Source organism: Marinomonas transparens, from assembly GCF_016463975.1.
Taxonomy (GTDB): domain Bacteria; phylum Pseudomonadota; class Gammaproteobacteria; order Pseudomonadales; family Marinomonadaceae; genus Marinomonas; species Marinomonas transparens.
This window is the reverse complement of record NZ_JAEMNX010000001.1, coordinates 171031-285853: the sequence shown is the minus strand read 5'-3', so window position 1 is coordinate 285853 and position 114823 is coordinate 171031. Positions and strand designations below refer to the sequence as shown.

Genomic DNA, 114823 nt, shown 5'->3' with positions numbered 1-114823 from the left:
TTTGAACCCGCTTTGATCGACCAAGCTTTTAATCGTTCTCCTATTGAGGCGCTCCATTCTCCCTACGGTAGCTTTGACACCATGCTGAAAGCTTTGTACGACCAAATAGCCAAAGGCCCTTATTTACTGGGAGAACAGCTTTACGCTGTCGATATCTTTTGGGGCGCAACGTTGAAATGGTGCAGCATGCTGGGGTTAATTACGACGAACCCTGTGGTTGACGCTTACATTGAGCGCATTACCTCTCGCCCAGCATTTATTAACGTTGAACAGCAAGACCAAGCGTTGAAACTTGAGCAATCGTCGGCAGCAAATAACGGTGATATTAACTAGAGATCGTTTCGTGATTTGGGTTATCAAGAGTATTTGTTTAGCTGGTGTTGTTAACTTAGCTATTATGCCTTGCTGTACTCACTTGTCGAATACGTTCTGCGGGAAATTCTAGCTTGCTGAGCAGGTAGGTTTTTAGATCGTCTTGGTAACCTATTTCATTCAAAGCGCAACAGTCCATCGCAACCATGGGATGTGTCACCTACTGGATAACTCTGGCAATGCCGCTGCACAATTTTAATTGTGCAGCGGCAAGGGTTACTTGTAGTCCCATCTTTTAAGCCGGGCCGTATTTCAGGTGTAAACATGTAACAAATAAAGGCAACGGATACGTAAATGTGCTATTGATTTAGTTGTTATGTTTCTTTCGTCGCAGTCGTACAAGCAGTTGCGAGTGCATCCCTAGGTCGAGGTACCAGACTTGTGAGGTCACTCGAGTTTGTTTTTAGGAAGCCTGCCATTGACGAAGCGTATATAGACATCAACATTGGAACCTGAAAGGGAAGTAATTGTAAAGTTTCTAGCCTGCTTCTTTCTGTGCTTAAGTCGGTTGGTTCGTAACGAACAGAAATGCGTTGCGCAAGATCGGGCACTGAGAATGACTTTACCCCAGATAGCTCGTATACCTTATTATTGTGCGCTATCGTATCTTTGAGTACTGCAACCGCAGCATCTGCAAGGTCTTCTCGTGAAACTGCTGAAATTTCTTCGTTACCAAAAGGTGCAGTTATTCGACCTTCATAGGAACTAGCAAGACTGCCAATTAATTCAGCGTAAAGACCATTACGCAATATTGTCCATGCCATACCGCTTTCTTGTAACCTTCTTTCTGTCCAACGGTGAGCTAAAGCAAAGCCTAGATGATCACTTGCATAAGAAAGGCTTGTATAGACAATATGCTTTACTCCTTGCGTGCTGGCTGCGGTAATAACGTTATTGTGCCGGCGAATAACAATATCATCCTCAGCATAACCAGCAGAGGTAAGAAACAGAGTATCGACACCTGTAAAATCTATTGTTTCAATATGGTCAAAGTCCATCTGCCTATCAGCGTTAAGTGACCGGCTAGCCGTAATAAAATTTAAGCCTAGTTCTTTTGCTTTGGCTACAATAAGTGATGAAAGTTGGCCTGAGGTTCCCGTTATTAACATCATAGTATTTCCTCTATTAATCGTTTTCTCTACTGTAGAGAGGTTTCAGTTTTTTTGTAAGGAGGCACAATTTTGTCTGATACACACATAAATGTTCGTTTAACAACACCCTTGTCTCCCTGCGGTTCTGGTGAGCATGAGGATTGTGGATTACGCTTTATTCTTGATCGGCTTGGTGAGCGATGGACTGTGATGGCTTTAGTAGAGCTTTCCAATGGCCCGAAACGCTATCGAGAAATTGAAAAGGCGCTAGTTGGAATATCGCAAAGGATGATGACGCTGACATTGCGCAGACTAGAACGTGATGGTTATGTTATTCGACATGTTGAACCGACTATTCCTCCAAGTGTTACTTATGAGCTATCCGATCTCGGATATTCGTTTTCCAATCAGGTTTCATCACTTGTGGAGTGGAGTAAGCAGAATAAGCTTGACTTAGAGCTTGCACGTGCTGCTTTTGATGAAGGAAACACCTAATTGTTTTCTAGAGAATATAACGAAGCAATTAACTGAATAATTCGTGTCAGAGCTAAATTAAGATTTTAAGTAGTCTAAGTAGCGAGGGTCGTCGATGTAGGCGCGTCAACTATTATGCCTTGCCGTGCTGACTTGTCGAATACGCTCAGCGGGAAATTCTAGCTTGCTGAGCAGGTAGGTTTTTAGATCGCCTTGGTAACCTATTTCATCCAAGGCGGCGGCCATGCAGTTTAGCCACATGGCTTTTTCTTTTTCTGTCACAACCAAGTGAGCATGGGCTTGTGGCAGGCTGATTTCACCATAGTTTTTGGCGAATAAGCGCTCTCCTCCCATCCAGCCGGATAAAAAGGCGACTAACTTGTCAATGGTTAAGCTAATGTTGTTTGGATGCATATCAAACAAAGGCCGAAACTCTGGTGTGTTTTCCATTAGACGATAGAAGGTTTCGACTAGGGTACGTAGACCATCTAAACCACCTACTGCTTGTAAGGTGACGTCTCCCTCACCGTAAGCCGGTTGCTTTGCTTGGGTCATGTTATTCTTGGTCTTGTTTGGACGGTTGGTTTTTTTCGGCTTTTTCTTTATCCATCTTGATGGAATTTCGATAACCACCTAGAGCCGCTAAGGCACCAATAATGAAGCTCATATAAAGCGGAATTTGGAAGAGCATGGTGATGCTGATAAAAACACAGCCGACGGCTAAACCTTCGATATAAGGTTTGAATTTCTTGTTCATTAGCTCTCTCCAAAAAATGAAAAATATGCGCGATTTTAACAAAGTTTTCAGACGATGCTAGCAAGATTGTGGAAAAAAGCACGACTTATCCAATATTTAGAGCGGGTTATTTTCCTGCGTTTTTGATTTTCTTTCGCTGTGTACAAATCGTGAAAGAAGCAAATAATGCTCAAGAATGGCCTTAATTGAACTGAATTTTGCCCTGCCACTCCCACAATAGACTCTATTTGTGTATAACTAGGGCTGTTTTCCACAATCGTATGTGTGCTGCTTCTTGGTGCATTGCTCATTATTTATCCACAGAAATTGAAATATCCACATGTGAGACATTTGTGCCAAATATATTGGTAAAATCGCTGATTTCCTCCTATCGTTCCAATAGTGTGATGAATCTCAAAATCTGGCGCATGGCATGGCCGCCTATGGTGTCGAACATAACGACGCCCTTTTTGGGCTTGGTCGATACGGCTGTGGTTGGGCACTTAGGAACCGCGACCCATCTTGGCGCTGTAGCGATTGGCGCCAGTATTTTTAGTTTTCTCTTTTGGGCGTTTGGTTTTTTGCGTATGGGCTCCACTGGGCTCACTGCCCAAGCGCTTGGGCAAGGGGATGATCGTCGAGTTCGTGAGCTGCTATTACAGTCCATTTTGATGGGGGTATTGGTCGGCTTAATGCTGATCCTATTCCGTGCTCCTTTGATCGATTTTGCTATTCATTTAATGGCGCCCAGTGCCGATGTGGAACCTTGGGCGCGTCTTTATTGTGAAGCGCGGATCTTCAGTGCGCCAGCAGTATTAGCTGGTTATGCTTTGATGGGCTGGTTCTTTGGTGTGCAATATTCTAAAGGCCCGTTGTGGATGTTGTTGGTGATTAACCTTGCCAACATGGTGCTCGACTATTTTGCCGTGTATGGCTTGGGGATGGCCAGTGATGGCGTTGCGTGGGCAACGGTATTTGCTCATTACATTGGTGTCACGGTGGCGGGTGTTTTGGCGTGGCATAAACTTAAAGGCTTTACTGGCCATGTACCGCTTAAAGCCCTAGCTAAATGGCGAGAATACATGGCCTTGGTGCAGGTGAATCGTTATCTGTTTGTGCGCACTATTTTGCTGTTGTGTGTGATGTTGTTTTTTACCGCTCAAGGGGCACGTCAAGGCGATTCTATTCTGGCCGCCAATGCGGTGTTACTGACTTTTTTGATGATTATTTCCAATGCCTTAGATGGTTTTGCTTTCTCTGTGGAAGCCTTATGCGGTGAGTATTACGGTCGCAAAGACAAGGCCAATTTTAGGAAGGTTATCCGTCTTTCAACTTATTGGGCATTATTGGCTGCGATGGGTTTAATGCTGATTTTTTGGGTCTTTGGTAATCAAATCATTCACTTACTGACTAATGTGCAAAGCGTACGGGCGGATGCTGCTCTGTACCTACCTTGGCTTATTTGCTTGCCTCTGTTAGGTATTTGGTCGTATATGTTGGATGGTGTCTTCATTGGTACCACCAGTGTGAAACAGATGCAGAACACCATGATCCTTTGCGTGGCGGGTGTTTTCTTTCCCGTCTGGTTTATCACTCAAGACTTAGGAAATCATGGCCTGTGGCTGAGCCAAGCACTGTTATTTATTGCTCGTGCCATCACTCTGTATTGGTGTTATCTACACAACATGAAGCAGGGCGTTTGGTTTAGTCATAGCGATTAACCAGCTTGCCCTGTTTTCTTAGAGCCAATTCTCCCAAAAATGGTGCCACAAGACCAACCTCCCGCGGACGTTTGCGCTTTAGCGCCGTAGCGAGGGTTGATCTTGTGGCATGTTCGCCTTTTATTCGTTCGTTATCTATTCAAAAGTAGGCATTAACAGCTACAGCATAAAGGTCGAGTACAAGCCAAACCCACAAACAGTCAATAACGCCCAGCCGACAAACTGGAAGAACACAGGTGTTTCGGCCTTTTGAACGCGGCTGTGTAGCTTCTGCCCAAAAACATGACCTAGCAAGGCACAAGGCAATAACCAAAGTTGATGGATGAGCTGTAGGTCGACGCCTGCAATGAGGAATGACACCATCTTGATCATGACCAGAATAAACCAAAGCACAAATAAGGTATCGCGCAGCTGATGACGTGGGACTTTGGTGGCAAATACGGACACGATTAAAGGTGCGCCAATTAAAGAGGTACCGCTGACGTAGCCACCCAGCATCAGGAAAGTGGTGTCGAGGAACTTATTATTGGTATAAAAGGGTTTGTTCAAAATATAAGACACAGCAAATACCGCGACGATGACAAAAATCACGCCGGTGACTATGTCGCCCGGTAGGGTGAGTAGACCAAAGACGCCGATGAGTTTAGGCACTATCATGATACCGAGGGCTTTCTTCAAATAACCCCAAGCAATATTTCCCTCTTCTTCTTTTGGCGCTTCGCCCTGTTCCGCCGCTAGCTTGGCTTGTTGTTTGGTGGCTTTTGAGCCTTGCCAAGCGATCCAGCTGGAAAACACCAACAGGTGAATGGAAATGATGGGCAAAAATAACAGCGGGTCATTTTTGACCAGTAACAAAAAAGGTAGGGCTAACACTGCGCCGCCAAAACTCAACCCACTGCGGACAAAACCGCTCCATACGAAGATGGCGGCGATGCATGCGTATTGCCACCAAAGTAAATGTTCCATGCTTGTCCTTGTTGAGGTGTTTGATGGTAAAGAAAGGCAGTGTTTATTGTAACGAGATTTAATGCTATTCGCTAAAAGCTTAGTTTGGATTTATAAAACGCCGATGTCTTCTTTATTCGAGAAAACTCGCTGGTAAAGATCACTATTTTAACAAAACATTAGATATTTCTAATGTTTTGTTTTAGGGTTTAGTTTCGATCACTTGTTACAAGGCATCATTGAAAATGATGGGGAGACAATAATGAAATTTCGTTTGTACTTTGCTGTGATGATGTCTTTTGTGCTGACATTTTTTATGTCCGCTTGGATTACCTTTATTAATGTGGGCCATAACGCTGAATTTATGAGTCAGTGGATGACGGCATGGAGTGCAGCTTGGCCTGTGGCGGCTATTATTGCTTTTGTATCTGGACCAGAGATCCAAAAAATAAGTCGTTGGTTGTCGGAACGTTTTTAATACCAAGATAAAATAAGAAAAAGCACCTTGGTCTACTTTGGGAAAAGCTGGCCAGCGTGCTTTTATTATTGAAGTTTGTTCTCAATTATAAATGAAACCTGTTTTTAAACGTTACTTTAAAAAGCATCTGGCGTATTGGCCGCTGGGTAATTCTCATTTTGTTGTGGGTCTGTTTGTGCCTCGCCCCATGACCTTTCCAATGGAATCACGCCTGCCCAAACAGGCCAGTTATAGTCTTCAGGATCGTCTATTGGTGGTTCACCACGGAATTTGACGGAAGCCTCTTCTATTTTTATCCGTACCACGCCTGTGGCTTTTATTTCTATGTCACTGACAGGGCGTAAGGTTTCCCAACGTCCGGGACTTACCTTGTCTAAGAAGAGTTCAAATTGACGCACCTTCTCTTCTTTCTCTTCGACCAGTTCGGGGACACCGAATAGCGTCACAGAACGATAGTTCACTGAATGGTGCATGGCGGAACGAGCCAGTACCAAACCATCTAATAAACTCACGTTGATGCAAACTTTTTCTGGCTCGTCGATTGGCCCTTTGACATTACGGGCTTTGGAATGAGCGTGCCAGTAAAAGTAGTCGCCCTCGCGCCAATGGCAGGTTGGGGTAACAAAGACTTGGCCATTTTTGGTCTGACCCACATGGCACATCAGTGCGGCATCAATTATTTCTAATGCTAACTCTTTATCGTATGAGGCTCTGTTTGGTCCTCTTTTTACTTTGCTAAGTGGTGTTTCGAGTGAATCACTCATGGTCTCAATCCTTGTCATTCGTTGTTTAGGTCTATATAACAAGAGATTAGATGAAACTGGCTTTTTAAAAAATAGCCAGAATGAAGATAAAAAAACAGGCCAGTTATGAGATATGCTATTGCCAGTTTACGCCTTTCATTGGATGAAAATGGCGCGCCCTACTATCAACAGTTAATGACTCAAATTCAGCAAGGCATCGTATCGGGTGAGTTGTCGGTGGGTGATAAGTTACCCTCTTCTCGATTTCTAGCTGGCTCGTTGGGCGTTTCTCGTAGTACTACGTCGCGGGCATACGATCAGTTAATTGCGGAAGGTATTTTAACCAGCAAAGAAAAGCGAGGCGTGTTTGTTGCCGCGTTGCCTATGGTGCGTACCTCTTTGTGTAAAAGAGACTTACCTGTAAAAAACAAAAGTACGGTATCTGAGACGGATGTGCTGGCGTTTAATTCCGGTGTCGATGCGTCGGTTTTTCCGACTAAAGAATGGGCGGCGAGTATGCGCCGTAGCTGGCTTAAACCTGATTTGAAGGTGCTTAATGGAAGTTATTCGACGGGGTATCCTGAGTTAAAAGAGGCGATAGTCGATTATTTGTACCGAGTTCGTGGTCTTGAATGTACAGCAGATCAGATTATTGTGACGGCGGGTAATCGAGATTCCTTGATGCTAATTCAACACGCGTTATCCTCTTTATTAGGATCTATTAGCTGGTGGTTAGAGTCACCTACTTATCCCCCTTTTCGTGAAATTATTGTGTCTAACTCAGAAACTCAAGTAATAGAGATTAATGAGGAAGGGCCTTGTTTGCCGATGAATGAACATGGTGCCTGTGTTGGTATTGTTACCCCTAATCGCCAATATCCACTTGGAGTCAGTATTAGCGTCCAACGCCGCCAACAATGGGTGCAAAAGCTACAGGAGGAATCGTCCAATTGGTGGTTGGTGGAAGACGATTATGACAATGAATTTGTTTACCAAGGCCGAAGTGATGTGCCTTTTATGCAAACCGCCAGTTTTTATGAAAAAGCGCGTGATCGAGTCTTTTTTGTCGGTAGCTTTTCTAAAGTGCTGTTTCGTGGTTTGCGGCTAGGTTTTGTTGTTGCGCCTTTGTCTCAGATTGAGCTTTTGCACAAAAGCCAAAATACGTTAGGTTCGTCCACTTCTTTACCGATACAGCCTGTTGTGGCGGATTTTATGCTGCAAGGCAACTTTGACCGACACCTAAATCGTATGCGCCGCCATTACCGTATGAAGCGTGATAGTTTGTTGGCTTTGTTAGAAAACGAACTTTCTACGTGGTTTGACTGGAAAAAAACTCGCGGAGGGATGCATGTATTAATAGAGTTCAAACCGCATGTTTTACTAGACCTCTCTATTTATTCGAATATTGATTTAGATCAGCATATTGCTCACGATATGCTGTCACAAAAGGTTTATCTTTCTGCCCTATCCTTGCACTATGACGATAGCTCTATTCCGCGACAGGGGTTTGTTCTGGGTTTTAGTGGCCCAACACAAGAAACCATGTCGCATGCCATTAAAGCCTTAAGAAGTTGGTTTCTTGAACATCAAATTAGAAAGGGCAATGTTTAGGAGCCCGACAAGATGCTCAGATAGTTTGGCTACTTGATAAACCCAAGTTTAGGGCTTTTTTAAGCGTGGGACACAAGTTTTTCTAAAAAGACAGTGAAGGAAATGATAACAAAGGCTAAACTAGACTTTGTGTGCATGTTTGATTTTTGCTATATTTCGCACACCTAAATCCATGTCGTGCTAGTGGCAGTGGCATTTTAGACTTTCTTTATTATGGGTTGGACACATACATTGAGCTCACAAAAAGACATTATGCATAGGATATTAGAAGTATTAGCGGTTTCTTTACGTCCTCTTATGGGATGTTTCTTTGTCTTTTTTTTATGTTCTGTTTTGTCTGAACCTTTTTTCTTAGGCGCTCTTCTAGCCGTTTTTGACACCCCTTTTTTGATGAATGCGGTGCTGCTTTTTAGCATTGTGTTGATAACCCTATTATTGGTTAGTTATTGGTCCGTTATGGCCAATATCAACCTTGCTCGCCAGAAAATGGCCTTCTCTTTATTACATGTTGACGTCTCTAAAAGGCGCTTAGATCGTGTTGCGATACGATACATGGAGAGATGCGGAGCACCCTTTTTCAGATTTAGGTGATCCAAAAAAATTATTGCTGCGTTAATTATATTAACTAGGTAATGTTTTTTACACTGTTCTACAGTGTGGTGATCTTACTGAAATACCCGGCTTGCCGGATTTTCGTACTGTTATCTGATGTCAGATGGCAGTTTTGTGAACCTCAGGGTTAGAGGAATATTCTCTTGTTAACTCGTATCCTAAGTAAAGTCGCTTTGGCGCTAATGGTGGGCTTGCTCGCCGGTTGTCAGGGTGGTGTGCTCGATCCTAAAGGACAAGTAGGCATTGAAGAGAAGCAACTCATTATTGTTGCTACTTTATTAATGTTGCTTGTTGTGATTCCTGTGATCTTTATGACGCTCTATTTCGCTTGGAAATATCGTGAAGGTCGTGATGAAATCTACGAACCAAAATGGTCGCACTCCACAAAAATTGAAACAATTGTTTGGGTCATTCCAATCATCATTATCATTGTTCTTGGTGTGATTACTTGGAAGTCCACTCAGGACTTGGATCCATACAAACCGTTAGAACATGATAAAGACCATATTAATGTTGAAGTCGTGTCGATGAACTGGAAGTGGTTGTTCATCTATCCGGACCTTGGCATTGCTTCTGTGAATGAGCTGAGATTCCCAGCAAACGTTCCTGTTGCATTTCATATTTCTTCTGAAGGCACGATGAACTCTTTCTTCATTCCTCAGTTGGGTAGTCAGATTTACTCAATGGCAGGCATGGTGACCAAGTTGCATTTGATTGCGAATGAGCCTGGTACCTTTAAAGGCTTCTCCGCGAACTACAGTGGCCCTGGTTTTTCTGGTATGAAGTTCAACGCTATCGCTACGGAAACTGAAGCGGATTTTGATGCTTGGGTTGAAGGCGTGAAAGCTGAGTCAATTGCTGGGTCAATCAACAATGGCATATTGGATCAAGTATCCTATGACAAACTTGCTGAATATGATGCAGATCCTCATCACAAACATAAGGCAACGCCAGTTCAGTATTACGGTTCGATTCAATCAGGAATCTTCCATAATAATGTGATGAAGTTCATGAAGGACTACGGCACTGTCGATATTTTGGAAGGTACTTCTTTTGATACTCCGATGATGCGTAGTATGAAGCAAGGCGAAATGGATCACAGTAAAATGAACCATGGCGAAATGAACCATGAATCGTCTGAACATTCATCGGATGATATGCACATGGAGGCAGACAAGTAATGTCTATTCTAGGTAAATTATCTTTAGATGCGATACCGTTTCATGAACCGATATTGATTGCGACATTCTCTGTCATTGCAATCGCTGGGTTGGTTCTTGCTTTCTTACTGATCAAGTATAACTTGTTAGGGATTCTTTGGAGAGATTGGTTAACATCAATAGACCATAAGCGCCTTGGTGTCATGTATATAGTGCTTGCACTTATCATGCTGCTGCGTGGTTTTGCTGATGCCATCATGATGCGTTTACAGCTTGCGCTGGCGACGAATGGTGATCCCGGTTATCTGCCACCGCATCATTACGACCAAGTCTTTACTGCTCACGGTGTGATCATGATCATCTTTATGGCAATGCCATTTATGATTGGTTTGATGAACATCGTTGTGCCACTACAGATTGGTGCACGTGATGTGGCCTTCCCGTTCCTTAACAACCTTAGCTTCTGGCTAACGGCTGGTGGTGCGATTCTAATCAACGTATCCCTTTTTGTCGGTGAATTTGCTAAAACAGGTTGGGTGGCTTATCCGCCATTGGCCGGTTTGCAATTCAGTCCGGACGTCGGGGTTGATTATTACATATGGGCTCTGCAGATATCGGGTATTGGTACGACATTAACCGCCGTCAACTTCTTGGCGACTGTGTTCAAAATGCGTGCTCCTGGCATGAAATTGATGGATATGCCGATCTTCACTTGGACCTGTACTTGGGCCAATATCTTGATCGCGGCATCTTTCCCAATTTTGACTGCCGTTCTAGCAATGTTGACCCTTGACCGCTACCTAGACTTCCACTTCTTCACGAATGATGGTGGTGGTAACTCAATGATGTATATCAACTTGTTCTGGGCATGGGGTCACCCTGAGGTGTACATCCTAGTATTGCCAGCGTTTGGTATCTTCTCTGAAGTTGTTTCTACCTTTACGGGTAAGCGTCTGTTTGGTTACAAGTCTATGGTTTGGGCAACGGCTTCTATTTCCGTGCTTGGCTTTATCGTATGGCTTCACCATTTCTTTACCATGGGTTCCAGTGCGAACGTTAATGCCTTCTTTGGTGTTATGACCATGATTATCGCTGTTCCAACGGGTGTTAAACTCTTTAACTGGTTGTTTACCATGTACCGTGGCCGTCTGCGTATAACGGTTCCTGTGCTATGGACGCTTGGTTTTATGGTGACATTCACTATCGGTGGTATGACAGGTGTACTACTTGCTGTACCGGGTGCCGATTATGTATTGCATAACAGCTTGTTCTTGATTGCCCACTTCCATAACACCATCATTGGTGGCGCGGTATTCGGCTATCTTGCAGGCTTTGCATTCTGGTTCCCGAAAGTCATGGGCTTCCATCTTAATGTTAAGTTGGGCAAAGCGGCATTCTGGTGCTGGTTAGTGGGTTTCTTCATGGCCTTTATGCCACTGTATGTTCTAGGCTTCTTGGGCATGACCCGTCGTCTAAATCATACGGATAACCCTGACTTTAACATCTGGTTATATATCGCTTTGGTGGGTGCTTTCATCATCATGGCCGGTATTGTATGCCAGTTGCTACAGTTGTACGTCAGCTTCCGTGACCGTGCGCAAAACTTGGATACCACTGGTGATCCATGGAATGGTCATACCCTTGAATGGTCGACTGCATCTCCACCGCAGTATTACAACTTTGCTGAAATCCCAACGGTTTCTGATATCGATGCTTTCACCGATATGAAAGAAAAAGGGGAAGCTTATGTTCGTAAAGACAGCTATGCGCCGATTCACATGCCTAAGAATACGGCTTCTGGGATGGCAATTTCCGGTTGTATTACCGTAATGGGCTTTGCGTTAATCTGGCATATTTGGTGGTTAGCCGCGCTTGGCTTACTGGGGTCGTTTGTCGCTCTTGTGATGCGTGTTTATACCAAAGATATCGATTACTACGTGCAGCCAGATGAAGTAGCTCGAATCGAAAATGCGCATCTAGATAACGTGGCTAAGGGGTAATCATGAGTACAACACATATGAATACGCATGACGCTCACGACGAGCATCACGACCACGACCCGGCTCCGTATAACGTATTCGGGTTCTGGTTATACCTAATGACGGATTGCTTGTTATTCGCATCCGTCTTTGCTACCTACGCTGTGCTCTTTATGAACACAGCAGGTGGTGTATCAGGTAAAGAAATTTTCGAGTTAGATTTTGTTTTAGTTGAAACTGCAGCGTTACTTCTTTCAAGTATCACGTATGGTTTTGCGATGATTTGTGCGCACAATAAAAACAAAAAAGGCACCCTATCTTGGTTGCTAATGACGTTTGCTTTGGGCGCCGTTTTCATCGCGATGGAGATCTATGAATTCCATCACCTAATTGTTCATGGTAATGGTCCTCAGACCAGCGCATTCTTGACAGCCTTCTTTACCCTCGTTGGTACTCATGGCTTGCACGTAACCGCTGGTTTGATCTGGATGTTTATCATGCTGATCGAAGTTGCAAAAACGGGTTTGGGTAGTCGTACCGTGACTCGTCTTAGCTGCTTAAGCTTATTCTGGCATTTCCTAGATGTTGTCTGGATCTGTGTTTTCACCGTTGTTTATTTGATGGGGGCGATCTAATGAGCGATCATTCTTCTGAAGCGAATTCACACGGTAGTGTTAAGTCTTACCTAACTGGTTTTATCTGGTCTGTTATTTTGACTGGTATTCCATTTTGGATGGTAATGACGGAAGCATTTGATAAGGGCCCAACTTATATCACCATTGTGATATTGGCTGTTATTCAGATTTTTGTTCACTTGAAGTATTTCCTTCACCTGAACTTTTCTGAGCAAGGCAAGTTGGACACTTATTCATTTATCTTTGCCGCTGTAATTATTGTGATGGTTGTCGCGTTATCCGTATGGATTATTTACGCTTCCAACGCAATGATGATGTAAGCAGAGTTATTTGATGATTATGCGAACTTCTTTCATTGTAAGGGATGTGCGTCCGATGGGAGCCTCTAAAGATGTTTAAGCGTTATCTTCAGGTGACTAAGCCTGGCATCATTATGGGCAACCTTATCTCTGTTGCGGGGGGATTTTTCTTAGCTTCCCGTGGCGAGATAGATTGGATTCTTATGCTAGCGACCGTCATAGGGCTGTCGCTAGTTGTTGCTTCTGGCTGTGCCATTAACAACTATATTGATAGAGATATCGATGCAAAAATGCAACGCACTCGTAACCGTGTAACGGTGAATGGGGAAATGTCGGGTAAAGCGGCATTCTTCCATGGTGTTGTATTAGGCATTATTGGTTTTGCTTTGCTGGCGGTATTCACTAATTGGGTTGCTGTATTTTTTGCAGTATTTGGTTACGTGGTTTACGTCGGTTTATACACTCTTCATTTTAAGCGCAAGTCTGTTTATGGGACTTTCGTTGGTAGCTTGTCTGGTGCTGTTCCTCCTGTGGTTGGTTATTGTGCCGCTGCGGGTCAGTTCGATGCTGGTGCGGCTATCTTGCTTACCATGTTTTGTATTTGGCAAATGCCACATTCTTATGCCATCGCTATTTTCCGTTATAAGGATTATGAAGCAGCAGGTATTCCTGTTTTACCCGTTTCACAGGGTATAGCAAAAGCAAAACGACATATCGTTTTGCATATTGCTGCCTTTGCCATCGCGGCAGCGTTATTGCCATTGACGGGCTATGTGGGTATTGGCTTTATGGTCGTTGCTCTGTCTACCAGCCTTTGGTGGCTTGCTATGGCGTTACGAGGCTACCGTCAGGACATTGATGTGAGTGGGTGGGCACGACAGGTGTTCTTCTTCTCCATTATCACTGTGACGGCGCTGAGTGTGACAATGGCGTTGGACTTCAATGATGTCTCACCAGATCTTTTGGTATTTGCAGCACATTAATTGATGACTTCAAAAAAACGGGCTTTAGAGGCCCGTTTTTATTTTCTACTTCCTTTCCTGATAACTTCCTATTTTTTCTATTATTCGCTATTTTGGGTTACTCAAATATTGATTTTGCAACCGCTTTTTAATGATTGCTCTGCTGCCGGTTATGCCGCAATCAAAAGTCATAAAGGATGATGCGATGAAAAGACTTTCCATTTTGTTTGTCTCTAGCCTTATATTTTTAGTTGGCTCGAGCACTGTGTTTGCAAGTTGTGAAGGCTTAAAAAATAAAGCGCCTAAAGGGGTCGATATCAAAGCCGCTATGTATTTTGCTGATAACAATGTACGAGTTCCTTATTGCTTAGTCCGTGGTGAAATGGCAAGAAGAATGGGGGTTGATAATAATTTCTATGGGATTAAGTTTGAGCTGCGTTTGCCTAATCGTTGGAAGGGACGTTTTGCTTATCAGTTTAACGGCGGCAATGATGGCGAAGTGAAACCTGCTTTAGGTGCTTCTGCTGGGCTTCTACCTTCCGAATATGCCATTAATCAGGGCTTTGCTGTGGTTTCAAGCAATGGTGGTCACGAATCCGAGGCGAACCCGCAAGCAGGGCTTGCTGGTAATGCCGTGTTTGCTCACGACCCTGAAGCTCGCCGCAATTATGGCTATGCTGCAGTGGAACAGCTTAATCCCGTGGCGCGATCTTTAGTGGAAAGCTATTATCAGTCTCCCATTAAGTATTCGTATGGTATAGGCAGCTCTAATGGTGGCCGCATGGCGATGGTGGCTGCTTCGCGCTTTCCTACTATGTTCGATGGTCTTCTTGTCGGCTATCCCGGCTTTAATTTACCCAAAGCGGCATTGCAGCATGCTTGGGATATTCAGGCGTTGCATAGGGTGAATAGTAATGTTAACGAGTCTTTGAGTAAGCGGGACCTAGCGTTTTTCGCGAAAAATATTTTGACTCAGTGTGATGGATTAGATGGTGTTAACGACGATTTAATTTTTGCGATAGAAGCCTGTCAGAACGTTTTTCAGCCAAAGGCATTGGCTTGTACGGATAATTTTGACCGAGATTGCTTGTCGGTTAATAAAGTCGCCGCGTTAATACGTATGCATCAAGGTCCTCATAACTCAAAAAACCAAGCCTTATATTCAGGCTGGTTTTTTGATTCTGGCATTCAGTCTAAAAATTGGCGCATGTGGAAGATAGAAAGCGCGATTTCAAATTGGAGTAACAAACCGATTAGTGGTGTGATGGGGGCTGCTTCCCTTGCACATATTTTTACTACGCCTTACACCAATGTTCCGGGTAACCCCTTTGCCCTAGAGCGTTATTTATTGAATTTTGATTTCGATAAAGATGCCCCTAAGATCTACGCCAAAAATAGTCGTTTTAAAGAGTCTGCGATGGAGCTAATGGCCCCGCCTGATGTGGACAGTCCTAAGCTTACAGATTTCAGAAAGAATGGTGGGAAAATGATGGTGTTCCATGGCAATAGTGACCCGGTATTTTCTGTAAAAAACACCATTCGCTGGTACAACTATTTAAACTTTAATCTAGAAGGGCGTGCTAATCGCTCTGTGCGTTTGTACTTGGTTCCGGGCATGCCTCATGGTCAAGGTGGGGCCTCTATGGATCAATTTAATATGTTGAAACCGCTAATGAGTTGGGTGGAAAACAATGAGGCACCGCAGGACGTTGTGGCCCATGCTCGGTCATCTAACTCAGAAATCACCGCGCGAATGGCTGGAATAAGTCGCCCACTTTGCGCTTATCCAACTTACGCTCATTATGTGAAGGGCGACATACTGAAAGCTCGCTCTTTTGAATGTCGCTAGACTGAGGAATGAATCGGATGCTAGTGCGTCGATATCAAGCCGATGATAAAGAAGCCTTGATTAACCTATGGGAGCGAGTGTTTCCCAATAACCCTAAACATAGTCAACCAAGGAATGATCTAGAAGCCAAACTTGTCGTTGACGATTTCGTTTTTGTTGTTGAACTTGAGGGGAAGTTAGTGGGTGCTTGTATGGTGGGTTACGACGGGCACAGGGGTTGGCTTTATGCGGTGGCGGTAAATCCAGACTATCGCCGTTTGGGTGTAGGTAAGAAACTAGTCGAACAGGCAATAGCTGAGTTGGAATTACTAGGGTGCGTAAAGGTGAATCTACAGATTCGTGAAACCAATCATAGTGTGGCTGAATTCTATCGTTCCATTGGTTTTGAAACGGAACAGAGGTTAAGTATGGGGCGGCGCTTAAGTAAAGATTAACGACCACCGCCCACATCAATGAACCCTGCTGTGGTGTAGCTGGCTTTATCACTCAGTAGCCAGAGTATGGCTTCGGCGACTTCTTCTGGTTGTCCACCGCGCTGTAATGGCAAGTTAGGAGCGATGCGATCTACTCTTTCCGCTTCACCGCCATCGGCGTGCATGTCGGTATAAATCAACCCCGGTCTCACGGTATTTACACGAATACCATCGTTAGCGACTTCTAGAGCAAACCCCTTAGAAAAAGAGTCTATCGCACCTTTACTGGCAGCATAGTCGACGTATTCATTGGGCGATCCATAGACAGCAGCGAGAGAGGAAACATTGACAATGCTACCGCCTGCGCCACCTTGGCTAAGGGCCATGTGCTGAAACGCCGCTTGGCAACACAGGAAGGTACCAAATACATTGGTTTGAAATATTCTCTGCCATCTTGCTGGGTCGGTTTTGACAAAGCTTGTCTGAGTGTCTAAAAGACCCGCATTATTCACTAATGCGCTGACAGGGCCCCAAGACTTTCGGATGTGATCAAACAAGAAGGCCACTTGATCCGCATCACTAATATCCGCTTGAATGCTATGGGCTAGACCACCGAGTTGGTGGATTTCCTGTTCGACTTTTTTACAAGACTCTTCATCCTTTCGATAGTTAAGGATAACGAGATAGCCTTGTTTTGCTGCCAACTTCGCAGTTGCAGCCCCAATTCCTCGTCCACCGCCAGTGACTAATAAAATAGGTGCTGTCATGATGAGGTACTCCCTTATTTAATCTATATAAAGCCGTTTCACACATTAACCTGCTTTTATTAACAACACCAGTTGATGTATTTTGGTCGATTTTACCACCATACAAAGCCATAACTTGAGACTGATCCTAAGGCAATACTGGTACTGTGATTTGGCGCACGTTATCATGCGGCATTCTTTACCATCTAGCGTACGGTAGGCCATATGAATTCATCTGATCGACACTTTATTTTAGGTTATGGCAGTCTTATTAATGGCGAAAGCCGCGCAAAAACTGGTGAAACTGGCGATGTGTGGCCAGTGAAACTACATGGCTTTCAACGACATTGGTCTGTCATGTCTGCGGAGTTTGGTATGAGCTCTGTGGCGGTGATTAAAGCGCCTGAGCAGGCCTGTAATGGTGTTTTGGTTGAAGTGCCCTATCATCAGTTTCCTTTATTTGATGAGCGGGAGCGTGGCTATCAGCGCTCTATCGTTGAAGCCAAACAACTAACGGCTTATTACCAAGGTGATTTGCCTGAAGGTATCTACTGGGTTTACCACACCAATGATATCGTGGAGCCCCACTATGATTGTCCTATCGCATTGAGTTATGTGGATGTCATTCTATCTGGGTGTTTGGAGCATGGAGACGACTTTGCCCAAGACTTTTTGGCGCTAACTAAAGGTTGGCATTCAACCTTAATAAACGACAGGCAAGCGCCGCGATATCCGCGAGTGCAGCCCGATCTTCTTACAGCACGCTTAAATACCCTATTAGCGCCTGTATCTACCCTTTCAATAAAAGAGCTATCTGTCACCTATGAACCTTAATTCGACGAGTCAGTTACTGGCGCGCAATGAAAAAGAGCTGCTTGGCAAAGTATTGTTTGCCAATCCTGAAGACACCTACCCACTAGATCTAAGTGGACAAGCGGAGGTGTATGCTTGGTGCCAATCTAAAACTGGTTATGATGCTTTGTCGCACGTTGGCTTCAACGAAGAGAAGTTGCTCTTGTCGGAACAATGGACGCTAGAGAATGGCAATGACTTTGATTTCATTGTTATTTATCAGCCGAAAGCGAAAGACTTATTAGACTATTTATTGGCGGCTCTTTTACCTCGTCTAAAAGAGGGCGGACAAGTTTGGTTGGTCGGTGACAATAAAAGCGGTGTCAAATCCTCTATGAAGCGATTAGAGGTTAATTTAGACGACGTTGGTAAGCTTGATGGGGCTAAGCATTGCTTGCTTTACGCAGGCTATAAGCGCCGTCCAGCTAAGCCTTTTGTATTTGAAGACTGGATTATGACTTGGCAACAGGAAGTGGCAGGGCAAAGCTTAACCCTGTGCAGCTTACCGGGTGTTTTTGGTCACGGTAAGTTAGATAAGGGTACAGAACTGTTATTAGCACAATTAGAGCAACACCGCTTTATGAGCGATGTGGCCAATGCGCGCTTGCTGGACTTTGGTTGTGGCGACGGCATTATCGCGCTTTGGTTGTATAATAAAACTGGCGCTCGCATTATGGCATTGGATGACAGTGTGTTGGCGTTAAAAGCCACCGAGCTGACTTTTGCGGCAAACAACGCCAGTGAAGCGGTTACCTTGCTTGCTTCTAACGGCTTGGATGAAGTGAAAGGGCGCTTTAACTATGTGATCACTAATCCACCGTTCCACACGGGGATGAATACCGATTACAGTATTGCTGAGCGTTTCTTTATGGCTGTAAAACAACATCTCACGTTAAATGGTGAATTGTTTGTGGTAGCAAATGATTTTTTACGTTACCCACCTTTACTGGATGCTGCTTTAGGTACTCATAATCGATTACTACGTGATAAGGGCTTTGCGATTTATCACGGGCGTCAGCCGAAGAAACGCTAGAGTTTATTCTGCACCCTTTTCTTTTCAAGAAAAGGGTGCAGATATGCTAATACGCTAACCACCGCTTGAAAGAACGCCTGAAGTTACTCACGTCGTAAAAATTCAAATACTCTGCAACTTGCCCTTCGTTATAATCCAAGTCATTGATCAAGTTAATGGAAATGCGTTTTCTTACTTTATCGCAGAGCTTTTGGTAGCTGGTATTGTGAGTCTTTAATTTGCGCTTTAAGGTGGCTGGGCTGATGTCTAGGATATCAGCCATGGCTTCTAAACTCGGTAAATGTTGGATGTCGGAATTGAGCATATCATTGATGACAGCTAATAAACTTTGCTGAGCATTCAGCTTTAAAAAAGCCTGTCTTGATTCCTCTAAAGCCATTTGATAGATAGTTTTAGAAGACATAGTCCAAGGTTTGTCCAAATAACTTTCTGCAATTGACATACTGGTGTACGTTTTTAAAAAATGTCGGTCATTCCCTAAAAATACATCGTACTCAGATTGATAATCCGGCTCAGGGAAGTCAAAGTCGAACATCCAAGGCAAGTTTTCTTTGGCAAGCCATGTGGTTAAAGAGGTGATGGCCGTTACAGTCATTTCTTTGATGAATCGAGAGGGTCTGCTGGTTGAGCTAGAAAGTAAGCTTGTAGAGAATTCACCAAAGTTGGGGCGAAAATCAATATACATACGATTTTTGGACTGTCTAAGCATTGGCGATAACAAAGGAAAAAACAGAATAGAGAATTCTACTAACAGATGTAATGCGTGGCGTAATGTAGGAGCGTTTTGTAGGGCGCTAGAATAACATCCAAAATATCCGGGTAACATCCGTTGTCCGAAAAGAAATGACACATCAGCGGCATGGGGAGGCTGACTTGCATTATCGCAAAGCTGAGCAAATTGTTCAGGACTGAGCTTTTTACTACCTGACGATACATCTTCGTAGAAAAGCCCTGTTTTCCGTAAAAAGAAATCAGGTTTAACGTCGCGAGCCATCAATAAGTCCATTAAGACAACGGACTGATGATGAGCGAAAAGATAAGTATCTTGTCGTTCTAGCCAGCGCGTTTTCATAGATTATCCAAATGTATTCGAAAAAACGCTGTTATTCTGTTGAGACAAAGCGAATGAGGCTCGGTCTAGCAAGTGCTCAGGGGCATCATCCTCTTCATCGGCCATGATCATGACCATAGAGGCCCCAACGACAATACTGTCTTCTAAGCCTTCCACGCGATAACGAAACTGTTTGATGAGAGTTTCGAGTTCCTGAGCAAGGTGTTGAGCTTTTGCTTTATCAACGTTTTTGAAAACCAAAGCAAATCGATCTCCTGCCAAGTGACATAAAACGTCCTGTTTGCGCAATGTCAGCATGATGAGCTCACTGATAACGACTAAGAAACGGTCAGCTTCCTTACCTCCATGGCGATAACTAATGTCGGAAAAAGGCGCGACGTCTAACAACAACAGAGCATGTTGCTTCCAGCTTGCTGCGCCTTTAGCAAATGCTTGTTCAAGTTGTGCACTTAGGTGTGCGGCTTTAGGTAAGCTGGTGGTTTCATCCAATGGTGACGAATCTTGATAAATGGCTTGGCGTTTAAGTAAATAGCGGTCAATTTGGCGCTGTTCTTTACGCCATAGCCAAAGGGCCACGGTTAAAGCAAGCAAGCCAATCGGTAAGGACTCTACCCAACTATTCCAAGTAGTGATTTTTGGTAGCCGTACCCATTCATCAAGGAAGTCTTGGAAATTAGAGGCAAAAATTCCAATAAAGCCGGCAGCAAACCAATTTGTCACGTAACCTGGGGGTCGCATGGAGAGTACGATTAACAGCCAAATCACAACGCAGGCAGCGGACGCACCTTCACCAATAATATCCACCCATACCCAGCGACTTTGTGGTTTGAGTTCACCTTGTGAAAAGTTGAGGATAAGTAAGCTAGTAAAAACACAGCTAAGTACAAAGAGCCATCGCTTATGGCGTAATATGTTTTTCATTCCGCCGCTGACCGCGTAGTGCCAACGATATAACCAGTCTGTCATTAGGCTTCCTCTAAATAAATCTATCCATTTATTATGTGACTTATTTATGACAAAACGGGGACAGCTAGTCCGATCAGCTCATAGCAAATGCAATTATTTATTCCTTATGCACTTTTTGAAGTAGAAAACACCGCTAACACTTTGATTTTTCGATAAAGACAAGGCAATAAATTGAGTCTAAAAAGCTCAAAAATGACTATAAAAGCGTGTTTTTCCTTTCTATAAGTTGCGTTATCAACTGTTGGAAAAAACTTGTCACAAAGATGACATTATTTGTCTTTAGGGTGAGCTCAAATTGTTTGATTCGTTCGTTATCACTATTTGAGGAAGCACCATGACACAGCTAACACTTTCCTTTGTTGCATTGGCGATCAGCGCTGTTGTGACATCACAAACTTATGCCGCAAAGACACCGGTTATTTCAACTCAACTGAAAACAGATACTAGCTACGAAGACATCGCAGATGGTGCAATCTGGAGCAGCCCTATGGCATCCAAAGACGATTTATTGATTGCCACCTTAGAGGGAGACGGCCTTGCGGTATTCGATTCACAAGGTCGCACCTTGATGAAAGACGATTCCAAAGAAGTGATTGGTGCGGATGTGCGTTATGGCTTAATGGATGGTAATAAAAGCATGGACCTTCTTGCGGTTGGTTTGCCTGACGAAGATGCTTTTGGTTTTTATCGTATTGACCGAAAGGCGACGCCTATCCTTCAAGAAGTGGGTCGTATCACAACGAATTTTGGTCCTGAAGCTGTCTGCCTTTATAAGAATGCAACAACGGGTGAAACCACTGTCACGGGCTTATCCGATGAAGGTGATGTGGTGCAGTACAAACTTAAATACCAAGATGGGAAGATCAACAGTGCGGTATTAAACCGCGCTGGTGAGCCTGTGGCCGTACGTCGTGCGCAAGTTGGCGGTAAGCTGAGTTCGTGTGTTGTCGATGATGAAACAGGCATCCTGTACATTGCAGAACAAGATATCGGTATATGGGCTTATGGTGCAGATCCTGAAAATGTGAAAGACCGTCGTCTGGTCGATGTGGTGAAGCCAATAGGCCATTTGGAAGAAATTGAAGGGCTGGATTTAACCTACCAAGCCGATGGAAAAGGCTATTTATTGGTGGCCGATGAAGGCGCTGGTTTTCTTGTTTATGATCGTAATGATGGCAATGCATTTAAAGCAAAATTTGATGCCAAAGGTTTTGAAGAAGCCAAAATCATTACCGCGTCAGCGAATGGAATTTGGATCGGTAATACGGAAGCGGATGAGCCAGTGTATGAAAAAGTGGCTTTTGATGAGTTAAATCGCAAATTAAAGGGCGATGACATTGAGTTTTCTCACTTGAAAAGCCATCGACAGTTGAAAATCGAAGGTGTGAAGTTGGTTGCTGCCAGTGGTGAAACCGATGAGGTGAGCAAAGGCGGTGATGCAGCAGATGATCCTGCGTTCTGGCTGAACCCTAAAGACGCATCGAAAAGCCTTATTATTGCGACCAACAAAAAAGGTGGCCTGATGGCTTATGACCTTCAGGGTAAAGAAATTCAATACCTGAAAGGTGGTAAGCCAAACAACGTTGATATTCGTACCGTAAAGGATTGGGATGGCTCTAGTTTTGCCCTAGCCACAGCGACGAATCGCGTTCTAAACACATTGGCGCTATACAAAATTACCGATGGAAAGAAACCCATTCAGCCGTTAAAAGCGCTTGGTAAGTACGTTCATCAAGACGCCGCTCAGTTCGTATCAAACGTCGATACTGTTTACGGTTTGTGTATGTATCAAGCGAAAGATGGCACCGCCTATGCTTTTCTGAATGGTAAAAATGGAGTGATCGAGCAATGGCGTTTAACGCCAACAAAAAAAGGAATCGAAGGTAAAATTGTTCGTACGCTAAAAGTAGATACGCAACCTGAAGGCTGTGTGGCTGATGATAAAACGGGCATTCTTTATGTGGGTGAAGAAGATGTTGCTATTTGGGCATTCCAAGCGGATGAAAACGCCAGTACCAAAGCCAGTTTATTTGCAGCGGTAGATGGCAAACAACTTGTGGCAGATATAGAAGGCATTACCTTGTATCAAAACGATCAGGTCAATTATTTGATTGCGTCGAGCCAAGGTAATAACACTTACGCGGTGTTTGATTTAAACAATGGCAATCGCTTTGTCACCAGTTTCGCCATTATAGGAGACGACAGCAAAGGAGTAGATGGCAGCAGCGATACCGACGGTATTCATGCTGTGTCGGCTAACCTTGGTGCGGATTATCCAAACGGTATGTTTATCGCTCAAGACTGGTATAACCTTGATGGGCAATATAAAGCTGAGAAGCAAAACTTCAAGATTGTCGATTGGAACAACATTCGTGATGTTCTAAAAAAGTAAAACCTCTTAGGCTGTTTTGACATAGAAAACGCCAAGCTTGTCTTCGAGCTTGGCGTCTTTTGTATTCGCATCTTCCCTTCTTTAGCATACCATTTATGAATGGAAGTCTTTCATCCAAAGCTGTAAATGCTGAAGCAAAGCCAAAGGTGCTTCTGTTAGCTGGCGTCCAAGACGAGTCACAATATGAGCTTCACCAGAAGACAAAATAGGGTCTTGTATTGGCAGGGAGACAACTCGCTTGTCCTCTAGCTCTCTTCTTACCACGAACTCTGGCAGAATGGTTATTCCCATATTAGATCGTAAAAACTCCTTTAATAAAGAGAATGAATTCACCGTCATGGTGGGAGAGAGTCGTGCTCGGTGTTTGAATTCTGCAAGTGCGATCAGTTGTCTCACGCCAAACTCGGCTTCTTGTAAGGCAATCGGATAAGGGATGATATCTTCTAATTCAATAGGGCGATTAAGCTGTGTCAGGGGATGGTCTGGCGGCACAATGGCACATAATGGATGGAGTGATACCTGATGTGAACGTAATTTTTGATGATGTGGTGGATGAAACAGTACGCCAATATGGGCGTCGTCTTCTTGAATTCGGCGAATTAATTCATTGGACCCTCCAATATGTACCGACAAGGTTAAATCTGGGTACAAAGCCTGAAATTGAGGCAGGGCTTTTGACATCACATCGCCGATAAAACCTTCTCCAATGGCTAATGAGATATGGCCTGATTTTAAACCTCTTAACGCCTGAAGCTCAGACAGGCAGACTTCTTCGTGTGAGGTGGATTCACGGTGATATTTGATTAATAGCTGCCCGGCTTCGGTTGGTCGAACCCCTTTTCTATGTCGCTCAATCAGAATACAAGCCAGCTCTTCTTCTAGCTGAGTTATTTGACGGCTAATGGCGGAAGGGGCGACATCTAATTTATCCGCCGCTGCGCGAATCGTTCCCAATGATACGGCTTCATAAAAATAAGCCAAACGTTTTGAGTTAATCTCTTTCATCTTGCTTACCAGTAAACCACATTATGATGGTGGCAAAGAATAGAATAAAAAAAGCAGCGAGCAAAGCTCACTGCTAAAGGGAGGCTCATTGGAACGAGCTCAATTAACAGCTAGGGAGCTGTTGTTTTACTAGGTTGCACCAAAATTGGATAGCCACCTCAATCACTTGATCGTTGAAATCATAATAGGGGTTATGTAGTGCGACGGACTCGCCTTCATCTACGCCTAACCAAAAATAGGCCCCCGGACAATGCTCTAACATAAAAGCAAAATCCTCGGATGCCATAGAGGGTTGAATATTGTGATGAGTATTTGCCTTCCCGCACTGGGCTTGAGCTACTTGGTGAATGATCGCGGCATGTTGTGCATGGTTGGTAGTGACTGGATAACCACGCTTGAACGCTAATTCAACTTTAAGCCCAGGAGATTGATTATAGCTGGCAACATAGTCTGTCATTAGTTTTTCAATTTGCTGACGCACTTGTTTATTTAAGCAACGCACCGTGCCCTGTAGCGACGCGGATTCTGGCAAGACATTAATCGCCTCACCGCTATTAAACATGGTGACACTAACGACAGCGGACTCTAACGGTGAAACATGACGAGAAACGATGGTTTGTAAACGCAACACCAAATCGGATGCCGCGACAATAGGATCAACCCCCATATGAGGCATAGCGGCATGAGACCCTTTTCCTGTGACCGTAATTTCAAAAGTGTCTAATGACGCCATCATTGCGCCATCATTTACGGCAATATGCCCTGCTGGTAACCCCGGCCAGTTATGTAGGCCGTAAATGGCTGTCATTGGAAAGCGCTCAAACAAACCATCTTCGATCATCTTTTGTGCGCCGCCCAAATTTTCTTCTGCAGGTTGGAAGACGAAATAAACTGTGCCACTGAAGGGCTTATGTTCAGCAAGATATCGAGCTGCACCTAGCAACATGGCGGTGTGACCATCATGACCACAGGCGTGCATGCAGCCTTTATGCTGAGATTTATAGTCTGGGTTACCGAGTTCTTGCATTGGCAGAGCATCCATATCGGCGCGTAAACCTATACTTGGGCCATGGCCATTTTTTAGCACACCAACTACCCCAGTGACGCCAATGCCGGTGTGAACATCAAGGCCAAACTCACGTAATAAATTGGCTACTTTTTGTGCGGTTTGGTGTTCATTAAAGCCAAGTTCTGGGTATTGATGAAAGTCCTTTCGCCATTTGATGGTGTCAGCAACAAGCTGTTTCATATCCATTGTCTGTTACTCCAAATTTGCGCCATAACCAAAGTTTGCCGCTGGGGTTCTGGCTGTTTCTACCCAAATACTTTTCACTTCACTGTATTCACGTAACGCGTCTAAACCCGATGAGCGACCATAACCACTTTCGCCATAGCCACCAAATGGGGAAGCGACGTTAATGGTTTTATAACTGTTAATCCAAAAGGTGCCGGCTTTGACTTGATCAGCAACACGATGGGCGCGACCAACGTCCTTCGTCCATACGGCACCAGCTAGGCCAAAGCGGCTGTCATTGGCAATGGCGATGGCATCGTCTTCATCTTTAAAAGGAATCGCAACAACGACAGGGCCAAAAATTTCTTCTTGGGCACAATGCATCTGGTTTTGACCTTTTAATACCGTAGGATTGACATAATAACCGGCATTATCAGGTACAGAAGGCAGCCCGTTATCAACAATGGTGGCACCTTCATTAACAGCTGATTTCAACATGGTCGTGACATGTTGATATTGCTTAGCATTATGAATTGGGCCAATTTGTGTCGATTCTTCCTGAGGGTTTCCGATAACAAAATTCTTGGCTGCTTGGGCCACAGCCTCACAAAAGCGCTCATAAATGCTTTCTTGTACCAAGAGACGAGAGCCTGACACGCAACTTTGTCCAGCCCCAGAGAAAATAGCCGCTTGAGCCCCTTTTACAGCAAGGTCCAAATCGGCGTCATCAAAAACGATGTTGGCTGATTTTCCACCCAGTTCTAAGACACAAGGAATACCTCGCTCGGCAGCGGAAATGGCAATGCGCTTACCTGTGGCAGGAGAACCGACAAACACCACTTTACGAATGGTTGCGTTTTGAATCGCGAATTGCCCTGCTGTATGACCATACCCTGCGATCACATTGATCAAGCCTTTTGGAATCCCTGCTTCGTGGGCAATCGCAGCCACTAATAAAGAAGATACGGGCGTTAGTTCTGATGGTTTCAAAATGACCGCATTGCCTGCCGCAATCGCTGGAGCAAGTTGCCAACCACAGGTGAAAATAGGCGCGTTCCAAGGCGTGATTTGTAGAACCGTGCCGAGTGGTTCGTATTTGACATAATTAAGATGAGAAGTCGGTACAGGAATCACTTCACCGTGAAGTTTATCTGCCCAGCCTGCGTAGTATTCAAACATTTCGGCTACTTTTGATACTTCGACTCTGGCATCGCGAATCGGTTTATTCGATGAGTAGCATTCAACCGAGGCTAAGTCGTCTGCGACTTCACGAAGTTTTGTGCCGATGCGATACATTATTTGACCGCGAGCCTGAGCGCTCATCGCCCACCATGCTTTACCCGCGATTTTTGCCGCCGCGTTGGCTTTTAGAATGATGGACTCATCAGCGTCAGGGTAACGAAAACGTTCGCTGCCATCATGGGCATTATGAATCACGATGTCTTCGCCTTTGCCTGTGACAAACTCACCGTCGACAAAACTAGGGATGGTTGCCGTATTTTCCCAATAGCGGCTGATAATGGCTTGAAATTGATTCTTCATTACTTGGTCTCTTTAGCAAACAGTGATGGATTAGTGCACTGGGCGATACAGCAAAAATCATCGCTGTCCGGTAATACCGCCGCACTTTGCTGCCATAGTTCAGCGGTTTTCATCGTCATGGGTAAGTTCAGCTCCAAATTTTGCGCTAAGGCTTTTGCTAGACCGACGTCTTTTCTCATCAAGCCCATTGTAAAGCCAGAGTCATAAGCTTTGTTCATTACCCAAGTTGGAAACATGGCTTGGCTTGCACCACTGCGGCCTGATCCTGCATTGATTGCCTCAAGCACTTTGCTTGGATCAACACCCGCTTTTTCAGCCAAAGTGAGTGCTTCAGAGGTCGTAATAAGGTGAGCAGCCGCAAGCATATTGTTCGCAATCTTGGCAATGTTTCCTGCGCCAACATCGCCAACATGGACCCGTACACTGCTCATGGCTTCTAGAATGGGTAAGACAAGATGATAAGTGTCTAGCTTGCCGCCAATTACCATACTCATGGTTCCCGCAGCAGCGCCTGCTGGGCCACCTGAGACAGGTGCATCGATAAATTCAATACCTTGTGGTGCAAAGGCATTGGCTATTTTTCGGCTCATTTCTGGGATGGATGTTGTGGTGTCTATGACAATGGTGCCAGAGGTCAGCTGCTTGATTAAGCCATTGTCACCTAAGCAAACCGCTTCAACATGCTCCGCTTTAGGAAGAGATAAAATTACGACCGAACACTGCCTAGCGATATCGTCAAGATGATTTGCAGGCACTATGCCTTGTTTCTCTGCTTGTTGGCGGGCGGTGTCAGATAAATCAAAACCGATAACGGAAAAACCTTTGCCGACAAGTGTGGCGGCCATATTACGACCCATGTTACCTAGCCCGATAACACCTATAATTGGATTCATGAGTGATTTACCTATGATGAATGATGTTTAAATAATGACACGACAAAAAAATTGAAAAAGAAGGATGCGGGTTAGGATTGTTGCTTTAAAGGCAACGCTATATAAATAGAAGGCTTAAAAAAGCATCATGGTGTTGTTTGTCACCATGATGCCTCATTTTTATAGCAGGGCATCTGCAACGAAAACCGAGCCAACATAAGTACCAGTGAAGACCAGAATGGAAATCGCGGCAATTTTCAAACCAGATTTTTTAAACAGATCTACTTCTGCTTTGGCGATTGCCATCGCTGCATAGGCTAACACTGGGGTAACTATGGCTAGGAACCCTAGGTTTTTCAGCTCAGCTAAAACTGGAGCAGAAAGAGGAGAGATGGGAATGCTGATAAGAACACTCACCAGTGATACCCAAGCCACAGCAGGAAAGCCAATAGGAATAAACTTAGACAACAATAAGCCGACGATGACCATCGCGTAAATAATCAACATGGCTGGAAACGCTTGAATAGGGCTAATACCTGTCCCTGCCCAATTACTAACAAGACTGACAATGGATATGACGGCAAGCACCAGAATACTTTCCTTTAGACTGAGGCGTCCTTCTTCTAGGTTTTCTGCCACGGCATTTTCAATATGTGTATTCATTTTATTTTGCCTCTGTTGTTAGTGGAGTGGATTTCGCTTCGCCAGAAAGCTTTTTATAGAACCATTCAGCAAATGGCAGAGCGATAAAGATAGCGATATAAAGCCCTGTTGCATTGGTTAATAAGTTACTGGCACCAGCAAAGGCAAGAAGCTCATCTTTCATTGCAGGAAAGGCCGTTGCCAATGTACCTGAGCAGGCCGCTGTCATACTGCCACTGCCCACGCCACAAGCCATAGCTAATGCTCTAGGGTCAAACCAACCAGTAGTAGCAAGAAACCCTGCCATTAAGGAAAAATAGAGTGTGCCAAACATGGTGCCCATGACATAGACTCCCATTACACCAATACCCTCTTTACTTTTCAGACCATAGCGATCTGAAATGAGGGCGATATTTGGCTCCCGTGCAATAGAATAAGTGGCGCCAATCGCTTCTCGTCCCATTTTGAAAATAAGGACAGCAATGGGCATGGCGATGAGCATGGTGCCTAAATTACCGAGTTCTTGGAATATCATTGCCGCACCAGCGTCAGCAATCTTAGGTAAGGCAGGTCCGATCAAGGTACCAAACTTGGCAATGAAGGGAAGGATGGCAACAATAAGAATGGGAGCGGCAATAGAAGCACTTTTCTTAGTAATAATCTTGTCTGAAAACTTAGTAATATTAGGGTTTAAAAAAAGACAAAGAATAAAAGCGTAGAACAAAGGCAAAAACAATAATTTGGCATTTGCAATTGGAATACTTTGAATACCAATTAACTCGGATATTGCTGAGATAATGACGACGATCAGGTGTAATCGCCAATTTAGCAGTAAATTTATCGGTATGGATTTTGTGGTCATTTCATAGGCTCCAATATTTTTTATTAATAGTTGCCTTATTATCAAACGCTCTTTTGCGTTGCTTTATAATTTTATCCATGTTGCTTATTAGGCAACAGTCATTGACTTCAAGAGCGTGAAGAGAGGGGAAACTTTTATTTTCACTGCTTTTTATTAGTGCGCTCACCTTCCAAATAAGGTCTTTTTTATTTCACTCTTTGTTTTCTAATGTCTAAAGCGACAGTTTTCATGCACTGCTTTAAAGCAATGAAATAAAGAACTTAGAATAAAACTTTGAAGCGGTGGAAACGCGGAACGCCTTTATATTTCTAAAAAAGTCTTTTGACGTTTTTTATATGCCGAAAAAATATAAGTGAATATCTGGCTGATACCCACATAGCATTTCAATTTGATAAATATAAACTCCAAGAACTACTTCGTTAGCAAACAACGGCCATACTATTTACTTCGTTAACCTGATTGATCACAAAGTATCTTTGTTTATTTGTCTGTATTAACCCTTTTTTATACGAAATGTTATCCTGAAAAGCTGATAATTTTTCTTTGAAAATAGATAGTTAAGGAGTCATTAATATGATTGCTAGAGAATGGAAAGCGCGTTGTCCAAAAATCAAAAAAGAAGGTTTTATTGCTTACCTTTATGAAACAGGTGTGAAAGACACCTCCGCAACGGAAGGTTTTAAAGGCGCTCAAATTTTTGGGCGAGATATAGATGAAGATACTTTTGAGGTGACACTGATAACCTATTGGCCATCCTATGATGCTATTGTGGCTTTTGCTGGAGAAGATATAGGTGTTGCTAAGCTTTATCCAGAAGATGATGAATATCAACTAGAGCCTGATACCTTTGTTTTGCATTATGAAGTGATTGAAAATCAGTGGGTTTAAAACGTTGTCTTTAAAGGGTTGCTAGGTATGAGAAAAAAACGTATTGCCATCGACATGGATGAAACCATCTGTGATAGCTTGATCCGCCATATTGAGTGGTATAACCATACATTTTCCGCTGCTTTAACAAAAGAGGATACCGCCGGAACACGTATTTATCATGTTATCCCTGTAGAGCATGTGGAAGTAGTACGGGCACACCCTCATCATCCTGACTTCTTTCGTGACTTGGATGTGTTTGACGATGCCATTGATTCGATCAAAATACTGTCTGAACAATACGAGATTTTTTTTGTGACCGCCGCCATGGAATACCCTTCCTCTTTCCAAGCCAAGCACGATTGGCTGAAAAAACACTTTCCTTTTATTAGCGAACTAAACTTCGTCTTTTGTGGTGATAAAAGCATTATTAATGCCGATTATCTAATAGATGATACCCCAAAACATCTAGACGGCTTTGATGGCGAAGGTCTTTTATTTCATGCTTTTCATAATATGAATGCAGAAGGTTACCAGCGAGTGCACAGTTGGACGGAAATTTTAGAAAAGCTACGGATTGATAACGAATCAATCCGTTAGTTCATTCAATATCAGCGATCCGTAAAGGCCAGTTTTGTTGCTAGTAAAGCAAAGCTGGCGGAAAAACATCGTTGTAGATATTGAGTTATTTGGGAGGATCCCATTAGATACTGTCGTACGTGGCTGGCAAGTAAGCCGTAGAAAGTAAACACTAGGCATGTCATCCCCATAAAGATCCCGCCAAGTAGTAGCATTTGGCCCATTACAGACACTGTGTCAGAGGGAATGAATTGAGGTAAGAAAGCGAGAAAAAAGAGAGTCAGCTTTGGGTTCAACATATTGATCAAGCAGCCTCTCAGAGCCAGGTTGAAAAAACGGACAGGCTTGTTTTCGCCCTCTTCTAGTTTGAATCCACCCGTGTTTCTCCACATCCCCCAAGCGAGATACAGTAGATAAGCCACCCCAATAAACTTCACAATTTGAAAAACTAAGGCACTGGCGTGAAGAATGGCAGCTAAGCCTAAAATACTCGCTAACATAGAGGGCACTATGCCTATAGTACAGCCAAGTGAGGCAGCAAAAGAGGCGCGAGCTCCCTGAAAAATCCCTGCTGAAATAGTATAAATCACGCCCGTTCCGGGTATCAGTACGAGAATAAGCGAGGTAATTAAGAACTCTGTGCTTATCATGATTCTCTCCTTAGTTGACTGTTCGGTATGCGCTGCATATAAACAAACTCTACATCTTGATGGGTGATGACGAAACCAAAATCTTTATAAAGTCGACCAACTCGGCTACCTTGCAAATAACACAAGGTCACTCTTTTTTCTTGCTCGTCGGCCAAGTCCAAGCATTGCTTTAAAATCGCGCTGCCTATACCTGAACCGTGAAATTCTGGTAGTAAGAAGAAGCGACTAAAATATAAAGGCTCACCTGTATCTTCTAGAGGGCGTAGTAAAAAGCTGCCAATGGCTTTGTTGTCTACTTCTATAATGGTTGGTTTAGCCTCGTTCCATTCTTTCTTGTGAATCTGTTTTTGAACGGCATCATCCCAACCAAAGACATGATGAATCTGCTCGTATTCAGCCGCTTTTTTTAACTCGAATAAAAACGTGTAATCTTGGGAGGTTGCGGGTCGGGTAGAGTACATTTATGTCCTGTTTCTCAAAGTAATCAATGGCTAATTCTGTTAAAGTGGCAACTTACGAATTCCCCAGCTCATCATGTTGACTAAGCTGATAGCCTAACACTAGGAACCTATTGTGAATAATAACGATATCTTGCGCCGCCTTCGCTACACTTTTGATCTTAAAGCTCTATCCATTGTGGAGATCATAGCTTCTGCAGAGGGCGTTGCGACGCAAGAGCAGGTGACGAGCTGGTTAAGGAAAGAAGACGATGCAGGATATGTTGAAATGCTCGACGTAGAGATTGCGACGTTTTTGAACGGCTTTATTAATACCAAACGTGGCAAACGTGAAGGCCCACAACCTGAGCCTGAAAAACGTCTCACCAACAACGCCATCTTTATGAAATTGCGCATTGCTTTAAACCTGCAAGCGGAAGAGATTTTAGACATCATGGCGTTGGCAGAGTTTAACCTGAGCAAGCATGAGCTGAGCTCTTTTTTCCGCAAGCCAGACAATCGACATTATTGCGAATGCAAAGACCAAATCTTACGTAACTTCTTGATGGGCGTACAAAAGCATTATCGAGGATAAAAAATGCCCTTTCGGGCGTTCAAAAACTCACAGGGAGTGAATATCTTTTTCGTGCTGCTAATTGCTAAGCGGCGCCTTCCACTAGTGTTCCAATGCGTTTTTCTGCTACAGCATGACAGGCAATCAAGTGACCTTGTTCTTGCTCTTCCGAGCTGTCTAACCGTAGCGTTGGCGTTTCGCTGCGACAACGGTCGTTGGCGTAGGCACAACGGCCGTTGAAAGCGCAACCTGAAGGCGGATTCAGCGGTGAAGGTAATTCACCTTCTAGCTTAATCCGCTGGCGGCGTTTCTCTGGTGAAAGCTGGGGCGTACTAGAAAGTAGTGCCAAGGTATAAGGGTGTTTGGGGTTTTCGAACAGTTGTTCGCGTGAGCCCTGTTCGACCACCTTGCCCAAGTACATGACCATCACGTCGTCAGCGATGTGCTCTACTACAGATAAATCGTGGGAGATAAACACATAGCTCAAACCAAATTCGTCCTGTAAATCCATCATTAAGTTCAATACTTGCGCCTGAACGGATACGTCGAGAGCGGATACTGGTTCGTCTGCGACGATAACGTTGGGGTCGAGCATTAAACCGCGAGCGATGGCGATACGTTGGCGTTGACCACCCGAGAACATGTGCGGGTAACGGTCGTAATGCTCAGCTTTCAAGCCTACTTTTTCCATAATACTAAGCGCTTTTTCCTTGCGTTCAGATTTGCTTAGGGAAGTATTAATCACCAAGGGCTCTTCTAAAATCGAACCAATTTTCTTGCGCGGATTAAGTGAACCATAGGGGTTCTGGAAGATGATTTGAATCTTCTGACGCAGTTTTGCTTGGGCGTCTTTCGTTAAGGTGAGTAAGTCTTCACCAAGGTGCGCCAAGCGACCTTCTGTCGGTGTTTCAATCATGGTGAGCATACGACCCAGAGTGGATTTACCACAACCAGATTCGCCAACCACGGCGAGGGTTTTACCCTTTTCAAGATTGAAGCTGATGCCATCCACGGCTTTGACCGTGACTTCGGGTTTAAGCAATCCTTGCTTCACATGGTAGTGCTGTTTTAGGTTTTCGGCTTTTAGAATTAAACGGCTATCGGATTCATTCATGCGGCTGGTCTCCCTTCGCTGTCCAATGGCGTGTGGCATTTTACTTGGCGATCAAGATCACCTTGGTTGGCAGGCTCGACCTTACGGCAATGATCTGTTGCGTAGGGGCAGCGCGGACTCAATAAGCAACCCAGAGGTCGGTCATATTGACCGGGAACCACGCCAGGTAAGGCTTCGAGACGAGCTTTACCCGATGCCGATTCTGGTAAGGAAGCCAGTAATGCTTGAGTATAAGGGTGCTTGGGCGTACTAAAGACTTCGGAAGCTGGGCCAGATTCAACAATTTGTCCGGCGTACATGACGATCACTCGATGGGCAACTTCGGCCACCAAGGCCAGATCGTGAGTGATCAATACCAAGCCCATTTGTTTCTTACGTTGCAGCTCGACCAACAAGTCGATGATTTGTGCCTGAATGGTCACATCGAGAGCCGTTGTCGGTTCGTCTGCGATCAATAGACGTGGATCACAGGCAATGGACATGGCAATCATCACGCGTTGGCTCATACCACCAGAAAGTTGATGAGGGTAATTACCTAAACGTGATTCGGGCGCAGGAATACCCACTTGCGTTAATAGCTCGATAGCCCGTGCCTTTAGTTCTTTTTTGTTGCCGTCTTGGTGTGTTTTTAACGCTTCGATGATCTGATAACCCACGGTGAAACAAGGGTTAAGGCTGGTCATCGGATCTTGGAAGATCATCGCAATGTCGGAACCTGTGAGCTTGCGGCGCTGCTTCTCTGGCATAGCTTGTAGGTCTTGAGAATCAAAAGTGAGTTGATCGGCACTGACTTTACCTGGGAAGTCGATCAATCCCATGATGGATAAAGAGCTGACACTCTTACCAGAACCTGATTCACCGACGATGCCCAGTACCTCGCCTTCTTCAACTTTGTAGCTGATGTTGTCCACAGCGCGGAAATTGCCAAAGGAAACGCTCAAATTTTCTAATTGTAACAGTGACATAAAAACCTCTCTTACTGCTTCAACTTGGGATCGAGGGCATCACGTAAGCCATCTCCCATGAGGTTAAACGCCAACACGGTGATCAAAATCATCAAACCGGGGAAGGTTACAACCCACCAAGCGCGTTGTACGAATTGCAATGCATCAGCCAACATAGAGCCCCACTCTGGTGTAGGTGGCTGAGCGCCAAGACCTAAGAAGCCTAAGGCCGCCATATCGAGAATAGCGCTGGAAAAGCCAAGGGTGGCTTGCACGATCAAAGGCGCTAAACAGTTTGGCAAGATGCAGATGAACATCAAACGCAGAGGCCCTGCGCCGATTACCCGTGAAGAGGTGACATAATCCCGCGACATTTCTGCCATGGTTGCGGCACGGGTTAGGCGTACATAGTGAGGGAGAGAGACAATAGAAATGGCCAGTGCCGCATTAACGATACTTGGCCCCAAAATCGCCACAATCGCAATAGCAAGTAACAAGCTTGGCATGGCCAGCATAATGTCCACAAATCGCATGATGATGGTATCAATAACCCCTTTGAAGTAGCCTGCGATTAATCCCAGCAAGATACCCACGATAAGAGAAGCCGTAACCGCGACAATACCGACTGAAATAGACAGACGCGAGCCATGAATTAAACGAGATAAAATGTCTCGTCCCACGTCATCTGTGCCTAATACAAAAGACCAGTTACCGCCTTCCAGCCAAGCTGGTGGTAATAAAAGGGCGTCACGATATTGGTCTGATGGTGAATGGGGAGCAACAATATCGGCAAAGATGGCCATAAAACAAATAAGTGCAATAACAACCAGCCCTGCGACTGCTCCTTTGTTACTACTAAAATAATGCCAAAACTCTTGCATTGGCGTCATGGGGGCTGGTGCGGTTAGTGAGTTAGCGGATGTTGAGGTATCTGTAGAAATTGTCATAAGGTCTCCTTATCGGCTATGTCGAATACGCGGATTGACAATGCCGTAGGTAATATCGACCAACAGGTTGACGATAATGATGATGCACGCCACGATCAAAATGCCGCCTTGTACAACGGGGTAATCACGACGACCAATAGACTCAATTAGCCATTTACCAATGCCTGGCCAAGCAAATACGGTTTCGGTCAGAATGGCACCAGACAATAAGATGCCGACCTGCAAACCAATAACGGTAATCACCGGAATGAGCGCATTTCGCAAAGCATGAATGATGATGACTCGCCACGGCGCAATGCCTTTGGCTCGTGCGGTACGAATATAGTCTTCGCTTAATACTTCCAGCATGGAGGAGCGCGTCATGCGCGCGATGACCGCCATGGGGATCGTGCCCAATACGATACTGGGTAAAATTAGATGAGACACAGCGGAGGTAAAAGAACCTGCTTCATCGGATAGCAGGGTGTCGATCAGCATGAAACCGGTGACATCGTCTATCCAATACACTACGTCTATTCTTCCTGACACTGGCGTCCAGCCCAATGTGACGGAGAATACCAGCATAAGTAACAAGGCCCACCAAAAGATAGGCATAGAATACCCCGTGAGTGAAAAGGTCATCACCGAGTGATCAAGAATGGTTCCGCGCTTTACCGCCGCAAAAATACCAGCAGGTAAGCCGATTAAAATAGCAAAAATGGCGGCACAAATGGTTAGCTCAACCGTTGCAGGAAACAGTGTGAGAAATTCTTTCATGACGGGTTCTTTGGTGATTAAAGAGTTACCAAGGTCACCTTGTAAAACCCCACCGACATAACGAAAGTATTGAACATATAAAGGCTTATCGAAACCCAATTGCGCACTTAATAGGGCATGACGTTCAGCGGAGACACCACGCTCTCCGGCCATCACTTCAATGGGGTCACCGGGAATGAGCCGAATAAGCGTAAAAGTGAGTAAGGTGATTCCGAGAAAAGTCGGAATAACGAGGCTTAAGCGGCGAAAAATAAATTGGAACATAAAGGACTGGCTCTCTTGGCTTTTAGTATGATCGAGCAAGGTGCTCGGTCAGCAAAGAATCTACTCACGTCCCAGCGAGCAGATTCTTTGTGATCGTCCGAGTAAGGACTTACTTCTATTTACTTACGTTGTAGAAGTAGTGACCACCAAGTGGGTCAATTTTGTAGCCTTTTACTTCTTTACGAATGGGTTCATACACAACTGAGTGAGCGATGGTGATCCAAGGTGCTTCACGCTTGAAGACGACCTGTGCTTTCTCGTAGTCTTTTGTACGTTCCGCTTTGTCCGAGGTACGTTTGGCATCAAGCAATAGGTTGTTAAACTCTTCGTTACACCATTGAGCACGGTTAGATCCTCCAACAGCGTCACAGCCTAGCAAGACGTATAGGAAGTTATCTGGGTCACCGTTGTCACCAGTCCAACCTAGTAAAAAGGTGTCCGCTTCGCCTTTCTTCGTGCGGCTTAGGTATTCGCCCCATTCATAAGACACAACCTCTGCTTTCACACCGACTTTAGACCAATCTTCCTGCATGATTTCCGCCATACGACGGGCATTTGGGTTGTATGGACGTTGTACAGGCATGGCCCAAATATTGGTAGAGAAGCCATCAGGGTAGCCGGCTTCTGCTAATAGTTTTTTTGCTTTTACTGGGTCGTATGGGTAATCCACAATATCCTTATTGTAAGACCACATAGTAGGTGGAAGCGGATTCTTAGCTTCTTTACCAGCGCCTTGGAACACCGCATCAATGATGGCTTTTTTGTCAGTTGCGTAGTTTAGGGCTTGGCGTACACGCACATCGGTGAAAGGTGCTTTTTTCGTATTAAAACCAAGGTAACCGACATTTAAGCCTTCTTGACTCATCAAGTTGATGTTTGGATCGGAAGCCATTTGCTTAAGATCCGCAGGGTTTGGGTAAGGCATCACATCACATTCGCCCGCTTTTAGTTTTGCGTAACGAACCGAAGCATCTGGGGTGATAGAGAATACCAAACGATCAACTTTTGCTTTGCCTTTCCAATAGTCTTTAAACGCGGTGTAGCGGATTAAAGAATCTTTTTGGTATTGAACTTTTTGGAATGGACCTGTGCCGACTGGATCAATGTCCAATTGCTCAGGCGTGCCTTTTTTCATTAGGTAATCGGCTTGTTCTTTGGAAAAAATAGACGCAAAGTCCATCGCTAAGTTAGCGATAAAAGGGGCTTCAGGTTTGCTTAATACGAATTTCACTGTGTAGTCGTCGACTTTCACAATATCCTTGATCAAATCGCCCATACTCATGCCATTAAAGTATTCGTAAGAGCCGTTAGAAACTGTGTGATAAGGATGTTTTTTATCCCATTGGCGAGCAAAAGAGAAAACCACATCATCAGCATTAAAGTCACGAGTTGGCTTGAATGATTTGCTCGAATGGAATTTCACACCTTTACGTAAATGGAAGGTGTATTCAAGGCCGTCAGCAGAGACATCGTAGCTTGTTGCTAAACCTGGCTCTGTTTCCGTGGTGCCCAGTGTGAATTCCATCAAACGGTTAAACATGTTTTTAGAGGTGGCATCAAAGGTCGTACCTGCCGTGTAAAACGCTGGGTTAAACCCTTCTGGGCTACCTTCTGAGCAATAAACAAGGGTAGTTGCGGCGTGAGCGGAAGTGGTGATCGCACTCGCGGCCAAAAGGGCAAGCGGAAGTGCAGCTAACTTGTTTTTCATTTTAACTCTCCATTAGCATAATTATAGTCGTGTCAGACACGTGGGAAGTCGAATCAGGTTGGTTCATTTTGTGTTTTTTGGCAGGAGGTGGCATTCCTGTAAATAATGTTTTAAAACGAACTTCATTCAAGCTACCCAGCTTGAATGAAGTCGTTCTGTCTCATCCTTGAGCCCCCTTTAGCTATTCGTCGTTGCTTTGCCTTAAGCAGAAACAACCAAAATAGCATCATTGGAGATTACCCAAATGGTCAGTAATGACCAATCGAAATAACGATATGCCCTATGCATGGAATGAATACGGTTTTTTGAAGAAAGGCGGAAAGTCTTTAAATCAAAGGATTTGCTCAGAAATACGGTAATTAAAAAGCGTAAAGAATTAGCAAAAAAATATTAAGTAGACACAAAAATGTCATAAAAAACATTTTTTTCGTAAAGGGAAGGGCAGCTTGCGGCGGGATTTTTATCGAAAAATAGTTGCTTAAAAGCCACTTACTTTATGGCCTTGGTATGAATTGTAGACTTTCATGATGTTTGTCATTGTGCTTCTTTTCCTGTGGATAACTTTGTGTAAGAAAAATCTAATGGAAGAATATATCGTAGTGCTTGGTATTTTTTTTAATAATCGCGCATTTTTTGATCTAATTTGATTCTTTCTTGCGCTGGAGAAAAAAAGCATTGCTATTTGTCAATAGTAAAAGTGGTTGCTTTAAGGTTTTAGCAATAAAAAAGCGCCTACAAAGAGGCGCAGTATTTTTAAGTATGTTTCTAGAAAAAATCATAAATATAAAAAATAACGATAAAAAACAATAGTTTATTTATTTATTTCAATATGTATTAGGTCTGCTAATGCATTGGCAAGTTGTTCATTGCCTTCTGCGTCTAGGTGTACCCCGTCCATCTCACTGGGTTGTATTACGCCTGCCGAGTTGAGAAAGATACAATGATGTTGAACGGCTACTTCTTGGTAGTATTTATGAAAAAATTGAGATTTTTCAACGGCTCCAGTGAAACTTTCGGCCATACTTCCTGCTGGGGATAAAATATTTGGTGGGGCTACTACGACAATGCTGGGAGCTGGAAAATTATAAGTATTTGGTATTCTGGATCTGGCTATTAGCTTTTCTACGCCTTTTGCCGCTTCGTAGGCGCCTACGTTGAAATGTCGTTTTAGGTCATTGGTTCCTAGCATGATGATTAAGATGTCGACTGGACCAAAGGTTTCCAAGGCGGCTTGAATGTAGGCTAAGCCATTTCGTCCTTCTAAAAAAGGGTCGTTCCAGAGGGTAGTACGTCCCGGTAAACCAAAGTTAATGACCTGATGATGTTCGCCTATTAATTTGTTGAGTATGTTTGGCCAACGTAGATGTTTCGGATAACGTCCGCCATTTGGCGCGCTACCCCAAGTGAGAGAATCGCCGTAACAAAGAATGGTTGCCATAATCTAATCCTCCTGTTTTATCATTCGGTATGTAGAACTGTGAACGATACTTGATATTCGCTCATGACACCTTGCGATGGTCTCCTTAGTATAGCTAAGCGAAAGGGGTTGTATGAAATGATTTATTTAATCGAGCGGTTTGAGGTAGAGTCGTTCAATAATAAAATCAATGAGGCAGTATGCCAGTGACTCCTTCCCATACACCTGAGGCAATGCAAGCGGCCTTTGCTCGGCTTAAGGCACATGCCCAACAGGATGCTTTTCCCTCTGTACAGGTGCGTCGACAGAATTTAGCTCGCTTACAAGCCGCTATATTGCAATACGAAATACCGTTACTCGAAGCCTTACAGCAAGACTATGGTCACCGATCCCATGAAGAATCTCGCTTAATCGAATTGTTTCCCACTGTTTCTGAGCTTAAACACGCTAAATGCCACCTAGCTAGGTGGATGCAACCATCGAAGCGTAGCGTGCATATCAGTGCGCTTCCCGCGAGTGCTAAGGTGCACTATCAACCCAAAGGCGTCATTGGGGTCGTCTCTCCATGGAATTACCCCGTCTTGCTCAGCTTAGGGCCTCTGATTGGGGCTTTAGCGGCAGGAAATAGGGTCATGTTGAAGGTGTCTGAGTTTTGCCCTGCAACCAATAAGGTAGTGCGGGACATAGTGGATCAATCTCTAGGCGGAGAGTGGGTTGAGCTGGTGGAAGGGGAAGCCAATATAGCGAATGAATTTACTCAACTAACATTTGATCATTTGCTCTTTACTGGTTCTACGCAAGTGGGCCGTATGGTGATGCAAAATGCGGCAAAAAATCTTGTACCTGTTACTTTGGAGTTAGGCGGTAAATCACCACTATTAGTGGCGCCGTCTGCGGATCTAAAAATGACGGCGAAGAGACTGGTGTTTGGTAAGGTAACGAACGCAGGTCAAACCTGTGTCGCACCGGATTACATCTTGTGTCATCAGGATCAAAAAAAGGCTTTGCTTGAGCATATCAAGCAAACACTGAAAGAGTATTATCCTCAGGGGATTTCTAGCCCTGATTACACCAGTTTGATTAACGAACGACAGCTAGAGCGTTTGAAGGGTTACCTTGCTGAAGCCCGCTCTGCTGGAGTGGTATGTGAAAACCTTATGCTAGAGGGGCCAGTCGAGGAAGGGGGAAAGTTGGCTTTACATATTTTACATCAGCCAGGTGATGACTTGCGTGTTATGCAAGACGAAATATTTGGGCCTTTATTGCCTATTTTAACCTATTCAGATATGGCAGACGCCTTGTCTTATATTCAGCAACGACCGCGTCCGTTAGCTATGTATTTGTTTACTAACCAAGCGGAAGACAGAAAGCGCTGTGAAAACCAGATAGCCAGTGGCAGCTTGGTAATCAACCATACGATTATTCAGGTGGCGCAGCCTGATTTACCGTTTGGTGGTGTCGGAGCGTCTGGTATAGGGGCGTATCATGCGGAGGAGGGGTTTCTGACCTTTTCCCATGGAAAGTCGGTATTACATAAACGAGGGCCTAACTTAGCAGGACTGTTTTCTCCTCCCTATAAAAGCCAAATACACCGATTGATGGCGAAAGTCTGGCCTTATTTTTAGCTCTTTTTCAGGATGGGACACAGACATAAAAAAAGCTCATGATGTGATCACCATGAGCTTTTTTACTTTTTTGAAGAAGCTTTATTTCAATTCATTTAGACGTTTTGCAATGGCGTCTATCTCTTGGCTCATGTTACTGAGCTTGTTGGAATCAGCGGCATTACTGCCGGTTAAGTCCTGCAAACGAGAAACAAATTTACTGAGGTCATTAGAGACTTTTTGTTGCTCCTCTGCTGCCACCGAGATCTGTATGGCTTGATCCGTAATTTGTGAAAAGGCATCAACCACTAGTTGCAAATGGTTGGCTGTGGATTCTGCTGTGGCTACGGCTTTTTCCGTTTCGCTCTGGCCTAACTCCATGGAAGTAACTGAGTCTTTAGAAGCAACCTGCAAGCGGCCTAGTACCTGTTCAATTTCCACGGCCGAGCTTTCACTTTTTGCGGCAAGGTTCCGTACTTCATCAGCCACCACGGCAAAACCTCGGCCGGTTTCCCCTGCTCGCGCTGCTTCAATAGCGGCGTTTAGAGCGAGCAAGTTAGTTTGCTCGGCGATGTCACGAATAACGCCTAACATGCCATTGGCTTGACGGCTGTCTTCGTCCAATTTGAGAATGTTAGTTTGCGCCTGAGTCATGGCATCAGTGAGGGTACGCATGGTCTGAATCACGGTTTGCATCTCGTCACCACTCTTACGAACGTCGGTGTGAATGCGATCAACGGTTTCTTTGGTTTCGTTGGCATACATAGCAACATCGTGAGAGGTCACGCCGAGCTCTTCGGTTGCCGCTGCGAGGGTATGGTTTTCATCACTCAAGCTATTGGCCTTGCTCAAGAAGTCATTACTAAATTGATTTAGACGACCGGCATCACCAACAAGGTTGGCTGATTCTATGTGGATTTGCTCTAGTAGTTTCTTCAGTTTGTCGCCGTAGGCGTTGACGGATTGACGAAGATCTCCGATTTCATTGAGCTTACCGACTTCCAATTCCTCGGCACTGCCACCGTCAGCCAGATCTTGAATTTGTTGTGTCGTTTGGTTGATTTTTTGCAGAAAGCTGCGAAAGAAGTAAACAACAATAATGCTGACTACGATCAACAGAGCGCCAATCGTTAGCATTAGGAATAAGCCCATGCTTTGCGCAATCTCTGTCATACGTTCTTTCGGTACAACTAAACCTATGGTCCAGCCTGTTTGTGGATGCTTGAAAACATCTACATAAGCTGCACCATCTAGAATGTCATCGTGATCCAGTGATACGACCTTTGTTGAATTATTATTTTGGGCTAGGGCAGGTTTGAGCCAAGGTAGTTCATTCCCTAATTCTTGCGCTGTGAGCATACTGCCGTCACTTTTGACTAGCTTAGCCTTACCTTTTGGGAAGCTGAGCACTTGTCCTATTTGATCAATAGCAAACACGTAGCCGTCATTTGCAGAGCCATATTGTGCTAGCGTTTCTGTTATGCCATCAAGCATCATGTCTACGGTACTAACACCTGTAAACCGGTTGCCTTCTTTCATTGGAATGGTACAGGTCACCATTGGAATATTGGTAACAGGGTCTATGTAGGCTTCAGACCATGCACAAAGGTCAACCGGGGCGTTTTTCCCTACCTTGTACCAACCTTCATTGTGATAACCCGACCCAGCAGGGTCATTGTAGTCGTCTAGGTAACTCATGTTGGAGCCATCACGTCCCCAGAAAAAGCTGCGGCGTTCAGTGCCTTGTGTAAAGGCATTTGGTTCAGGCCAAATACCACCGCCAGCAATGCTTTTATCATCGTGATTATTGACTATGCTTGGAAAGAGTTTTTTGAAAAGGGCTTCTTCTTTAGGTAGCTCAGTCCCCGCTAATGCTAGAGTACTGGTCAATAGTTGAATTTTTTCTAGCTTGGCACTGAGAAGCTCACTTAATCCTTTTTGATTAACGGTAATTTGTCGCTGTCGCTCAGCTGTTAGATCAGGCTTTACTTTCATTTCTACGACTAAATCAATACAAACAAGAGCGAGTAATAAAATAGTTAGTAGGCCAATGTTGATTTGTTGGCTGATTCGAATTGGGGACTTCATAATACTCCATGTATACCAAATAAGTGGTGGGATAACCGAGCAAATAATCTCAGCTCTGGTACATTTTGCAAGCAATATATATACCTGTTTTATGAGGTTTTCGTGTAAGTATTAAAGCAATGCTGATTTTATCATGGGGCGTTTATGTTTCAACTTGTCATACTTAGCAATCAACAACATATTGATTTGGCTAATTTATCTCTTAATTCTGAACAGATGGGCCTTCCTAAAAGCATCCCTGTTGCTGTTCAACAATGCTGCCTTGTAGGAGGTAAACAAGCGGGATCACGGCTTATTACATTAACGGTTGGTGACGCTGTGGTACGTATTGTTCCAACCCGCGGCATGGCAATATTAGATGTAATCAAAAATGGCTCTCGTTTTGGTTGGGATTCGCCAGTAAAAGAGGTGGTGCATCCGAGCTTTATTAATCAAGAAGCGGCTGGTGGTTTAGGGTGGTTAGACGGGTTTAATGAGATGGTGGTGCGCTGTGGTTATCAATGGTCAGGGCATCCGGGACAAGATGGTGACGAGTTTTTAACCTTGCATGGGCGTATTCAAAATACGCCGGCGGATGAAGTGATTTTGGAGGTTGAGCAAACTCCACCATATCGTGTGACCTTACGTGGTCGTGTCGACGAAAAACGTTTTAAGTTCACCAACTTCGAGTTGCAAACCATGTTGTCATTAACGCCTGATGAACCTTACCTCACTATAGAAGACACGCTGACCAATAAAGGCAGCTATGCTCGTGAGTATCAAGCTATTTACCATAATAACTTTGCTCAACCTATTTTAGAAAACGGTGCTCAGCTGCATGTGCCTGTGAGTGAGCTATCCCCTTTTAATGATTACGCCATAGCTGGGTTGTCAGATTGGAATCAAATGCCAGCACCGACAGAAGGCTTTGATGAAATGGTGTTTAATATCCGACCACTTAGCGATGAACAGGGGCTAAGTCGTGCGTTATTGCATAACGCTAAGGGAACCTGTGGTATAGAAGTCACCTATCAAACGCAGACCTTACCTGTGCTGACGATCTGGAAAAATACCGACACCGAAGAGCAGGGTTATGTGGTGGGAATCGAACCCGGCACCAGTTTTGCCTACAACCGGTCTTATCAGCGTGAGCTTGGTTTGGTGCCGACGATTGACGCTGGAGAATCCAAGCAATTCTATGTGCGATTTGGTTTGTTTACACAGGAAAAACAAGTCACTGAAAGTCGAGAGCACATTGAAGCATTACAAAAAATGCAAAGCTTGAAAGTGTTCACTAAACCTCTTGTGAAAGTTTAGTTTCACGGCGGAATCTTTCCCAGTCGCCAGCTTCCATATAGGAAGATTGCTCTAGGGGTTGGTTATAGACATAAATCCATCCTCTACCATAGGGCGAGAAGATGGGTTTACGCAGATACAAGGAGGTTTGTGGAGTACTAGGGTCGTATTCTTCAAGGTTGTCTAAGGATGCTAAGGTTTCATCCGATACCTTATACCACTCAATTCTGACTCGACCACTGTCATCGTGAGTTGGGACTATGCCGGGGTAATCACCAAAGTTGAACATCTTATAGCCAGTTAGCCAGCCGAGGGCGATGCGTTTGCCGTCAGCTATGTAGTGGTGATTATCCATTTTCTCCCGAAGAGAGCCATACACGGCGACGATATGCTGAGACACGATTGATGATCTCCATCCTAATCTATAAAAGGCACACCATGCCGATACAGGGATAGAACATCAAGCGCTTGAGATAAGGCTTTGTGAAAAATTACATTACCATGACAGGTTCTTTAATATCGTAAGGTATAACAAAGACTTAAGTACAACTTATTGTTGGTGGACATTAGCTATGGGCTTTTTCATGGTCGAGCAGCCAGCGTTTCCGTTCTAATCCACCCGCGTATCCGGTCAAGCTACCATCTTTACCAATAACCCGATGACAAGGAATGATAATGGCAATGCGATTCATACCATTGGCTCTTGCGACCGCGCGTACGGCTTTGGGGTTATTTAATCGAATGGCTTGCTCTTGATAGCTGGCGGTTTCACCGTAGGGAATCGTACCAAGGGCTTGCCAAACTTGATTTTGAAAGTCTGTCCCCGGTGTTTGCAGTGGTACGGTGAAGTTTTTACGTGCTCCCGAAAAATACGCTTCAAGTTCCTGTTTTAGCTGTTTGGTATGCTGGTTTTCGCCAGTGATAATGGTGGCTTTTAAACGTTTTTGTAAATCTTCGAACTCGCTTTCTAGCATGCGTCGGTCAACGAACTCTAATAGACAAATACCTTTTTCCGTTGCGCAGACAAACATGGGTCCAATCGGAGTCGTTAGCCTATCTATTAAAATCACAGAGTTCTCCATATTAAGGGAAGGCGAATGGCCAAGTAGCTTTTTAAAAGTGTAACCGAAACCACTTAAAGAGTCGTAACCTGAATCCAAGGCTGTGTTGGTTGCCGTTTTTCCACTCTTTAATTCCTTAAAGGCATAGTTGATGCGATACATTCGCTGAAAAGTCTGAAAGGTCATACCATAATGCTGATTAAACCAGCGGCGCAAAAATATAGGGCGAATCCCTGCTTCTACTAACTGCTGGTCGGTAATTTTAGCCTTAGTGCAATCTCTTACCAGATCCATCGCCATTTGCACTTCATGGGGGGCTTCGTTGGCGTTTTCTGTTGGCCGACAAATTTTACAAGGTCGAAAGCCCGCATCCATAGCGTCTTTAAAGTGAGTATAAAACGCTACATTTTCTCGTTTAGGTTTACGCGCCCGACATGTCGCAATACAAAAGATAGATGTTGTTTTAACACCAACAAAGAAAATCCCCACGTAACTGGGTTTACGCTTAAGTAACGCTTGATAGTAGTCGTCAGCTTGTTTTTCGTTGGTTATTAGCATGGTGTTATTCGCTATGGATCGTTTTTCAATATTGTTTAAAGAAGGTTAACGCTCTTCCACCTTTAACAACAACCGAAAACTGGACAAGTATTTTATTGATTGCTTTTTGACCGTTTCTATTTATGCAATATAGCCTTTTAAAGGTGCTTGTTTATTTACTTATAAGGCTGGCGTAGAGTCACTTTCATCATTAATACCTGTCTCATTTTGAAAAAGGAACGTCGTATGTCATCTATTGTTGTACAAAACCCTACTTCGGCAGATCAGCTGTTCTTGTTATTTCATGGTGTTGGTGCGACACCACAAAGCCTTGAACCGTTAGGAAAGCACTTGGCCCAATTTTTTCCAATGGCGGCTGTCATTTCAATTCAAGCACCAGAGGAATGTGATTTAGGGCAGGGTTTTCAATGGTTTTCAGTACAAGGTGTGACAGAAGAAAACCGCTCTGCAAGAATTACCGCTGCGTTACCCCTTTTTGAAAATACTATTCAATCATGGCAAACAAAGTTTAGCTTAAGTAGAGATGAAACGACGTTGATCGGCTTCTCACAGGGGGCAATAATGTCTTTGTCTTCTACTCAAACCGATACAGAAACTCTTGCGCATAAAGTCATTTCCTTATCTGGACGATTTGCGGTAATGCCAACTAAAGCGCCCATCAATACGCGAATTTCTTTTTTGCATGGAGACCAAGATCAGATGATTGACTATCGGTATGCTGAAGCGGCTTATCAAGCTTTAAATGCTCTTGGTGCTGATGTGACTTTTGATCTTATTCCAAATCTTGGTCATACAATTAATCAAATAGAAGCGGAGAAGTTGATTGGATATCTTCAATAACAGGGATTTTCCTGACCATATAGGTAGAATGGAGATTCCGTAACACTCATCTGGGAAAGAGCTATGTTGTTAAAACCAAGTCTGATTCTGGCCGCTAGTGCCTTAATGTTTAGCGTAGTTGCGCAAGCTGATCGTTTAGAAGATATTCAAAAGCAAGGTTACATTACCGTTGGAACAACGGGAGACTACAAACCATTTTCTTTTTACGATGGTAAACAATTTAGCGGCTATGATATAGATGTAGCGAAATACTTCGCGGCTGAGATGGGTGTAGAAGTGAAGTTTTTTCAAACCACTTGGAAAGGCTTGTTAGAAGGTTTAGATGACGACAAATATGACATTGCCATGGGAGGAATTACGCGTCGTATTTCTCGTCAAATGGCAGCGGAACAAACTCAAGGTTATATGACGTTTGGTAAGTGTTTCCTTGTCGCTCAAGGACGTGAAGCAAGCTTTGATACCCTAGCAGAAGTCAATCGTCCAGAGGTTCGTGTCGGCGTAAATATTGGCGGAACCAATGAAAAATTTGCTGACAAATTCCTCAACAAAGCCACCATAGTGCGTTTTGAAAACAATCTAGATGTACCAAAAGCTGTGGTCGCTGGTAAAGTGGACGTGATGGTCACAGAAACGCCAGAAGCGCTTTATTATCAGGTGATTAATAAAAAACTGGATGCCGTACGTGAAGACAATCCATTCACCAAAAGCCAGTTTGGTTATCTGATTCCTGATGGCGAGCAGCGTTTATTGAATACGGTTAACTTCATGATGGACGAAATGAAATTGAAAGGGGTTGATGAAGCGCTAATGAAACAGAATTCGTTGAAATAGTTTGTAATTGCGCGGTTTAAAATTTTTTTAAACCGCGTTTGATTTTATGTCCTCTATACATCAGATAGAAAAATAAGCCGCGTGGCGCTTTAGTTCCTCTGCCAATGTCCCTAAGCTATTTGCGGCTATTTTATTTTCATTGTAAAGCGTATTAGAAAGTTGGCTCATGCTATTGGCAGAATCAATTACTTCTTGCATATCTGCCTGTAAACTATCAATGCCTTCTAGCTGTTTTGCTGATGCGCTTGTCACAAGCTGAATATTGCTTACGGACTGTCTTGCTTGAGTCATTATTTGTGTCAATAGCTCACTGGATTCTTGGCTAAGTTCGATTCCTTTTTCTAATTGCGGAAGGCTGGCAGACATGACTTTCATCGTTTCGGATGTGCCATTTTGAACATCTTTTAGCATGTTTTCTATTTCGAATGTTGCCTCGCCGGTACGTGATGCTAGGCTTCTGACCTCATCTGCTACCACTGCAAAGCCTCGCCCTGTTTCTCCTGCTCGTGCAGCTTCAATGGCGGCATTTAAAGCTAACAGGTTTGTTTGTTCAGAAATGGAGCTGATGGTTGTGGTAATACCGCTTATTTCTTGTACTCGTTTTTCAAGATTACTTAAGTTATCAACGGCTTCTTGTACGGTTTCAAAAATATTTTTTATGGCTTGTCCTGCATCGGATACCGCTTTGTTACCTTGTTCAGCGGTTGCGCTGGAGGTCGTCGAATTTTGATCTGTTTCTGTTAACAGATTTGAGACGAGTTGAGCCTCTTTCGTCACTTCTTGCATTTGTTGTGTGGCCTGAGTGCTGTATTTTTCTTGCCTGCTTCCTAAGGCATTTATATCCTCTGTATTATTGCTTTCACATGCTGTGTTGGCGGTAATGTTATCCGCTGCGTTAGATATGCCAGTGATGGTGTTTTTAAGCTGTGTTTGCAGTTGTGCAAGGGAGTCTAATACGCTGCCTTGAAACTTACTTTCTACTTTTAGTGATAGGTCACCTGATGCCATTGATTTAAGAATGTTCGCAATATGTGAAGGTTCACCTCCTAATAGGCGCTTGAAGCTTCTTAACATGAGGATAATAACGATACAGCCAATAACGACGGCGATGATACTTACCATCATCATCATATTTGTAAAGGATTCTGCTACCGTGCGAATGACACTTGTTTTGCTTTTGTTTTGTGCTTCTTCATAGTCAATGAAGGCATTGATCGTCGCTAGCCAAGTAACAAAGCCTTCGCTTGCCTGCTCTAATAGGAGTGTTTTTGCTTCTTCCACCTTGTCGCTTTGACGAAGTTCAATAATACGTTTTACCAAGGGGAGTACGTACTCTTCAGTTGCTTTAATATCGGCTAGGATTTTACGTTCAGAATCTGATGAATTGGTTGCCATAATTGCATCCAAAGGACCAGCAGACTCTATGTAAAAACCTTCAAGCTTTTTAATAACCTTTAAAGTATCGGTTAGTTTATTTTCGTCTTTTAATAAAACAACGTCTCTGATGGCAATGGCTCTATCGTGAACTGAGCCTCGAAAGTTAATAGCATGGCGTTGTTTTACGGCATTTATGTCATTAATGATGGTTAGCCCCTGATTAATTTCATCAACCTTTTTTACACCGATGACGGTAATGAAAATAATTAATGAAAGAATAAGGCTAAATCCAATGATGAGACGATGGCTTACTTTTAAGTTCATAGTTAAACTCCTTGAGAAAGTACTATGGAGTATTCGCTTTCGCTTACATTTCATAAAGTGTGCATTCGTAAGAAAAAGTCATGTATTGTAAGGGGTTAACTAAACGCATCTCATTCTCGGAAAATAGAGACAGCCTAGAAGAAGTTATTAAGGTTCGATGTTTTATGTCGGAAACTTTTTAAGCAAAAGCTTTTGTCACTTCATATTATTCTCCTTATTATTTGTTCCCTTTTTAGATTTTCTTCTGACTTGCACTCACGTCGTTTAAGGACAATGTTATGGATTACAGCCTATTCACAGTTAGCCTTTTAATTGGTACAGGCTTTATTGCTGGCATTATTAACACTTTGGCTGGAGGCGGCTCTAACCTGACCTTACCTGCTCTCATGGTGATGGGGATGCCTGCTGATATTGCTAATGCGACCAATCGCGTTGGGGTGTTTTTACAGAATGTGGCCGCGACGGTTGGTTTTCGTAAGGCCAAAAAGCTAGATTCCGCTGATATTTTACCGGTGATGATTCCGTCTTTGCTTGGCGGTGTGGTTGGTGCCTTTGCCGCCAGTTATGCTCCTGAAGAATGGCTTAAGCCATTATTGCTTAGTGCTATGATAGGCATGACTATCATTATGATTGTTCGTCCTACTATGATTGCGCCACCAGAAGGCACCGTACCCTTTAAAGTGACAGAAAAGCCCAGTGCTTGGATTGCCTTGTTTATTGCGGGTGTTTATGGTGGCTTTGTACAAGCAGGCGTAGGCTTTATTCTAATTGCCGCACTGGCAGGGACATTACGTTATGACCTAGTACGAACCAATGCGTTGAAAATGGTGTGTACTCTTGGCTTTACGGCTTTAGCTCTAGGGGTATTTATCTGGAATGACCAAATCCTCTGGATTCCCGGTTTAATGCTCGCCTCTGGCACCATGCTTGGATCAACTTTTGCGGTTAAGCTTGCTATCAAAGCGAACCCTAATCATCTCAAGTGGTTTCTGTTCATTATGACGGTTTGTGGCAGTACCGCCGCTTTGTTGAGTGACTAGAGCAGGCACGAACACGCTTCTTATCTTTGTAGGACAATTGTTATTCGTTTTTTTAGGTTAATTTACCCACTGCATTAGTACGGAGGCTGGTTTGTATCAACTATTTTATTTTCCACGTAATGCGAGTTGGGCGCCGCATATTTTGCTTGAAGAAATCGGTGCTCAGTTTGAGCTTGTGTTGGTGGATAGAAAATCTGAGGCGCAAAAGTCCAGTGACTATTTAAAACTCAATCCGACGGGACGCATTCCAACATTGATTGATGGTGATCAGGTTGTTTTTGAGAGTGCGGCTATTTGTCTGCATCTTTGTGAGGCCCATTCATCTTCAGGCTTGGTACCTGACACTGGCACACCAGAAAGAACGCTATTTTATCAATGGCTTTTTTATCTGACAGGCAGTATTCAATCTGAGTTAATGCTGTATTTTTATCCTGAGAAACATACTCTACTGCCAGAACATGCGGCGTCGATTTCAGCGGTTCACGAGACGCGTATTACTGAAATGTTTGCTTTGATAGATAAGGAATTAGAAGGCAAAGAATTTCTTCTTGGTGATCGTTTTAGCGTTTGTGACATCTTTTTATTCATGTTGTCGCACTGGGCAAGTGACTTCGCCCATCCACCATTGGCTTTTCAGAATCTAGGGAAGGTCTGAATAAGTCTACTAAGACTCAGTCTTTCAGAGAAATCGTCAAATAAGGCGCGACTCTGATGTAATGTAAGTACCTTTCAAAGAGTCGCAACGCAGTGTGGCGTTTTCTCTGAAAGACCCGTAGGGCATGGTCTAAAAGCCTGAATTCTTTGTTGAGCACCTCGACAATAGAGCAACTATTCACATTCGGTACTCGCCTCGAATAACAGACTTTTATCCACATGCTGAGACAAGAGGACTTGTTCAGGCCTTCCCTAGGTAAGCATTTAAAAAAGCTGGCTCAACGACCGGCTATCATAAAGGTTTGTGCGATAGAAGGGACGAGTTTGGAAGCTTATCAATCGTTTATTTAGCTTGTACAAGAGGCGTTATTTATTCCTCTAGATCAATCAAAACAAAATACCCATAAAAACAAAACGCTGTTTTGTTTTTATGGGTTTCCTGCTAGTGTGTCTACCTATATGGAAAATGTCTGGCAGACTTTTCTCCATATTCCAATTAATAAAAATAAAAACCTGACATGGAAATACACACAGTGAACTTACTAGGTGTGCGTATTTTCAGTGTTTCTGGAGGAAAAAATGAAGAAAAAAATTCTGGTGGCATCATGCCTCGCAGCTAGCTTAATGGTAGGGTGTTCAAGCATTGGTGTGGGCGGTTCCCATGCTGATATATCGAAACAAATTTTACCGCCTAATGATGGCTGGGCTGCTGCTGAAGGCCCGGTTACTGGTGGTGCGAGTGCAGTGGATGCGCATATTTATACTGTTAGTAGTCGTAAAGCTTTTGTCGATGCTTTGAAAGAAGCAGGTGACGCCCCTAAAATCATCAAAATCAGTGGAACCGTTAACTTATCCTCCGATGACCAAGGTCGTGAGCTAACGGAAAAAGATTACGCCGTCGCACCTTATAACTTCGAAGATTATAAAAATGCTTATGCACCATCGGTTTGGAATATCAAACCACTTATTAAAAAACGTCCAAACAGAAAACTGACGGGCCCCTTAGAGGAAGCTCGTAAGGCCTCCCAACAAAATCAGAAAAATCAAATCGTGATAAAGGTTCCATCTAATACCAGCATTATTGGTTTGGGGGACGATGCGAAAATTGTGAAAGGCATGTTGCTTATTGGCAAGGGTATAGAAAACGTGATTATTCGAAACATCAGTTTTGAAGATGCCTTTGACTACTTCCCAGATTGGGATCCAGGTGACAGCTTTAAACTGGATGCTAGTTATCCAGGTTGCCAAGCGGAATATGTGAACGCAAACACGGGACCACAAAAATGTCGTGGTGGACGCTGGAATTCTGAATACGATTTAATCTCTATTAGTGGTGGTAAACGTATTTGGATTGACCGTTCTACTTTTTCTGATGGTGATCGTCCAGATTCGCTCTTTCCACCTGTGTATCCTTTCCCTCAAAATGAAATTACGCAGAAAGTTCAGCATCACGATGGTTTGATCGATATTACTAATCAGGCTGATCTCGTCACCATTTCAAACAGCTATTTCCATGATCATGATAAAGCATTTCTGATTGGCAATAGCGATAAAAAGACGGCAGACACGGGCTACTTACGAGTAACACTACACAGTAATTATTTTAAAAACGTTGGGCAGCGTATGCCCCGTGTTCGTTATGGTAAGATCCATTCTTACAATAACTACTTTGTCGGTAATGCCGAAGGAGACAGCATAGGTGATACTGCATATGAGCGTCATGTGAACTCGTTAAAAAATAAGCCTAAGCATAATATTCTTCGTCAAGCTCTGGGGGCGGGGAAAAACTCTGCTATTTATTCAGAGGCTAATGTTTTTGAAATTGAAAACGGTACACCTGCAAACGCAATAGGTCACATGAAGGGCAAAGTCGCTTTTGATAAGGGTTCTATGTTCAATGGCAAAATGATTGATATCATTGCCGAAGCCAACAAAGTAAACAGCAAAAAAACCTTGTCTAAAGACGTAGGTTGGACACCAACGCTATATGGCCCAATGCCAGTACTTCCTGCAAGTGAAGTAATTGAATATGTTAAGAAAAATGCAGGTGCAGGTAAGCTTTAATGCTTTAGCCAAACCTGTATGAATGCAAAATGCCGACGCTAGTTGTAGCGTCGGCATTTTTTTGTCGTAAGGAAAGTAAGCACTTGGTATCTTAGACAAATTTACCTAGTTACTATTAAACGGATTAAACGGATTAAACGGATTAAACGGACGAATGATTTTTGTCTTTCTTAGAAGACCACTACCACAATACAGTAAGCATAAGGAAATACAGTGACCATCACCTCAGGAATTGCATTGTTTTTTGCACTATTATTATCCGCGGTTATCCCTGGACCAAGTGTTTTAGCGGTAGTTTCGAGGTCCATGTCGCAAGGACTGAAGCAGGGACTTTTGGTTGTAGGGGGCGTATTAATCGCAGACTACATCTATATTTTGTTAGCGTTAACTGGCCTATCGACTGTTTCTTTACTCCTAGGTGATTTCGCTTCGCTGATTAAATATCTTGGTATCGCTTATCTATTTTGGCTGGCTTATGTGACTTGGAGCGCTGATGTGTCGGGCTCAGAACTTAATCAACCGACTCACCAGACGGGAAGATCGAGTCTAATGGCGGGTGTGTTTACCACCTTAGCGAACCCCAAAGCAGTTTTGTTTTATATGGGGTTCTTTCCTGCCTTCATCGATTTAACCAGTATCACTGGTTATGAGATTGGCGCTGTCTTTCTTATTTCTACCGTCGCGGTCGGTGGTGTGCTCAGTGCTTACGCTTGTGCTGCGACAGGGGCAGGAATGATCTTTAAGGGCAGCAAGGCCAAACAGTTATTGAATAAAGTATCTGGCGGTGTGTTAGCAACTTGTGGTGTTGTTTTGGTGATAAAGAGCTAGGAAGGGTGCGAATAACTCTACTAAGCCTTTGTCTTTCAGATAAATCGTCAAATAAGGCGCGACTCAGAACGGTCCGGTTCCGGTTCCGGTTCGCTGAGTGTGGTTTAAAAGAGTAATTTTTGTCGTGGTGGCCGAAAATTTTTACAGGCTTGGTAATGAAGAATGTTTCATATGAAACAATGACCTAAATATAAGCCTGTTGTTAATGAATAAATTCAGCCAACAACCACAATATAGATTGTTTTTAACTCAAGCATACTGGCTAGATAGGTAGGGTTTTTCTGATATAAGAGTTACTTATTGGCATTAATTAACACTAAAGTGCCTTGGTTAGATTGAAGGCTATCGGTATTGTTAGGTGAGGCAAAGGAAGGCCAACGGACGCTCGTTCTAGGTGAATTTTCCTTTAAAAACATACATCAATGTGATTATTGCCCTATGGGCACGAGTAATGAAAATACTAAGGAGTTTAAAAATGACGGAACATTCTATTGAGTTTTTAGGGCAAAAATTCTCTTACCCTTCTACTTGGCAAGGGGCGTTTTCGATATTGGTTGTTTGTGCTTCCGCTACCATCTTAGCGGTGACATTATCGCCAGAACAGATCGAGTCGATTGGCGTGGCGTTTGGTACCGAATCAGACAAACAGTTTAATGATGAACTTATTATTATTCAGGAAAAGCTTAGTCAGGAAAATGCGGTATTGAAAGCCGAAATTTCTAGACTAACGCAAGTCGCGAATATCCCAGTGTCAGAAAAACAAGCTATCGCCTTGAAGATTGAAGCATCAGAAAAAGCAATCGGTGATGCTTATTCGAAGGCCATAGAGACACAAATGGAGAGACAGGAAACCATCAGCACGGTTGTTCCTAGTTCTAATCTACAGCAAAGGGTCATTAGCTTTGAAAAGGCGCAATTAGAGCAACAGATAGGGTGGTTACAGCAACAGCAACAGCAGCAATAACTCTATCGCGCCGCTGAAACTTATGTACGCGAACAAGGTGTGTTGCGTCTAGTGATGGAAGTCCGCATAGAACTGATCGAAAACCAACAAACCTTTGCGCGCTTTGGTTTTGTTAAAACCGCCGAAACATCCCATGCTGGCTACGACAGACCCACTTCTGTTGTGATGGAAAAGATGTTGCTTTAAACAATCGAGAAAAGGGATATTAGGATGCAAGAGAAAGCCTATTTAGGCAGCTGTCACTGCGGTAATGTGCAATTCAAAATCATCACGGATGCACCAGAGCTCACTACCTGTGACTGCTCTATTTGCATCAGAAAAAATGCTTTAATGGTCAAAGTGCATGAAACCAAATTCGAGCTTATCAAGGGCGAAGACAGTCTGACTGAATATCAATTCCACACCCACACAGCACGACACTTCTTCTGCAAAAGCTGCGGCATCTACCCTTTCCACAGAAAGCGTGTCTCACCTGATTTCTTTGGGATTAATGTTCATTGCTTAGAAGGTTTTGAAATAGAAGGTATTCCAGTAAGAGCGACCCTTGGTGCGGGGATGGCGTGAGATAAAAGAGTCTGTTCATATCTTCCATCTTGAGTGATACTTCGGATAGTAAAGGCTGTTAATGTTATGAAAACAGAGCTAGTGACAACACTAAAAAGACAGGCGACTAAAATTTTAGCAGACCTTCATCAGACAAAAGAACCTGTACTTATTACAGAGCATGGCCAGCCGTCTGCGTACTTATTGGATGTCTCAGACTATGAATTTATGCTTGGCCGCATGGAAATATTAGAAGGTATTGCTCGTGGTGAAGCGGCGATACAAGAAGGTCGAACGCTGTCTAATGACGACGCTAAGGAGAGAATGTCTAAATGGCTCAAGTAATATGGACGGAACCAGCCCTTGAGAGCCTAAATGAACTTGCCGAATACATTGCATTATTTAACCCTCATGATAATCCAACATTTTAAAACCTCCGATGCAAAAGCCATTGCCGACCTTTTCCATGGCTCAGTGCATTCCATCAGCTTAGAAATCTACTCAAAAGAACAACTAGAGGCATGGGCTCCAACGCCACCAGATTACGCTATGTGGAAAACAAGGCTTGAGCAAACCAAGCCGTATGTGGCAATGATAGGTGACGTCATTGTTGGCTTTATCGAACTAGAATTAGATGGTCATATAGATTGCATGTACGTACATAAGGACTATCAGCGCCAAGGTGTGGCGAAGGCGTTATTTACCTATGCCCGTGATGTTGCAATAAAAAATGGCTGTAAGACTATGCATGTAGAAGCCAGCATCCTTGCTAAGACCTTCTTCGAGAAAATGGGTTTTGAAGTTCAGTCTAAAAACATTGTTGTAAGAAACCACCAAGAACTGATTAACTATTCTATGAATGATTCTCTAAAGCCCTAATTATCAAACCTCTCCTGCATTAATCAACATGCCCTGTGGGCTCGTATCGAATAACAAAACTCGGTTTAAATCCACGGATAACGAGATATGTTCTTGGCGTTTTACGTGGGAACGTAGGTCGAGTCTGGCTTTAGCGTCTTCGCCACCGAGTTTGAACATGATCTCTTTGTCGAAGCCGAGATTTTCTACCAGATCCACTTGTATTTCGTTGAATTCAAATAGGTTATCACTGGGTGATGATAAGGCGCTGTCTTCAAAGAAGTCTGGGCGAATGCCGACGAGTACCGTGTCGTGTGAGCTTAGGTCGTGCATGTCGACGTTGGCGATTTTTGTTGCTGGAATACGGTAGTGGTCGAATACCAGATCGTCGCCTTCTATTTTGGCTTCGATTAGGTTCATGGCGGGTGAGCCGATAAAGGTCGCCACAAAGGTATTGGTCGGCTGTAGGTAAATGTCCATCGGTGTGCCGACTTGTTCCACTATACCATCGCGCATGACGACAACACGGTCGCCAAGGGTCATGGCTTCTATCTGGTCATGGGTCACGTAAATCGCGGTCATGTTGTACTGGTGCTGGATTCGAGCGATTTCAGTACGCATGTGATGGCGCAGTTTGGCGTCTAGGTTAGACAAGGGTTCGTCGAACAAATACACGTCGGCATCACGGGCTAGAGCTCGTCCCATGGCGACTCGTTGGCGCTGACCGCCAGACAAGTCTGCAGGTTTGCGATCCAAGTAGTCGTTGAGTTTGAGCATTTCCGATACGTCGGCGAGCCTTTGCTTAATGGTTTCCGCGTCAGCACCGGATTTTTTTAAACCAAAGACGATGTTTTCTCGCACCGACATGTGTGGATACAAGGCGTAGTTCTGGAACACCATGGCGATGTTGCGTTTGTGCGGTGGCAAATCGTTAATGGCACGGTCACCGATTTGGATTTCCCCTTGGGTAATGTCTTCCAGCCCTGCGACCATGCGCAAGGTGGTACTTTTACCGCAACCACTTGGGCCAACCAACACGACGAACTCGCCGTCTTTTACTTCTAAATTTAGGTTCTTCACTATCGGCAAATTGCCGTAGGATTTATTGACGTTTCTTAAGATCACAGAACTCATATCTTTCTCCTCAAAACTACTGCGCTCGGTGATACTTCGTCAAAAGCTCGCTCAAAATGCTCATTTATAACTATAAACTCCGCTTTTTCGCTCACTTTTTCCTTGTCTGACCTTCGCTCGTTACGTTTTGTGATTAATGTATGTTACTAGCCTTTTACGCCTCCGTCGGTTAACCCGCCTGACAAATGTCTATTCGCCAGCATGAAGCAAATCACCACAGGCAATAGGGTCAACATGGACGCGGCCATGATGCGATCCCAAATGGCATTTTTAGAGGTAAACAGGGTCTGTAATGCCAGCGGTAAGGTTTGGAAATCTTGATATTGTTTTAAGAACACGGAAGCGAATAGATACTCGTTCCATGCGATCACAAAACAATAAATAAACACGGTAAATAACATGGGTTTTGATAAAGGCATGATGATGCGCCAGAAGGCTTCCACCCTTGAGCAGCCGTCCATCATGGCCGCTTCTTCTAACGAGAAGGGAATGGTTCGGAAGTAGTTACCCAGCATGTACATGGCGACGGGTAAGGTCTGAATCAGGTATATCAAGAACAGACTTAAAATCGTGCCGCCGGCACTGGAGGCCAAACCCACGTTAACGCTCATTTGATAGAGCGGCACCATTAGCAAGACACCGCCAACCATATAAACAAACAGTACGCCGTTTGCCATCAGAGATTGTGCCGGGAAGCGTAAACGTGCAATGGCGTAGGCGGCGAGTGATGCCAAGAAGGTCGAGCAAATTCCTGTTATAAAAGAGATTACAAAGGTATTTAACATATAGCGCCCGAACGGGAAGACATCGCCACCCGAACTGAATTTAGCCAACAGCATTTGTTTCTTCTCGGCAGATAACGCAGGGTTGTCGAGTAAGCGTTGGATACTGGCTGGCACATCGACTTCTTTCGGTGGCATTAAACCGAGTAATTCCTTATACGCATCTAAGTGCAATATGCGAGGGATCAGTGATGGGTTTCCCCAATCTATTGGGTGTTTTAATGACGTTGAAAGGATTTGTAAAAATGGAAACACGCAAAAAATCACTAAGGCGAGTACCAAGCTATATAAAATCACAGACTGAAGAGGAGTACGTTTATTCATCATAATTTTTACCTACCACTTGAGTACTTTGCGAACGTACAGCCAAATCAAACCGACCAATACCAGTAATTGAATCACCGAAATAGCCGCCGCACCGCCTTGATCCACTATTCCCGCAAAGGCTTGGTAATAGGTGAAAATAGGCAAGGTTTCGACATTGGGTGCGAGTAAGTACACATCTTCAAAACGGTTTAAGTTCCATATAATACGCAATAAAACCACGGTGGCGATGACGAATCGTAACTCTGGTAAGGTCACGTGCCAGAACCGCCCCCATGCGTTTTGGCCGTCTATGGCAGCTGCTTCGTACAGATCTTTCGGTACACTTTGTAACTTGGCAAGTAACAATAAATACGCGATTGGGAAATGCTTCCAGATATCGAACAAGATCACCACGAACAAGGCGGAATCTGGGTTACCGATTAAGTTTTCCCTTGTGTCAGTCAGGTGCAATACATCTACTACCACATGGTTATAAATGCCGTTCACCGGATCAAAAATAAACTGCCAACCAAACACCACGCTGATAACCGGCGCAAAATAAGGCAAGAGAATCAAACCACGGGCGAGGTTACGAAACCGAAACTCTTGGTTCATCAAAACGGCTGCGGCTAAGCCTAATACCGTGGTGCCGATTACCGTGCCGATTAGGTAAACAATAGACACACCCACCGAATGGTAATAGCGCGGATTGCCAAGTAAATCCGTGTAGTTGTCTAACCCGACAAAGGTCTTATCGCCATTTAGCTGTACATCAAAAAAGCTTAGATAGATGTTGAACAAAATGGGGTAAATCACCAGCAAGCCGATAATCCCTACCGCTGGCGCGACCAGTTTGAGACCGAGTTTGGCTTCGTTTTTCACTAGTATTGAAGACATATCGACTTCCCTTATTTAAATCTAACCCCACCCTAGCCCTCCCCTTAACAAGGGGAGGGAACAGATCACTGCGCCTCTCCTATAAATAAGGAAGGGGAGCAAGTCACCTCATCTCTTCCAGAAACAAGGCAGGGCACAAATGTCTGCGTCTCCCTTAAAAAGAGGAGGTAACAAATTCCTATTCCTCCCTTTACAAGGAGAGGGAACAAATCATTGCTCCTCCCCCTTCTCAAGGAGAGGGAACAACTTATTGCTCCTCCCCCTTTTCAAGGGGGAGGCTGGGAGGGGGTTAATTTATTTACCCATGATGGTTTTCATTTCCGCTTCCGCACTGTCTAGTGCTTGTTGCGGATCTTCGTTTTCAATGGTGACGTCGTAGATCATTCTCGGAATGACAGACTTGGCAAAGATGGCACCAGACGCAGGGAAGGTTTTGCCCTTCACAACTGAGAAAGAACGAATGTCATCGAAGCCAGAGACGATCTGCTTCATCTTATCCGCACCGTAGAGTTTGAATACACCATTTGGATCGTCCAGATACGCAGAGTCTTCGGCGATGCCTTTTAGCATTGGGTTCATACCACCTGGTGCCATGTGCAAGAAGGTAATGTAGCTGGCTGGGTCATACATAAACTCGATGAAGTCTTTGGTCGCTTTAGCATCAGCAGCACTTTTTGTTTTAAGGGCAACGAGACCAGACAAGGTGCCATAAGACGCTGCACTTTTATGGCTGATGATAGGCGCAAAAGCGGTGTTTTTAACCAATTCAGGGTCAAAGGTGCCGCCACTGAGCTCTTTAAAATTCTCAGATGAAAGCGAACCTTTTGCGACTTCAGCTAAGGCTAGGTCATCCATGATGTAGGTAGAGTAGAAGAACATGCCCATTTTACCCTGTAGGTAATAATCACGGGCGCGCCAGTTTTGTGGCCCCGGAGGGTTGTACTTGGCGAGTTCTTTGTAATAGTTGATGGTTTCTAGTGTGGCTGGGCTATTGAATATCAGCTTGCCCTTGGCATCAAACTCGGCGGCGTTGTTAGACAAGGCTAATTGGGTGAAGACTTGTTCCGTGTAGCTGTCTTGTTTGGTACCGACCAAAATACCGTATTGATTGTTGGCTTTGTCAGTTAACGCTTTGGCTGCGGTTTCGATGTTTTCCCATGTGTTGGGTGCTGCTAGGCCTTTTTCATCAAACCAATCTTTACGGTACCAAATACCTTGAATCCAGCCGTGATATGGCAAGCCGTAATAATTGCCAGTAGGAGAAGTTAGTGTCGTTAGTGCGCCTTTGTGGAAGCGCTGCTTGCCAATGTCGTTGATCACACCTTGGTGGGTTTTAGTATCAACTATGCCTTCTTCACCTAATGCCATGATGATTTCGGAATTGACTTCAATAAGCTGTGGTGTCGTTCCCGCAGCAACGGCGGCAGCCATTTGCGTCGCCATTTCGTTTTCATCAACACCAACGACTTTAACGGTAACGCCATCGTTTAAGGCTTCAAACGTACTGGCGAGCAGTTCGATGGTTTGTAGTCGGTCCGATTGGGTTTGTGCTGTCCAAAATTCGACCGTAGCCGCATTGGATAATGGGCTGATTAGGAATCCGTTTACCAGTACAGCACTGGCGACGAGCAGAGATTTTTTCATTGTCGTTTCCTCATTTTATTTTTATACGAGTTTTCCGAACTGTTTGGGCTAAAACCCTGTTTTCACCACTCCCGGTGCTAACACAACCTGCAAATCTTTTACTGGCGTTCCCTTGATGCGCGATACCATCATCTTGGCAAGTTGCTCACCTATTTGTACCGGCGGCGCTTGCTGAATGCTGGTGATCCCCATACTGGCAGTTAGCTCATCGACGGGTGTATCACAACCAATCACACTTATTTGTTGTTCGCTATGGTTCAGTCGTGTGTTGTGTAATCGCATGACCGCCAAGGCGGCACTGCGCGCGCTGGTGCTGGTTAGGCAGATCAGCGCGGTGATATCTGGGTGCTGGAGTAGAAACTCGGCACAGGCGAGGTAACTCTTTTCCTCATCAAAGCCGACTTCTAAACAATGTTCGGGAGCAATGGACACCCCAACTTGATCGGCGGCGTCTTGAATACCGCGTCGTCTTTGTTGGGCGAAAAAATATCGCTCGCTTACCGATACCACACCAATCTGGCGATGGCCTTGTTCATATAGACGGGTTAGGCTTAATTGGCCGACTTGGTAATTATCCAAATCTAACCAAGCAAATTGTGCCGCCCGTTCGGTGCGTCCGTAACACACAAAAGGCACGTTGAGTTTCAGTAAACGATGGACTTTTGGGTCGTTGACCCGAGTGCGAAGGAGCAAAAAACCGTCTTGATCGCCTGCTTTTACAAGGCGTTCAAATTCGCTTAATTCCTGCTTGCCCGTATCGATTGCCACCACTTGCAGTAAATAACCTTCTGCTTGCAGTGCGTGTCGAGTTCCGGCAAGAACCTTCGAAAGAATGGTGTCGATATATTGCATGTCTTGGCTTGGAACAATTGCCGTGATGACACGTTTAGCTTGTACCCAATGAGCTGTGTCGGCACCTTTAAGTTGGTAACCTTGTCGCTCAGCCTCTTTTAAAACGCGTTTCTTAGTACTTGGACTTATATCTGGGTAATCATTTAGTGCCCGTGACACCGTGGATACCGAGAGCTCCAATTGGGTCGCTATCTCTTTGATCGACATATGTGAGACCTTTGCACAACTACTGCGCTTGTAAATACGGCGTTAAAAAGGGATTCGAAATGCGCATTTATTATCCATAAACTGCGCTTTCTCTGCCATTTTTGCCTTGTCTTTTCTGCGCTCGTAACATCGTGAAAAGGCCTCAAATCATTTAAATACACCATTCTTATTCTTATCACTGTCCATCATTTAAAGCATCTTTAAACGCTTTAACCGTGCATTTTGTGACCAGCAATAAACGACGTTAAGACCGAAAATGTTTCGATGCAATGGTTAATTTTTGCACCCTTTTGATGCGTTTTTAATGGGGGATAGGAGGTCTTACTTTGCTTGATCCTGTTATTTTGTTTTTAAAACAAAGATATTTTTCGAAGGTTTAGTTATTTGTTCATTATGTTGAAAATACGTGTGTCACAACTTACTATCGAGTTATTCAAATTAGTCTGGTGTAGTTCCAACTCCATATGAAAAATTCAATAAAAGCAGTCGATGTGGACAGGAAGCAGAGAACAATTGAGGTGTTATTTAACGATCCTATGGTTTCTGCCGCTTTGGCAAGGGTAAATGTGTTTGCTATTGATCATTACCCTAATGGGCGACGAGTCTCCACATCTTTAATATCTGCTGAAGATTTTGCTGCTCAACCTTCTTACGATCCTTTAATGTGGTTGAACTATGTTCATCCTGAAGATCGGGAGCGAGTTCGCTCAGCATGGGAAACCATAGTACATGGTGAAAAAGATGTTTTTGAAGCTGAATATCGTTTCTTGGTTGGAGAAGAGTATCGCTGGATTGCCAATAAAGGCACCATAGTTTATCGGACGGAAAGTGGCCAGCCAGAACTTTATCTCGGAGCAGATCGGGATATAACGGAAGAGCGTCGATTGCGCCAGTTGTTAGAAGAGGAAAGGGAGCATCTTGCTCAGCTTGTTATCAGTGATGACTTTCTTAGTATCCCTAATCGACGTTATTTGGAAACGAAACAGGCACAGTTTTTTTGTACCAATGGCCGCACGCCAGTGGCTGTGTTGGTATTAGATATCGATAACTTCAAGCAATTAAATACCCATTTGACCCATCATGGTGGCGATGCTGCGTTGCAATCGGTTGTACGTAAAATTCAAACTTGCTTGCGAGACACGGATATTTTAGCCCGTTATGGCGGCGATGAATTTGTGTTGATATTTCCTCAAGCGACGGCTGAATATGCTCAGGTTACGGCACAAGGCATCTTAGATGCGGTTCAGGGTATCGATTTGCCTAAGGTTAGTGACATGTCTATTTCTGTCAGTATCGGTCTTGTCCATGGTTGTCCAACCGAAGGGCAAGATTTTTGGAGCTATTTTGAAGATGCTGACAGTCTGCTTCTTCAGGCCAAAAAATTTGGTAAGGCTCAGGTGCAGAGTAAAGTGTTCTGCTAGATCAAGGAAAATTTATAAATAACTTGGCTAATTCTGTGACCAGAACTATCTTTAAAGCAGGCTAAATCCATGTATTTAGACGCAGTTAGAGCCACTTTAGCTACTTTTATAAAAATGAATACTAGGCAGACTTATGAAAACGATGACCTGTAAACAACTGGGCGGCGCTTGCGATAAAGCATTTCACGCTAACTCATTTGAAGAAATAGCAAACCAGAGCAAGCAACATGGAATGGCGATGTTTCAGGCAAAAGATGAAGCGCACTTACAAGCTATGAGCGACATGCAGGCACTCATGCAAAAGCCAGAAACCATGGCCGAATGGTTGGAACGCAAAAAACAAGAATTTGAAGCACTGCCTGAAAACTAGAGCTTTTAAATATGAAGTCTGATGTTCAAGCAAAATTAGACAGTTATCCCGAGCATATAAAGCCTTTATTGTTGAATGTGCGGGAACTTATTTTAGAGATAGTTGAAGAGCAAAATTTAGGCGACCTTGAAGAAACGCTGAAATGGGGGGAACCAAGTTATTTGGTGAAAACGGGTAGTACAGTACGTTTTGACTGGAAACCAAAATCCCCTGAGCAATATTGCCTCTACTTCAATTGCAAAACCAAACTGGTTGATACCTTCCGAGAAATCTATTTCGAGACCCTGCAATTTCAGGGCAATCGAGCAATTGAATTAAGCATCCATGACCCCTTCCCCACCCAAGCCATTCGACAATGTATAGAACTGGCGTTGAAATACAAAAAGGTTAAGCATTTACCCTTGCTGGGGGCTTAACCTTTTGCTCTCTGTTGGTATGTTTTTCTTTGGGTGATTAGTCACAGGCTAGAGTGTCAATGTCCGACAATACTGCATAATAGGTTAGACCAGGTTTGATCGAGGTTTGTGTATCGTTACCCTTGGATGGAATAAGCATTTTTTTATAGTTGTTCAGGGTGATGACTGGGGCGGTTAAATAGCCCTTAGAGGCGATGGAACTACTGGTGTTGATGGTCGCTTCTAGGTCAAATTTTAATTCTTCACCATTTTTATCCAGTAGGCGAGTGAGCATTTTGAGTTCGTCTTTAGTGAAAGAAAAAGCAGCGCCTAATGACAAACTAGCGTCTTCGTTGGCGTTGTAATATAGCTCCTCTGCTGCCAGAGTCATGGTGACGATTTTTAATCGCTTGGCATCCTCACGTTGTTTGAGTGTATGAAGTTCAGCACAAGACATCTGATAGCGCTCTATTATCAGTCCATTTACGACAGTGTAGCCGGAGGCCTTTTTCTCTGAGTTTACATTGGCAGAATTTGATTCGGATTGTACCACTACCCCGCTTTTCAATTGACTGCTTTCTGCCCAGTTATAGACCATTCGGTTTGGCGCAATGGCTAAGGCTTCCACTTGTAGTCGTACCTGTTTGAGCGACGAAAGTGCTTGGTCTTTGGCTGTGTTTTGTGCCGCGCAAGCATTAAGCGCTTGTTTCTTAAGTGCTTCTGATATCTCGTCAGTATTGCTGTCGCTGCTGTTATTAATGAGACAGGTTAAATAATCCGTATTGGCTTTTACAAAGGCCGCTGATTTCGTTTTTTCATCATTGACAGCTTTAATGAAGTTGTGAAGTGTTGCTGTGGGTTCTTCCTTTATTGCATTGGAAGAATAATATTCTTGGTAAAGTTTGCCTTGGTGATCAATGTATGAGTCTTTGTTTTCATTAGGAGAATAGCCCAGCTCGTTGAGACAGTTGGCGGTGAAGGGCGAACGGAAGCTACTTGCCACACAAACTTGGCCAACTCTTAACCCCAGTTGTCCATTTAAAGACACATAGGTGGTTTGGAGAGGGTGACCTCTGACAATCCATTTGCTGGGGGTCATTCCAACACCATCATTTTGTGCGGAGGCCGTTAGGCTATCTACCACGTTGAGTTGGGTATTTGAGCAAGCGGTTAGTAGTGAGGCAAAGATTAACAAGAGTAGAACGCGCATAGTGACTTGTCCTTTTGTTGATTATTGTCTGACAAATTAGGCTAATTTTCGACCAGAAACAAGACTAGGCATTAGGTGCTGTTTCAAAGAAGCTTTTATTTATTTTTACTGGGTCTTTTAAAAGTCTTCCTCGCTTGGTCTATTTCCTTCCGCAGGAAACAATTTTCGGCATGGTCGTTGATTATCCCCATGGACTGCATGAAGGCATAAAGCGTGGTTGGGCCAACAAACTGCCAGCCTAGCTTCTTGAGGTCTTTAGAGAGGGCAATGGACTCTTTGCTGGTGGTTTGAGTTTGTGGTGGTGGCAATGTGCTTTCGTCCGGCTCATAGCGCCATATGAAAGCCGCTAATGATCCTTCTTTTTCGACCATCTCTTGTGCGCGTTTGGCGTTGTTAATAACCGCGAGTATCTTGCGTTTATTACGTACAATGCCTTTGTTTTCTAAAAGGTTTTTGACCTCTTTGTCGCCAAATAGTGCGACTTGATTGAAGTCAAAGTTGTGGAAGGCAAGGCGAAAATTTTCGCGTTTGGTCAGTATGGTTCGCCAGCTTAATCCTGATTGGAAGGTTTCGAGACAGAGCTTTTCAAACAAACGTTGGTCGTCAGCGACTGGAAAGCCCCATTCTGTATCGTGGTAATGGGGAAAATCTGGCGCGGAATCCGCCCATGAACAACGTGATTTGTTATTTTGCTTTTCTGTATTTGAGCCCATGCAACTACTCTCTGTGGATTACTTTGTTAGTAAGAAATCTAGGCGGGGATCTGCCATTGCTGGCGCGATCTCTATAATTTCAGCAGACACCACATTGGCTACGACAAAAGGGTCCTCGTTCACTTTGTCTTCTAAGTCGGAAAGGGAAATATTGTGAGCTAGGATGCTACCGCCCTTAGCAGGCTGAATACTTCCAGCTAGTATAAAAACGTCTTCATCAAAGCCGTGCTTTAGCCATTCGTTATGGGCGTTCATATGTTGCCCCGCTTGGGTTTTATTGTCTGAAAAGCTAAGTAATACGATAAACATGGTGCTTTCTCCTATTGAAGTCTTTTTCGTTCTTTAGCCGAAGAAGAGGTTTTAATGATTCAGCTTATCTAGCCAGGCATTGATTTTTTGAACTTCTTGTTCGGCGAATTCTTTGTTTTGAAAAGTGCTGGAAATAGTGGCTACGCCTTGGCTCCAAGCGAGCACATGCATGGCAAGTTGATCCGCGTCGTCGACATGGCCTAATTGCTTAAATTGCTGTTTTAACCACTGGCGGAATAGGGTGAATACTTGAGTCGCTTCTTCTTTTGATGCGTGGTTTAGTTTGGCGAGTTCGGTACAGAGTGTGCCAACAGGACAACCGTAATGCTGAATTTTATCCCAGTTTGTTAGCAGGATATGTATGTAGCATTTGATACGGCCTTCGGGTGTGGCTTCTGCTGTTTGCCATTCATCTAGCATGGCTTGAGTGTTGGCGAGACGCGCTTTGATAACCGCACTTAAAATATCGTTTTTTGTTTTAAAATGATGGTAAAAATTACCTCGAGAAATACTCACAAGGTTTGAAATGTCGGTAAAAGAAGTGTGTTCAAAGCCGTTTTGATAAAACAAATTGTCAGCGGCGTTGACTATTTGTTGGTAAGTAGATTGCTTGCTCATAGGATTATCGAGTTACTTTAATTATTAATAGGATGGCCGTCCTATTAATTTAGGTCGATCGTCCTAAAATGTCAAAGTTTTTAATTCAATGATTTCAGTAAACAAGCAATGCGTTCTATTTCTTTAAAGCCCTGCTTTTTATGCAGACAGATGCTTTTCTCGTTGGAAATCTGTGCGTCGCTGGCGAGCTCCTGAAAACCTTGCTCTATTGCCCAGTGTTCAGCAGCTTGAATTAGGCGTTTTCCAATACCTTGGCCTTGGTATTTCGGTGAGACAAACCAAGCTTCTATATAGGGTGTTTCTTGCTGAGCGCTACCGGGGACATTACTGCGAATGTTGAGCTCGATGAAGCCAATGAATTGTTTTGTTGCACTAGTAGCGACAAACACTTCTTGGGTATTAGGGTTATTCCCCGCGAAAAAGGCTTTCACTTCCGCTTGGCTAATGTCTTTAATTTCAGGCAGAAATTCGATTCTAAGGGCCGACCAATTGGCAGCATCGCTGGATTTTATTTTGCGAATCTCCATGTTGATTTCCTCTAACAAGCCTTAACTATCAATGATATTTAAAGCACGATATTCATCATAGGCGAATTGGTCTGTCATGCCGCTAATGTAGTCTTGAATGAGACGACAACGAAAGTAAAATTCCCATGCGTTGTCGCTGATGTTGTTTAGTTTGCTATCTTCAAAGTGTTTTTTGAAGTCGTCGAGTGTTGCGATGCTCTTTTTATAGGCGGCTACATGTTTATTGGAGAGTTTGTTATACAGCCGTGTTTGATAAATGGGTGTGTGTTTTTCCTCATCTAAAATGGCATTAAAGGTTTTTTTGTTTAAATCGAGCAGAGGTTTGTAGATATCTAATAAACCAGAGATGATTCGGTAACCTTGGAGTTCTTGTTTTTGGACTTCTTTGGCGCAGAAAACGTATTTAAAAGCGACGGATTTTAGAGCTTCGAGCAAGGCATGATAACAGCTACCATCTTCTACCAAGGCTTGATTGTAGGTGCCATCAAACACTTCTTCGATATTGATAACAAATTGTTCACTCGCATGGACAACCGATTTTGTGTTCATGGCAACGCGGAAGGATACGAAGAAATCGCTGTCGATTTTGGATTTGTTATAACCCCATAAGCTCCTGTTTATGAGCTTTTCCATTAAGTCCTTTTCGTCTGCTTTGATAGAGAATTTACTGTCATTGGTGAGCCTTAGGCATTCCTGTTTAAGCTTGTCGATGAGCTCATCAAATTTCAAAATCCCCTTCTCTACGGCATCTTCAATATCTGCAATACAGTAGGAAATATCGTCTGCGGCTTCCATGACATAGGAAAAAGGAGATCGGCAACCATCTTGAATATTTAAAGCCTTGTTGACGGCTTTTATTACGGGAACTTCGCTTAAGTAGTAACCCACCTTCTTTTGAAGATAGCTTTTGGGGTTTGTTTTATCGGGTTTCGCATGGTCACCTCGGCGTGTGTATTTAATAATGCCCGATATTTGCGTGTAGGTTAGGTTCAGTGTCAGTAAAGATTCTACGATTCGTAAGGCTTGGGCATTACCCTCAAAGTTACCTATGTCTTGTTTGAGTGGCGACAGTTCATCTTGCGAATCTTGAATATCATCGCGTTTGAAGAGTGCTTCGGTGTGATCATTGAACCATTGTTTTATGGCTTCTTCTCCAAAATGGCCGAATGACGGATTTCCCACGTCGTGCATTAAACAGGACATTTCTACGATGGACTCAAATTGACGATCTAAATTAGACAGTCCGTATTCTTCAATTTTCTGTTTGCCAATTTTTTTGAATATCTGCTGGCTGATATAGCGCCCGACTTGCTGAACTTCCATAGAATGTGTCAAACGACTACGTACAGCGGCGTTGCGTTCTAATGGGAACACTTGAGTTTTTTGTTGTAAGCGACGGATGGCGGCAGAATTTATTATTCTTCCCCTATCACTTTCGAAGATAGAAAGGTCTCGATTACTTTGATCGAAATCTTGTCGGTTATAGAGGCGTTGAGGAAGAATTTTCTCGTAAAAGTTAATAGCCACTTGTAACGTCCTTATCTTTGAATTGTATATTACTGATAGAGGCCTTTGCACGACTACTGTGCTCACCAATACAGTGTTAAAAATAGACTCAAAATGCTCATTTATAACCCATAAACTCTGCTTTTTCGTCTATTTTTGCCTCGTCTTGGCTTTGCTCGCGACTTCGTGAAAAGGTCTCTGATAATGAAGCATTTTTATGGCGACTTATCAATTTAAAGGTTTTAGAAAGGTGGTTGAAATGCCATAACAAACCTATTTCCATCGTAACATTCTATTTTTCTAATGTTTTCATGACAAACATCAAAAAGTGCACAAAGTATGAACAAATCTTTACCAAAAAGAGCAAATTCTGTGCATTTTGAATTCTATTTTTAGTCTAATCTCATCTTGTGGTTTTAGAGGGTTATTTCACCCCTCCCATATCCAAATAGAATAACGCTTAACATTGCTTAAGAAGCTATCAAATGCCTCGTCATATGACAGATATCGTTAGATTCTGGATGTTAATTACATGAAGTTTTGTTTCAAATAATCTATCGGAGATAGAGAAATGTTCAGTTTTACTCAAAAGTTATACATAGGTTTTACCGTTTTGCTTATGTTGTTGTGCCTTGTTGCTGTGACCTCTTATATGGCTTTGGGCAATGCTTCTTCTGGATTCGGTGATTATCGTTCTTTGGCGAGAGCCACCAATGCAGTAGGTCGAGTTCAGGCTAATATGTTGATGGTTCGCATGAATGTTAAGGACTTTATTATTACTTCTGATCAGAAGGACAAAGATGAATTTGATTTCTACTGGGAAAAAACGCAAAGCTATATGGATGAGGCAACAAAAGACATTATGGATCCAGAGCGGGCAAATACCATTAATGAAGTTGCTGCGTTACTAACGCAATATAATGAAGGTTTTCAACAGGTTATTACACTTAAGGCACAAAGAAACGATCTTGTTGGCAATGTACTAGATAAGAATGGCCCTTTAATTGAAAAAAACCTAACCAAGATTTTGATCTCAGCAAAAGAAGACGGTGACATGTCTGCTGCATACAATGCTTCATTAGCGACCAGAAGCCTATTACTGGCTCGTTTATATGCCTTGAAGTTTTTGAACGGCAATTCTCAAGCGGCGGTTGATAGGGTGCAGAAAGAGTTTTCTGATATCAATATGCAGTTAACAATATTAGATAAAGAATTGCAGAACCCAACACGTAGAGCTTTATTAAAAGAGGTTCAGGAAGGCCTCTCTTTATATGAAAACGCGTTTGATCAGGTGGTGAAAGCCATCATTGATCGTAATGTAATCATAAATGACACTTTGAATACGATAGGGCCTGTTATTGCTAAAATGGCGGAAGACTTGAAGTTGTCTATTAAAAAAGATCAAGACCTTCTAGGCCCAGAAGTACAGAGTAGTAACGGCAAAGCGATTATTATTATTGAGTTGCTTGTTGTCATTGCGGTTGTTATCGGTGTGACTATTGCGTTGCTTATTACCCGTTCGACGACTAAGAGCTTAGGTGGCGATCCAGAGATGGTGACCGGTGTTGTTCGACGTGTGTCTGAAGGCGATCTATCGGCAGATTTACCGGATAATAATGAAGACAAGGAGAGTTTATACGCGGCGATTCGTGTCATGGTGAATAGCCTTAAAGATAAGGCAGCGTTAGCACAGCGGATTGCCGATGGTGATTTGTCTACTCAAGTGGTGTTAGCGTCTGAGAAAGATGTCTTGGGACAAGCCTTAAAAGACATGGTAAAAAATTTGAATCGGGTTTTGCTCGACATTCAGAATTCCGGCGAGCAAATTGCGTTAGGTAGCTCGGAAGTTTCTGGGGTCAGCCGTTCACTTGCAGAAGGGGCGACGCAGCAAAAAGATCATTTGCAGACGATTGCCGCCGCACTTGAGCAGCTTTCTACCCAAACCAATGAAAATGCCACCAGTGCAAATGAAGCTCGCCAACTTGCAGAAACCGCCCAAAAAGCCGTCTCGGAAGGGCAGGATTACATGAGAGAAATGGTTGCCGCAATGAATGAGATTAAAGAGGCCGGTGAAAGTATTGCCGCCTTTATTAAGACCATTGATGAAATCGCAGAGCAAACGAATTTGTTGGCGTTGAATGCCGCGATTGAAGCGGCTCGTGCCGGAGAGCAAGGGCGTGGTTTTGCGGTTGTGGCGGATGAAGTGCGTGGATTGGCTTCAAGAAGTACCGATGCGGCGTCTGAAACGGCCAAATTGATTCTATTGTCCTCCACCAAAACGGAGAATGGTGTCGCCATTGCGGAAAATACAGAGAAGTCCTTGCAAGCGGTGTTTGCTGGCATTAATGATACGGCTGCTTTGGTGTCAGGTATTGCGACCGCAAGTAATGAGCAAGCGCTTGCTGTTGACGAGGTAACACAAGCCATTACATCGGTTGGCGGTGTGGTTGAAATGAATGCAGCGGCGTCTGTGGAAGGAGCGGCGGCGTCGGAAGAGTTAAGTCATCAAACTGTCTCTATGAAAGAGACAATGTCGCATTTCTCTTTAGCGCAGAACTAAATTGCAAACCTAACCTCATGGTTTGATAGAGCCGCTAATACCTTAAGGTGTTAGCGGCTTTTTTGTCTTAATTGACCTGCTTCTTTGTCCCGATTGGCCCTGTTGATGGTGATAAAAAGGCACTAGCTTTAGAGACTGATAATGATGTCATGTTTGAGGAGCCCCTATGTTGTTACTAAAACCGAACTGCGAATCTTGTGATAAGGATCTATCCGCCTCGTCAAAAGAGGCGATGATTTGCTCGTTTGAATGTACTTTTTGTCGCCAATGTGTGGATCTGATATTGAAAGGCGTTTGTCCCAACTGCGGCGGGAATTTTGTACCGCGTCCTATTCGTCCTGTGGACGCGTTAGCTCGTCACCCTGCTTCGACACAACGTATGTTATCTAATATTGATAGGGGTTAGGCCTGATAGTTGTTAATAAAGATGAGCGTTTCTTCTGCTGACATAGGTTTTGCGTATAAATAGCCTTGGCCATAATTCACGCTAAGACCTGCCAGAATAGAGCACTGTGTTTCGCTTTCAATGCCTTCCGCTGTGGTGGAAAGATGCAGGGTTTGTGCTAGCTGAGTGATGGTTCGGATAATGGCGTAGGCCTTGTCGTCGCTCTCTAGTAGGGAAATAAATGAGCGATCTATTTTAATTTTATCTAGAGGGAAAGTGCGTAAATAAGATAGAGAAGAGAAACCAGTACCAAAGTCATCTAATGCTATTTGAACGCCAATGGCTTTTAACTCATTAAGTAGAGACAACGCCGCGTTATCATTTGCCATCAAAGTAGATTCTGTAAGCTCTATTTCTAAACGATGGTAGGGCAGTTGAGTTTGTGTCATTATCTTTTTCACCTCTGCGAGAAAGTCACTTCTTTCAACCTGAACGGCCGAGGCGTTAACTGCTACATAGATGTGAGATGGCCACTTTTGAGCGTCTAAACAGGCCTGTTTTAACACCCAATTACCAAGGGGGACAATTAAACCGCTTTCTTCTGCAAGTGAAATAAACTCCGACGGCAAAATGAATCCACGCTTTGGATGTTGCCAGCGGACCAATGCTTCGAAGCCTTTAATGGTATTGGTTGCTAGATCAATTTGGGGCTGATAATGCAGTGAAAACTCGTTATTAGTTAAAGCTTGACGAATATCGTTTAGGATCTGTCTCTTGTTGTTAGCGAGTATTTCCATATCAGGTGTAAAAAAGCGGATGGTATCTCGGCCTGAGTCTTTGGCGGCGTATAGGGCTAAATCGCTCGCTCTTAATAGCTTCTCTGTGTTGTGTATGTTGTCCTGAGTAAAGGCGATTCCTATACTGGCATGGATTTCAAGGTGGTTTTCTCCATGACGCCAAGGTTGGGTAAGAGTCTGTTGAAGTTTGTCACATAAGGCGGTTACGGCAGATTGTTCTAGGTCAGACGATAGGATGATTGCAAATTCATCGCCCCCTAATCGTGCAAGGGTTGCGTTTTGAGGTATGGTGTCTTTTAGTCTATTGGTTACTTCGATAAGCAATGCATCGCCTGTGGCATGGCCAAAGGAATCATTAACCATTTTGAAGTTATCTAGGTCTAATAGAAGCAAGGCGCATGGTTGGTTGGTGGTGTTTTCATTAAAAAAAGATGTCAGTTTTTCATTAAAGAAGTGTCGATTACCTATGCCTGTCAGTGTGTCTGAGTTCGCTTGCCTGATCATTTGTTTTTCGTGCAGGTAGGCGTCTGTAATATCGGATGTGACTCCACGCCAACCATTGAACTGCTTGTCGTTATCGAATAAAGGCTTTGCTGAAAAAGACCACCATCGTGTTGTGTCATCGACTTTAACTGGAACTATGATGCCATTGAAGTCTTTTTTAGAACCCAAACTCGTCATGAAAGTATCTAGGTATTTAGAATCTTTATCGTCTGAAGCAGAAAGTAGACCTTTGATTATATTTGGATAAGATCGAATTATAAGTGTTTCTGTATCGCTTCCTGTTGCTTCCATAAGTCGCAAGGATACATAACGCAAACAACCGTATTTGTCTGTTTCCCATAGCCAATCACTGGCTTTTTCTTCGAAGTCATTAAGTAATAATTCAACCAACTGTCGCTGCTTTTCAATTTCGCTCTGCGTCATTAGGTTGTCTAAAAATTTATGGTAAGAAACCAAGGTCACGCCACATAGCAGAAGACAGTAAAAAGCAATCATTGCTTCCAGTAGGATATAGGTATCACCAAATAGGAAAACCAGCCCGATAATGAGCCCCGCACATAAACTGATGGTCCAAGTTAGTCCCACTAAAGGCATACTGGCGAATATCCAACCACCACAGGAAATAAAGCCTGCAATGCCGGAAATAAGCATGATGCGCTCATGGTCGGAAAAGATACTGAATAGGTAAATGGTTATGAAGGCGTAAAGGAGTCCTGTTAGCCCTAATTCAATGGCCAATACTCGGACAACTGTTTTAGTGACTTTCTTAGTCTTATCTTGAATAAGGTATTGCCACCAAAGAAGCAACTCGGATGTGGCTACTAGAATGAGGGCGAGCCCAAAAGATATGAGCAGTAAGGAGTGTGACCCTTTCCAAGCAAAGAAAAAACCAATAAAAGCCATGAGATAAGTTGAAAAGCAAGCGAGGGGGAGTTGTGCGGCAATCGCACGAAATTGCTGTGCTCGATAGGCGTCAACATGCTCACTTGGTATAGAGGGCGGTTTTACAAGAAAAGAAAAATATAGCCCCATTCTTTGCATTTTTTTTAGAAAATCTAGGAAAATTAACAACTTATTATCCTGTTTATGAATTTAGGCACCTAAAACTTTATGAAAGAGAGCTCGATTGATTATATTGCTGTCCCTTACTCCTGATAGGCACCAAAAAATAGTGTTAGCATTGTCATTTCTCCGTGGTTGTATGATGACGCTGCTATACTGTAGAAGGTATTTAGTTGTATTGTTCAGTAGAAGTTGAAACGCTGGTAACGCTTTTTTAAAGTCTGTATAGGGCTGTGATAAAAGTATCATTGTTTAAGGTTTCACCCTTTCTGCCGATTTATTAAGGATAATATGTGTCAGTTAACCTGATGAGATAGGGAGTCGAAATCGGCGCTGTGTTTTGAGTGATTTATGACTCAAAGTACAGTAACCACTTAAGTAATGAACTGTTTCTGTCTAGGTCTAAAATGATATATTACGATGCAAAAGGGTGTCTAGGACACTTTAATTGTAAAAAAAATGTGTTTTTTGTAATTATTTGTTAGGTCTGGTGCTAGTATAAGGGTTAGAAACCTGCGAAATGATTCGACTATTGGGAATAATGGTTTCTGATAGAAGAATAAAAATAATAATGAGGCAGCTTATATGAAATACATAAAAAGTGTCGTCTCAATGTTGTGCTTGGTTGTTGCGCCTTTATCCATGGCTGCATACCCATCCATCAATGAGGCCCAGTCTTGTCAGGCTTTAGTAGATTTTGTCGATATCAAAGTCTCTAAAATCGGAGATAGATATACAAAGAATGATATTGCTTTAATTCGTAAGGGCTTGTCAGCATATAGTGCTTATCTTCAAGAAGACGTTATTACGCCCGGACTATTGAGCTTTTATGGCGGTAATGCCAAGAAAGCAAAAGCAATGAATAAGTTGTTTTATAGAAACAAAGTCACCTTCATGAGGCATTTGAACGAACGTTATTCGGATCAAAAGCTGATTACTGATTATGCTTACGCCATTAATCAATGCGCGAAAAAGTCACTACCTAAGGGTGATACTTATTGGCAATTAAAAAGTTCCTTAGAAACCATCATTAGGCTGGCTAAGTTAGAAAAAGCTTAAATTTAGACATCATTTTTAGAAAGCCTTAGCGAGATCCGCTAGGGCTTTTTTTTGAGTTTTTAAAACTCAGTTTTAAGCACAAGTTAAGTGGTTACTATTTAGAAGTTTCGTTTTTGACTACTTGAGGGCTGGGACGTTTTTTCATCTTGCGTATCGAATCAAAAATTAGCATGGCCAAAGCTGACCAAATCAATACAAAGGTGGTGAGTTTTTCTGTACTTAGGGGTTCGTCATAAACAAAAACGGCCAATAAAAACATGCCCGTCGGACCGATATATTGGAAAAAGCCAAGTGTGGTCATACTGACTCGGTTTGCTGCCGCCGCAAAGCACATTAAAGGCACCATGGTGATAGGGCCAGAGGCAAATAGTAACCAATTCACATGGGCGGAATTGTCTAGAATGTTTGAGGTAGGAGAGTCTGTTAGCATTAAATAACTTAATGCGATGGGGACAAGAATAGCGGTTTCCATGGCCATTCCAGTAAAGCTATCGACAGCGATTTTTTTGCGTACTAAACTGTAAAACCCAAAGGATAATGCAAGGGATAAGGCGATCCAAGGCAAAGAGCCAAATTGAATAATCTCAAAGCTAACCGCAAGGAAACACAGCGTTACCGCAATTTTACGCACCCTATCCAGTTTTTCTTTAAAGAAGATCATGCCTAACAAAATGCTGATTAATGGATTGATGTAATAACCCAAACTAGCACTGAGCATTTGATTGCTTTGGATCGCCCAAATAAAGGTTCCCCAATTAACAGCAATTAAAACCGTTGATGTCAGCATGGCGAGCAATATTTTTGGTGAGGTGATGACGGCTTTTAAACGAGCGCCATAGCCTAGACCAATAATGAGAATGAAAGCGAGTATACAAGACCAGATTACCCGATGAGAAAGCACTTCAGTGGCGGGAACAAAAGACATCTCTTTGAAATAAATTGGCGTAATAGCCCATAGAAAAAAAGCAGAGAAGGCAAATAAGGTACCGCTTCGGGAGGATTCCATTGTATTACTCCAAGTCTCATTTTTTGAGGAGAGTAATTGTACCCTCTAAAATCATTTAGAGGGTTTACTTTTTTATTGACGACTCTTCATGAGAGAGCATCGTTGACGCTTGTTAGTGGTAAACGTGTTGAGAGGGCATTGAGTGCGAAGGCATGAATATTTTCGTCTACCGTGGTGCACGCGTCTTGCAGAATCGTGACATGATATTTTTCTGCGGCTTTAGATATGGCTGTATGGGTTACACAGTTTTGCGTCATCATGCCGCAGATGAGTAAAGTGTCAACCTGATGGGCCTGTAGTGTCGCTTCCAAATTGGTTTGTTCGAAGCCGTCTGCGAACGTTTTTATAACCCGTTCCGCATTGGCTGCTTTGCTTTCTAGATCGGGGTGCAACGCCGTACCCACCTCACCTTTTGCAAAAAGGCCCGCAGCATCACTGATGTGTTGGACCAAAATAATTGGCATAGACTGAGCTTTTGCTAACTCCACTGCAGCAAGGGTATTTTCTAATGTTTGTTGAGTATTCCAGAGGGGAAACTTGCCTTTTAGGAAGTAGTCGTTCTGTACATCGATAACAATTAGGGCTGTTTTATTCACTTTCCTCTGCTCCGTATATGTTGTTTAGATAGGGTTTGATTTAGAAGGTCCCAGTATGAAGATTTGTATATCATTTCAGCAGTGTCTAAAATGACTTAAAATAGGTGATAAACGACATTGCGTGATGGACAGAAAAACGATCAAAATTGGCGTATTAAATTATCAAGGTTGTTTGCAGTCTGCGGCTTTTGGTTTGCAGGAAATGTTTGTGCTGGCGAATCGACTGTTTACTGAGCAAAAATTAGCCGTAGAGTTTCAGTGTGAGCTACTGACCACGGACGTTTTACCCGAAATGGCCTACGCCGTGCTGCTGATTCCACCCAGTGGTCCAACGCATGCTTATCTGCAGGAGGATAAATCAATAACCGCTTGGTTATTAGAACAGTATCAACAGGGCTGTGTGCTGGCGTCAGCTTGCGCCGGTGCTTTTATCTTAGCTCGCACAGGTCTATTGAATAAACGTTCCTGTACCACTCACTGGGGCTTAGAGACCTCCTTTCGTGAGCACTTTCCCCAAGCAGAGTTAAAAACCGAAGCCATACTGCTGAATCATGGCGATATTATGACGGCTGGTGGCATGATGTCCTGGTTGGACTTAGGTTTTGAAGTGGTGACACAGTTTTCTACTCTAAGTGTATTAAGGCAGCTAGGCCGAATTCTAGTGATAGATACTGGGCCAAGAGAGCAAAGGTTTTATCGTACTTTCAAGCCTAACTTTCAACATGGTGATGAGACCATTGTGTCAGTACAGCAGTATCTAGGCAGTCATTTTTATTTGGCTATTGGGATGAATGAACTGGCTCAACGTGCTTGTTTGAGTGAGCGTACTTTGCAGCGTCGCTTTCTGAAAGCAACAGGATTGGGGGCGAATCAATATCTCCAGCGCCTCAGAGTACAAAAGGCCTGTGATTTACTAGAAAGCAGTCAGCAAACCTTTGAAACCATTGCCTATGATGTGGGTTATCAAGATGCGGGTAGCTTTCGTAAATTGTTTGTTCGAGAGATGGGCTTATCGCCAAAAGTCTTTCGTGAAAAGTTTCGAACCCTTATTTGAAATAGACCATTTCATTTTGGTGAGAGAAATCGTCATTGCCTAAAAGCGATGGCGGGTTTACAGTTAATACTTAAATTTTACATAAATCGAACTTCGGGGCGGGGCGAAATTCCCCACCGGCGGTAAATTGCTTTTGCAAAAGCCCGCGAGCGCCTTTTCTTTTAACTTAGTGGTTATGGGAGAAGGGTCAGCAGATCTGGTGTGACTCCAGAGCCGACGGTTACAGTCCGGATGATAGAAGATCGACCAAGCAGTGAAAAGACCATGACTCTTTATTGAGCCGTGGTTCTTTTCGCTGGCGTGATTTATTACGTTTTACCTTGCATGCATTCGCATGTGAGTCACTTGGTATATTCCTCATCACCCCTGTGCATCTTATTCATTTGGAGAAAACAAAGATGGCAGGAACATTTTTTATCATGGTCGCGTGCTTCACGTGGGCCTTGGATACGTTAATTCGTTATCCGCTATTGAGCGCGGGGTATTCCACGCTGCAAATTGTTCTTATTGAACATCTCACCTTGGTCATTTTCACCAGTCCTTTCTTGTGGCGTTATCGTCAAGTATTTCGTAACTTATCGGCGGTTTCCTTTGGCTGCTTATTCTTTATTGGCGGCGTTGGTTCGGCTATCGGTACCTTGGCCTTTACTCAGGCTTTTGCGTATTTGAATCCGACTGTGGTGATCTTGCTGCAAAAACTACAGCCAATCGTTGCGATTTTACTGGCCTATTGGTTCTTGAAAGAACGTATTCAAGGCAACTTTGTGCAATGGGCAGCGGTTATTTTAGCGGGCAGCTTTGTGATGATGTGGCCTGATTTACGTTCATTAGGTGATGCTCAGTGGCATTATGCTAGCGATAGCATGAGCATTTTAAAAGGCTATGGCTATACGCTTATCGCTGTCTTCGCGTGGGGCGCGGCAACGGTTTGTGGTAAATACCTTTCCCATCATAATGTGCCTGCAAACGCGATTATGTCTGGTCGCTTTCTTGCTGGCTTATTGGTGTTATTACCCTTAGCCATGGCACAACCGGAAAGCTTGGTTGCGATGAAGTCTATCGATGTAGGCTTAGCCATTACCATGGCCATGTTGAGCGGCTTCATTGGCATGTGGTTTTACTATAAAGGGTTAAAAACCGTGCCTGCGCAAATGGCGACCTTAGCGGAATTATCCTTCCCTGTTTTTGCTGGCGTAATCAACTGGCTGTTCCTTGATATGGGGCTAACAGGCTATCAAATTATTGGTGGCTTGATGCTGATCCTTGGCAACATTGGCTTGCGCTTGAAAGAGTTAAACCGCATTGAGAAGGAAGCGATCGTTCAAGGTGCTTAATCTTCTATAAAAAAGCCCCTTACGGGGCAAATAGAGAGTGACGCAATAACAAGCCTGCTAAATTTATCGGCAGGCGTAGATTTTCGACCTAAGACGAAAATACTAGTTAGAGACCTTTGCACGATTGCTGTGCGTACCAATACATTGTTAAAAATAGACTCAAAGTGCTCATTTATAACCCATAAACTCGGCTTTGGCATCCTGCGTCGCTCTAACACTTACATCCATGTAAGTGTCCGCTTTTTCGTCTCTTTTTGCCTCGTCTTGGCTTTGCTCGCGACTTCGTGCAAAGGCCTCTAGAGAGAGAATGAGTAAGGGCTCTTTCTCTAAATGCTTAGCGGTATTCGGTTAGCCAACTCGAATCGACGCTTCCTGTTTTAGGTTTGTATTCCGCACCAATGGGCTTGGAGTAACCGAGCTCTTTTAGTTTGGAGAATACATAAGCGTAGTTTAATTCGCCGGTATTCGGTTCTTGGCGATCAGGTACGGAAGCGATTTGAATATGGCCGATAATGGGCATTAATTTCTCTAAACGTCGACAAATATCGCCTTCCATAATTTGCAGGTGATAACAGTCAAACATGAGTTTTACGTTGTCCCTTTTTACCTGCTGTAAAATGCCTTTTGCCTGTTCGGATGTTTGCAAGAAGTAGTCTGGCGCGTCGTAATGGTTTAGGGGTTCGATTAGGATGTTAATGTTATGGAGTTTGGCTCTATCAGCAGCGTATTGCAGGTTATGAATAAAGGTTTTTTCCGCCTCGACTCCTGAGCTGAAGCCCGCCATCACATGAATGTTTAATGTGTTTGTTTTTACTGCGTAATCAATGGCTTGGTCAATGGCTGCTTGCGCTTGTGCTTCTCTTCCGGGAAGCGCGGATAAACCATTTTCACCTTTGGCGACATCTCCCCTGTCGGTATTTAAACCTAACATGGTGAGCCCGGTTTCTTGCAGTGCAGCCTTTACCTCATCGGCATCAAACTGATAGGGCCAATGGCACTCAACCGCCGAGTAGCCTGCTTGGTGTGCTAATTTAATGGCTTCTGGTAAGGGCTTGTCGTTCCACAAAAAACCTAAGTTTGCTGAAAATTTTGTCATCAATCCCACTCCACATTAAATTTCGTAATGATTTGCTGTATTTGGGTTTCGTTTAGGACTTTCGCGTCAAAGCCTCGCATCATCATTGCAAGCTTAGCGGTTTCTTCTAGTTCTTCTATGGCATAAACCGCCGCTTCTAAGTCTTTACCTGCGACAACCGGACCATGGTTCGCCAGCATGACCGCGGACCTTTTACCGGCAAGGCCTCGAATGGCATCGCCTGTTTTTGGGTCACCCGGCATGAAATAAGGTAACAGCTTTACTTTCCCAAGTTTCATAATGGAGTAAGGGGTTAATGGCGGTAAAAAATTGTCTTCATCGGCATCCGGCATCATGGACATGGCAACAGAACAGGTACCGTGCAAATGAACGATGGCATTGGCACTGGATCGAGTGCTGTAAAAGGCTTCGTGTAAGGACATTTCTTTGGTTGGCTGTAAACCTTCTATGAGTTGACCCTGTTGGTCAAAACGACTTAGGGTGGCAGGATCAAGTCGCCCAAAACAGCTTCCTGTTGGTGTGACGAGCAAGCCGCCATCTTCGGTCCGTGCTGAGATGTTGCCTGACGAGCCACAGGTTAACCCACGGTCAAAAAGCGATTTTGCCATGAGACAAATTTGCTCTCTTAACTGGCTTTCTTTGCTGCTCATAACATCATCTCCAATGCTTTTTCGAAGAAGGTTTCATCGCCAAAATTACCCGATTTTAGCGCCACTAATTTTGGCGTATCTCCTGTCATCTCTGCTAAAGGCACGCCCGGAGCAATACTGGCACCAATTTTCAACATCGTTGGTTTCAACGCCTTGATGACGGCGCCAGAGGTTTCACCCCCTGCGATAACAAATTTAGTAACGCCTCTATTATCTAGGGCGGTTACTAAATCTGCCATAAAGGTTTCAACAATCTCACTGGCCTTTTCAACCCCTAATACAGCTTGGATATTTTTGATGTTCTCTGGCGTGTCTGTGGCGTAAAACATGACAGTGCCCGTATCTCGGTGTTCATCGAACCAAGTCAGATAGTCTTCAAGTGCTATGGCGCCAGAAGCAATATCAAGCGGCGATATTTTTTTTGATAGATTGTTTTCTTTAAAACGCGCAACCTGCTTTTGTGTCATGACAGAGCAGCTACCAGACAGCACGATAGCATCCCCTTGTACCTTGCTAAGCTCAGCGGAGTTGTCTTTGATGTTAAACAAGCCTTTGTCTTCAAAGTTTTTCGCTAAGCCAACAGATAAACCAGAACCGCCAGTGAGTAGCTTTAGGTTGGTGCAGGCTTTGCCTATGCGATAGAGATCATCGTTTGAGAGCGTATCTACGACCGCATAGCGGTGAGTTTGCGCTAGTTTTGTAAAGGCTTCCTTAATACGGTCAGCGCCTTCTGAAATAGTTTCAAAAGGAACGACACCGACTTTCCCTCTGGCTTGAGATGCCATGACTCGCATAAGGTTGGCATCTGTCATGGGGGTCAGAGGGTGATTTTGCATACCGCTTTCATGAAGTAGATCATCATTTACGAACAAATGGCCCTTGTATACCGTGCGACCATTTACCGGCAAAGAGGGGCATATTATGGTGAATTCTTCACCTAGATTATCCAATAGAGCATCGGTGACAGGGCCGATATTACCTTCTTTGGTTGAGTCGAATGTAGAGCAATATTTGAAGTAATATTGTTCACATTGGTATTGCTTAAGCCACTCTAGAGCCGCAACAGACTCTTCTATTGCTTGACTCGCTGGTAAGGTGCGTGATTTCAAGGCGATGACAACAGCATCTGCCTCGCTCAAATCGATAGAGGAATCGGGAACGCCTATCAGCTGAACGGTTCTCATCCCAGATTTAACAAGAAAGCTGGCTAAATCCGTTGCTCCTGTGAAATCGTCGGCAATACAGCCTAAAAGCACACTCATAACTATCTCCTTATTTGCTTTTGGTCGTTGGCAGGTTTATGCCTGGGTAGACTTTGATGACGGCTGAATCGTCCTCTTGGCCATAACCTGCTGCGCTAGCGGACAAGAATTGTTGATGAGCGCTTGCTGAAATAGGCAAAGGAAATTTAAACTCTTTGCCTGCATCAAGCACAATGCCTAAGTCCTTCACAAAAATATCGACCATACTATTTGGTGTGTAATCGCCGGATAAAATCTTTGGCACACGGTTTTGGAACATCCAAGATGAGCCTGCGCTGTTTGAAATGATTTCATAGACCATCTCTGGATCTAGCCCTGCTTTTAGCCCCAACGCCATAGCTTCTGCAGCGGCCGCAATATGAACACCAGCAAGCAGTTGATTAATCATTTTTACAGAGGCGCCACCACCAACGGTGTCACTTACTCTGTATAGTTTTGCTGCAATGGCATCAAAAAGCGGTTGGCAGTCTGCAAAAGCCTGTTCTGGGCCTGACGCCATAATAGATAATTCGCCAGTATTCGCTTTCGCTGCACCACCGCTAACTGGCGCATCAATCATTCTTAGACCCATGGCTTGCAATTTTTCGTTAAGCGTTTTTGCATAGCTTGCCGATGTCGTGCTGCCTAAGATAATGACCGTATTGGGTTTAAGTGAGGTGGCAATGCCTTGTTCGCCGAATAGTACTTGATCACATTGATTTGAATTCACCAGCATGAGTAGGATCGCATCGGCATCCTTGGTCGCCTCTAGAAGGGTGGCTGGAGCCATGCCGCCATGCTCTTTAAAAGCACTCATGGCTGTTGGGTTGAGGTCAAAACCATAGGTGGTTAACCCTGCTGACACGGCAGACTTAGCGGCCCCCATTCCCATAGAACCTAAACCAATAACAGAAAAAACAGACGTAGAATTAGACATAAATAATTACCTATAAAGTTAAGAATTTGGACATGACCTAGTGTGTTAATTGAGGCCTGGTAACCACAGAGCGATGCTAGGAAACGCCATGACCAAACCAAGAGCCGAAATTTGCAATAAAATAAAAGGCCACAGAGAAAGGAAAATTTCTTTTAGGGTGATGTGTGGTGGTGCGACACTTTTCAGGTAAAAAGCCGCGGGTCCAAATGGCGGGCTGAGATAAGAAATCTGCATATTCATGGAGAACAAAATACCAAACCAAATAGGGTTGTAGTCCAGCGCAATAATAATAGGCACAAAAATGGGCATGGTCAGTAAGGCAATGCCTATCCAATCCATGAACAATCCAAGCACGATTAAAATAGCCATCATGATCAGGACAATGAAAATAGGCGCAATGTCTAGCCCCAAAATGACGGACTGAATAAAACGGTTGCCCCCCATTAAGTTGTATACACCCACTAAAGCGCTTGCACCTATACCAATCCAGATGATCATTCCGCAGGTGTTGAGCGTTTGCTTTAAGCTTGCTTTCATCATTGAGAAAGTCAGCTCGCGGCGGACAATGGTTGAAATAATGACACCTACCACACCCATGCAAGCGGCTTCTGTTACCGAGGCAATGCCTGCATAAATACTGCCGAGCACCCATACCGCCACAAGAACAGGCAATATAATGCTTTTTAGCTGCGATGCTTTTTCTGAAAAAGGAATATCCAATTCATCTTTTGGTGCTGGTGGCCCCATTTTCGGGTCTAAGAAACAGCGTATTAGGATGTAGGCAATATAGAGTGACGCTAATAACGAGGCAGGAATAACAGACGCGAGAAACAACTCACTAATTGAAACGTTAGCGGTTAAACCATAAATAATGAGCACAATACTAGGTGGCACCATGGTACCTAAAGAACCCCCTGCGCATACTGTGCCGATAGAGAGGCGTTGGTTATAGCCCAGTCGTAACATCTGAGGCAAAGCCAACAATCCTAGAAGAATGATTTCGCCACCAATAATGCCCGACATGGCAGCAAGAAACACCGCCACAAACAGAGTTTGTACCGCGACGCCGCCGGGTAAACGGCCAGCAAACATACGCAGCGTGTTGTATAAATCTTTGGCGATGCCCGACCTATCAAGAATCGAGGCCATTAATACAAACATGGGAATGGAAATGAGCACGTATTCATTCACAAAACTGTATATACGTGTGGTGACTAGGGGAATGGCCATAGGCCCGAACCAACCGAGAGCAAAAACAAGCGCGACCAAGCCAGTAACGAAAGCGAGTGGTAGTCCAGTAACGAGTAATAATAAAATAGAGCCAATCATCAGATAAGATGCAGCTTCGATGCCTATTTGCGATAGTTCAAACATACTTATCTCGCTTTTTTAATGGCTTGGATTAATCGAATGATGCTTTGTACCGTCATTAAGACGAGGATCACAAATAACCCCGTTTTCACAATGGCGGGTGTAATGGGATTCCAAGCAGAACCTGAGGTTTCTAAGCGAAACATGCCAGAGGGTGTGAACAGTGCCTTGTGAGTCATGATGTAACCGGCATAAGCAATGAGAGAACAAAAGAAAACGGATAGCAGGCCATTTAATATATCTAAAAAATGTCGGCCTCGATCACCGACAGCGTCGTACAGCATCTTGATGCTGATGTGCGTATTTCTAGCCAGACAATATGAGCCGCCATAAGCCATGCATAGAGCACATATCATGGTGGTTGACTCATGCACCCAGATCGTTGGGGCGTCAAAGAAATAGCGGCTGATGATTTCGTAGAAACTGATGCCAACACTGATTAAAAATAGGTAGGAAACATAACCTCCTAACCTATCCACCCAAAGATCTAATGCATTATTAAATTGAATGTCATTGAGGTGATCTAAGGTAACGACAGCGGTGTCTTCTACTGACGTGTTGGTCTTTTCGTTATTATTCATCGTAGTATCCTGAGAGAATTGGATAGAAAGCAGTGAGGAGGAAGAAAGGCTGTCTGCTTACCTCTTATAGAGGTAAAAGCGCCTTGCTTGCTCCTCGCTTCAGTCCAAGAAAACGATTATTTCGCTAGCAGGTCTTGGCTTATTAGGTAAGCCGATACTTTAGTGTAGACTTCGTTGGCCATAGGCGATCTTTCTGCCCATTTTTTCCATTGCTTCTGAGCAATACCACGGAACTTCGCACGCTCTTCATCCGACCAGTTGATGATTTCTATCGACGCGTCTTTCTTCGCTTCAACAACGGCTTTTTTATCGAGCATTTCAAGGCGCTGTACCATGTCGTAGCCGAACTCGCGTACGGAAACAGACAGTATTTCTTTTAACGAAGGAGGTAAGTCGTCCCATGTGTTTTTATTCATTGACACAGCAAGGGTTGGCATTGAATGAAAACCTGGGAAAAGCGGGTATTTGGCGAACTTATGTAAGCCTTGTGCTTGGTTTGTGGAGAAGACGCTGTAGTCTGCCGCATCAATAACGCCTTTATCTAAAGCGGTATAAACTTCAGAGCCCGGTAAGTTCACAGGGGCTGCCTTGATGGAGGCAAATACTTCTTGCACCATGCCTTCAGGAGCACGCATTTTTACGCCTTTAAAGTCTTCAACACTGCGGATCGGTACTTTTGATACAAAAGACTCAACACCGGTTGATGCGGCACCGATAAATTGTAAGCCGTAAGGGTTAACCAATTTGTTATAGGCTTCTTTACCGCCACCATATTCCATGAATCCAAACATCTGATAGGGGCTACTCCAAGCACCCACAAGATTGCCTAGCATAGCAAAGGCAGGATCTTTACCACTGAAGTAAGAAGGGTCAGCAATGTGACCTTGCAGAATCCCCGCACCAACGGCATCAAGGGTTTCGTTGTAGGCGACAACCGAGTTAACAGGAACCAGATCAATATCGACCTCACCTTGGCTCATAACACCGACACGTTCAGCCCACTCTTGTTGGATGGCGAAAAAGCTATCGCCAGCTTGCGCTCCGCTTTGGAAAGTCCATTTGTATTTTGCATCGGCAGCATATAGGCCTGAGGAAGTTGAAAGCACGGCGGTAGAAAGAGCGACGACAGTGAGGTTCTTTTTTGATATGAAAGAAAGCATGATTATTCCTTTTTTAATTGTTGTTGGAAGACAGATAATGATCTTTTGGTAGCGCTATCAAATAGCGACCATTTTCTAAGATTACCATAAATGATAGCGCTGTCAAATGGCAGTTTTAAATTTTTAACTCGGTTAAGTTAAATGAGAATAGGTACTTTTTCGTTCGATTATTTTATAACTGACATCATGTTGGCGTGGGGTGGGGTGAGATCGATTCACAATTTTATGGAGCAGGTACTCAGCCGCTTTTTTACCCATTTCATACAGCGGAATAGAAACCGTAGTCAGGGGGGGAGTCAGTTCTTCTGCAAAGGGTAGGTCGTTAAATCCGGCAATGGAAATGTCTTTAGGGACAGAGATCCCTCTTCTGTTGCATTCAAATATAGCGCCAGCAGCAAGGTCATCATTACTGAAACAAATCGCCTCTAATTCAGGGTGTTGGGTAAATAATTGATTAAAGAGCTTGGCTCCCAATTTGAATGAGGTATGGCTTTGGCTAGTTAATACATAATTGTCATTACTGATATTGTTATCTTGCATGGCGTGTTTGTAGCCTTCCATGCGACGTTGAGATCTAGGGTCCATGCGTGCGCCAATGAAGCCAATCTTTTGGTAGCCCGCGTTTTGTAAATGCCGGACTAAATCATAGGATGCTTGGAAATGTGAAAAACCAACATTCATATCAATTGGAGAATCGGTTAGCTCCATGATTTGTACAACAGGGGTCTTAGCGCCAAGCAATAACTTTTGAGTGCGTTCGTTCTGGTCGATGCCCGTTACTATGATGCCATCAGGGCTTTGTTCAAGTAGGGTCCTGACTAATATTTCTTCTTGATCGCTTTCATAATGCGTATTGGCAAGTAAGATCCGGTACCCAGCGGGCGTTAAGGTGTCATGAATACCGTCTAATAAATCTGGAAATACCGCATTGGAAAGGGAAGGGAAAATAACAGAAATAATTTTGGTTTCGGAAGAGGCTAATGACCGTGCGGCATGGTTTGGAATGTAACCTAGTTCATTAACCGCATCGTAGATCTTTGTTCTAAGCTTTTCGGAGACCTGCTGAGGATTTTTCAACGCCCTTGAGGCGGTTATTGGGCTAACCCCTGCTTTTTCTGCAACATCGGATAAGGTGACCCTACCCATACTTCGACTTGAGATGTTGTTATTTTTTTTACTGCTCATTCGTTATTCCATTCATAAAGATGCATCACATTGTTGCTATTTTACTACAGAAAACAATCATTAATGCCAATATTAATGGGAGCGCTTACTATTTTAAAGCCGAGCACTTCACTTTAGATCTATGTCCTTTTTGACCCTGCTGACTGTCCTCGTTTATCTTTAATTACCTTTATATAGTGGATTCTACTAATCTAATAAGTGGAAATCATTATGTCGTTTAAAGACAGTATGCTGGCGTTGGTTATTATTGTGGCGTGGGGGCTTAACTTTGTTGTCATCTCGGTAGGCGTTAGTGACGTTCCACCTTTGCTGCTGGGTGGTTTGCGATTTTTAGCTGTGGCCGCCATAGGGAGTTTGTTGGTTAAACGTCCCAATGTGCCACTGAGGTGGTGGTTTTCCTACGCGCTTCCTATTGGTTTTTTGCAGTTTGCTTTTTTGTTTGTGGCGATGGCAAATGGCATGCCTGCCGGGTTGGCCTCTTTGGTGTTGCAATCGCAAGCTTTGTTTACCATGTTATTTGCTTTGGTGTTTTTAAAAGAGGGTGTGCGTTTACATCAGGTGTTGGCAATTGTATTGGCTGGTGGCGGTTTGGTCATGATTGCCGTGGTGTCCGGAGTCGGTGATATGACTCTAGTTGGTTTTATTTTGACTTTGTTTGCCGCGGCGAGTTGGGCTGTCGGGAATATTGGGATTAAACGTCTTAGCCAGAAAGGTTATCAAATGGATATTAAGTTGGTGATTTGGAGCGCATGGATTCCGCCCTTGCCTTTCTTTATCGCTTCTTGGTTTATGGAAGGACCAGAGCTAATGCTGGCAGCTTTGACTAATATCAGTTGGTCTTCTATTGGGGCCTTAGCTTACCTTGCTTTAATTGCAACGATTCTTGGTTATTCGTTATGGGGGTATTTAATGGGTCGTTATTTCGCGAATCAAGTCGCACCATTAACCTTGGGAGTGCCTGTTGTAGGGCTAACGGCGGCGGCTGTCATTCTTGATGAAACATTATTACCACTACAATGGATTGGGGTATGTTTCGTGTTGCTTGGTTTATTAATGAATACCTTTGGTGCTCGACTGTTTTATCGTATTCCAATGAAGGTGAAGGAAGTCTAATGATGGCCATTCAGTCAACGATTCATGTGTATTTTCTCATGCTGCCAAATAGTGTTTTGCTCGATACCATTGGTCCTGCTGAGGCGTTTGAATATGCGAATCGTTTTTGTGCTGAGGCTGAATCTGAGGAGGTGGGCAAATTTGAACTGCACTTCATTGGTCCAGAGGCGAAAGTACCAAACACATTAGGCTTGAATATTCAGGCCGACCCTTTACCGAATCATCTACCTAAAAATAGTTGGGTGATCAGTACTGGTTTAGCAGGAGAGCGTATTGATTTAACAACACCCGCTATCAAAAAAACGATTCGTTGGTTGGCGGGGCAAGCAGGCTCTATTGGCCGCTATATAAGTATTTGTGCGGGTACTTTATTGTTTGCTAAAGCAGGCTTGTTAGCAGGAAAAGAATGCACCACTCACCATATGCATCTTGAAGAACTGCAAGAGGCAGAACCAGCGGCAAAAGTACTGGCGAATCGATTGTTTGCCATAGACGGTGATTTTTATAGTAGCGCAGGTGTTACCGCTGGGATTGATCTGGCGCTTTATTTAATACAGCAGGAGTTTGGTGCCCATTATGCCAGTCAAGTGGCGCGCCATATGGTGTTGTTTTCTCGTCGCGGACCGAATGACCCTAGCCAGTCGCCATGGTTAGAAAATCGTAATCACTTCCATCAAAGTGTGCACCGAGTCCAAGATGCGATTCAGGTTGATCCAGCTCGTGATTGGTCTTTGGAGAGCTTAGCGGAAATAGCCCATTGCAGCTCACGCCATTTGGTTCGTCTCTTTAAAGAAAGTACGGGCATTACGACGCGAGAATACATACACAAACTGCGTCTTGCTTTGGCCATGCAGTTTTTGCAGAGTTCGGCGTTGTCGATTGAAGAAGTCGCAGAGCGTTGTGGTTTTGATGATCCAAGACAGTTCCGAAGACTTTGGGCAAGAAAGCATCCAGCGCCACCGTCCCATTATCGGAGGAGCGCTTCTTAGCTGAGTGTCTTAGTCGTGCCTCGAAAAGCAAGGAGTGCTCAAAATAACCGCGCAGGAGAGTGAGAGTGCGCGGTTATTTTGTATTCTATCTTGTATCCTGCTCTTTATTAATCTTGGTATTCGTAGGCACCTAAATCCGGCGCTGAGCCTTGATAGGAATAACCGACATTCTGGCCTGCATCGATTAAGTCGCTGTTGCTGACTAAGCGCAGAAAGTCATTGTTAGGTAGGTTTCCGTTACTGTCCCGGTTGGCAGACGCCAAAGAGGTAGCAACGCTTTGAAAGTCCTGTGAGTCGGCTTGAACGGATAAGTCCCAAGAGTTATAGGCTGAGTTGATTTCGCTGGTTGTGGCCTTGCCGAGTGCTGTGCCAGAGCCAAAGGCGACGTTGTTTCTCAGGTAATGGTTTGCCGAGCCTACGTCCGCTAACATATTGAAATTATAAGGGTTATTGAAAGCCGTATTGTTTATGAAATCGAGACCACCTGGATGGTGGTTGGCATAAAAGCCATTGATGCGATTGCCAAAGGAAATGTTGAAACGCACCATATGACGAGCCACATTCTCAGGGAATGTACTGGTGTCTAAGCCCCAGCCGCCTGCTTTGATGCCGGTGCCATTGCCCGCTCCCGTTGTGGTATCAGGAATGAAGCCATTATTAAAAGCGATTGAATATTCCACAACGCATACGCCTTTTGCTCGAATGAAGTCAAAGCCATCATCGCTGTTTGCCCAAGCACGAGAATAGCGGAATACATTACCAGTATCATTGGAATGACAGCCAAAACCATCGGCGTTTTCACCACCTCGATCCGGGTCATAGTTATGGTGAGAGTCCACATTCAGGACCAGGTTATGACCACCGTCGGCAATAAATAATCCGGGACCCTCATTGTGGTGAAGGTTGAGGTTTTCAAAAATGTTATGGTCAGCACCGTTTTCAATACGGATTCCCCAAGATTCATTCACGTTAGTAATGACCTGTTGGACTTTTTTAATTTCGATGCCTTTAAAGTGTAGCCAGTCAGCACGAACACTAAAGCCACGGATACGTTGGTAAGGTGTGAAATTCGAGAAATCAAAGACCGGTTTTTCACCCGGGTAAGCGTAGTATTTGATTGGAGAGTTCTGCGTCCCACTCTTATTAAACAACACACCGATCCCATCAGCGTCGTTGTTGTCATTAAACCAATAGGTGCCGCCTCGTAAGTAAATCAAATCGCCGGGGGAAGCTTTTGACTGTGCTTTATCGAGTGTGGCAAACGGAGAGTAGATGGAACCATTGCTGTTGTCGTTGCCCCATGGCGCGACGTAGTAGTCCCCGTCATCGCCATCAAAAGCATAAGAGGACTGAGTTATTCCTAATGTGATCATACTTATGATCAGGTGTTTTTTTGAAAGTTTCATGACATATATCCCTATAAAATGCATTCCATAAAAGCCAAATGGTGATTCTTATAGGATCATAAGAATTGATACATTGGGCAAAAATAGGAGCGTTAGTTGACTGAAATTATTTGAAAAACAAACAGTCAGGTTGCGCTCCCTATTAAAGAAAGATAGCAGATCCTCCTATAAAAGGAGCTAGAGTGTATCTATTCGTTATCTTTGTTTTTGTTTAACATCTTTTGCCGACACGATGGCAAATTGGCAATAAGTTTATTCTGCCTATTGTCGATATCTATTTTTGCGGCTTGTTTAGTGACATTAGGAGAAAGAAATGGAAATAAAAACAGCTTTTATTGGTCTGGGCGTAATGGGCTATCCCATGGCTGGGCATTTGGCGAATAGTGGATACCCTGTGACCGTGTTTAATCGCACTGGAGCGAAAGCGCAGCAGTGGGCAGTAGACTATTCTGGTCAGTTTGCACTCACTCCAAAGGATGCCTCCTTGGATGCCAAAATGGTCTTTATGTGTGTTGGGAATGACGACGATGTACGCAGTGTGGTTTATGGTGAAGAGGGCATTTTGGCTGGGCTGCAAGAAGGCGATATTTTGGTTGATCACACCACAACTTCAGCACAACTTGCTCTAGAGTTAGCGGAAACGTGTGAAAAAGTTGGCGTGCAGTTTATTGATGCGCCGGTATCTGGTGGTCAAGCGGGGGCCGAAAACGGCAAGCTGACCATCATGTGTGGCGGCGATACAGCGACTTTTGCTAAGGCAGAACCCGTTATGCAATCCTACGCCCAGCAAGTCCAGTTGTTAGGAAAAAATGGTCAGGGACAACGTTGCAAAATGGTTAATCAGATCTGTATCGCGGGTGTGCTACAAGGCTTGAGTGAAGCGCTCATATTGGCAGAAACCGCAGGTTTGTCGATTCCTCAGGTAGTGAATACGCTACAACATGGGGCGGCTGGGTCATGGCAGATGGTGAATCGTTTAGAAACCATGGCGGAAGATAAGTTTGATTTTGGCTTTGCCATTGATTGGATGCGCAAAGATCTGGGGATTTGCTTGGATGAAGCCAAAACCAAAGGCGTAAGTTTGCCACTGACGGAAGACGTCGACCAAAAATATAAAGCCTTGCAAGAACAAGGTATGGGTCGCATGGATACTTCTGTGTTGGTTCGTGCTTTAAAAAAATCGTAATAACAAAACGACTGCGCTCGATGATACTGCGTCAAAAACTGGCTCAAAATGCTCATTTATAAATATAACTCCATTTCTCGTGACCTTTGTGTATTAGAATGTGCCGACAAATTCATAGAGTACAGAAAGTGTCCCAGTCTATAACGCAACAGAGAACCCAATGGTTAGAAGTGATTTTCTTGTGGGTCGCTGGCATCAGTGCCGCGATGCAGTTCGCAAAATTTTCCATTTCTTATGATGCTGTGTTGGATCATTATCAAACGGGTGAGACGTTAACGGGCGCGGCGCTTTCTGTGGTTGGTGTGGTGGGCCTTATTTTCGGTGTATCTGCAGGTATGATCGCCAGTCGGGTTGGCTATTTACGTGTGCTGGTTGGTGCCCTAGTTTTGGGTGGCGCATTATCTTTTATTCAGTCTTTTTTACCTCACTTTAATGTTTTTTTTGTCACTCGAATGCTGGAAGGCTTCTCTCAAGTGGGGGTGGTGGTGTCGGCGCCGACCTTGATTGCTAAATTAAGCGCGCCGCAACATCGATCCTTAACCATGGGCTTATGGGGGACTTTTTTTGGTGTGGCTTTTGCGCTGAGCGGTTGGTTGGGGCCGAATATTCTTGAACCGTTTGGTTTGCATGGCTTGCTGCTGAGTCATAGTGTTTTGATTACCAGTATCGGTGTGATGCTGTTTTTTCTATTAAGAAACAACGCCGTGTTGGAAATCGTACCAGTGACAAGCAATCAAGGGAGCTTTTTCTCTCAAATGGTGGTGATTTATCGTAACCCTCGTGCTTTATTACCTAGCCTGGTGTTTCTATTTTATACCTGTACTCTGGTGTCCATGCTGACCTATGTACCGCGTTTGATTAAAGATGCTCATATTCACGGTTTTATGTTGGTTGCTTTACCCTTGATTAGCACCGGTGGCGCATTTTTGGCGGGTGCACTGGCGCAATATGTGATGCGACCGCAACGTGTTGCTTTGGTAGCGTATTTGGGGGTGGCATCGAGCGCACTGATTTTATCGACGGTGATTGAACTGCCGCTGTTGTTTGCCGTGGTGGTGAGTACTATGATTTTGTTTGTTGGTATGGTGCCGGGGGCCGCCTTAGGAATGATTCCGTATCTTGCTCGCAATACCAGTGAACAGGCTCAAGGCTACGGACTCATTGCTCAATTAGGGAATTTAGGCGCCACATTAGGGCCGCCTATTTTCGCCACCATGATTGCTGCTTTTGGCGTGCCGGGCTTAGTGACTTTAGTACTTTGTATTTGTGGCTTTGGAGTATTTTTTAGTTTGCTGGCTGGGCGCCTTCCATCTTCCGCTAATCTTTCCTAGTCATTATACGGCGTAACACTGTTTGCGCCGTCCTCTTGTGTTCTTTTCCGCTCGTCTATTTTGGCTTCTGTAAGGCTTATTCTTGGTCTTATTCGCTTTATTTTAAAAAACTTTCCAAATCCCTGTAATAATCTTTGCTGTACTGCGTCTAATCGTTATTCATTAAGTTATTGAGACATTTTGTACTGAATCACTCGATAACGAGTCTGTTGGAGTTCTGTTAATGAAGAAAATCGGATTATTAGTGTTCATTGCTGCCATTGCTGCGGGCTTTTTCTATTTCGACCTGAATCAGCTTTTAACACTAGATGGCCTTAAATCAGGTTTAGCGCAGTTTGAAAGCTGGCGCAGTGAAAGCCCTGTGTTGGTTGCTGGAGGCTTTTTGATTTTATATGTCATGGTCACGGCTTTATCCTTACCCGGCGCCGTTATTATGACGCTAGCGGCCGGTGCCTTGTTCGGTTTGGTGTGGGGCACTGTGATTGTGTCTTTTGCTAGTTCAATAGGTGCGACTGTCGCCTTTTTAGTATCCCGTTATTTACTGCAAGCCACGGTGCAGGCCCGTTTTGGTACTCGTTTAAAAGCCTTCAATGAAGGCATTGAAAAAGACGGGGCGTTTTATCTGTTTACCTTACGACTTGTCCCTGTTTTCCCTTTCTTTCTTATTAATTTATTGATGGGGTTAACCTCCATTCGAGCGGCCACTTTCTATTGGGTCAGCCAAGTCGGCATGTTTATCGGTACCTTGGTGTATGTGAATGCCGGTACCCAGCTGGGACAACTGGAAAGTTTGTCAGGCATTTTATCGCCTTCCTTGCTGATGTCTTTTGTGCTGCTAGGGGTATTTCCATTAATCGCCAAAAAGATCCTAGCGGTGATTAAGGCGCGTCGCGTTTATCGTGGCTTTACTAAACCCAAGCAGTTTGACCGTAATCTGATTGTTATTGGTGGCGGCGCTGGTGGATTGGTGAGTGCTTACATTGCAGCTGCAGTTAAAGCCAAAGTAACCTTGATAGAAGCCCATAAAATGGGAGGGGACTGCTTAAACTACGGTTGTATTCCCAGTAAGGCTTTGATTAAAAGTGCCAAGGTCGCGCATCAAATGCGCCATGCAGAAAAATACGGTTTAGACAGCAAGGAGCCTGCTTTCTCCTTTAAAAAAGTGATGGCGCGTGTGCAGGATGTGATTCGGCAGGTGGAGCCCCATGACAGCGTTGAGCGCTACACCAAATTGGGTGTGGACGTGGTGCAAGGTTATGCCAAGTTGATTGACCCTTGGACAGTAGAAATCCAGCTCAATGACGGTGGTACCACACGCATGACGGCACGCAGCATAGTGTTAGCCACTGGCGCGCGGCCTTTCATTCCTGAATTACCTGGTTTAGAGGAGGTGGGTTATTACACCAGTGACACCCTATGGGAAGCCTTTGCCAAATTTGATGAGCCGCCTAAACGCCTTGTTGTCTTGGGTGGTGGTCCGATAGGTTGTGAATTGGCCCATAGTTTTGCTCGCTTGGGTTCTAGTGTGACACAGGTAGAACGCTCTGCTCGTATCATGATTCGTGAAGACGAAGACGTGTCAGCGCTGGCGCAAGCCAGTATGAGCCAAGATGGCGTAAACATTTTAACCTCGTCCAATGCGGTACGTTGTCAACAAGAAGGTGGGGTCAAGCGTCTCGTGATCGAGCAAGATGGTAAAGAATCCTGCATTGAATTTGATGCCTTGATCTGTGCCGTTGGCCGCGAAGCGCGCCTTGAAGGGTATGGACTAGAAAACCTAGGTATCGAAACCAAGCGTACTATCGTGACGAATGATTATTTGGAAACGCTCTTTCCAAATATCTATGCGGCTGGTGATGTGGCTGGGCCTTATCAGTTTACTCATGTTGCGGCGCATCAGGCTTGGTATGCGGCAGTGAATGCTTTGTTTGGCACTTGGAAGAAGTTTCGTGTCGATTATCGAGTGATTCCTTGGACAACCTTTATTGATCCTGAAGTCGCTCGTGTTGGTTTGAGTGAGCAAGATGCAAAGCAGCAAGGCATTTCCTACGAAGTGGTTCGCTATGGTCTTGATGATTTGGATCGGGCCATTGCAGACAGTGCCGCAAAAGGTTTTGTGAAGGTGCTGACGGTACCGGGTAAAGACAAGATCTTGGGTGTCACCATTGTTGGTGAACACGCTGGCGACCTGCTTGCCGAGTTTGTGCTGGCGATGAAGCATGGTCTTGGGCTGAATAAAATCCTTGGCACCATTCACACTTATCCCACTTGGTCGGAAGCGAATAAATACGCCGCAGGGGAATGGAAACGCACCCATGCACCAGAGCGTATTTTGAATTGGTTGGAAAAATACCACGCATGGCGTCGAGGTTAGGCAGATGAAACACTGGCTGATTTTATTATTTACCTTGTTGGGTTTACAAAGTGCGGCTGTTAATGCGACGAATGCCTTTGACCATTCAGCGTGGGATGCCCTATTAAATCAGCATGTTTATTTGCTGCGCGATGGTCAGGCAAGCCAAGTGGACTACCAAGGTTTTGCAGACAATCAGCCCAAACTAGCCGCTTACTTGCAGCAGTTATCACAAGTTAGCGTCTTAGAGTTCGATAGCTGGCCGAAGCCGGATCAGTTGGCTTTTTTGATCAATGCCTACAACGCTTGGACAGTCGATTTGATATTACAGAAATGGCCTGACCTAGAATCGATTAAAGATCTTGGTAGTTTGTTTCGCTCTCCTTGGGGTAAGGCCTTTATTCCCTTATTAGGCGAGACTCGTTCTTTGGATGATATTGAGCACAAGCTGATTCGAGGCTCTGATCGTTACCAAGATCCGCGTATTCATTTCGCGGTAAATTGCGCCAGTGTTGGTTGTCCCGCTTTAGCTAATCGAGCTTATCAAGGGGATAACCTCGAAGCGTTATTAGAGTCACAGACACGACTTTTTTTGGCCGATCGTAGCCGCAACCGATTCAATAATGATCATTTAGAAATCTCTTCCATTTTTAAATGGTATCGCAAAGATTTTGAAAAAGGCTGGCGGGGCTATTTTTCATTGCCTGACTTCTTGCTCCACTATGCAGCGGATTTGTCTTTATCAACGGATGTGATGAAAACGCTACAAGCGAAGCCGCCGGATATTGAATTTTTAGACTATAACTGGGCATTGAATGCGAAACCTTAACAATAGTCGTGCTGTACTAAGGTCAATAACAACCGATGGTAGGAGTGTGACGTGATTGCTGAACTGCAAGCCTGGTTAGCCGCTGGGCATCATTCGTTAGGCCTAATGTTTGTTGGCATTATTCTATTGTCTTATTTATTAGAAGATTTGGCCATTGTGACGGCCGCCACTTTGGCCGCACAAGATTTGATGATGCCGTCTTTTGCTCTTTTGGCGATTTTTATTGGCATAGCAACAGGCGATTTGGGTTTGTATGCCTTAGGGCATTATGGCCGCACGGTGCGTGGCTTACGTTATAAGGCATTGACCAATAAGTATTTCAAGATAGTGCGTAAAAGACTGCATCAAGGGGCTTTTTGGAACTTGTTCTTGATTCGTTTTATCCCTGGATTAAGAACGGTTGGTTTTACCTTGAGTGGTTTTTTCTCAATTCCATTGACGGTGTTTTTAGTGTCTGTGTTATGTGCTACTGCGCTTTGGACTGGGTTAGTTTTCACTATTATTTTCTACTTGGGAAGCAGCGCTTGGTTACAGGCGAGTCAGTATCAATGGGTAATGATTCCGTTAGCGTTTGGCGTATTGTTTATCGCCAATCGTGCTGTCAATAAATCTTTTTCGCGAGGCTTGTTATGAGCTCTATGTTAGGCAATCAATGTATTGCAGCCAATAAAGTGAATGCTGGCATGCCAGTGCTTAAGGAAGACAGTAAACGCAGTGTTTCTCCTTATGAGTTTTTGCCTACGTGGTTTTTTTATACCCCTGTGGTGTTGCAAAGTATTTTTCAAGGGGTGCGTCATGGTGATATGGCTTTGCCTTTGATTGCCAATCCAAGCATTCATTTAAGTGGCATGGTTGGCGAGTCGAAAAACGATATTTTAAATCTGGCTGGGTCGATTGCTCAGCCATGGATCTCGCCTTTTATTACCCGTATTAAAGATAAGCAATCCGTCGCGGATCAAACGACTGATGCCATGCAGGCTATGACTGAGGCCAAATTGGACTTTCCGATTGTTGCGAAGCCTGACCTCGGCTGTCGTGGTGTTGGGGTCAAGTTGCTGAAATCCAGAGAGCAACTTGCAGACTATATTGATGCCTTTCCTATAGATGCGCGCTTTTTATTACAAGAAAAAGCGCCTTATCAGGCGGAAGCAGGTGTGTTTTATGTGCGTTATCCGGGTGAAGAACAAGGCAAAATTATCTCTATCACCTTGAAATATGCCCCTTCTGTACTTGGTGATGGTGTGAGCACCTTGCAACAGCTTATTGAAGCGTCACCACGAGCGGGACAATTGAGTCATCTGTATTTGCCAAGGCATGAAGATAAATTGAGCTGGGTACCGGCAATGGGCGAAGAGTTTCAATTAGCCTTTGCTGGCAGTCACAGCCGAGGTTCTATTTTTAAAAACGGCAACCAATACATTACCCCTGCCCTGACTCGCAAACTGGATGAGATTTTGAAGGATGTGAAGGGTTACCACTATGGACGTTTGGATATCAAATTTGCGGATATTCAACGCTTCATGGCAGGAGAAGCCTTCACTATTTTAGAAATCAATGGTGCGAGCAGTGAGGCCGCCCATATCTGGGATAAAAATACGCCGTTGAAAGAAATTTTTTCTACTCTGTTGATGCAATATCGCACTCTTTTTGAGATTGGCGCGAAACAGAAAAAGCTCGGTCATAAGCCCCCGACCATCGCGGCATTAGTTCGTGCATGGCGTCATGAAAAGGCTTTAACTCAGCAATACCCAAGCACGGACTAAACAACCAATAGCAGGATGCAGTGAAAGCAAAGACCACATTAACGATGAAAAAGTAATGGTAAGACTATGTTAGCGACATTAAAGGCACTGCAAGACGATGAGGAGCTCGGTATTTCACCAGTTCAACAAGGGTGTATTGATACCCTAGAGCAAGGTTATAACTTCCTTAATTTTCTTAATGATGAGCAGTATGTTTATGTGGCGAGTCCCCATGTCGCCAGTTCTATTGGACAGCATTTTCGCCACCTATTGGATATGTTCCTTGCCCTGAGCAACGACACCCCTGTGATCGATTATAACTTGCGTCGTCGAGGTCACAAGGTTGAAACGTCGCGTCAGGTGGCCATGGCAGAGTTACTTGCTTTTATTAAATGGCTAACATCAAAAACGCTAAAAGACCTTCAATCCCCAGTGACTATTTGGACAGAAGTATCAGTGATTGACACGCAAACCTGTGAAATGACTTCTACTCTAGAGAGAGAACTAACCTTTGCTGCATTACATGCGAATCATCACTTTGCCATGTCGAAAGTCACCATTAGTTTGTTGGATGGTCACTTAAACGGAGTGGGTGATGACTTTGGTTTTGCTCCCGCCACCCTGACTTATTTAAAGGGGCAATAATATGTGTTCTGTGTCTTGGCTGATAGACAAAGATGGCTATCAAATTTTCTTTAATCGAGACGAACAGAAAAATCGTGCTCTTGCGCTGCCACCCCAGCAGTTAACCCTAGATCAAGTTGATGTACTGATACCGATTGATCCTGTTGGAAAAGGCAGTTGGATTAGTGTGAACGAGTTTGGTTTGTCCTTGTGTTTGTTGAACAACTACCAAGGAAAAACACCTTCAGGGGAACTGATTAGCCGGGGTTTGTTACTGAAAAATTTATCGGTAGCCGCTTCTGTAGAGGAATTAGAGCGGGCCTTTAAAAGGTTATCACTGCGACAATTTGCCCCTTTTACGTTATTAGCGTTTGACTCAGATTTAACCCTAGAGAACCCCAATGTGATGGCGTTCGAATGGAATGGTGAAGACTTTCATCAGCAGGTAACTGAGGCCCCGCATTTCTCTTCAGGCGTGGAGTTAGAGCAGGTGGTGGCTTATCGCCATCAGGCGTATTTGACTCATCAGCATGAACTGCTGGATTTCCATCGACACCATCATATTGAGCATTCCCATTTTTCTGTGTGTATGCATCGACATGATGCTCAAACCGTGAGCTTTACCCATGTGCAAGTGACGGCTAATAAACAGCAAATGTCTTATGTGGCTGGCTCCCCGTGTATGGCGTTGTCTGCAGCGGCATTGACAAAAAATTGTTATCAAATACTTAAGCGTGAAGCTTTAGTCAGTTAATTTTATCAACGAAGAGGTATTTATGAAGTGGTTAGTTGGCGTTTTCCTAGTAATGGTCAGTTCGTTGAGCTTTGCTCAAGCACCCATTTATACCGGTTTTTTTAGCAACAAAGCCTTGAACGGTTATGACACGGTGGCCTACTTTACTGAGCATCAAGCGGTGAAGGGTAAGTCAGATTTTTCAACGGAATATAAAGGGGCTAAGTGGCTATTTGCTTCTCAGCAGCATTTGGATCTCTTTGTTGCTGAGCCAGAAAAATACGCGCCCCAGTACGGTGGCTACTGCGCTTGGGCGGTGGCAGAGAAAAATGACTTTGCTTCTGCCGATCCCAACGAGTGGGCGATAATAAGTGGTCGATTATTCCTAAATTATGATGAAGAGATCAAAGCGCGTTGGGATAAGAGCACTGCAAAATTCATTAAAGAAGGCGATAAAAATTGGCCTAACCTGATTAAACAGTAGAGTGTAAAAAATGAAGAAAAATCTTATTAAATATGGTCCAGCGGTCTTTATTGCTTTTGTGTTCGTACAGTCGTTGTTTTTTAAATTCACTGGTTCACCTGAAACAGAGTACATTTTCGGAACCCTAGGTGAATGGTCAGGCATTCGCTTGTTTGGTCAATACGGCGCTTATTTGATTGGTAGTGCTGAGCTGATAGCGGCTATTTTGTTGTTTACCCGCTTTCATGGCCTTGGCGCTGTTATGGCTGTGGGCATTATGAGTGGCGCTATCTTTTTCCACCTGTTTACGCCACTTGGCGTGTTGATGCCAGAATTTAACGCCAGTGGTGAAGTCGTTGGTAATGACGGTGGTTTGTTGTTTGGCATGGCGTGTTTGGTTTGGGCATGTGGTGCTTTTCTTGTTGTCCGTGACCTGAAAATGGTCAATGGTTTTCTTTACCAATTATTGAATAAGGCTTAAGTAGAGCAATGACTAGTCCGTTTCGTTTGCCACATTTTACGCCCTTCGGCATTGGTGAGTCTTTTGTTGAATGGCTCTCTGGCTTGTCTAAGTTAGATGATTTTTATCAACAACGACCACTAGGCTTGTCGAGCGTTGATTTTATGAAATACACCTTAAAGGCACTGAATGCGAGTTATTATCTAGAGCAAGGCTCTCTCGATAATATCCCTCAAACTGGGCCTGTGGTCATTGTGGCGAACCACCCTCTTGGCGCTATTGAGGGTGTGATATTAGCCGCATTGATTGCTGAACGTCGTCAGGATATTAAAGTCTTGGCGAATCAAATGTTGAAACGTGTTCCTGAGATTTCAGAGCTGTTTATTGGGGTAGACGTATTTGGTGGTAAAACCGCTAAGCAGACCAACAGCATAGCGATTCGTGATGCGAATCAACACCTGAGCGATGGTGGTCTGTTGGTGATTTTTCCTGCAGGAGAGGTGTCCTCCTATCCGAAAGGAAGCAAAGTCTTGTCGGATGTGACTTGGAGTAACTCGGTTGCTAAGTTTGTAAAGCGCGCACAGGCCACGACAGTTCCTATCTTTATTAATGGCAAAAACAGCCCCTTGTTTTATCGAGCAGGGCGCGTTCATCCATTACTCAGAACGGCGCTTTTAGGTAAAGAGTTACTGAATAAAAGAGAGTCTAGTATTGCCTTATCTATCGGTAGCCCAATCCCTTATTCTGAAGTGAGTGAGTTTCAAAAAGACCAAGATTTAGTGCACTACTTACGTTTAAATACCTATTTGATGAGCTCAAAAAGATCGTTAAATAAAGGGGCGGTGGAAGCATCCATGGCGCCGATTATCGACGCCATTGCTGTTGATAAACTAGAACAAGAAATCAATGCCCTTCCTGAAGAGATGCTGCTGGTAGAGCAAGGTTGCTTTGCTGTGTATTGCGCTCCTAGCCAATCGATTCCAGAGTTGATGAAGGAAATTGGACGTATTCGAGAAGAGAATTTTCGTGCTGTAGGTGAAGGTACAGGATTGGCCTGTGACCTTGATGAGTTCGATCGCTATTATCATCAGTTGTTTGTTTGGCATAGAGATAATAAAGAAATCGTCGGTTCATATCGCTTAGGCTTAGTCGATGAATTGATCAAAGAAAAGGGCTTAGAAAGCCTGTATTCCCGTAGCTTGTTTGAATACGACCAAGCCTTTATTGATAGCTTGGACAATAGTATCGAAGTGGGGCGTTCTGTGGTGGCGGCCCATTATCAAAAGAATTTAAATTCCCTGTTCATGCTGTGGAAAGGCATCGCCACCTTTGTGCATCGCCATCCTAAGTATACGCACCTGTTTGGGCCAGTCAGTATCAGCAATGAATACAGTCACAGTGCCAGAGAATTGATGGCGGCGGTATTGTCCATCCATTTTTATGATCAACAAAAAGCCGCGTTAGTCGCTGCCTCGACACCGTTAAAAAATAGCGAGATGCCTTTTTGGCAGCCTCATCTCTTGACGGCGTTAGCAAGCGTTTCCCTATTGTCAAAAGTGCTTGCCAAGATGGAGTCAGGAAAAGGTTTGCCCATCCTGTTGCGCCAGTATCTGAAAATGAACGGCAAGTTGGTATGTTTTAACGTGGATTCTGCCTTTAACAATACCTTGGATGGTTTGATCGTAGTAAATCTAAAAGACGTGCCAGTAAAAACCTTAGGGAAATACATGGGAAGAGCAGAGGCAGAAAGTTACTTACAAAAGTAGCTCTGATCTGGGTTTACTAAAAGTGCTCCGGCAAGTTGTGGAATAGCTCTTCCAACAACTTGTTGAGCCTTTGTATTTTAGCTTCTGTCATGCCTTTAAAGCTTTGGCGAAATAGGTCCTGAGTCACATCTTGAATATCAGCAATGGCTTGCAGGCCCTTTTCTGTAAGAGTCACATCGGTTACTCGCCCATCTTCACTGCGTACCTTGGTCTCAATCAGTCCGTCTTCTTTCATACGTTGGATGATTTTGGTGATGGTGGGTAATTTAGCGATAGCGTGGATGGCAATTTGCGATACGCTGGTGGTGCCTTCTTCTTTTAAAATGAACAGGATGCGCCATCTTGGTATGTCGAGACCAATTTTTTTTAGGGCTTTTTCCATCGCCATGGTATAGCGGCCATGGACACGGGCAAGCCAATAGAAGGGAAAGTCTTCTTTGTGAAAGTCGTCACTTGCTGGATTGTATTTTTGGCTACGGGGTAGTCGAGGTTTGTTTGTCATTAAAGGTCTTTGCTCCTATTAGGGAAGGTCTGAATAAGTCTACTAAGACTCAGTCTTTCAGAGAAATCGTCAAATAAGGCGCGACTCTGATGTAATGTAGGTACCTTTCAAAGAGTCGCAACGCAGTGTGGCGTTTTCTCTGAAAGACCCGTAGGGCATGGTCTAAAAGCCTGAATTCTTTGTTGAGCACCTCGACAATAGGGCAACTATTCACATTCGGCACTCGCCTCGAATAACAGGCTTTTATCCACATGCTGAGACAAGAGGACTTGTTCAGACCTTCCTTAGCCATAGACTGTACAAAAGGTTGGTGTATCTAGTCAATTTACAAGAGCCTGATTGGATTGCTAAGTAGGGAAAATGACCAGAAGTATTCTGGTCATTTTTGAGTCTATGAAATTACCAGTAGGCGCCTCTTTCGCTTTCCATTTTGCGAACCATGGCGGTGTAAAATTTATTGGCAAAGCCACTATTGCTAATGAGCATTTGCGTTTGTTCCGCACATTTTTGGCTGATGGTTTCTGGTAGAGGGACATCTTCGCCGCCCAGTGCACCTGATGTGACTTGAATCTCGGCGGCTCGTTGTACCGTCCAGAGTAAAAAGAAAGTACGTTCAATATCAAATTCGCCTACGGCAATACCGTGATTACGTAACACTAAAATGTGTTTATTTCCTAGGCTTTCGAGCATTCGGCTTCTTTCATCATCATAAAGCGTGATGCCTTCGAAGGTATGATAGCCGACACGGCCGTAAAGTTGTGCGCCATAGAAACTGTCATGGGTGAAGCCGATTTTTTTCATAGCGACAGCGGATACTTCGTTGGTGTGCGTATGAATCACACAATGTACGTCTTCCCTTGCCGTATGGATCGCCCCATGAAGTGCAAAGCCTGCTGGGTTTCCATCGTATGGCGAGTCGTCTAGTTTGTTGCCATTTACATCGACTTTGATCAAGTTCAGTGGTGTGATTTCTGTGTAGTTAAGGCCAAAAGGGTTCACCAGATATTCGCCTTCTACATTGGGGAGGCGTGCTGATATGTGGTTGAAAATGGTCTCTGTCCAGCCAAAGAAATCAATTAGGTGGTAGCAATGAGCCAATTTAACTCTTAGTTCCCACTCTTCTTCGTTAATGTGTGATGGTCGTGACAATGTTTTGCTCATCGTTATTTCCTTAATGTGTCTTCGTGCTTTATGACGCTTTTGGCAAGTGAGTGTGGTGAGTGGCAATAAACTCCGTCACGTTGAGTAAGTTTTGGGTAGCCACCATAGGTGTACCTACCTTGTTGGCTAGCTCGATCACCGAGTGGCCAATGGCACTCAGTTCAAGCGGTTGTCCTGCTTCAAAGTCTTGTAGCATGGAGGTTTTTACGGCTCCCATTCCAGCACCTAATTCCATAAAGGTATGAGGGTCAAAACGAATTCGTGCGCCATAAGCGGCAGCGGTGAGTAGCACTTCATCTAGCATCTGGCGAACCAATGGTTTGAGCCTATCGTCTGCGTAAACCTGTTCTAAGGTACCTTTTGTGACCACTGATAATGGGTTGGATGTAATGTTAGCGGCGACCTTTGTCCATAACTGATCTCGAATATTGTCGGTTGCTCTGGCTTCTATGCCTGCCAGTTCAATAACATGGCGAACGCTTTCTAGTCGCTCTGTCATTTCATTCGTAATTTCGCCTAATACGATTAAGTGAGGATTGGTCGCTTTGACAACCGCAGGAGCTTGGCGAGAGGCAGTAATAAACACCACACAGCCAATTAGGTGCTTATGAGGCAGGAGTTTGCTAACACTGCCTTCAGGGTCAATGGATTGAATGTTTTCTCCAGAGAAGCGACCTTCTATTCCTTGGAAGTACCACCAAGGAATGCCGTTTACGGCAGGAATCACGATGGTCTTTTCGTGCAGCATTGGCTGTATTTTTTCGAGCATAACGGGCAACGCTGGTGCTTTTGTGCAGATAAAAATAAGGTCTTGCGGGCCTAATTCTTCAGCAGATTCACTGGCGTTGACAGGTACCTGATAGTCACCGTCTAAATCCGTTAGTTTGATACCCTCTTTCTTGATAGCGGCCAGTGTTTCTCCGCGAGCTAATACATTTACGTCTTGGCCTGAATGGGCGAGTCGAGCAGCGATAGTACAACCAATGGCACCTGCGCCTGCGATACAAATTTTCATAGTGTAATCTTCTATTTTTCTCAAAGGTTAACTGGATAATAATTCTTGGTGTTTATTTGCTAAGCCTAAATACGTCTCAATGACTTTTGGGTCATTGGCAAGCTCGGCTGCTGGCCCCTGCATAGCGACTTGGCCGCCTTCAAGCACATAGGCGTAATCCGCCACTCTGAGTGCGGCGCGAGCGTTTTGTTCGACCAATAGAATGGAAACACCCTGGCGTCTTAGGTCGCTGAAAATGCGAAAGATTTCGCGGGTGATTAATGGCGCTAGCCCTAAGCTGGGTTCATCAAGCATGAGTAGTTTAGGCTTGCTCATCATGGCTCGGCCAATGGCCAGCATTTGTCTTTCGCCACCGGATAAGGTGCCCGCTTGTTGTTGGCGACGTTCCCAAAGGCGAGGGAATAAGCTGTAGATTTCAGCTAACGTCTTATCGTAGGTTTTATCGCCTTTTCGATAACGCAGAAAAGCGCCGAGCAATAAATTATCTTGCACGCTCATGCTGGTAAACAGTTCGCGTTTTTCTGGGACTAAGCCAAGACCATGGCCAACCAGTGTTTCCACTTCTGGGCTGGTAAACTCTTTATCATCAAATCGAATAATGCCACTCGATGGCAGAACTCCCATGATGGCCGATAAAAGCGTTGTTTTGCCTGCCCCGTTTGGTCCGATGACAGTGACTAATTGACCTTCTTTGAGCGTAAGGTCTATGCCTGTTAGCGCATTGACTTTGCCGTAGGCGACTTTTAGGTCACTGACTTTTAATAAGTCTATATTGCTTGATTGATTCACTCTTCCCCTCCCAAATACGCTTCTAATACGGCAGGGTTGGTTTGAATTTCTTCGGGTTTACCCTCGGCGATTTTCTCTCCAAATTCCATGACGACTATCCGATCCACAAGGTTCATAACAAAGTCCATATCATGCTCAACAAGCAGAATAGCTAAACCCTCTTCTTTTAATTTGGTGAGCAATTGCGCTAAAGCTTGCTTTTCTTTAAAGCGTAAACCCGCCGCAGGTTCGTCTAGTAACAAGACACAAGGGTCAGCACACAATGCCCTTGCGATTTCGAGGATGCGTTGTTGGCCAAGCGCCAAGCTTCCCGCTTCTGCATAAAGGTGATCACCTAAACCTACTCGTTCGAGTTGGTACTTGGCTTCTTTCAGCAGTCGTTGTTCTTCTTCTCTTTCTCTGTGCAAGGCGGCACTCATGACACCTTTTGAGCCGCGCATGTGTGCACCCAAGGCAACGTTTTCAAGCACTGTCATCGTGGGTAACAGCTTCACATGCTGGAAGGTGCGGCTCATACCCATGTTAGCGACTTGGCGAGAGCTTTTACCTTGTAAACTTGTGCCCATGAAGATCACCTCGCCGTCGCTTGGTGTATCCACCGCAGACAATTGATTGAACATGGTGCTCTTACCTGCGCCATTCGGGCCGATGAGGGCGAGGACCTCCCCAGCATGAAGTGATAGGTTCATCTTATTATTAGCAACCAAGCCACCAAACCGACGAGTGACATCGTGGGCTTCGAGTAGTAACTCACCTTTTTCAGGAAGGGGTCTACGGGAAAGGTTATCGACGTTTTCATTGATCAAAATGTGCTGTTGAATACGCCAGCGCATAGGGACTAGTTTGACCAATAAAGGCCACAAACCACCCGGAGAGCGCTGCATCATAAAGACGATCAGTAGGCCAAAGACAATGGTTTCATATTGACCATTGCTGCCCATAATAAGCGGTAGCCAATCCTGTAACCATTGCTTAAGCATGGTGAGTACACCGGCGCCAACGAGTGCTCCCCATACACTACCAACGCCACCAATAAGTGCCATAAATAAGTAGTCAATGCCCATGTGCAGACCGAAGGGTGTCGGGTTAACAAAGCGTTGAGTGTGAGCGTAAAGCCAGCCAGAAATAGCCGCAAAAAGAGCTGATATGAGAAAGATCACCATCTTGGAGCGAAAGGTGTTTACGCCCATGGATTCCGCCATTAGTTGTCCGCCTTTGAGTGCGCGAATAGCTCGTCCTTCCCGTGAATTTAATAGATTGCTGGTGATCCAGATCGCCAATAAGAGAATCACCCAGATGAGATAGAAAATCTTTTCGCCTTTATCGAGCAATAGCCCGAAAAAACTGAGAGAAGGCAATCCGCTGATGCCAGTATGGCCGCCCATGGAACTCATTGTGCCGAATAGATAATAAAGGGAAATGCCCCAAGCAATGGTTCCCAAAGGCAAATAGTGACCTGATAAGCGTAAGGTGAGAGCGCCGAGAAACAGAGCCACCGCCGCAGTGAGAGTGATTCCGACAAGGAGTGCCAACCAAGGCGAACCTGCTGTCCAGCTTAACCATGCTGGCAACTGTTCAGTTGTGGTCAGATAGGCGGTGGTGTAAGCGCCTAACCCAACGAAAGCCGCTTGACCAAAGCTGGTCATACCGCCAACGCCTGTGAGTAGAATTAAGCCAAGAACCACTAAAGCGTATAAGCCAATATAGTTTAGCAAGGTGACTTGGTAGGTCGGTAATACCAGTGGAGCAAGTGTTAAAAAGACGAGCCCGATAGCGATTAGGTAACGATGTTTCATTATTCCTCATCCTCTACATGCTGGCTGTTCATCGAGCGCCAAATTAGGAATGGAATAATCAATGTGAAAACAATGATCTCTTTGTAGTTGCTTGCCCAGAACATGGAAAAAGCCTCAATCATGCCAACCGCCACGGCTCCTATGGCGGCAATAGGGTAGCTAATCAACCCGCCGATAATGGCGCCAACAAAACCTTTTAAGCTGATAATGAAGCCTGAGTCATAGTAAAGCGTGGTAATCGGGGCGATTAAAATGCCCGATGCAGCACCTAAAAATGCCGCTAATGCAAAGGTCGCCTTGCCTGCAAAAACAGGTGAAATGCCTTGTAGTCGAGCGCCCATTCTATTTACCGCGGTGGCTCGTAAGGCTTTACCGTATAAAGTGCGTTCGAAGGCGATAAAGAGACTAACGATCAATACAATGGAGACCAGAATGATCCATAAGGTTTGGCTTTTCAGCATGACGTTGCCTAAGCGGAAACCAGAATCTGAGAAAGGCTGAGTGCGAGCGCCCTCAGGACCAAATAACAGAAGCCCGACACCGACCATGGCAACATGAGTGGCAATAGAAACAATGAGTAATACCAGTGCAGGTGCATCGGCCAGTGGTTGGAAGAACAAGCGATACATAATCGGGCCAAGTGGCACAATCAAGCATAAAGTTAATACGGCTTGGAAAAACATTGGCGTTTCAGCCAAATTCAGATAATGCATTAAGCCAACCATTAATAAGGCGTAGCCAAGCTTGAGCGCTGTTTTTTGCAACTTGGTTTTGTCGATTCGAGTTCTGGCTTGCTGATAAATGTCGAGACTGCAATCGATAGTGGTCAGTAATAATAAAAGCCATTCCAACACTGGCGCTTTGCCCATTTGAATGGCGGCCATGGTTAAGGCACCAAAGGTCACAAATTCACCCAGAGGGATAAGTAAAATGCGCGTCACGGTAAAGACCAGCAAAATGGATAATGCTAACAAGGCATAAATAGCGCCGTTGGTTAACCCATCCTGTCCGAGCAGTGTGGCAATCTGAAAATTCATCTATTCGGATTCCTTGTCTCTCTGTGTTTAATGAGCTCTAAAATTTTATTATTAGGGAATTGGCACTGGGTCATTGACGACAGTGCCAAGTGAAACGGTTTTATTTCAACAAAGTCCATTTGCCATTTTTCACTGTGATCAGCTCGCGTCCGCGTTCATCAAAACCACTATGATCCGCAGGTGTTAAGTTATAAACCCCTTGTGTGGCTGGCATTTCTTTGGTGTGTTCAAGAGCGCTTCGTAAAGCGGCACGAAACTCTGGTGTGCCCGGTTTGCCAGCTTTTAAAGCGGAAGGGATGGCATTCTTTAACAAAAGCCCAGCATCAAACACATTGCCTCCGAACGTTGCTGGTGTTTTTCCATAAAGGTTTTTGTAGTCGGCAACGTATTTGGTCGCAATGGCCTTGGATGGGCTATCTGGCACTTCGTCCAGAACCAGCATCAAACTGGCTGCCAGAATAGTACCCTCTACGGCTTTACCACCTAAGCGTAAAAATGGATCAAGAGCGGCCCCATGAGTCTGATAAATTTGCCCGCCATAGCCTTGCTCTTTAAGAGTGGTTTGCGGCATAACCGACGAGCTGCCCGGAGCGGCAATTAAAACAGCATCAGGATTGGCGATTAGAATTTTTAAACTTTGTCCTGTTACGGAAGTGTCCTGACGTTGGAAGTATTCATTCGCAACAATCTTGATACCAGCTTTTTTCGTTAGCTCCTTCATTACCTTTGACCAGTTTTCCCCAAAAGGGTCGGCGGTTCCAAATAAGCCTATGGTTTTGACACCTGACGATTTCATTTGATCGACCAAAGCTGAGGCAATTAAGTCATCGTTTTGTGTCGTCTTAAATACCCATTTTTTTTGCTCTGTCATTGGAAGAACCACAGCGGCTGTTCCAACTGGTGCCAGCATAGGTGTACCAGATTCGGCAGCGAACTGAATCACGCCCATGGCATTACCTGAACCACTAGGCCCAATAATCGCGTCTACTTTTTCTTCATCAATGAGTTTTTTGAAGGCTTTTACTGTGGCAGTCGGGTCGCTGCCATCATCCAGTGAAATGTAAGTAACTTTCTCACCCGCAACGGATTTAGGCAGCAGGGCGACTGTGTTCTTTTGCGGAATGCCGACTAGGGCAATTGGGCCTGTACTTGAGCTAACAACCCCAATTTTAATCTCTGCATTCGCTAACGGGGCAAGCAATGACGAGGTTAAAAACAGAGCGGTACATATTTTCTTAGACAGCATAAGAATCTCCTGTTGTGGTTGTTAGTTTCGTGCCATATGGCCTTAAAAAACGTCTCAAAAACTCAGATTGTTTTTAGGTCTTTTGCACTAAGTGTGCCATTTAGTGGGGGTGCACTATCGTGAGTCTTGCTTCTTACAAGGGTCTAAAGAGTCTTTTAGTGTTGTTTTTTTGACCAGAAAAATAAGCGCTAACGCCTTGTGATTGTTGGATTTTATAGTGAATAAAAAAGAACAAAAAATATGGTTTTTTAGGTATGTTTTTTTCGAATTAAAATATTTTTGATATGGCGTTTTTTGTTTTTGATGTTTTGTGGTCGGTGAAAATAAAATTTGACGTGTATTTTTAAAATATATTTATATATCAACAATTTAATAAAAATATAAAGTGCTTATCTCTTGCTGTGGTTGTGCTTTTAGTTGGTGCGGTATGTATTTTTTGCATCAATTTTGTGCCTTCATAAAGTTGAGTATTTAATTGAAAAATTAGTTGACAAGTAAAGTAAAAAAATAGGATTTTATAAAAAGAAGTTTACGTGATTCACGAAATACATTCGGTGTTGAGCCTACTAGGAGGATTCAACTGATGATTCAAGATAATAGTGTGGCAACTTTTCCGAAGGCCTCCCAAGGCTCCATCCATGATGCGCTTCATGGTGATGAGTTTAAAAAGCTAATGGATGACATTCGTACTCGTGCCAGAGCAAATGAATTTGATGATCAACAATTTATTAGTCAGGACATTATTGAGCGATTTCGCGATTTAGGTATTTACCGAGCGTTAGTGCCTAAGAGCCTAGGCGGTGATGAGTTAAGTGCGGCGCAATTTTGTGAAGTGATCGAAGAAATCTCGAAAGCCGATGGTTCGGCCGGTTGGGTGGCCAGTTTTGGTATGGGAGTGGTGTATTTATCTGCCTTGCCTTTGGAAACCATTAAAACCATTTATGCCGAAACGCCTAACAAAATCTTTGCTGGGGGGATTTTTCCTCCTCAGCCAGCCGATCTAGTAGATGGCGGCTTTAAAGTAAAAGGTCGCTGGAAGTTTTCCAGTGGTTGTAAAGGGGCGGACATCGTTGGTGTGGGTATCGCACCCAAAGAAGGTGACAAACTAGGTTTACCAAGAATGGCCGTTATGCCTGCGAGTAAAGCCGATGTTGTGCACAACTGGGATGTGGTGGGTTTAGCCGGCACTGGTAGCCATGATCTTGTGGTTAACGATGTTGAAGTGGCCGAAAACTGGACCTTTGTTCGTGGTGGCCCATCGAATTTGAATGAAACGATTTTCCGCTATCCATCTTTGTCTTTTGCGACGCAAGTTTTATCTGTCGTGGGGTTAGGTATTGCTCGCGCTGCATTGGATGAGCTGAAATCCATGGCATCAGGTCGAGCGTCTGTCACAGGTGCGCCAAACATTGGTGAGCGCCCTCTTACTCAGGCCGAATTGGCTAAAGCAGAAGCCGAGTTGCGCGCTGCACGTAGCTTCTTTTATGAATCCATTACGGATGCGTGGAACACTCTTGAAAAAGGTGAGGAAGCATCGGTGGAACAGGTAAATCTATTACGACTTTCTTCGACTCATGCCGCTCGCGTTTCCGCCGATGTGGCGCGAAGAGTGCAATTGCTTTCTGGTATGACAGGTGTTTATCGAACGAACCCATTATCGCGTTTTGTTAATGATGCTCAAGTGGTGACTCAACATGCCTTTATGGGAGATGTTACTTGGCAAAATGCTGGAGCAGTTTTCTTTGGATTGAAGCCTTTTCCAGGCTATCTATAAATTGTCGTACCGCAATAGAAAGAACGATTTTGTTACTAATTAGAACCTATTTCTAACCTAGAATTCGAATCAAGGAGACACAGATTATGAGTGATAAAAAACCGTTACGCGTTATGTTTTGCATGGGTATTAATCAGAATTTCATGGATGCGCCAAGAGAAGAGCAATTGGACGTATGGGCGGCATTTAGTGAAATGTGGAACGGCATTCATAACATGGAAGGCGTTACTGTGATTGGTAATATGGACGATGACCAAAGCATGGTTGGCCCTTCTTCTGGTTACCCTTGGACAACCTATCTTCTTGCCGACGTGATCGATTACGACACGGTGACGGCTTGTTGTAACTTGTTCCGTACCACGTCGGTAGGCGATTCACCTTATAAACTTTGGCGCTACGCTAAAGTGGAATCTCGTATCGGTCGTGAATTGATCGTACAGACAGCTTAAGTTAAGGCCAAGTTGATGACCAACCTTGAACAGCAAAATGCGCAACTTCAGCAACGACTTTCTAGGCTAGAAAGTGAGCGAGATATTTCAGCCTGCATCAACCGCTATATGGACTTGTGTGACCATTTGAACCCACAAACACCATTAGATGAGTTGGGCGATTTATTTACGCAAGACGCTCGCTGGGAAGGTAAAGGTGCTCGTTATGCAAAGAGCTTTGGCGGATACCAAGGCCGTGATGCCATCCTTGATATGTTAGCGAAATACACGGTTGAGCCTCCGCATTTTGCGCTAAATGTTCATTACTTGGCGTCACAAGTGATTCGAGTTGATGGTGATGTGGCGTTTGGTAGCTGGAATATGTTGCAGGTATCGACCTTTAGTGCAGGTGGTTCACACCTCAATAGTGCTCGACTTAGCGTTCAGTTTCGTCAGCAAGAAGGTGTTTGGCGTATGTCGCACTTTGAAACCGAGAATCTATTCAGTCGCCCTGTGGGTGGCTGGAATAATGATGCCGAACTTCCTGTTCCAGATACCAAAGACTAAATAACCCCCTCGCCAGTGAATGGCTGGGTGACCAATAGATTACTAAGAGTATGGCAATGAGCGAATTAATAGAGCTTGAGAATATTAGTTTAAAAGCAGCGGATATGGTCGAAGATGGGCGTGTTCATAAGGCCTTGTATTCTGATCCTGCTATTTTTGAAGAAGAGTTGGACAAGGTATTCAATAATACTTGGGTCTTCATCGGACATGAAAGTGAAGTGCCAGAAGTGGGTAGCTTCAAGACATCTTTTGTTGGTCGCCATCCGGTTATCTTGAGCCGTGACCGTAAGATGAATACACATGTATTGCTTAACCGTTGCCGACACCGTGGTGCGACCGTGTGTGAAGGCCGTAAGGGAAAAACCAAAGCTTTTACCTGTCCTTATCATGGTTGGGGCTATGCCCTAGATGGCGGTTTACGTGGTCTACCAAAGCCAGAAGAATACGAAGGTGTCATTGATAAAAGCGAATTACCCCTTGAAAGCTTGCGCCATGAATCCTATCAGGGCTTGGTTTTTGCCACCTTTAAAGACGACATCGAGCCATTAGAAGACTTTCTTGGTGGTGCGAAAAAATGGATCGATTTGTTTGTTAAGCAAGGTGGCGGTTTCCCATTAAAAGTCTTGGGCGAGCACCGCTTTAACTTTCCCGGTAACTGGAAAATCCAGTTAGAAAACACCACAGACGCTTATCATTTTCCTATCGTTCATAAATCTTTTGTCAGCTCTTTGGATGATGCCACCGCCGATATTTTCGACTTTTTAGATGGTGAAGGTTTTGTTGAAGACCTAGGTCATGGCCATAGCGTGATGGTGATGATTCCTGATTTGATTGACTTAGAAGCCGATCTAGATCAGCCGATTCCAGCGCGGTTTGAAGAGCTGGCTCAAGCGCTTCGTGATGAAGGCCAGGATGAAGACCAAGTAAAACGCTTAGTACGTGCCGCCCATGGTACTGGGTTTAATCTAAATCTTTTCCCTAACGTATCCTGTTCTATGGCGTTTTTCCGTGTACTACGTCCTGTTACCGTGAATGAGACAGAAATTCAGCACGTGGCGATAGGTGGTGAAGGAGCGCCTGCGGTATTTAATCAAAAACGTATGCGTTTGCATGAGCACTTCCAAGGGCCGATGGGCTTTGGTACACCAGATGATGGTGAAGCATGGGAACGTGTTCAAAAAGGCTCAATGGCAGGTAAAGACGGTTGGATTCTGGTGAACCGAGGGATGGAAAACTTGCATACTTCGCCTGATGGTAATGTGGCTGGTGCTGTGTGTTCTGAAACGGGCATGCGCGGTGCCTATCAGAAGTACAAGCAAATGATGGCCGCAGGTGAGGAGAAGTAACCATGAGCATCAACACAGATTTGGTTAACAAGGTAACCGCCTTTATTTGGCACGAAGCGGATTTATTGGATCACAAAGAGTATCAAGATTGGTTGTCTTTGTGGAACGACAGTGGCCTTTACATAGTGCCGACAGACAATAATGAAACTGACTACGAAGCCACGCTGAACCTAGCTTTAGACGACAAAGACATGCGACGCATGCGTGTTGCGCGTCTAGAAAGTGGTGAGTCTG

Annotated in this window: 114 protein-coding genes and 1 riboswitch (2 of these 115 running past the window's edge); of the genes, 57 read left to right on the top strand and 57 right to left on the bottom strand. The window is 44.1% G+C overall.

All coding sequences use genetic code 11. From position 1 onward, the window contains the following. A protein-coding gene (locus tag I8J31_RS01365) for a glutathione S-transferase family protein (RefSeq protein ID WP_199466391.1) crosses the window boundary here: on the top strand, positions 1-333 show its 3' portion. The gene continues 336 nt to the left of window position 1, outside the view; only the last 333 of its 669 coding nucleotides appear in the window; the start codon falls outside the window, past its left edge; it ends in the stop codon at positions 331-333. A gap of 55 nt (positions 334-388) precedes the next feature. Here the strand turns inward: I8J31_RS01365 and I8J31_RS20985 are convergent, their stop codons facing one another. Next, entirely contained in the window at positions 389-520 is a 132-nt protein-coding gene (locus I8J31_RS20985) for a hypothetical protein (RefSeq protein WP_267905875.1), read from the bottom strand. A 166-nt stretch (positions 521-686) separates the two neighbouring features. Next, complete coding sequence (locus tag I8J31_RS01360; RefSeq protein WP_199466390.1) at positions 687-1484, bottom strand: NAD(P)H-binding protein; 798 nt, start codon at positions 1482-1484, stop codon at positions 687-689. Between the two features lie 69 nt (positions 1485-1553). On the opposite strand from I8J31_RS01360, the gene I8J31_RS01355 reads away from it, so the two are divergent. Then, positions 1554-1958, top strand: coding sequence for a winged helix-turn-helix transcriptional regulator (locus tag I8J31_RS01355; RefSeq protein ID WP_199466389.1), 405 nt, complete (start codon positions 1554-1556; stop codon positions 1956-1958). 105 nt (positions 1959-2063) lie between these two features. Here the strand turns inward: I8J31_RS01355 and I8J31_RS01350 are convergent, their stop codons facing one another. Both I8J31_RS01350 and I8J31_RS01345 read right to left on the bottom strand, forming a co-directional pair. Then, a complete protein-coding gene (locus tag I8J31_RS01350; protein WP_199466388.1) occupies positions 2064-2492 on the bottom strand; it encodes a group II truncated hemoglobin in 429 nt (142 codons plus the stop codon). Position 2493: 1 nt separating this feature from the next. After that, the gene (locus tag I8J31_RS01345) at positions 2494-2694 is read right to left on the bottom strand and encodes a hypothetical protein (protein ID WP_199466387.1); all 201 of its coding nucleotides are present in this window, start codon (positions 2692-2694) and stop codon (positions 2494-2496) included. 407 nt (positions 2695-3101) lie between these two features. On the opposite strand from I8J31_RS01345, the gene I8J31_RS01340 reads away from it, so the two are divergent. After that, positions 3102-4394, top strand: a complete 1293-nt coding sequence (locus I8J31_RS01340; protein WP_199466661.1) for an MATE family efflux transporter — start codon at positions 3102-3104, stop codon at positions 4392-4394. Between the two features lie 159 nt (positions 4395-4553). On the opposite strand, the gene I8J31_RS01335 is transcribed toward I8J31_RS01340, so the two are convergent. After that, complete coding sequence (locus I8J31_RS01335; RefSeq protein WP_199466386.1) at positions 4554-5360, bottom strand: sulfite exporter TauE/SafE family protein; 807 nt, start codon at positions 5358-5360, stop codon at positions 4554-4556. 241 nt (positions 5361-5601) lie between these two features. Here I8J31_RS01335 and I8J31_RS01330 point away from each other — a divergent pair, with 241 nt between their 5' ends. Next, a complete protein-coding gene (locus tag I8J31_RS01330) occupies positions 5602-5817 on the top strand; it encodes a DUF2798 domain-containing protein (RefSeq protein ID WP_199466385.1) in 216 nt (71 codons plus the stop codon). Between the two features lie 116 nt (positions 5818-5933). Here I8J31_RS01330 and I8J31_RS01325 read toward each other — a convergent pair whose 3' ends face one another. After that, positions 5934-6581, bottom strand: coding sequence for a pyridoxamine 5'-phosphate oxidase family protein (locus tag I8J31_RS01325; RefSeq protein WP_199466384.1), 648 nt, complete (start codon positions 6579-6581; stop codon positions 5934-5936). Positions 6582-6686: 105 nt separating this feature from the next. Here I8J31_RS01325 and pdxR point away from each other — a divergent pair, with 105 nt between their 5' ends. The 8 genes from pdxR to I8J31_RS01285 all read left to right on the top strand — a co-directional run bounded on the left by pdxR (position 6687) and on the right by I8J31_RS01285 (position 16101). After that, complete coding sequence (gene pdxR / locus I8J31_RS01320) at positions 6687-8171, top strand: MocR-like pyridoxine biosynthesis transcription factor PdxR (protein WP_199466383.1); 1485 nt, start codon at positions 6687-6689, stop codon at positions 8169-8171. A 755-nt stretch (positions 8172-8926) separates the two neighbouring features. Then, positions 8927-9964, top strand: coding sequence for a ubiquinol oxidase subunit II (gene cyoA, locus I8J31_RS01315; RefSeq protein ID WP_233402525.1), 1038 nt, complete (start codon positions 8927-8929; stop codon positions 9962-9964). Further along, positions 9964-11943, top strand: a complete 1980-nt coding sequence (gene cyoB, locus I8J31_RS01310; RefSeq protein WP_233402524.1) for a cytochrome o ubiquinol oxidase subunit I — start codon at positions 9964-9966, stop codon at positions 11941-11943. Before cyoA ends, cyoB begins: the two co-directional genes overlap by 1 nt. Positions 11944-11945: 2 nt before the next feature. After that, on the top strand, positions 11946-12557 hold the full coding sequence (cyoC, locus tag I8J31_RS01305) for a cytochrome o ubiquinol oxidase subunit III (RefSeq protein ID WP_199466382.1): 612 nt from the start codon (positions 11946-11948) through the stop codon (positions 12555-12557). After that, positions 12557-12877, top strand: a complete 321-nt coding sequence (cyoD, locus tag I8J31_RS01300; protein ID WP_199466381.1) for a cytochrome o ubiquinol oxidase subunit IV — start codon at positions 12557-12559, stop codon at positions 12875-12877. Before cyoC ends, cyoD begins: the two co-directional genes overlap by 1 nt. 71 nt (positions 12878-12948) lie before the next feature. Then, positions 12949-13839 carry a heme o synthase gene (gene cyoE, locus I8J31_RS01295; RefSeq protein WP_199466380.1) on the top strand — a complete coding sequence of 297 codons (891 nt, stop codon included), beginning with the start codon at positions 12949-12951 and terminating at the stop codon, positions 13837-13839. A gap of 184 nt (positions 13840-14023) precedes the next feature. After that, positions 14024-15667: a tannase/feruloyl esterase family alpha/beta hydrolase gene (locus I8J31_RS01290; protein ID WP_199466379.1), complete on the top strand. Its 1644-nt coding sequence runs from the start codon at positions 14024-14026 to the stop codon at positions 15665-15667. 17 nt (positions 15668-15684) lie between these two features. Next, a complete protein-coding gene (locus I8J31_RS01285) occupies positions 15685-16101 on the top strand; it encodes a GNAT family acetyltransferase (protein ID WP_199466378.1) in 417 nt (138 codons plus the stop codon). Here I8J31_RS01285 and I8J31_RS01280 read toward each other — a convergent pair. Further along, entirely contained in the window at positions 16098-16847 is a 750-nt protein-coding gene (locus I8J31_RS01280; RefSeq protein WP_199466377.1) for an SDR family oxidoreductase, read from the bottom strand. The two genes, I8J31_RS01285 and I8J31_RS01280, sit on opposite strands and share 4 nt — an antisense overlap. 204 nt (positions 16848-17051) lie before the next feature. On the opposite strand from I8J31_RS01280, the gene I8J31_RS01275 reads away from it, so the two are divergent. Then, a complete protein-coding gene (locus I8J31_RS01275) occupies positions 17052-17660 on the top strand; it encodes a gamma-glutamylcyclotransferase family protein (RefSeq protein WP_199466376.1) in 609 nt (202 codons plus the stop codon). Beyond that, a complete protein-coding gene (locus I8J31_RS01270; protein ID WP_199466375.1) occupies positions 17650-18711 on the top strand; it encodes a class I SAM-dependent methyltransferase in 1062 nt (353 codons plus the stop codon). The genes I8J31_RS01275 and I8J31_RS01270 overlap by 11 nt, the downstream gene beginning before the upstream one ends. 46 nt (positions 18712-18757) lie before the next feature. Here the strand turns inward: I8J31_RS01270 and I8J31_RS01265 are convergent, their stop codons facing one another. Further along, entirely contained in the window at positions 18758-19783 is a 1026-nt protein-coding gene (locus I8J31_RS01265; protein ID WP_199466374.1) for an AraC family transcriptional regulator, read from the bottom strand. A gap of 3 nt (positions 19784-19786) precedes the next feature. Beyond that, positions 19787-20749, bottom strand: coding sequence for a GGDEF domain-containing protein (locus I8J31_RS01260; protein WP_199466373.1), 963 nt, complete (start codon positions 20747-20749; stop codon positions 19787-19789). 334 nt (positions 20750-21083) lie between these two features. On the opposite strand from I8J31_RS01260, the gene I8J31_RS01255 reads away from it, so the two are divergent. After that, positions 21084-23141 (top strand): phytase, encoded by a 2058-nt coding sequence (locus I8J31_RS01255; protein WP_199466372.1) that lies wholly within the window; start codon positions 21084-21086, stop codon positions 23139-23141. 93 nt (positions 23142-23234) lie between these two features. Here I8J31_RS01255 and I8J31_RS01250 read toward each other — a convergent pair whose 3' ends face one another. The 6 genes from I8J31_RS01250 to I8J31_RS01225 form a co-directional block, all read right to left on the bottom strand. Further along, positions 23235-24146 carry a LysR family transcriptional regulator gene (locus tag I8J31_RS01250; protein WP_199466371.1) on the bottom strand — a complete coding sequence of 304 codons (912 nt, stop codon included), beginning with the start codon at positions 24144-24146 and terminating at the stop codon, positions 23235-23237. Between the two features lie 103 nt (positions 24147-24249). Then, complete coding sequence (locus tag I8J31_RS01245; protein WP_199466370.1) at positions 24250-25401, bottom strand: M20 aminoacylase family protein; 1152 nt, start codon at positions 25399-25401, stop codon at positions 24250-24252. A 6-nt stretch (positions 25402-25407) separates the two neighbouring features. After that, positions 25408-26922 carry an aldehyde dehydrogenase family protein gene (locus I8J31_RS01240; RefSeq protein WP_199466369.1) on the bottom strand — a complete coding sequence of 505 codons (1515 nt, stop codon included), beginning with the start codon at positions 26920-26922 and terminating at the stop codon, positions 25408-25410. Continuing rightward, entirely contained in the window at positions 26922-27830 is a 909-nt protein-coding gene (locus I8J31_RS21080; protein ID WP_325101160.1) for an NAD(P)-dependent oxidoreductase, read from the bottom strand. Before I8J31_RS21080 ends, I8J31_RS01240 begins: the two co-directional genes overlap by 1 nt. 144 nt (positions 27831-27974) lie before the next feature. Beyond that, positions 27975-28457 carry a hypothetical protein gene (locus I8J31_RS01230; protein WP_199466367.1) on the bottom strand — a complete coding sequence of 161 codons (483 nt, stop codon included), beginning with the start codon at positions 28455-28457 and terminating at the stop codon, positions 27975-27977. A 1-nt stretch (position 28458) separates the two neighbouring features. Next, the gene (locus I8J31_RS01225) at positions 28459-29298 is read right to left on the bottom strand and encodes a DUF3100 domain-containing protein (RefSeq protein ID WP_199466366.1); all 840 of its coding nucleotides are present in this window, start codon (positions 29296-29298) and stop codon (positions 28459-28461) included. Positions 29299-29871: 573 nt separating this feature from the next. Here I8J31_RS01225 and I8J31_RS01220 point away from each other — a divergent pair. After that, positions 29872-30186: an antibiotic biosynthesis monooxygenase gene (locus tag I8J31_RS01220; RefSeq protein ID WP_199466365.1), complete on the top strand. Its 315-nt coding sequence runs from the start codon at positions 29872-29874 to the stop codon at positions 30184-30186. Between the two features lie 27 nt (positions 30187-30213). Then, the gene (locus I8J31_RS01215) at positions 30214-30765 is read left to right on the top strand and encodes a 5' nucleotidase, NT5C type (protein WP_199466364.1); all 552 of its coding nucleotides are present in this window, start codon (positions 30214-30216) and stop codon (positions 30763-30765) included. Positions 30766-30776: 11 nt separating this feature from the next. Here the strand turns inward: I8J31_RS01215 and I8J31_RS01210 are convergent, their stop codons facing one another. Then, positions 30777-31394, bottom strand: a complete 618-nt coding sequence (locus I8J31_RS01210; RefSeq protein WP_199466363.1) for a LysE family translocator — start codon at positions 31392-31394, stop codon at positions 30777-30779. Then, complete coding sequence (locus tag I8J31_RS01205; RefSeq protein ID WP_199466362.1) at positions 31391-31855, bottom strand: GNAT family N-acetyltransferase; 465 nt, start codon at positions 31853-31855, stop codon at positions 31391-31393. Before I8J31_RS01205 ends, I8J31_RS01210 begins: the two co-directional genes overlap by 4 nt. Positions 31856-31967: 112 nt before the next feature. Here I8J31_RS01205 and I8J31_RS01200 point away from each other — a divergent pair, with 112 nt between their 5' ends. Next, positions 31968-32426, top strand: coding sequence for a YehS family protein (locus I8J31_RS01200; protein ID WP_199466361.1), 459 nt, complete (start codon positions 31968-31970; stop codon positions 32424-32426). A 64-nt stretch (positions 32427-32490) separates the two neighbouring features. Here I8J31_RS01200 and I8J31_RS01195 read toward each other — a convergent pair whose 3' ends face one another. The 6 genes from I8J31_RS01195 to I8J31_RS01170 all read right to left on the bottom strand — a co-directional run bounded on the left by I8J31_RS01195 (position 32491) and on the right by I8J31_RS01170 (position 39576). Further along, positions 32491-33519: a peptide ABC transporter ATP-binding protein gene (locus I8J31_RS01195; protein WP_199466360.1), complete on the bottom strand. Its 1029-nt coding sequence runs from the start codon at positions 33517-33519 to the stop codon at positions 32491-32493. Next, on the bottom strand, positions 33516-34484 hold the full coding sequence (gene dppD, locus I8J31_RS01190; RefSeq protein WP_199466359.1) for a dipeptide ABC transporter ATP-binding protein: 969 nt from the start codon (positions 34482-34484) through the stop codon (positions 33516-33518). Before dppD ends, I8J31_RS01195 begins: the two co-directional genes overlap by 4 nt. An 11-nt stretch (positions 34485-34495) precedes the next feature. Further along, positions 34496-35410 carry a dipeptide ABC transporter permease DppC gene (dppC, locus tag I8J31_RS01185; protein ID WP_199466358.1) on the bottom strand — a complete coding sequence of 305 codons (915 nt, stop codon included), beginning with the start codon at positions 35408-35410 and terminating at the stop codon, positions 34496-34498. 9 nt (positions 35411-35419) lie between these two features. Then, complete coding sequence (locus I8J31_RS01180; RefSeq protein ID WP_199466357.1) at positions 35420-36430, bottom strand: ABC transporter permease subunit; 1011 nt, start codon at positions 36428-36430, stop codon at positions 35420-35422. 115 nt (positions 36431-36545) lie between these two features. Further along, positions 36546-38138, bottom strand: a complete 1593-nt coding sequence (locus I8J31_RS01175) for an ABC transporter substrate-binding protein (RefSeq protein WP_199466356.1) — start codon at positions 38136-38138, stop codon at positions 36546-36548. A gap of 811 nt (positions 38139-38949) precedes the next feature. Then, positions 38950-39576: an SGNH/GDSL hydrolase family protein gene (locus I8J31_RS01170; RefSeq protein WP_199466355.1), complete on the bottom strand. Its 627-nt coding sequence runs from the start codon at positions 39574-39576 to the stop codon at positions 38950-38952. Positions 39577-39755: 179 nt separating this feature from the next. Between I8J31_RS01170 and I8J31_RS01165 the strand changes: the two genes are divergently transcribed. Next, complete coding sequence (locus I8J31_RS01165; RefSeq protein WP_199466354.1) at positions 39756-41180, top strand: coniferyl aldehyde dehydrogenase; 1425 nt, start codon at positions 39756-39758, stop codon at positions 41178-41180. Between the two features lie 81 nt (positions 41181-41261). Here I8J31_RS01165 and I8J31_RS01160 read toward each other — a convergent pair whose 3' ends face one another. After that, the gene (locus tag I8J31_RS01160) at positions 41262-43247 is read right to left on the bottom strand and encodes a methyl-accepting chemotaxis protein (RefSeq protein ID WP_199466353.1); all 1986 of its coding nucleotides are present in this window, start codon (positions 43245-43247) and stop codon (positions 41262-41264) included. Between the two features lie 144 nt (positions 43248-43391). Here I8J31_RS01160 and I8J31_RS01155 point away from each other — a divergent pair, with 144 nt between their 5' ends. Next, positions 43392-44543, top strand: a complete 1152-nt coding sequence (locus I8J31_RS01155) for an aldose 1-epimerase family protein (RefSeq protein WP_199466352.1) — start codon at positions 43392-43394, stop codon at positions 44541-44543. Here I8J31_RS01155 and I8J31_RS01150 read toward each other — a convergent pair. Next, positions 44521-44922 (bottom strand): gamma-glutamylcyclotransferase family protein, encoded by a 402-nt coding sequence (locus tag I8J31_RS01150; RefSeq protein ID WP_199466351.1) that lies wholly within the window; start codon positions 44920-44922, stop codon positions 44521-44523. The two genes, I8J31_RS01155 and I8J31_RS01150, sit on opposite strands and share 23 nt — an antisense overlap. Before the next feature lie 166 nt (positions 44923-45088). Continuing rightward, on the bottom strand, positions 45089-46141 hold the full coding sequence (locus I8J31_RS21075) for a bifunctional transcriptional activator/DNA repair enzyme AdaA (protein WP_199466350.1): 1053 nt from the start codon (positions 46139-46141) through the stop codon (positions 45089-45091). 225 nt (positions 46142-46366) lie between these two features. Between I8J31_RS21075 and ypfH the strand changes: the two genes are divergently transcribed. Next, positions 46367-46981, top strand: a complete 615-nt coding sequence (gene ypfH / locus I8J31_RS01140) for an esterase (protein ID WP_199466349.1) — start codon at positions 46367-46369, stop codon at positions 46979-46981. 63 nt (positions 46982-47044) lie between these two features. Further along, positions 47045-47812 carry a transporter substrate-binding domain-containing protein gene (locus I8J31_RS01135; RefSeq protein ID WP_199466348.1) on the top strand — a complete coding sequence of 256 codons (768 nt, stop codon included), beginning with the start codon at positions 47045-47047 and terminating at the stop codon, positions 47810-47812. Positions 47813-47872: 60 nt separating this feature from the next. Here the strand turns inward: I8J31_RS01135 and I8J31_RS01130 are convergent, their stop codons facing one another. After that, entirely contained in the window at positions 47873-49513 is a 1641-nt protein-coding gene (locus tag I8J31_RS01130; RefSeq protein WP_199466347.1) for a methyl-accepting chemotaxis protein, read from the bottom strand. A gap of 278 nt (positions 49514-49791) precedes the next feature. Here I8J31_RS01130 and I8J31_RS01125 point away from each other — a divergent pair, with 278 nt between their 5' ends. The 9 genes from I8J31_RS01125 to I8J31_RS01090 all read left to right on the top strand — a co-directional run bounded on the left by I8J31_RS01125 (position 49792) and on the right by I8J31_RS01090 (position 56485). Beyond that, positions 49792-50553: a sulfite exporter TauE/SafE family protein gene (locus I8J31_RS01125; RefSeq protein ID WP_199466346.1), complete on the top strand. Its 762-nt coding sequence runs from the start codon at positions 49792-49794 to the stop codon at positions 50551-50553. Between the two features lie 91 nt (positions 50554-50644). Continuing rightward, positions 50645-51208, top strand: a complete 564-nt coding sequence (locus I8J31_RS01120) for a glutathione S-transferase family protein (RefSeq protein WP_199466345.1) — start codon at positions 50645-50647, stop codon at positions 51206-51208. Positions 51209-51786: 578 nt separating this feature from the next. After that, positions 51787-53271, top strand: a complete 1485-nt coding sequence (locus tag I8J31_RS01115; RefSeq protein WP_199466344.1) for a pectate lyase family protein — start codon at positions 51787-51789, stop codon at positions 53269-53271. Between the two features lie 213 nt (positions 53272-53484). Continuing rightward, positions 53485-54099 carry a LysE family translocator gene (locus I8J31_RS01110; RefSeq protein ID WP_199466343.1) on the top strand — a complete coding sequence of 205 codons (615 nt, stop codon included), beginning with the start codon at positions 53485-53487 and terminating at the stop codon, positions 54097-54099. Positions 54100-54574: 475 nt separating this feature from the next. Beyond that, on the top strand, positions 54575-55063 hold the full coding sequence (locus tag I8J31_RS01105) for a hypothetical protein (RefSeq protein WP_199466342.1): 489 nt from the start codon (positions 54575-54577) through the stop codon (positions 55061-55063). A gap of 51 nt (positions 55064-55114) precedes the next feature. Further along, positions 55115-55249 carry a hypothetical protein gene (locus I8J31_RS20965; RefSeq protein ID WP_267905874.1) on the top strand — a complete coding sequence of 45 codons (135 nt, stop codon included), beginning with the start codon at positions 55115-55117 and terminating at the stop codon, positions 55247-55249. Positions 55250-55273: 24 nt separating this feature from the next. Then, positions 55274-55627: a GFA family protein gene (locus I8J31_RS01100; RefSeq protein WP_199466341.1), complete on the top strand. Its 354-nt coding sequence runs from the start codon at positions 55274-55276 to the stop codon at positions 55625-55627. A gap of 66 nt (positions 55628-55693) precedes the next feature. Further along, a complete protein-coding gene (locus I8J31_RS01095; RefSeq protein ID WP_199466340.1) occupies positions 55694-55951 on the top strand; it encodes a type II toxin-antitoxin system Phd/YefM family antitoxin in 258 nt (85 codons plus the stop codon). A gap of 30 nt (positions 55952-55981) precedes the next feature. Further along, entirely contained in the window at positions 55982-56485 is a 504-nt protein-coding gene (locus I8J31_RS01090; RefSeq protein WP_233402523.1) for a GNAT family N-acetyltransferase, read from the top strand. A 3-nt stretch (positions 56486-56488) separates the two neighbouring features. Here the strand turns inward: I8J31_RS01090 and I8J31_RS01085 are convergent, their stop codons facing one another. The 5 genes from I8J31_RS01085 to I8J31_RS01065 all read right to left on the bottom strand — a co-directional run bounded on the left by I8J31_RS01085 (position 56489) and on the right by I8J31_RS01065 (position 62286). Then, positions 56489-57598 (bottom strand): ABC transporter ATP-binding protein, encoded by a 1110-nt coding sequence (locus I8J31_RS01085; RefSeq protein WP_199466339.1) that lies wholly within the window; start codon positions 57596-57598, stop codon positions 56489-56491. Positions 57599-57744: 146 nt separating this feature from the next. Then, positions 57745-58707: a carbohydrate ABC transporter permease gene (locus I8J31_RS01080; protein ID WP_199466338.1), complete on the bottom strand. Its 963-nt coding sequence runs from the start codon at positions 58705-58707 to the stop codon at positions 57745-57747. A gap of 9 nt (positions 58708-58716) precedes the next feature. Continuing rightward, the gene (locus tag I8J31_RS01075) at positions 58717-59583 is read right to left on the bottom strand and encodes a carbohydrate ABC transporter permease (RefSeq protein WP_199466337.1); all 867 of its coding nucleotides are present in this window, start codon (positions 59581-59583) and stop codon (positions 58717-58719) included. A gap of 294 nt (positions 59584-59877) precedes the next feature. After that, positions 59878-61227, bottom strand: coding sequence for an ABC transporter substrate-binding protein (locus tag I8J31_RS01070; RefSeq protein WP_199466336.1), 1350 nt, complete (start codon positions 61225-61227; stop codon positions 59878-59880). Positions 61228-61275: 48 nt separating this feature from the next. Further along, positions 61276-62286: a LacI family DNA-binding transcriptional regulator gene (locus tag I8J31_RS01065; protein WP_199466335.1), complete on the bottom strand. Its 1011-nt coding sequence runs from the start codon at positions 62284-62286 to the stop codon at positions 61276-61278. A 464-nt stretch (positions 62287-62750) separates the two neighbouring features. Here I8J31_RS01065 and I8J31_RS01060 point away from each other — a divergent pair, with 464 nt between their 5' ends. From I8J31_RS01060 to I8J31_RS01050, 3 genes are all read left to right on the top strand, one after another. Beyond that, positions 62751-63707: a GGDEF domain-containing protein gene (locus I8J31_RS01060; protein WP_199466334.1), complete on the top strand. Its 957-nt coding sequence runs from the start codon at positions 62751-62753 to the stop codon at positions 63705-63707. Between the two features lie 133 nt (positions 63708-63840). Beyond that, positions 63841-64077 (top strand): DUF1059 domain-containing protein, encoded by a 237-nt coding sequence (locus I8J31_RS01055; protein ID WP_199466333.1) that lies wholly within the window; start codon positions 63841-63843, stop codon positions 64075-64077. Positions 64078-64088: 11 nt separating this feature from the next. After that, the gene (locus I8J31_RS01050; protein WP_199466332.1) at positions 64089-64493 is read left to right on the top strand and encodes a DUF1801 domain-containing protein; all 405 of its coding nucleotides are present in this window, start codon (positions 64089-64091) and stop codon (positions 64491-64493) included. Positions 64494-64530: 37 nt separating this feature from the next. Here I8J31_RS01050 and I8J31_RS01045 read toward each other — a convergent pair whose 3' ends face one another. The 6 genes from I8J31_RS01045 to dgt form a co-directional block, all read right to left on the bottom strand. Continuing rightward, positions 64531-65682, bottom strand: a complete 1152-nt coding sequence (locus I8J31_RS01045) for a hypothetical protein (RefSeq protein WP_199466331.1) — start codon at positions 65680-65682, stop codon at positions 64531-64533. Between the two features lie 95 nt (positions 65683-65777). Then, the gene (locus I8J31_RS01040) at positions 65778-66395 is read right to left on the bottom strand and encodes a DNA-3-methyladenine glycosylase I (protein ID WP_199466330.1); all 618 of its coding nucleotides are present in this window, start codon (positions 66393-66395) and stop codon (positions 65778-65780) included. Positions 66396-66413: 18 nt separating this feature from the next. Beyond that, the gene (locus tag I8J31_RS01035) at positions 66414-66704 is read right to left on the bottom strand and encodes a YciI family protein (protein ID WP_199466329.1); all 291 of its coding nucleotides are present in this window, start codon (positions 66702-66704) and stop codon (positions 66414-66416) included. A gap of 51 nt (positions 66705-66755) precedes the next feature. Continuing rightward, positions 66756-67322, bottom strand: a complete 567-nt coding sequence (locus I8J31_RS01030; RefSeq protein WP_199466328.1) for a TetR/AcrR family transcriptional regulator — start codon at positions 67320-67322, stop codon at positions 66756-66758. Positions 67323-67402: 80 nt separating this feature from the next. Continuing rightward, the gene (locus tag I8J31_RS01025; RefSeq protein ID WP_199466327.1) at positions 67403-67849 is read right to left on the bottom strand and encodes a GNAT family N-acetyltransferase; all 447 of its coding nucleotides are present in this window, start codon (positions 67847-67849) and stop codon (positions 67403-67405) included. A gap of 21 nt (positions 67850-67870) precedes the next feature. After that, positions 67871-69376, bottom strand: coding sequence for a dGTPase (gene dgt / locus I8J31_RS01020; RefSeq protein WP_199466326.1), 1506 nt, complete (start codon positions 69374-69376; stop codon positions 67871-67873). A gap of 550 nt (positions 69377-69926) precedes the next feature. Between dgt and I8J31_RS01015 the strand changes: the two genes are divergently transcribed. Together I8J31_RS01015 and I8J31_RS01010 are read left to right on the top strand one after the other, a co-directional pair. Then, a complete protein-coding gene (locus I8J31_RS01015; protein WP_199466325.1) occupies positions 69927-71915 on the top strand; it encodes a HAMP domain-containing methyl-accepting chemotaxis protein in 1989 nt (662 codons plus the stop codon). A gap of 166 nt (positions 71916-72081) precedes the next feature. Beyond that, entirely contained in the window at positions 72082-72321 is a 240-nt protein-coding gene (locus I8J31_RS01010) for a DUF1272 domain-containing protein (RefSeq protein WP_199466324.1), read from the top strand. Here the strand turns inward: I8J31_RS01010 and I8J31_RS01005 are convergent. Then, complete coding sequence (locus I8J31_RS01005) at positions 72318-74672, bottom strand: EAL domain-containing protein (RefSeq protein ID WP_199466323.1); 2355 nt, start codon at positions 74670-74672, stop codon at positions 72318-72320. The two genes, I8J31_RS01010 and I8J31_RS01005, sit on opposite strands and share 4 nt — an antisense overlap. 576 nt (positions 74673-75248) lie before the next feature. Here I8J31_RS01005 and I8J31_RS01000 point away from each other — a divergent pair. Continuing rightward, the gene (locus I8J31_RS01000) at positions 75249-75722 is read left to right on the top strand and encodes a hypothetical protein (protein ID WP_199466322.1); all 474 of its coding nucleotides are present in this window, start codon (positions 75249-75251) and stop codon (positions 75720-75722) included. 94 nt (positions 75723-75816) lie between these two features. Here I8J31_RS01000 and rarD read toward each other — a convergent pair whose 3' ends face one another. After that, on the bottom strand, positions 75817-76728 hold the full coding sequence (gene rarD / locus I8J31_RS00995; protein WP_199466321.1) for an EamA family transporter RarD: 912 nt from the start codon (positions 76726-76728) through the stop codon (positions 75817-75819). An 86-nt stretch (positions 76729-76814) separates the two neighbouring features. Continuing rightward, positions 76815-77324, bottom strand: coding sequence for a cysteine hydrolase family protein (locus I8J31_RS00990; RefSeq protein WP_199466320.1), 510 nt, complete (start codon positions 77322-77324; stop codon positions 76815-76817). 124 nt (positions 77325-77448) lie between these two features. On the opposite strand from I8J31_RS00990, the gene I8J31_RS00985 reads away from it, so the two are divergent. After that, the gene (locus tag I8J31_RS00985; RefSeq protein ID WP_233402541.1) at positions 77449-78378 is read left to right on the top strand and encodes a GlxA family transcriptional regulator; all 930 of its coding nucleotides are present in this window, start codon (positions 77449-77451) and stop codon (positions 78376-78378) included. Between the two features lie 85 nt (positions 78379-78463). After that, positions 78464-78625, top strand: a riboswitch (FMN riboswitch). A 151-nt stretch (positions 78626-78776) separates the two neighbouring features. Continuing rightward, positions 78777-79712 (top strand): DMT family transporter, encoded by a 936-nt coding sequence (locus tag I8J31_RS00980; RefSeq protein ID WP_199466318.1) that lies wholly within the window; start codon positions 78777-78779, stop codon positions 79710-79712. Between the two features lie 334 nt (positions 79713-80046). On the opposite strand, the gene I8J31_RS00975 is transcribed toward I8J31_RS00980, so the two are convergent. From I8J31_RS00975 to gntR, 8 genes are all read right to left on the bottom strand, one after another. Next, positions 80047-80808, bottom strand: coding sequence for a hydroxypyruvate isomerase family protein (locus I8J31_RS00975; protein ID WP_199466317.1), 762 nt, complete (start codon positions 80806-80808; stop codon positions 80047-80049). Next, entirely contained in the window at positions 80808-81458 is a 651-nt protein-coding gene (gene otnC / locus I8J31_RS00970; RefSeq protein WP_199466316.1) for a 3-oxo-tetronate 4-phosphate decarboxylase, read from the bottom strand. Before otnC ends, I8J31_RS00975 begins: the two co-directional genes overlap by 1 nt. After that, on the bottom strand, positions 81455-82720 hold the full coding sequence (gene otnK, locus I8J31_RS00965; RefSeq protein WP_199466315.1) for a 3-oxo-tetronate kinase: 1266 nt from the start codon (positions 82718-82720) through the stop codon (positions 81455-81457). The genes otnC and otnK overlap by 4 nt, the downstream gene beginning before the upstream one ends. Positions 82721-82730: 10 nt before the next feature. Then, positions 82731-83636 carry an L-threonate dehydrogenase gene (gene ltnD / locus I8J31_RS00960; RefSeq protein ID WP_199466314.1) on the bottom strand — a complete coding sequence of 302 codons (906 nt, stop codon included), beginning with the start codon at positions 83634-83636 and terminating at the stop codon, positions 82731-82733. A gap of 45 nt (positions 83637-83681) precedes the next feature. Beyond that, the gene (locus I8J31_RS00955) at positions 83682-85010 is read right to left on the bottom strand and encodes a TRAP transporter large permease (protein ID WP_233402521.1); all 1329 of its coding nucleotides are present in this window, start codon (positions 85008-85010) and stop codon (positions 83682-83684) included. Positions 85011-85012: 2 nt separating this feature from the next. Continuing rightward, positions 85013-85588 (bottom strand): TRAP transporter small permease subunit, encoded by a 576-nt coding sequence (locus I8J31_RS00950; protein WP_199466313.1) that lies wholly within the window; start codon positions 85586-85588, stop codon positions 85013-85015. Positions 85589-85704: 116 nt separating this feature from the next. Then, positions 85705-86748: a TRAP transporter substrate-binding protein gene (locus I8J31_RS00945; protein WP_199466312.1), complete on the bottom strand. Its 1044-nt coding sequence runs from the start codon at positions 86746-86748 to the stop codon at positions 85705-85707. 132 nt (positions 86749-86880) lie between these two features. Further along, positions 86881-87933 carry an HTH-type transcriptional regulator GntR gene (gene gntR, locus I8J31_RS00940; RefSeq protein ID WP_199466311.1) on the bottom strand — a complete coding sequence of 351 codons (1053 nt, stop codon included), beginning with the start codon at positions 87931-87933 and terminating at the stop codon, positions 86881-86883. Positions 87934-88143: 210 nt separating this feature from the next. On the opposite strand from gntR, the gene I8J31_RS00935 reads away from it, so the two are divergent. Continuing rightward, positions 88144-89046, top strand: a complete 903-nt coding sequence (locus tag I8J31_RS00935; protein ID WP_199466310.1) for an EamA family transporter — start codon at positions 88144-88146, stop codon at positions 89044-89046. Next, complete coding sequence (locus I8J31_RS00930) at positions 89046-90035, top strand: GlxA family transcriptional regulator (RefSeq protein WP_199466309.1); 990 nt, start codon at positions 89046-89048, stop codon at positions 90033-90035. The genes I8J31_RS00935 and I8J31_RS00930 overlap by 1 nt, the downstream gene beginning before the upstream one ends. A gap of 107 nt (positions 90036-90142) precedes the next feature. On the opposite strand, the gene I8J31_RS00925 is transcribed toward I8J31_RS00930, so the two are convergent. Next, positions 90143-91441, bottom strand: a complete 1299-nt coding sequence (locus tag I8J31_RS00925) for a right-handed parallel beta-helix repeat-containing protein (protein ID WP_199466308.1) — start codon at positions 91439-91441, stop codon at positions 90143-90145. 313 nt (positions 91442-91754) lie between these two features. Here I8J31_RS00925 and I8J31_RS00920 point away from each other — a divergent pair, with 313 nt between their 5' ends. The 11 genes from I8J31_RS00920 (at position 91755) to I8J31_RS00870 (ending at position 102928) form a co-directional block, all read left to right on the top strand. Next, positions 91755-92627 (top strand): NAD(P)-dependent oxidoreductase, encoded by an 873-nt coding sequence (locus I8J31_RS00920; RefSeq protein WP_199466307.1) that lies wholly within the window; start codon positions 91755-91757, stop codon positions 92625-92627. 128 nt (positions 92628-92755) lie between these two features. Further along, on the top strand, positions 92756-93958 hold the full coding sequence (locus I8J31_RS00915) for an MFS transporter (protein ID WP_325101157.1): 1203 nt from the start codon (positions 92756-92758) through the stop codon (positions 93956-93958). A gap of 223 nt (positions 93959-94181) precedes the next feature. Beyond that, complete coding sequence (locus tag I8J31_RS00910) at positions 94182-96332, top strand: dihydrolipoyl dehydrogenase family protein (RefSeq protein WP_199466305.1); 2151 nt, start codon at positions 94182-94184, stop codon at positions 96330-96332. 4 nt (positions 96333-96336) lie between these two features. Further along, positions 96337-97140 carry a DUF547 domain-containing protein gene (locus I8J31_RS00905; protein ID WP_199466304.1) on the top strand — a complete coding sequence of 268 codons (804 nt, stop codon included), beginning with the start codon at positions 96337-96339 and terminating at the stop codon, positions 97138-97140. A 51-nt stretch (positions 97141-97191) separates the two neighbouring features. Beyond that, the gene (locus tag I8J31_RS00900; RefSeq protein WP_199466303.1) at positions 97192-97773 is read left to right on the top strand and encodes a DedA family protein; all 582 of its coding nucleotides are present in this window, start codon (positions 97192-97194) and stop codon (positions 97771-97773) included. Then, positions 97770-98903 carry an ATP-grasp domain-containing protein gene (locus I8J31_RS00895; RefSeq protein WP_199466302.1) on the top strand — a complete coding sequence of 378 codons (1134 nt, stop codon included), beginning with the start codon at positions 97770-97772 and terminating at the stop codon, positions 98901-98903. Before I8J31_RS00900 ends, I8J31_RS00895 begins: the two co-directional genes overlap by 4 nt. A gap of 66 nt (positions 98904-98969) precedes the next feature. Then, positions 98970-99527, top strand: coding sequence for a hypothetical protein (locus tag I8J31_RS00890; RefSeq protein ID WP_199466301.1), 558 nt, complete (start codon positions 98970-98972; stop codon positions 99525-99527). Position 99528: 1 nt separating this feature from the next. Beyond that, positions 99529-100260 (top strand): NRDE family protein, encoded by a 732-nt coding sequence (locus tag I8J31_RS00885; protein ID WP_199466300.1) that lies wholly within the window; start codon positions 99529-99531, stop codon positions 100258-100260. 22 nt (positions 100261-100282) lie between these two features. Continuing rightward, on the top strand, positions 100283-100723 hold the full coding sequence (locus tag I8J31_RS00880) for a YHS domain-containing (seleno)protein (protein WP_199466299.1): 441 nt from the start codon (positions 100283-100285) through the stop codon (positions 100721-100723). A 10-nt stretch (positions 100724-100733) separates the two neighbouring features. Further along, positions 100734-101183, top strand: coding sequence for a hypothetical protein (locus I8J31_RS00875; RefSeq protein WP_199466298.1), 450 nt, complete (start codon positions 100734-100736; stop codon positions 101181-101183). Positions 101184-101191: 8 nt separating this feature from the next. Next, positions 101192-102928 (top strand): bifunctional lysophospholipid acyltransferase family protein/GNAT family N-acetyltransferase, encoded by a 1737-nt coding sequence (locus tag I8J31_RS00870; RefSeq protein ID WP_199466297.1) that lies wholly within the window; start codon positions 101192-101194, stop codon positions 102926-102928. A 16-nt stretch (positions 102929-102944) separates the two neighbouring features. Here the strand turns inward: I8J31_RS00870 and I8J31_RS00865 are convergent, their stop codons facing one another. The 7 genes from I8J31_RS00865 to I8J31_RS00835 form a co-directional block, all read right to left on the bottom strand. Next, positions 102945-103430, bottom strand: coding sequence for a MarR family winged helix-turn-helix transcriptional regulator (locus I8J31_RS00865; RefSeq protein ID WP_199466296.1), 486 nt, complete (start codon positions 103428-103430; stop codon positions 102945-102947). Between the two features lie 399 nt (positions 103431-103829). Next, positions 103830-104591 (bottom strand): class II aldolase/adducin family protein, encoded by a 762-nt coding sequence (locus I8J31_RS00860; RefSeq protein ID WP_199466295.1) that lies wholly within the window; start codon positions 104589-104591, stop codon positions 103830-103832. Between the two features lie 28 nt (positions 104592-104619). Next, positions 104620-105606: a ketopantoate reductase family protein gene (locus tag I8J31_RS00855; protein WP_199466294.1), complete on the bottom strand. Its 987-nt coding sequence runs from the start codon at positions 105604-105606 to the stop codon at positions 104620-104622. 27 nt (positions 105607-105633) lie between these two features. Then, positions 105634-106395, bottom strand: coding sequence for an ABC transporter ATP-binding protein (locus tag I8J31_RS00850; RefSeq protein ID WP_325101156.1), 762 nt, complete (start codon positions 106393-106395; stop codon positions 105634-105636). Then, positions 106392-108191 carry a branched-chain amino acid ABC transporter ATP-binding protein/permease gene (locus I8J31_RS00845; RefSeq protein ID WP_199466293.1) on the bottom strand — a complete coding sequence of 600 codons (1800 nt, stop codon included), beginning with the start codon at positions 108189-108191 and terminating at the stop codon, positions 106392-106394. The genes I8J31_RS00850 and I8J31_RS00845 overlap by 4 nt, the downstream gene beginning before the upstream one ends. Continuing rightward, positions 108191-109228 carry a branched-chain amino acid ABC transporter permease gene (locus I8J31_RS00840; RefSeq protein WP_199466292.1) on the bottom strand — a complete coding sequence of 346 codons (1038 nt, stop codon included), beginning with the start codon at positions 109226-109228 and terminating at the stop codon, positions 108191-108193. Before I8J31_RS00840 ends, I8J31_RS00845 begins: the two co-directional genes overlap by 1 nt. A 100-nt stretch (positions 109229-109328) precedes the next feature. After that, positions 109329-110474 carry an ABC transporter substrate-binding protein gene (locus I8J31_RS00835; RefSeq protein ID WP_199466291.1) on the bottom strand — a complete coding sequence of 382 codons (1146 nt, stop codon included), beginning with the start codon at positions 110472-110474 and terminating at the stop codon, positions 109329-109331. Between the two features lie 583 nt (positions 110475-111057). On the opposite strand from I8J31_RS00835, the gene I8J31_RS00830 reads away from it, so the two are divergent. The 5 genes from I8J31_RS00830 to I8J31_RS00810 form a co-directional block, all read left to right on the top strand. Further along, complete coding sequence (locus I8J31_RS00830; protein ID WP_199466290.1) at positions 111058-112248, top strand: acyl-CoA dehydrogenase family protein; 1191 nt, start codon at positions 111058-111060, stop codon at positions 112246-112248. Positions 112249-112334: 86 nt separating this feature from the next. Continuing rightward, a complete protein-coding gene (locus I8J31_RS00825; protein ID WP_199466289.1) occupies positions 112335-112697 on the top strand; it encodes an IacB protein in 363 nt (120 codons plus the stop codon). A gap of 15 nt (positions 112698-112712) precedes the next feature. After that, on the top strand, positions 112713-113243 hold the full coding sequence (locus I8J31_RS00820) for a nuclear transport factor 2 family protein (protein ID WP_199466288.1): 531 nt from the start codon (positions 112713-112715) through the stop codon (positions 113241-113243). A 56-nt stretch (positions 113244-113299) separates the two neighbouring features. Then, positions 113300-114589 (top strand): aromatic ring-hydroxylating oxygenase subunit alpha, encoded by a 1290-nt coding sequence (locus tag I8J31_RS00815; RefSeq protein ID WP_199466287.1) that lies wholly within the window; start codon positions 113300-113302, stop codon positions 114587-114589. Between the two features lie 2 nt (positions 114590-114591). Further along, a protein-coding gene (locus I8J31_RS00810) for an aromatic-ring-hydroxylating dioxygenase subunit beta (protein WP_199466286.1) crosses the window boundary here: on the top strand, positions 114592-114823 show its beginning. The gene runs 251 nt beyond the window's last position; the window shows 232 of its 483 coding nt (coding positions 1-232); it begins with the start codon at positions 114592-114594; its stop codon lies off the right edge, out of view.

Excerpts from the sequence above, each read along its gene's own strand:
- I8J31_RS20985 (WP_267905875.1), bottom strand. The coding sequence starts at position 520 with ATGGTTGCGATGGACTGTTGCGCTTTGAATGAAATAGGTTACCAAGAC.
- I8J31_RS01360 (WP_199466390.1), bottom strand. The coding sequence starts at position 1,484 with ATGATGTTAATAACGGGAACCTCAGGCCAACTTTCATCACTTATTGTA.
- I8J31_RS01350 (WP_199466388.1), bottom strand. The coding sequence starts at position 2,492 with ATGACCCAAGCAAAGCAACCGGCTTACGGTGAGGGAGACGTCACCTTA.
- I8J31_RS01345 (WP_199466387.1), bottom strand. The coding sequence starts at position 2,694 with ATGAACAAGAAATTCAAACCTTATATCGAAGGTTTAGCCGTCGGCTGT.
- I8J31_RS01340 (WP_199466661.1), top strand. The coding sequence starts at position 3,102 with ATGGCATGGCCGCCTATGGTGTCGAACATAACGACGCCCTTTTTGGGC.
- I8J31_RS01335 (WP_199466386.1), bottom strand. The coding sequence starts at position 5,360 with ATGGAACATTTACTTTGGTGGCAATACGCATGCATCGCCGCCATCTTC.
- I8J31_RS01330 (WP_199466385.1), top strand. The coding sequence starts at position 5,602 with ATGAAATTTCGTTTGTACTTTGCTGTGATGATGTCTTTTGTGCTGACA.
- I8J31_RS01325 (WP_199466384.1), bottom strand. The coding sequence starts at position 6,581 with ATGAGTGATTCACTCGAAACACCACTTAGCAAAGTAAAAAGAGGACCA.
- pdxR (WP_199466383.1), top strand. The coding sequence starts at position 6,687 with ATGAGATATGCTATTGCCAGTTTACGCCTTTCATTGGATGAAAATGGC.
- cyoB (WP_233402524.1), top strand. The coding sequence starts at position 9,964 with ATGTCTATTCTAGGTAAATTATCTTTAGATGCGATACCGTTTCATGAA.
- cyoC (WP_199466382.1), top strand. The coding sequence starts at position 11,946 with ATGAGTACAACACATATGAATACGCATGACGCTCACGACGAGCATCAC.
- cyoD (WP_199466381.1), top strand. The coding sequence starts at position 12,557 with ATGAGCGATCATTCTTCTGAAGCGAATTCACACGGTAGTGTTAAGTCT.
- cyoE (WP_199466380.1), top strand. The coding sequence starts at position 12,949 with ATGTTTAAGCGTTATCTTCAGGTGACTAAGCCTGGCATCATTATGGGC.
- I8J31_RS01290 (WP_199466379.1), top strand. The coding sequence starts at position 14,024 with ATGAAAAGACTTTCCATTTTGTTTGTCTCTAGCCTTATATTTTTAGTT.
- I8J31_RS01285 (WP_199466378.1), top strand. The coding sequence starts at position 15,685 with ATGCTAGTGCGTCGATATCAAGCCGATGATAAAGAAGCCTTGATTAAC.
- I8J31_RS01280 (WP_199466377.1), bottom strand. The coding sequence starts at position 16,847 with ATGACAGCACCTATTTTATTAGTCACTGGCGGTGGACGAGGAATTGGG.
- I8J31_RS01275 (WP_199466376.1), top strand. The coding sequence starts at position 17,052 with ATGAATTCATCTGATCGACACTTTATTTTAGGTTATGGCAGTCTTATT.
- I8J31_RS01270 (WP_199466375.1), top strand. The coding sequence starts at position 17,650 with ATGAACCTTAATTCGACGAGTCAGTTACTGGCGCGCAATGAAAAAGAG.
- I8J31_RS01265 (WP_199466374.1), bottom strand. The coding sequence starts at position 19,783 with ATGAAAACGCGCTGGCTAGAACGACAAGATACTTATCTTTTCGCTCAT.
- I8J31_RS01260 (WP_199466373.1), bottom strand. The coding sequence starts at position 20,749 with ATGACAGACTGGTTATATCGTTGGCACTACGCGGTCAGCGGCGGAATG.
- I8J31_RS01255 (WP_199466372.1), top strand. The coding sequence starts at position 21,084 with ATGACACAGCTAACACTTTCCTTTGTTGCATTGGCGATCAGCGCTGTT.
- I8J31_RS01250 (WP_199466371.1), bottom strand. The coding sequence starts at position 24,146 with ATGAAAGAGATTAACTCAAAACGTTTGGCTTATTTTTATGAAGCCGTA.
- I8J31_RS01245 (WP_199466370.1), bottom strand. The coding sequence starts at position 25,401 with ATGGATATGAAACAGCTTGTTGCTGACACCATCAAATGGCGAAAGGAC.
- I8J31_RS01240 (WP_199466369.1), bottom strand. The coding sequence starts at position 26,922 with ATGAAGAATCAATTTCAAGCCATTATCAGCCGCTATTGGGAAAATACG.
- I8J31_RS01230 (WP_199466367.1), bottom strand. The coding sequence starts at position 28,457 with ATGAATACACATATTGAAAATGCCGTGGCAGAAAACCTAGAAGAAGGA.
- I8J31_RS01225 (WP_199466366.1), bottom strand. The coding sequence starts at position 29,298 with ATGACCACAAAATCCATACCGATAAATTTACTGCTAAATTGGCGATTA.
- I8J31_RS01220 (WP_199466365.1), top strand. The coding sequence starts at position 29,872 with ATGATTGCTAGAGAATGGAAAGCGCGTTGTCCAAAAATCAAAAAAGAA.
- I8J31_RS01215 (WP_199466364.1), top strand. The coding sequence starts at position 30,214 with ATGAGAAAAAAACGTATTGCCATCGACATGGATGAAACCATCTGTGAT.
- I8J31_RS01210 (WP_199466363.1), bottom strand. The coding sequence starts at position 31,394 with ATGATAAGCACAGAGTTCTTAATTACCTCGCTTATTCTCGTACTGATA.
- I8J31_RS01205 (WP_199466362.1), bottom strand. The coding sequence starts at position 31,855 with ATGTACTCTACCCGACCCGCAACCTCCCAAGATTACACGTTTTTATTC.
- I8J31_RS01195 (WP_199466360.1), bottom strand. The coding sequence starts at position 33,519 with ATGAATGAATCCGATAGCCGTTTAATTCTAAAAGCCGAAAACCTAAAA.
- dppD (WP_199466359.1), bottom strand. The coding sequence starts at position 34,484 with ATGTCACTGTTACAATTAGAAAATTTGAGCGTTTCCTTTGGCAATTTC.
- dppC (WP_199466358.1), bottom strand. The coding sequence starts at position 35,410 with ATGACAATTTCTACAGATACCTCAACATCCGCTAACTCACTAACCGCA.
- I8J31_RS01180 (WP_199466357.1), bottom strand. The coding sequence starts at position 36,430 with ATGTTCCAATTTATTTTTCGCCGCTTAAGCCTCGTTATTCCGACTTTT.
- I8J31_RS01175 (WP_199466356.1), bottom strand. The coding sequence starts at position 38,138 with ATGAAAAACAAGTTAGCTGCACTTCCGCTTGCCCTTTTGGCCGCGAGT.
- I8J31_RS01170 (WP_199466355.1), bottom strand. The coding sequence starts at position 39,576 with ATGGCAACCATTCTTTGTTACGGCGATTCTCTCACTTGGGGTAGCGCG.
- I8J31_RS01165 (WP_199466354.1), top strand. The coding sequence starts at position 39,756 with ATGCCAGTGACTCCTTCCCATACACCTGAGGCAATGCAAGCGGCCTTT.
- I8J31_RS01160 (WP_199466353.1), bottom strand. The coding sequence starts at position 43,247 with ATGAAGTCCCCAATTCGAATCAGCCAACAAATCAACATTGGCCTACTA.
- I8J31_RS01155 (WP_199466352.1), top strand. The coding sequence starts at position 43,392 with ATGTTTCAACTTGTCATACTTAGCAATCAACAACATATTGATTTGGCT.
- I8J31_RS21075 (WP_199466350.1), bottom strand. The coding sequence starts at position 46,141 with ATGCTAATAACCAACGAAAAACAAGCTGACGACTACTATCAAGCGTTA.
- ypfH (WP_199466349.1), top strand. The coding sequence starts at position 46,367 with ATGTCATCTATTGTTGTACAAAACCCTACTTCGGCAGATCAGCTGTTC.
- I8J31_RS01135 (WP_199466348.1), top strand. The coding sequence starts at position 47,045 with ATGTTGTTAAAACCAAGTCTGATTCTGGCCGCTAGTGCCTTAATGTTT.
- I8J31_RS01130 (WP_199466347.1), bottom strand. The coding sequence starts at position 49,513 with ATGAACTTAAAAGTAAGCCATCGTCTCATCATTGGATTTAGCCTTATT.
- I8J31_RS01125 (WP_199466346.1), top strand. The coding sequence starts at position 49,792 with ATGGATTACAGCCTATTCACAGTTAGCCTTTTAATTGGTACAGGCTTT.
- I8J31_RS01115 (WP_199466344.1), top strand. The coding sequence starts at position 51,787 with ATGAAGAAAAAAATTCTGGTGGCATCATGCCTCGCAGCTAGCTTAATG.
- I8J31_RS01105 (WP_199466342.1), top strand. The coding sequence starts at position 54,575 with ATGACGGAACATTCTATTGAGTTTTTAGGGCAAAAATTCTCTTACCCT.
- I8J31_RS01100 (WP_199466341.1), top strand. The coding sequence starts at position 55,274 with ATGCAAGAGAAAGCCTATTTAGGCAGCTGTCACTGCGGTAATGTGCAA.
- I8J31_RS01095 (WP_199466340.1), top strand. The coding sequence starts at position 55,694 with ATGAAAACAGAGCTAGTGACAACACTAAAAAGACAGGCGACTAAAATT.
- I8J31_RS01090 (WP_233402523.1), top strand. The coding sequence starts at position 55,982 with ATGAACTTGCCGAATACATTGCATTATTTAACCCTCATGATAATCCAA.
- I8J31_RS01085 (WP_199466339.1), bottom strand. The coding sequence starts at position 57,598 with ATGAGTTCTGTGATCTTAAGAAACGTCAATAAATCCTACGGCAATTTG.
- I8J31_RS01080 (WP_199466338.1), bottom strand. The coding sequence starts at position 58,707 with ATGATGAATAAACGTACTCCTCTTCAGTCTGTGATTTTATATAGCTTG.
- I8J31_RS01075 (WP_199466337.1), bottom strand. The coding sequence starts at position 59,583 with ATGTCTTCAATACTAGTGAAAAACGAAGCCAAACTCGGTCTCAAACTG.
- I8J31_RS01070 (WP_199466336.1), bottom strand. The coding sequence starts at position 61,227 with ATGAAAAAATCTCTGCTCGTCGCCAGTGCTGTACTGGTAAACGGATTC.
- I8J31_RS01065 (WP_199466335.1), bottom strand. The coding sequence starts at position 62,286 with ATGTCGATCAAAGAGATAGCGACCCAATTGGAGCTCTCGGTATCCACG.
- I8J31_RS01060 (WP_199466334.1), top strand. The coding sequence starts at position 62,751 with ATGAAAAATTCAATAAAAGCAGTCGATGTGGACAGGAAGCAGAGAACA.
- I8J31_RS01055 (WP_199466333.1), top strand. The coding sequence starts at position 63,841 with ATGAAAACGATGACCTGTAAACAACTGGGCGGCGCTTGCGATAAAGCA.
- I8J31_RS01050 (WP_199466332.1), top strand. The coding sequence starts at position 64,089 with ATGAAGTCTGATGTTCAAGCAAAATTAGACAGTTATCCCGAGCATATA.
- I8J31_RS01045 (WP_199466331.1), bottom strand. The coding sequence starts at position 65,682 with ATGCGCGTTCTACTCTTGTTAATCTTTGCCTCACTACTAACCGCTTGC.
- I8J31_RS01040 (WP_199466330.1), bottom strand. The coding sequence starts at position 66,395 with ATGGGCTCAAATACAGAAAAGCAAAATAACAAATCACGTTGTTCATGG.
- I8J31_RS01035 (WP_199466329.1), bottom strand. The coding sequence starts at position 66,704 with ATGTTTATCGTATTACTTAGCTTTTCAGACAATAAAACCCAAGCGGGG.
- I8J31_RS01030 (WP_199466328.1), bottom strand. The coding sequence starts at position 67,322 with ATGAGCAAGCAATCTACTTACCAACAAATAGTCAACGCCGCTGACAAT.
- I8J31_RS01025 (WP_199466327.1), bottom strand. The coding sequence starts at position 67,849 with ATGGAGATTCGCAAAATAAAATCCAGCGATGCTGCCAATTGGTCGGCC.
- I8J31_RS01015 (WP_199466325.1), top strand. The coding sequence starts at position 69,927 with ATGTTCAGTTTTACTCAAAAGTTATACATAGGTTTTACCGTTTTGCTT.
- I8J31_RS01010 (WP_199466324.1), top strand. The coding sequence starts at position 72,082 with ATGTTGTTACTAAAACCGAACTGCGAATCTTGTGATAAGGATCTATCC.
- I8J31_RS01000 (WP_199466322.1), top strand. The coding sequence starts at position 75,249 with ATGAAATACATAAAAAGTGTCGTCTCAATGTTGTGCTTGGTTGTTGCG.
- rarD (WP_199466321.1), bottom strand. The coding sequence starts at position 76,728 with ATGGAATCCTCCCGAAGCGGTACCTTATTTGCCTTCTCTGCTTTTTTT.
- I8J31_RS00985 (WP_233402541.1), top strand. The coding sequence starts at position 77,449 with ATGGACAGAAAAACGATCAAAATTGGCGTATTAAATTATCAAGGTTGT.
- I8J31_RS00980 (WP_199466318.1), top strand. The coding sequence starts at position 78,777 with ATGGCAGGAACATTTTTTATCATGGTCGCGTGCTTCACGTGGGCCTTG.
- I8J31_RS00975 (WP_199466317.1), bottom strand. The coding sequence starts at position 80,808 with ATGACAAAATTTTCAGCAAACTTAGGTTTTTTGTGGAACGACAAGCCC.
- otnC (WP_199466316.1), bottom strand. The coding sequence starts at position 81,458 with ATGAGCAGCAAAGAAAGCCAGTTAAGAGAGCAAATTTGTCTCATGGCA.
- otnK (WP_199466315.1), bottom strand. The coding sequence starts at position 82,720 with ATGAGTGTGCTTTTAGGCTGTATTGCCGACGATTTCACAGGAGCAACG.
- ltnD (WP_199466314.1), bottom strand. The coding sequence starts at position 83,636 with ATGTCTAATTCTACGTCTGTTTTTTCTGTTATTGGTTTAGGTTCTATG.
- I8J31_RS00955 (WP_233402521.1), bottom strand. The coding sequence starts at position 85,010 with ATGTTTGAACTATCGCAAATAGGCATCGAAGCTGCATCTTATCTGATG.
- I8J31_RS00950 (WP_199466313.1), bottom strand. The coding sequence starts at position 85,588 with ATGAATAATAACGAAAAGACCAACACGTCAGTAGAAGACACCGCTGTC.
- I8J31_RS00945 (WP_199466312.1), bottom strand. The coding sequence starts at position 86,748 with ATGCTTTCTTTCATATCAAAAAAGAACCTCACTGTCGTCGCTCTTTCT.
- gntR (WP_199466311.1), bottom strand. The coding sequence starts at position 87,933 with ATGAGCAGTAAAAAAAATAACAACATCTCAAGTCGAAGTATGGGTAGG.
- I8J31_RS00935 (WP_199466310.1), top strand. The coding sequence starts at position 88,144 with ATGTCGTTTAAAGACAGTATGCTGGCGTTGGTTATTATTGTGGCGTGG.
- I8J31_RS00930 (WP_199466309.1), top strand. The coding sequence starts at position 89,046 with ATGATGGCCATTCAGTCAACGATTCATGTGTATTTTCTCATGCTGCCA.
- I8J31_RS00925 (WP_199466308.1), bottom strand. The coding sequence starts at position 91,441 with ATGAAACTTTCAAAAAAACACCTGATCATAAGTATGATCACATTAGGA.
- I8J31_RS00920 (WP_199466307.1), top strand. The coding sequence starts at position 91,755 with ATGGAAATAAAAACAGCTTTTATTGGTCTGGGCGTAATGGGCTATCCC.
- I8J31_RS00910 (WP_199466305.1), top strand. The coding sequence starts at position 94,182 with ATGAAGAAAATCGGATTATTAGTGTTCATTGCTGCCATTGCTGCGGGC.
- I8J31_RS00905 (WP_199466304.1), top strand. The coding sequence starts at position 96,337 with ATGAAACACTGGCTGATTTTATTATTTACCTTGTTGGGTTTACAAAGT.
- I8J31_RS00895 (WP_199466302.1), top strand. The coding sequence starts at position 97,770 with ATGAGCTCTATGTTAGGCAATCAATGTATTGCAGCCAATAAAGTGAAT.
- I8J31_RS00890 (WP_199466301.1), top strand. The coding sequence starts at position 98,970 with ATGTTAGCGACATTAAAGGCACTGCAAGACGATGAGGAGCTCGGTATT.
- I8J31_RS00885 (WP_199466300.1), top strand. The coding sequence starts at position 99,529 with ATGTGTTCTGTGTCTTGGCTGATAGACAAAGATGGCTATCAAATTTTC.
- I8J31_RS00880 (WP_199466299.1), top strand. The coding sequence starts at position 100,283 with ATGAAGTGGTTAGTTGGCGTTTTCCTAGTAATGGTCAGTTCGTTGAGC.
- I8J31_RS00875 (WP_199466298.1), top strand. The coding sequence starts at position 100,734 with ATGAAGAAAAATCTTATTAAATATGGTCCAGCGGTCTTTATTGCTTTT.
- I8J31_RS00870 (WP_199466297.1), top strand. The coding sequence starts at position 101,192 with ATGACTAGTCCGTTTCGTTTGCCACATTTTACGCCCTTCGGCATTGGT.
- I8J31_RS00865 (WP_199466296.1), bottom strand. The coding sequence starts at position 103,430 with ATGACAAACAAACCTCGACTACCCCGTAGCCAAAAATACAATCCAGCA.
- I8J31_RS00860 (WP_199466295.1), bottom strand. The coding sequence starts at position 104,591 with ATGAGCAAAACATTGTCACGACCATCACACATTAACGAAGAAGAGTGG.
- I8J31_RS00855 (WP_199466294.1), bottom strand. The coding sequence starts at position 105,606 with ATGAAAATTTGTATCGCAGGCGCAGGTGCCATTGGTTGTACTATCGCT.
- I8J31_RS00845 (WP_199466293.1), bottom strand. The coding sequence starts at position 108,191 with ATGAAACATCGTTACCTAATCGCTATCGGGCTCGTCTTTTTAACACTT.
- I8J31_RS00840 (WP_199466292.1), bottom strand. The coding sequence starts at position 109,228 with ATGAATTTTCAGATTGCCACACTGCTCGGACAGGATGGGTTAACCAAC.
- I8J31_RS00835 (WP_199466291.1), bottom strand. The coding sequence starts at position 110,474 with ATGCTGTCTAAGAAAATATGTACCGCTCTGTTTTTAACCTCGTCATTG.
- I8J31_RS00830 (WP_199466290.1), top strand. The coding sequence starts at position 111,058 with ATGATTCAAGATAATAGTGTGGCAACTTTTCCGAAGGCCTCCCAAGGC.
- I8J31_RS00825 (WP_199466289.1), top strand. The coding sequence starts at position 112,335 with ATGAGTGATAAAAAACCGTTACGCGTTATGTTTTGCATGGGTATTAAT.
- I8J31_RS00820 (WP_199466288.1), top strand. The coding sequence starts at position 112,713 with ATGACCAACCTTGAACAGCAAAATGCGCAACTTCAGCAACGACTTTCT.
- I8J31_RS00815 (WP_199466287.1), top strand. The coding sequence starts at position 113,300 with ATGAGCGAATTAATAGAGCTTGAGAATATTAGTTTAAAAGCAGCGGAT.